Origin of the sequence: Streptomyces sp. NPDC050416 (assembly GCF_044458845.1) — a bacterium.
Lineage (GTDB): Bacteria > Actinomycetota > Actinomycetes > Streptomycetales > Streptomycetaceae > Streptomyces.
In genome coordinates this window covers 506319-621661 of record NZ_JBITII010000002.1, presented here as the reverse complement: position 1 = coordinate 621661, position 115343 = coordinate 506319, and the positions used below count along the sequence as shown (strand labels likewise).

Below are 115343 nucleotides of genomic sequence, written 5' to 3'. Positions count from 1 at the left end.
GGTGCACCCAGCCTGCCGTCAGCCAGCAGATGAAGGCCCTGGAAGCCTCCGTCGGCACACCTCTGCTGATCCGTACGGGACGCGAGATGCGCCTGACCCAGGCCGGCGAGGCGCTGGTGCGGCATGCCGCCGGGATCCTCGCCGGGCTCACGGCCGCGGAGGAGGAGGTCGCCGCCATCGCCGGGCTGCGCGCGGGCCGGGTCCGGCTCGTCTCCTTCCCCAGCGGCAGCTCCACGCTCGTGCCGACGGCCCTAGCCGCCCTGCGCGACGCGCACCCCGGCACCCGGGTCTTCCTGGAGGAGGCCGAACCGCCCGCGTCCGTCGGCATGCTGCGCGAGGGCGACTGCGACGTGGCGCTCGCCTTCCGCTACGAGGGCGCGGCGGGCGCCGAGGAGTGGGAGGACCTGGTCGTACGGCCGCTGCTGACGGACCGGCTCGTCGCACTCGTTCCGGAGCGGCACCGGCTCGCGGGCGCGCAGTCCGTCGCGATCGGCGAACTCGCGCGCGAGCCGTGGATCGCGGGCTGCCCGCGCTGCCGCGGCCAGCTCGTCGAGGTGTGCGCGGCGGCCGGCTTCACCCCGCGGATCGACTTCGCGACCGACGACTACCCGGCGGTCGCCGGCCTGGTCGGCGCCGGTCTGGGCGTGGCCGTGCTGCCCCAGCTGGCCATCGAGTCCGTACGGCCCCGGGGAGTTCGGACCGTGACGCTGGAACCGGCGGTGCGCCGGGAGATCGTCGCGCTCACCCTGCCCGACCTCGCACAGGTCCCGGCGGTGGCGGCGACGCTCGGCGAACTGGCACGGGCCGCCCGCCGCTAGCCACAGCGCAGGTGCGTCCAGCGGCAGCGCAGGTGCGTCCAGCCATAGCGCAGGCGCGTCAAAAACCGACGGCACGCGTGCGCGTGCCTGTCTCGCAGAAACGTTCCTTCAGTTGTTCGAGGCGGCGTGCCCGCCGGATGCCGACGCCGACACCAGCCGGTTGCGCGCCCGCCCCATCAGCTCTTCGCGCTCGTCCTCGGTCAGCCCGCCCCACACGCCGTACGGTTCCCGCACCGCCAGCGCGTGGGCGGCGCACTCGGCACGCACAGGGCACCTCATGCAGACCTCTTTGGCCGAGTTCTCGCGAGCACTCCGAGCCGCACCGCGCTCGCCCTCCGGATGGAAGAAGAGCGAGCTGTCCACCCCGCGACAGGCAGCCAGCAGCTGCCAGTCCCACAGGTCCGCGTTCGGTCCGGGAAGGCGGGAGAAATCTGCCATTACGTGACCCCTTGTAGCCGTTCTGGGCGGATCCGGTGTCCACGACCGTACAACTACGATCTAAGGAGATGAAAATATGACTCATTGCGAATCTAGCTCCAGACACTGGCAAAGCGGAAGAAATGGATCCGAACGGGGCATAGGTTGTGATGAAAGTTCGAGGGTCTGTTGCGCATGCCTGCACCGTGTCCGGCCCCTCACGTAGAGTGCCGAAGATGTCAGTCGCCCCCGTAACTCTTTCGAGTGACCGTCGTTGAGAGTGCGAGGCGGTTGAAGGAACAAGCGCTCGGGCAGGCGTCCGAGGCGGTCGACCGCACAGGTGACGATTTCGTACCAGCCTGGAGGCTCAAGGTGACGCGCATCAGCTGCGGAGGGCGGTCATGACTTCCGTCCTCGTCTGCGACGACTCCCCGCTTGCCCGAGAGGCGCTCCGCCGCGCGGTCGCGACCGTGCCCGGCGTAGAGCGCGTGACGACGGCGGCCAACGGCGAGGAAGTCCTCCGCCGCTGGGGGGCCGACCGCTCGGACCTGATTCTGATGGACGTACGCATGCCCGGCCTGGGCGGCGTCGAGACGGTCCGGCGGCTGCTGTCCGCCGACCCCGGTGCGCGCATCATCATGCTCACCGTCGCCGAGGACCTGGACGGTGTGGCCCTCGCGGTCGCCGCCGGTGCCCGCGGCTATCTGCACAAGGACGCCTCCCGCGCGGAGCTCCGCGCGACGGTGACGCAGGCGCTGGCCGACCCGACCTGGCGGCTCGCCCCGCGCCGGCTGCGCTCGGCCGAGATGGGCGCCGCGCCGACGCTCACGGCGCGTGAGATCCAGGTTCTCGAGGGCATGAGCCACGGCCGCTCGAACGCCGAGATCGGCCGCGAGCTGTTCCTCTCCGAGGACACCGTCAAGACGCACGCCCGGCGCCTGTTCAAGAAGCTCGGCGCCTCGGATCGGGCCCACGCCGTGGCGCTCGGCTTCCGGTGGGGTCTGGTGCGCTAGGGGATGTCCGCAAGGTCCCGCCTGTCCGGCGGCGTCCGGCACGCCCTCTCGCCGCACCGGTGGAACACCCGCGTACAACCAGTACGCGGGCGTCCGCCCGGCACGCCGAGAGCACGCACCGGACGCCGCAGGGCCCGCCTTCCGGGCGGACTGCGGGACTCCACGGACACCCCCTAGGGCTTGTCCTTCGGATCGGACCGGCTTCGACGCGCGGGCTCCGCCCGGGGCCGCAGAGCGGGGGCACGTGGATGCCCCCGCGCGAGCCGTACACGCGGGTGCCGAGGCCGGCGGCCGATGACGGCCCCGGAGGGGATCCGTCCCCGCCCGGGCGACGTCGAGAGCGCGGCAGGGCGCACGCGAGAACCCACGGCCCCGGAATGATCCGAACGGCAGGCCCCAGAGGTCGCACTGGGGGCACGGAAAGCCAGGTCGGCGGGGGTGGACCCGGGGTCCGCCGGGAGCCCGCTGCTCGTTTCGCCGCGGATGCCGCATCCTTGAGGGTGTGGAGTTCCTCGGGGACGAGTCGGTCGAGCGGAAGGGGAGGGCGCAGGGGATGAGTTCCGGCGCACCTGCTCATAACGCTTCGGTGCACAACAACGGGCGCGGTGCCACGGACCCGGCGGCCGCAAGGCACCATGGACCGATGCGCGACGACGAGGCGGTCAATGCCCAAGGGGCGATCGGCGCGCTCGTCCACCGCGCGGTCGACGGGGACGAGCAGGCCACGCACGACCTGCTCGCCCATGTTCACCCCCTGGCCCTGCGCTACTGCCGCACCCGTCTGTCCCGCCTCCCGGGCGACGCCCGGCACTTCGTGGAGGACCTCGCCCAGGAGGTCTGCGTGGCGGTGCTCCTCGCACTGCCCCGCTACCGGGACACCGGGCGCCCCTTCGAGGCGTTCGTCTTCGCCATCGCCGCCCACAAGGTCGCCGACCTCCAGCGCGCGGCGATGCGCCACCCCGGCTCGACGGCCGTCCCCTCCGACGAGATGCCGGAGCGGCCCGACGACTCCCTGGGACCGGAGGAGCGCGCCCTGCTCAGCAGCGACGCGGAATGGGCCAAGAAACTGCTGGCCAACCTGCCCGAGAACCAGCGGGAGCTGCTGCTGCTGCGGATCGCGGTGGGCCTCACGGCCGAGGAGACGGGCCAGATGTTGGGAATGTCACCCGGCGCGGTCCGGGTGGCGCAGCACAGGGCGCTGAGCCGGCTGCGGGCGCTGGCCGAGCAGTAGCCCTCGGGAACAACCGCTTTGTTGAACAGGCAGTGCGCTGATTCCGTACGAACATACGAAGCCCGGAGCCAGGCGGAACCGTGGAATGAGACAGCTGCGCTTCCCGTTAGCATGGACATCCGCACCGATCAAGGCCATTTGGGGAAGGTGTCATGACTGCCAACGTCGACGGAGTGCCCGGTAAATTCGCGACACTCGGGCTGACCTACGACGACGTGCTGCTGCTGCCGGGTGCATCCGAAGTGCTCCCCAACGCGGTCGACACCTCGTCCCGCATCTCCCGCAACGTGCGGGTCAACATCCCGCTGCTGTCCGCCGCCATGGACAAGGTCACCGAGTCGCGCATGGCGATCGCCATGGCCCGCCAGGGCGGCGTCGGCGTCCTGCACCGCAACCTCTCCATCGAGGACCAGGTCAACCAGGTCGACCTGGTGAAGCGGTCCGAGTCCGGGATGGTCACCGACCCGATCACGGTGCACCCGGACGCGACGCTCGGCGAGGCCGACGCCCTGTGCGCCAAGTTCCGCATCAGCGGCGTCCCCGTCACCGACGGCAACGGCAAGCTGCTCGGCATCGTCACCAACCGCGACATGGCCTTCGAGACCGACCGCACCCGTCAGGTGCGCGAGGTCATGACCCCCATGCCCCTGGTGACCGGCAAGGTCGGCATCTCCGGCCCCGACGCCATGGAGCTGCTGCGCCGCCACAAGATCGAGAAGCTTCCGCTGGTCGACGACGCGGGTGTCCTCAAGGGCCTCATCACGGTCAAGGACTTCGTCAAGGCCGAGCAGTACCCCAACGCGGCCAAGGACGCCGAGGGCCGTCTCCTCGTGGGCGCCGCCGTGGGCGCCAGCCCCGAGGCCCTGGAGCGGGCCCAGGCGCTCGCAGCCGCCGGTGTGGACTTCCTGGTCGTCGACACCTCGCACGGCCACAACAGCAACGCCCTCAGCTGGATGTCGAAGATCAAGTCGAGCGTCGGCGTCGACGTGATCGGCGGCAACGTCGCCACGCGCGACGGCGCCCAGGCGCTGATCGACGCGGGTGTCGACGGCATCAAGGTGGGCGTCGGCCCCGGCTCGATCTGTACCACCCGGGTGGTCGCCGGTATCGGCGTCCCGCAGGTCACCGCCATCTACGAGGCGTCCCTCGCCGCCCGTCCGGCCGGCGTGCCGCTGATCGGTGACGGCGGTCTGCAGTACTCGGGCGACATCGGCAAGGCGCTCGCCGCGGGCGCCGACACGGTCATGCTGGGCAGCCTGCTCGCCGGCTGTGAGGAGTCCCCGGGCGAGCTGCAGTTCATCAACGGCAAGCAGTTCAAGTCGTACCGCGGCATGGGCTCGCTCGGTGCGATGCAGTCCCGCGGCCAGGCCAAGTCGTACTCCAAGGACCGCTACTTCCAGGCCGAGGTCGGCTCCGACGACAAGCTCGTGCCCGAGGGCATCGAGGGCCAGGTGCCCTACCGCGGCCCGCTGGCCAACGTGCTGCACCAGCTCGTCGGCGGTCTGCGCCAGACGATGGGTTACGTGGGCGCCGCCTCCATCGACGAGATGGAGACCAAGGGCCGCTTCGTCCGGATCACCTCCGCCGGTCTCAAGGAGAGCCACCCGCACGACATCCAGATGACGGTCGAGGCGCCTAACTACAGCCGTAGTAAGTAGTCCCCAGGCCTGCCGAGGGCGGTTCCGGAGCATCCGGGGCCGCCCTCTCCGTGCCCGTCGGCGATACTGGAAGACGCTGAAACGCAAAGGGAAAGGCCACCAACGTGACTGAGATCGAGATCGGGCGCGGCAAGCGCGGCCGCCGGGCGTACGCCTTCGACGACATCGCCGTCGTCCCCAGCCGCCGTACGCGGGACCCGAAGGAGGTCTCGATCGCCTGGCAGATCGACGCCTACCGCTTCGAGCTGCCGTTCCTGGCCGCCCCCATGGACTCGGTCGTCTCCCCGGCCACCGCCATCCGCATCGGTGAGCTCGGCGGCCTCGGCGTACTGAACCTCGAAGGCCTGTGGACGCGCTACGAGGATCCGCAGCCGCTGCTCGACGAGATCGCCGAACTGCCCGCCGAGGCGGCCACCCGGCGCCTCCAGGAGATCTACGCCGCGCCCATCAAGGAGGAGCTGATCGGCGCGCGGATCAAGGAGGTGCGCGACTCGGGCGTGGTCACGGCCGCGGCGCTCTCCCCGCAGCGCACGGCCCAGTTCTCCAAGGCCGTCGTCGACGCGGGCGTGGACATCTTCGTCATCCGCGGTACGACGGTCTCCGCCGAGCACGTCTCCGGTTCGCACGAGCCGCTGAACCTGAAGCAGTTCATCTACGAGCTGGACGTCCCGGTGATCGTCGGCGGCTGCGCCACGTACACCGCGGCCCTGCACCTCATGCGCACGGGCGCGGCGGGCGTGCTGGTCGGCTTCGGCGGCGGCGCCGCGCACACCACGCGCAACGTGCTGGGCATCCAGGTCCCGATGGCGACGGCGGTCGCCGATGTGGCCGCGGCCCGCCGCGACTACATGGACGAGTCCGGCGGCCGGTACGTGCACGTGATCGCGGACGGCGGTGTCGGCTGGTCCGGCGACCTGCCCAAGGCGATCGCCTGCGGCGCCGACGCGGTCATGATGGGCTCCCCGCTCGCCCGCGCGACGGACGGGCCGGGCAAGGGCCACCACTGGGGCATGGAGGCCGTGAACGAGGAGCTGCCGCGCGGCCAGAAGGTCGACCTCGGCACGGTCGGCACGATCGAGGAGATCCTCACGGGTCCGTCCCACACCCCCGACGGATCGATGAACCTGTTCGGCGCACTGCGGCGGGCGATGGCCACGACCGGGTACAGCGAGCTGAAGGAGTTCCAGCGGGTCGAGGTGACGGTGGCGGACTCGCAGCACCGGCGGTAGTCCGTTCCAGGACTGAGAAGGGCCTGGTCACTCGGGGGAGTGGCCGGGCCCTTTCGCATGCCCAACTGGCTTGCGCGGGGCGCGTGTTGCCGTAGGGGGGCGCACGGTTGCCTTCGGGCCGGTTGGCCCCGTTGAGGGCGGTTTCGAGGCGCTAGTGTCCGTGATCGGCGCCCCAGGTTCTTCTGGGTGCCCCCTTCCAAGGACACGGTTCCGGACCCCGGCCCCTCGGGGCCCGGCCCGAATCCGACGTGCTGCCTACCGGGTCAATGGGCAGCGTCGTGGAAGGGGGCGCCCATGGGACGCCACCGCAAGCCCACCCGCTGGGACCGACTCCGTCTTCGGATGGTGCAGTGCCGGAGGAGGTGGATCTTGCGGATTTTTGGATGGTGAGCGGCCGCCCCCACGAAGACTAGGGGCGGACACTCCGTGATCCATCCAGGAGCCTGCCGCAGCGACCACTGCGGTGGGCTCCACCTTGTTTCGGATGGTGAGCGGCCGCCCCCAAGAGAGCTAGGGGCGGACACTCCGTGATCCATCCAGGAGCCTGCCGCAGCGACCACTGCGGTGGGCTCCGCCTTGTTTCCGTAAGGTACCCGCGCCGCGTGCCGCATGCCACCAGCCCCAGGGCTCACGCACCCCGCACGCCCCTCTTCACAACCGATGCGCCGCCCCCGTGGGCGCCGCCCCCCGCGTGTCCAGCAGCAGCTGCGCCTTCACCGACAGGCCTTGCAGGTCGTACGTGCGGTGCTGCTGGAGGAGGATGGTCAGGTCCGCGTCGGCGACCGCCTCGTAGAGGGAGTCCACGCGGGGGACGGGGCGGTCCAGGACGCTCCAGGCGGGGACGTGCGGGTCGTGGTAGCTGACCGAGGCGCCCAGTTCCATCAGGCGCAGGGCGATCTCCTGGGCGGGCGTGCGGTGCAGGTCGGCGAGGTCGGGCTTGTAGGTGACGCCCAGGAGCAGCACGCGTGCGCCCCGGGCCGACTTGCCGTGCTCGTTGAGGAGCGCTGCCGCGCGCTGGACGACGTAGCCGGGCATCCGGCTGTTGACCTGCTGGGCCAGTTCCACCATGCGCAGGGTGCGGCCGCCGCGGGCGGTCAGGTCCTGCGGGACGGCGTGGCCGCCGACGCCGGGGCCGGGGCGGAAGGCCTGGAAGCCGAACGGCTTGGTCTCCGCGCAGCGGACGACGTCCCACAGGTCGACGCCCAGGTCGTGGCAGAGGACGGCCATCTCGTTGACGAGGGCGATGTTGACGTGCCGGTAGTTGGTCTCCAGGAGCTGCACGGTCTCCGCCTCGCGGAGGCCACGCGCGCGTACCACCTTGTCGGTGAGCCGTCCGTAGAAGGCGGCGGCCGACTCCGTGCAGGCCGGGGTGAGGCCGCCGATGACCTTGGGGGTGTTGGCGGGCGTGAAGTCGCGGTTGCCGGGGTCGACGCGGCTGGGGGAGTAGGCGAGGTGGAAGTCGCGGCCCGCGCGCAGACCCGAGCCCTCTTCGAGGAGAGGACGCAGGCATTCCTCTGTGGTCCCCGGGTACACAGGGGACTCCAGGATCACTGTGGTGTGCGGGCGCAGGTGCGCGGCCAGGGTGCGGGCGGCCGCCTCCAGCTGGCTCAGGTCGAGTCCGCCGTCCGCGCCCCGTGGGGTCGGTGCGCAGATGACGGCGGTGCGCACCCGGCCGAGCTCGGTGGCGTTCGTGGTCGGCCGGAAGCCCCCCGAGAGCATCCGGCGCTGTTCGGCGGCGCTGAGGGAGCCGGCCTCGGGGCCGGTCCGGTAGCCGATGGTGGCGACGCCTGCGGCGACGGCGGCCTGAGCCAGGGGCAGGCCGTACGGGCCGAGTCCGATGACGGCGAGATCTGCGGGCATGGCGTGGCCGTCCTTCCCAATAGCCGAAGTGGGACAGGTGCGCAAGCCCTGTGGACAGGACGGGCGAGCGCAATGTCAGACTAGGAGTAAATATGACCGATATGCGGGATTGCTCGCCCGAGTTTCGGTGAGTGTCCCGTGGGCGTTGTCCACAGGCTGATGGCCCGTGGTGGCTGAAGTCGGGCAACACGGTCAGAATTTGGGCATGGGATACGGACGGGGTCTCACCCGACGGGTGCGGCCGGCGCGACCGAGGCGGCACCAGCCGTCGCGATGAGCGGGAGGCAGCGGTGAGGACAGCGACACTCGGGCCGGCGCAACGCGCCGAGTCACTCGCATCTATGGCCGAGCGCGAGCTGGACGTGCTGGTGGTGGGCGCAGGCGTGGTCGGTGCGGGCACCGCCCTCGACGCCGCGACCCGGGGCCTGTCCACGGGACTGGTGGAGGCGCGCGACTGGGCGTCGGGCACCTCCAGCCGGTCCAGCAAGCTGATCCACGGCGGCCTGCGCTATCTGGAGATGCTCGACTTCGCGCTCGTCCGGGAGGCCCTGAAGGAACGCGGCCTGCTGCTGGAGCGGCTCGCCCCGCATCTGGTGAAGCCCGTGCCGTTCCTGTACCCCTTGCAGCACAAGGGCTGGGAGCGGCTGTACGCCGGGTCTGGCGTCGCGATGTACGACGCCATGTCCATGGCCCGAGGTCATGGCCGGGGCCTGCCCATGCACCGCCATCTGACCCGCTCTCACGCCCTGCGCGTGGCGCCCTGCTTGAAGAAGGACGCCCTGGTGGGGGCGCTGCAGTACTACGACGCCCAGATGGACGACGCCCGCTACGTGGCGACCCTGGTGCGCACGGCGGTGGCGTACGGCGCGCAGGCCGCCAACCGCGCCCGTGTGACGGGTTTCCTGCGCGAGGGCGAGCGGGTCGTCGGCGCGAAGGTGCAGGACGTGGAGGGCGGCGGCGAGTACGAGATCCGCGCCAAGCAGGTCGTCAACGCGACCGGCGTGTGGACGGACGACACCCAGGCGATGGTCGGGGAGCGCGGCCAGTTCCACGTCCGGGCGTCCAAGGGCATCCATCTGGTCGTACCGCGTGACCGGATCCACTGCACGACCGGGCTGATCCTGCGCACGGAGAAGTCCGTGCTGTTCGTCATCCCCTGGGGCCGGCACTGGATCGTCGGCACCACGGACACCGACTGGGACCTCGACAAGGCCCACCCGGCCGCGTCCAGCGCGGACATCGACTACCTGCTGGAACATGTGAACTCGGTGCTCGCGGTGCCGCTCACCAGGGATGACGTCCAGGGCGTGTACGCGGGGCTGCGGCCGCTGCTCGCGGGCGAGTCGGACGCCACCAGCAAGCTGTCGCGCGAGCACACCGTGGCGCATCCGGTCCCCGGGCTCGTCGTCGTGGCGGGCGGCAAGTACACGACCTACCGGGTCATGGCCAAGGACGCGGTGGACGAGGCGGTGCACGGGCTGGACATGCGGGTCGCCGAGTGCGTCACCGAGGACGTGCCGCTGCTGGGCGCCGAGGGCTACCGGGCGCTGTGGAACGCGCGGGCGCGGATCGCCGCCCGGACCGGACTCCATGTGGTGCGGGTGGAACACCTGCTGAACCGGTACGGCACGCTGGCCGAGGAACTCCTCGCGCTCATCGCCGAGGACCCGTCCCTGGGCGAGCCCCTGCCGGCGGCCGACGACTATCTGCGCGCCGAGATCGTCTACGCGGCCTCGCACGAGGGGGCGCGGCATCTGGACGACGTGCTGACCCGGCGGACGCGCATCTCCATCGAGACCTTCGACCGGGGCACGCGCAGCGCACGGGACGCCGCCGAGCTGATGGCGCAGGTCCTCGGCTGGGACAAGGACCAGATCGAGCGCGAGGTGCAGCACTACGAGAAGCGGGTGGAGGCCGAGCGGGAGTCGCAGCGCCAGCCGGACGACCTGACGGCGGACGCGGCGCGGCTCGGGGCGCCGGACATCGTGCCGCTCTAGGCGGCTGTTCCCACGATCCGGGCGGCGCGTTCGACATCACCCGAACGAGTGTCAGAAGCCGGGATCTCCGTTCGGAACCCGGTCGTTCTACGAGGTGCGGGGGCAGAACTCGGCCGCGAGCACCGCGGGTTCGAGACCGGGATCCGCTATCGCGTCCGTGTTCACGCGGAAGGTGAGGACACGCCGGCCGTCGACGGTGGCTGCGGTGCGCAGGTAGCTGCCGGTTATGTGCCCGTTGTGCCCCCACACCGTCGTGCCGCACGGCAGTTTCTCGGGAAACAGGCCCATGCCGTACGCGCCGTGTGCGGCACGGGTGTCGAGCATCTCGCGCAGCCAGTGCGGGGGCAGCAGCCGCCCGCCGAGCAGGGCCGAGTAGAAGCGGTCCAGATCGGCGAGCGTGGTCACCAACTCGCCCGCGGCGCCGGCCACCCGCGGGTCGAGATCGGTGACGTCGGTTCCGTCGGCGGCGTAGGCGCGGCCGTGCGGAGAGGGCAGCGAGGAGCGGGATCCGGGGAAGGAGGTGCCCGTCAGACGCAGGGGAGTGATGATGCGGCGCTCGGCCTCGGCGGCGTACGAGCGGCCGGTGACCTGCTGGACGACCAGGCCGAGCAGGACGTAGTTGGTGTTCGAGTAGGAGAAGCGGCCGCGGCCGGCCGGGGGGTGGGTGAGTGCGATGCGTACGGCCTGACGGGGTGTGACGGGTGCGGTTCCGCCGGTGTCCCTGGTGTAGTCGTACAGGCCGCTGGTGTGGGTGAGCAGGGAGCGCAGGGTCAGCGCGCGGCCGTCGTTGCCCGTTCCCCGCACCAGGCCCGGCAGGTGCTGCTCCACGGTGTCGGACAGTGACAGCCGGTGCTCGGCGGCCAGTTGCAGCACGACCGTCGCGATGAACGTCTTCGTGACGCTGCCGGCGCGGAAGTGGTCCGACCGGGCGATTCCCTGCCCGGCATGGGCATAGCGGGTGGTTGCCCCCTCCCGGGCGAGCAGGGCCGCGGCCGGTGCCCTCCCCTGGGTCACCAGCAGCGGGAGCACCGCGTCCGTCGGCGGATCCGAGAGAGCCGACGAGTCGGCCGGAAGCAGGCCGAGGAGGGCCACGGACACCGGCAGGGCCAGCAAGGTCCGAAAGGGCGGCACGCGGGCTCCTCCCTGGTCGGGGCGTCGGGGGCCCATCATGCAAGGCGGCGCGCCGGGTGCCGCGCCCGGGTTCCGGGTGGGCGGGGCCGAGGGGGCGTTTCACCAGGGGGCCCCTGGGGCGCTGGGCACTTGTCGGGTGAGAGACAATGGAGGCTCTGTCAGGGCGGGTTGTATGAGGGGACGCATGTCGGAGGCGGAGCGGGCGGGCACATCTCGTCAGGACACTCGTCAGGACAACAGGGAGCGTCTCCTCGCGGGGCGTTACCGGCTGGGTGAAGTGCTCGGCCGCGGTGGCATGGGCACGGTGTGGCGGGCCCAGGACGAGACCCTGGGGCGGACGGTCGCCGTCAAGGAGCTGCGGTTCCCGTCGAACATCGACGAGGAGGAGAAGCGGCGGCTGATCACGCGGACGCTGCGCGAGGCCAAGGCGATCGCGCGGATCCGCAACAACAGCGCCGTGACGGTCTTCGACGTGGTCCAGGAGGACGACCGGCCCTGGATCGTGATGGAGCTCGTCGAGGGCAAGTCGCTCGCCGAGGTCATCCGGGAGGACGGCCTCCTGGAACCGAAGCGGGCCGCCGAGGTCGGGCTCGCCGTCCTGGACGTGCTGCGCTCCGCGCACCGCGAGGGCATCCTGCACCGCGACGTGAAGCCGTCGAACGTGCTCATCGCCGAGGACGGCCGGGTCGTGCTCACGGACTTCGGCATCGCCCAGGTCGAGGGTGACCCGTCCATCACCTCGACCGGCATGCTCGTCGGCGCGCCCTCCTACATCTCCCCGGAGCGGGCGCGCGGGCACAAGCCGGGCCCGGCGGCCGACCTCTGGTCGCTCGGCGGGCTGCTGTACGCGGCGGTGGAGGGCACGCCGCCGTACGACAAGGGGTCGGCCATAGCGACGCTCACGGCGGTGATGACCGAGCCGTTGGAGGAGCCGAAGAACGCCGGCCCGCTGAAGGACGTCATCTACGGGCTGCTCACCAAGGACCCCGCCCAGCGGCTCGACGACGCGGGCGCCCGGGCGATGCTGAACTCGGTCATCCACGCCCCCGCGCCGGCCGAGCCCGAGCCGATGGACGCGACGAAGGTCGTGCCGCTGCCGGCGCAGCCGGACAAGTCCTCGCGCAAGGGGAGTCCGGCGGGTTCCGGGAGCAAGCGGAGCGAGGAGCCCGGGGAGCGGCTGCGCGGGGCGCTGCGTTCCGTGCGCAAGGCCGCCGTGGGGACGGCCGGGGCGTCGGCCGCGTCCCGGTCCCGGTCCGAGGAGGGCACGTCCTCGTCCGGACCGGAGGGCGCGAAGGCCGGGGCCGGGGACGGGGGCGCGGGTGCCTCCGTGTCGACGCCCGGTTCGGCGTCGGCCTTGGGGGCGGTTGCCAGTGCTGGGGCCGGTGCGCAGGGGGCGAAGGCGACGTCCGAGGGCCGGAGTTCGGGGTGGCCCGTCATGCCGCGGCCGGACCTGCCGCCGCGGCCCGCGCCCAGGGCGCCGCTGACCGACGTGGTGCCGCGGCGCACCATGGTGATCATCGCGGCGGTCGTGGTGCTCGCCGTGATCGGCACGGTGCTCGCCATCGCGCTCAGCGGAGACGACAAGGGTTCGAAGGGGTCCGCCGGAGGGAACGGCGGCAAGGCCGTCGCCACCGCGCCCAGCAGCGCCGACACCAAGGGCGACGAGAGCGACGGCACGCGCACCGACAGCGCGGCGACGAAGCCCACGCCGTCGGCGCCCGCCTCGAACGGCACGCCCGGCGACCGGGCGAGCGAGTCCTCCGCCGGCGGCAAGGGAACCGCTGCGGTGTCGACATATCAGGGCAGCCAGGGGTACTCGATCGGTCTGCCCAAGGGGTGGAAGTACGGGTCCACGGGCGCCGCGGGCGACCGGTTCACCGGGCCCGACGGGCAGAAGCTGCTCATCGCCTGGACATCCACGCCCAAGGGCGACCCGGTGGCGGACTGGAAGAGCCAGGAGCGCTACATGCAGCGCGCGCAGTACAAGAAGATCCGAATAGAGCAGGTGGACTACCGCGACTGGAACACGGCCGACTGGGAGTTCACCTACGTGGAGAACGGCACCAAGTACCGGACCATCGACCGGGGTTTCGTCGTCGACGACCGGCAGGGCTATGCGCTGATGTACACGGCGAAAGCGGCTGGCTGGGGTGATGAGCTGCGCAGGGAGACCTGGCGGACGCTGACCAAGACCTTCGAACCCAAGTCCTGAGCATGAGCGGCCCCGGGTTTGGGGAGTGAGATCTGGCATCCCCGCATTGCGGGTTGCCTGCGGCACGTATCGTAAATGTTTGCGGACCGTGCGCAGCCGGAACGGACCGTGGGGCGAACGGATGTGACCGAACAGGCTGCCGGGGGAGGCGTCGTGGACGACTATGCGGGACGGGTGCTCGCCGACCGCTACCGCCTGCCGCTGCCGCCGTCCGACGAGTACGAACTCACCGAGTCCCGGGCCTTCGACACCTACAGCGGACAGGAAGTCCTGGTCAGGGCAGTGCCGTTGCCGGAGGTGGTCGAGGCGGAGGTCCTCGACGCGGAGGGGCTGCCCGACGGCTTCACGGCCCGTGACGGTGGCGCGCGCAGGCCCGGCGCCCGTGCGGGCATCCGGCGGCCCACGGACCCGGTGGTCCGGCGCGCGGTCGAGGCCGCGCAGGCCGCGGCGGCCATCCCCGACCATCCCCGGCTCGACCAGGTCTTCGACGTGTTCGCCGAGGGCGGCTCGCTGTGGATCGTCAGTGAGCTGGTGGCCGCGCGTCCGCTGGCGGCGCTGCTCGCCGAGAAGCCGCTGACGCCGTACCGGGCGGCCGAGGTGGCCTCCGACGTCCTCATGGCGCTGCGGGTGCTGCATGCGCACGGCTGGGTGCACCGGAACATCACCGCGCGGACGGTCCTCGTCTGCGACGACGGCCGGGTGATGCTGACCGGACTGGCGGTGGGCGCGGCGGAGGAGGCGCTGTGCGGGTACGACCCCGTTCCGGCGCCGGCCTTCGGCGAGCCCGGCCAGGAGACGGGTGGCGCCGGGACGGCCGGTGGCGTCGGCGGTCCGGGCGGCGGTGGCGCGGGTGATCCCGAGGCCGCGCGGCGGGCCGCGATAGAGGCTCGGGAGGCCCGGGGTCTGCCGGCGGTCGGAGCCGACGCGGGGAGCGGGGTCTCGCCCGTGCCGGCCCGCAGGAGCGAGGACGACAGAGCGGATCCGCGGGCCGCGCGAGCCGGGGCGATCGCGGCCTACCGGGCGGGTGCCCGTGCCGCGGCCCGGGTCCACGAGACGCAGCAGAACGGCCGGGCGGCGCTGCCCGGCGCCCGGCCCGCCCCGGACGGCGGACCCGGGCCCCACGTCAACGGCTCGGCGCAGTCGCCGTACGTCCCCGGGCAGAGCACAGGGCCCGGGGGGACAGCGCCGGGGCAGATTGCCGACCCCTACGGCGTGAGCGGTGCTCCCCGGACGACCGCCTGGCACGGCGCAACGCCCCGCGGCGGAACGGGCGGCGCGCCCTCGCCGGGACAGGAGCAGGCGGCGCTCCCCCCGGCCCCGGATCCCGCTGCCTCCAGCGAGCCCACCCGGTGGGACGACCTGGTCGCCCACACCCCCGCGCCCCGGCGCGGCCCGGCCACGGCGCTGGCCGCCGAGCGGGCGCGGCAGGCGCGGATGGCCGTGGTGGGCCCCGTGACGGAGCGCTGGGCGCCGGAGCAGGCCGGACCCGTGCACGAGAACTGGCAGTTGGCCGCGCCGATCGGCCCCGCCACCGACCTGTGGGCGCTCGGCGCGCTGCTCTTCCGGGCCGTACAGGGGCATGCGCCTTACCCGGAGGAGTCGACGGCCGAGCTGGTGCAGATGGTGTGCGCGGAACCGCCGGCGTACGCCGAGGAGTGCGGGCCGCTCCGGCCGGTCGTGGAGTCGCTGCTGCGTCAGGACCCGACCGAGCGCCTCGACTTCGAGGAGCTGCGCGGCTGGCTGCGCTCGCTGGTGCGCTCGGCGCCCGAGCCGGAGGCCGGTGTGCATGTCGTCGCGGCGCCGCCCGTCGACGCGAGCCGGCTGCCCGTCGTACGGCGCCGGGGCGAGCTCGTGCGCAGGCGGCGGGCCGGACTGCCCGCGCACCACGGGCGGCACAAGCGGGCCAAGAAGGAGTCCCGGTCGCCGCACCGCCTCGGCCGTACCCTGCTCCTGCTCGTCCTGCTCGTGATGGCCGCGGCGATCGCCTACGCCATGCTCTTCATGCCCAAGTCGCAGACCGACGGCGCGCAGGGCACGGACCGCACCGGAGCCGCCGGTGAGGCCAGCCAGGTACCTGAGCCGGAGGCCAGCGGCGAGCCCCGGCCCGACCGGGCGTCGCCCGAGCCGGAGAAGAGCCCGTCGACATCGGCCGGTTCCACGCAGACGCAGACCACCGGCCCCGAGGTCGCCGACGGCTTCACCCTGCGCAAGGACTCGGCGGGCTTCCAGGTCGCCGTCGCCAAGGGCTGGGACCGCACGCCGCGGGGCGGCAGCGGCCAGGTCGTCTACGCGAAGGGCGACTTCGAGCTCATCGTCGTACCGGGCCGGGACAGCGCGTCGCAGTACGGCAGCGATCCGATGGTCTACCAGCGGGAGAAGGAGCGCGAGTTGCAGCCGTACCGCGACTCCAGCTGGGCCACCTCCACCGGGCTGAAGACGATCGAGGTGGGCGGGCGGACCATGGCCGAGGGACAGTTCACCTGGAGCGGCGACGACGGGGGCGAGCTGTATGTGCGCAACCTGGCGATGCTGGTCGACGGGCGGTACCACGTGGTCCAGGTGCGCGGACCGGAGTCGGAGCGGGACGAGGTGACGCGGCTGTACGAGCAGGCGGCGGCGACGTACAAGGCGACGAAATGATCCTCTGACGCGACGGCCGTGCACCCGCGTTCACCTCACCGTTCCCTCCTGTCCCAGACGGCGACAACCGTCACAGTGCGGTCACCGTGGTACCCCGCTTGTTCCCTGGGGAGGGGCGGGTCCTTACGCTGACCCTGTCAAGACCATTGCGGGGCAACGTGAATCAGATGCAGGGCCTGCTCGTCGCGGGCCGCTACCGGCTTGCCGACTCCATCGGCAGTGGCGGTATGGGTCGGGTATGGCGGGCACATGACGAGGTGCTGCACCGGTCCGTCGCCATCAAGGAGCTGACGGCCGCCCTCTACGTCTCCGAGAGCGAGCAGGCCATCCTGCTGGCGCGCACCCGGGCCGAGGCCAGGGCCGCCGCGCGGATCAACCACTCCGCGGTCGTCACGGTGCACGACGTGCTGGAGCACGACGGCCGCCCGTGGATCGTGATGGAGCTGGTCGAGGGCCGCTCCCTGGCCGACGCGGTCAAGGAGGAGGGGCGCGTCGAGCCGCGCGAGGCGGCGCGCATCGGCATGTGGGTGCTGCGTGCCCTGCGCGCCGCTCACACCGCCGGGGTCCTGCACCGCGACGTCAAGCCGGGTAACGTCCTCCTCGCCCGGGACGGACGTGTCCTGCTCACCGACTTCGGCATCGCCCAGATCGAGGGTGACACCACCATCACCCGGACCGGAGAGGTCGTCGGCTCGGTCGACTACCTGGCGCCCGAGCGCGTGCGCGGCCACGACCCGGGGCCGTCCTCCGACCTGTGGGCGCTCGGCGCGACGCTCTACACGGCGGTCGAGGGCCGCTCGCCGTTCCGCCGCACCACCCCGCTGACCACCATGCAGGCCGTGGTCGAGGAGGAGGCCGCCGAGCTTCGGCACGCGGATGCGCTCACGCCGGTCATCACCGCCCTGCTGCGCAAGGATCCGGCCACCCGGCCCGACGCGTCCGAGGCCGAGCAGATGCTCGCCGAGGCGGCGGAGGGGCGGCGGCCGAGCGGGGCGCAGGCGTATGTGCCGACGCAGTTCGGAGGAGCGTCGCCGTACCGGGACGCGCACAGCGGCACGGGCACGTCCGGCACGAACCCTTCAGGCACGCACCCGTCCGGCACGGGCCCGTCCGGCACGGGCCCGTCCGGCACGGGCCCGTCCGGCACGGGCCCGTCCGGCACGGGCCCGTCCGGCACGGGTGCATCCGCCGCCGGCTCGGGATCGCACACCGGGACGCCGCTCCCTCCGCTGGCCGGGACGCCCGCCGGCGGGGCGCCGGCGACCGGTCCCGCCACGGCCGGTACCGCGGCAGCCGGGGCCTTCGCCACCGGGCACGGGACGCCCGATCCCACCATGGTCGGCCCGATGGCGGCGGGTCCGCGGCCGGCCGGTCCGGGCCGGCGCCGCCGGCTTCGCACCCTCGCCCTCGTCGTCGCTCTCGCGGCCATCATCGGCGGAGGCACCGCGGTGGCGCTCCAGCAGTGGAACGAGAGCCGGCAGGCGTCGGGTTCCGCATCCGGTACCACTCGCACGGAGCGGCCCGGGGGCTCGGTGCCCGACGGCTGGACGCGCCGCGACGACCCCGTGGGTTTCAGCCTCTACCTGCCCAAGGGCTGGAAGCGTCAGACCTTCGGCCCGCAGGGCGAGCTGAAGCAGATCGACTACACGCCCGACGGCGGCCGGCACTTCGTCCGGATCGCCGTCGACACCTCCCCGGACTTCGCCGACCCGTACGCCCACCAGCTCGACCTGGAACAGCAGTTGCAGCGGCTGGTCCACTACAAGCGCGTGAAGCTGGAACGCAACGTCTACCGCGACCGGGACGGCGCGCTGTGGGAGTACACCTGGACCGCGCAGGCGAAGGACACCAAGTTCCCCGGTCCGCGCCGGGCCATCGAGGAGACGTACGTCGCCCGCGACGGCACCGAGTACGCGCTCTACATGTCGGCACCCGCGCAGGACTGGGCGAAGGCGCGCACGCAGTTCACGGCGCTGTTGCAGGGCTGGCACGAGAAGACCCCCTGACGCGGGAGGCCCCTGACGTGGGCTCCCGACGCGGGCCCCCGAAGCGGGAGGCCCTTGACCCGGGGCCGTGTGTTTCGGCCACCCGCCGGCCGCTGCCCCGGAGCCCGTCCCTCCGTTGGGGCATGATTGCCGCATGGGGACCGAGGGGCACAACATGCGTGTCATCGCGGGCCGTTACCGGCTCGAGGCGAGGCTCGGGCGCGGTGGCATGGGCGTGGTCTGGCGGGCGACCGACCAGCTGCTCGGCCGGGGCGTGGCCGTCAAGGAACTCCCCTTCGACGAGACGCTCTCCGCGGCGGAGGCGCGCCGGCAGCGGGACCGTACGCTGCGCGAGGCGCGGGCCGTCGCCCAGCTCAACCATCCGCACATCATCGTCGTCCATGACGTCGTCGAGGATGACGAACGCCCGTACATCGTCATGGAGTTGATCCAGGGCGGCTCGCTCGCCGACCGGCTCGCCACCGAAGGCCCGGTCGACGCCGCCGAGGCCGCACGGATCGGCATCGCCCTCCTCGGCGCGCTGCGCGCCGCGCACGCGGCCGGGGTGCTGCACCGCGACCTCAAGCCCGACAACGTGCTGCTGGAGGCCGGTACCGACCGGGTCGTCCTCACCGACTTCGGCATCGCCCAGGTCGCGGGCGCCCCCACGCTCACCGAGAACGGATCCTTCGTCGGCTCGCCCGAGTACACCGCGCCCGAGCGGATGTCGGGAGTCAGGACCGGGCCCGAGTCCGACCTGTGGTCGCTGGGCGCGCTGCTGTGCGCGGCCCTCAGCGGCGAGTCGCCGTTCCACCGCGACTCGCTGGGCGGCGTCCTGCACGCGGTCGTCGTCGGCGACATACGCCCTCCCGCGCAGGCCGGCCCGCTCCTGCCCGTCGTCCAGGGCCTGCTGGAGCGCGACCCGGACCGGCGGCTGGACGCGGACCGGGCGGAGCGGATGCTGCGGGCGTTCCGCGAGACGGGCAGTACGCCGCAGGCTCCGCCGCCCGGGTACGCGCCGACGGTGCGGGACGCCTCCTACGGACGGTCGCAGGACGGCACCGATCGGCAACCGCCGATGCCGCCGGTGCCGCCGATGGACCTGCACGGCCCGGACCAGCGGTACGAGCAGGTGCTCCGGCAGCCCACGCGCCGGGTGCTCGTGGCCGCGCTGCTGGTCGCCGCGATGGCCGGGGCCGGTGTGTCGGCGGCGGCGCTGCTCATGGACGAGGGCGGCGGCGACGGCGGCCGTACGCCGAAGAGCTCGGCGCCGAGGACGCCATCGGCCGGCCCGTCGTCCCACGGGACGCGCACTCCCAGCATTCCCGCGGCCACCGGCGCCACCACGACCGCAGCCACCTCGCCCTCGCCCTGACGTGGAGCGCAGTCGATGAGCCACGTACCGGACAAAGGGGAGATAGTGCCCGGATCACGTCACGGGTCTGTGACCGGGACGCGTCCGTGCTGGATGCGCAAGCGCTTGGCGCGATAGGGATGACCTCATGAGCAGCAACGGGGGAGCCCGATCCGGGGCCGACGAGCCAACGAGTTTCGCTCTGCAACCACCGAATCCGCCGGTGCCGGTGCCAGGGAACCCGTACGCGACGCCCACCCAGGTCGTGTCCACCGAGGCGGTGCCGCCCCAGCCGGCCGCAGCGGTCCGGGATCCCGGAGCCGGGCGGCTCATCGCCGGGCGTTACCGGCTGATCGCCAAGCTCGGGCACGGCGGCATGGGCACGGTGTGGCGCGCGAAGGACGAGACGGTGGACCGGGAGGTCGCCGTCAAGGAACCCCGCGTCCCGGAGCATCTTCCCGAACGCGAACGTGCCAACGCCTTCGAGCGGATGCGCCGCGAGGCACGTGCCGCGGCCCGGCTCGACCACCCGGCGGTGGTCGACGTCCACGACGTGGCGGTCGTGGAGGGGCAGCCCTGGATCGTGATGGAGCTCGTGCGGGGCCGTTCGCTGGGCGACGCGCTCCAGGAGGGCACCCTGTCCGCGCGCGAGGCGGCCCGGATCGGCCTGCAGGTGCTCGGCGCGCTGGAGGCCGCGCACGCGGCGGGCATCCTGCACCGTGACGTGAAACCGGACAACGTGCTGCTCGGCCGCTACGACCGGGTCGTCCTCACCGACTTCGGCATCGCACAGATCGAGGGCGAGACCAGCCTGACCGACACCGGCGGCTTCGTCGGCTCGCCCGAGTACATCGCGCCCGAGCGGGTGCTGGGCCAGCGCCCGGGACCGGCCAGCGACCTGTGGTCCCTCGGCGTGGTGCTGTACGCGGCGACGGAGGGCGTCTCGCCGTTCCGCCGCAGCAACACCCCGGCCACGCTCCAGTCCGTCCTCAACGCCGTGCCCGCGCCGCCCGCCTCCGCCCAGGGCCCGCTCGCCGAGGCCATCACCGGCCTGCTGCACAAGGACCCGGCCCGCCGCCCGGACGCCGCCCGGGTGCGTGCCCTGCTGGAGGCCGCCGCGAACCCGCCGGCCGTCCAGCCGACGCAGGTCGTCCCCATGACGGGCGGTCAGGGTCGAAGACTCCGGCTCGGCCGAAAGGCGTGGGCCGGACTCGGTGCGGCGGTCGTCGCGGCGGCGGTGACGGCGTACCTGGTGCTGGCGAACCCGTTCGCCGGGCCGCTGCCCGAGGGCTGGACGACACGCCAGGAGAAGGACCTCGCCGCGTCGCTGGCCGTCCCCGGCGACTACCAGCGGACCCTGCCCGACCGGCAGTCGGACCAGAAGCACTGGGTCAGGTACACCGACTGGAGCGGCAGCATCTGGATCGGCCTGACGCTCGACAAGAAGTGGGAGGACACGGGCCGTACCATCGCCGGCTCCGCGGCCGCCGAGATGTACGACGACGACACCGGGTTCAAGGACACCGGCAACTACGGCCTGGACATGCCCGACAACCCGAAGACGGCTCCCAAGGACAGCACGTACAGGGGAAAGAAAGCCGCTGAGAACACCGTCACGTACGACACCGACGACACCGAGGACCCCCGTCCCCGCGAGCTCAGGATCTTCTACTACCGGACCTCCGGCGGCGACATGTACAAGCTCACCGTCAGCTACCCGGGTAAGGGCGACTTCACGCAGCGCGGGCGAGAGGTGGCCGACACGGCGATCGCGAACCTGGACATCGACGGGACCTGAACCGGCGTCCCGCCACTGCCTCGCGTCGACAAGGAGCCGCCCCGCGGGGTACTGATGGGGCATGAGCAACGACGGGGGCGGGACGGGCGCCCAAGGCCGGTCGGTCGGCGGGCGGTACCGGCTGATCGAGCGCATCGGCTCCGGCGGGACGGGCACCGTCTGGCGGGCCTACGACGAACTCGTGCAGCGGGAAGTCGCCGTCAAGCAGCCCCGGTTGCCGGGCGACCCGGGCGACCCGGAGGACGACGGCCACCGGCGTGCGGCCCACCGGCTCTACCGCGAGGCGCGCGCCGCCGCCCGCGTCGACCATCCCGCCGCCGTCACCATCCACGACGTGGTCGTCGAGCCGGAGCCGCAGCCGGACGCACGTGCCGGGCGGGCCGATCGTCCCGGCCGGCTCGGACGCGACGGGCTGGACGCGGTCGACGCGGTGCTCGACGGACTCCCCTGGATCGTCATGGAGTTGGTGCCGGGCGAGTCCCTGCACGAGGTGCTCCGGCGCGGCCCGGTCGAGGCCCGCGAAGCCGCCCGGATCGGCCTCGCCGTCCTCGGTGCCCTGAGGGCCGCGCACTCCGTCGGCATCGTCCACCGGGACGTGAAACCGGCCAATGTGCTGCTCGGCCCCCACCAGCGGGTCGTCGTCACGGACTTCGGCACCGCCCACGTGCAGGGCGAGGAAGCGCTCACGGCCGGCGCGGAGTTCGGCGGCTCGCTGGAGTTCGTCGCACCCGAGCGGATGTCCGGCCGCATCGCCGGGCCCGCCTCCGATCTGTGGTCCCTGGGCGTCCTGCTGTACGCGGCCGTCGAGGGGACGTCCCCGTTCCGCCGGGACACACCGGAGGCCACGCTCGCCGCGATCCTCGCCCCCGAGCCGCCCGAACCGAAGCAGGCCGGACCGCTCGGGCCGCTGATCGCGCGGCTGCTGGTGCGGGACCCCGAACAGCGGCCGGACGCCGAGGAGGTCGCGCAGGCGCTGGAGGCGGTGGCCGGGCGGTGGCCGGCGGCGGAGGAGATACGGGATTCCGTGACGAAGGACCCCGACCCACCCCGGCTCACAGACGGCAAGGCCGCACCACCGGAGGAACCCCATCCCGGCCCCGCGACGCGGAACCGCCCCGCACCCCCGAAGCGCCCGAGCCTCCTCCGCCCCGGCCCCCTCGCCCTGATGAGCGCACTGCTCGCCGGCGGCATGGGCGCCGCCACCCGCCTAGGCGACACCAGCGGCACGGAGACCGCCGAAGCGACGGAGACCTGGACCCCGCACCGCGATCCGGACCTGGCGGCCGTACTCCATCTCCCGAGCCACTACCGCGAACTCGACCGGACCGGCAGCGTCACCGACCAGCCTCGCACCGTGCTCTACGGCGACGAACAGGGCGGCACCGTCCAGGTCCGCCTCCTCCTCTGGGACCGGGCCCCGGGCTCCCCGATGGACCAGGTCCGGAACGCACCCGTCGTGCGGGGGGACACGCAGTACTACCGCACCAGCGTCCAGGGTTGCGAGGCCGCCCTCGCCGACACCACCTACCACCTGGACGAGGACCCCAGACGGGTCATGCGGGTGCTGATCCGCACCGATGACGACCGCATGTACGAACTGCGCGTCGACATGCCCAAGGGCACGCCCGAGGAGAAGGAGGGCACCTCCGTGTTCGAGGGCGCCCGGGACCGGCTCGGGATCGAGAAGCCTGAGTCGCCGGGATCGTAAAAGGCTGAATCACACCAACTGGTCACCGCACAACGGCCTGATCAGCGCGTTCGTTGCCAGCAGCCACTGGCGCCTTGTGTGCAGTCGGTGAAGCCGTATTACCGACGGGTACCCAAAGGCTCCGCCGGGGCATACTCTGCGGCTCATGACGGACGCGCACGCCCCGGAGAAGACCGGCACGGCACTGGCCGGCACCAACCCCCTCGCCCCCGCCCCGGAGGGCGCCCGCACCGCCGCCGACGTGGTCACCCCCGAGCTGGTCGCCCAGCTCACCAAGGGAGTGGCAGGCTCCGGCCGGACCGCCAACCACACGCCGTTCACCGGCGAGAAGCTGGCCGACCTGCCCGAGTCGACGCCCGAGGACGTCGCGAAGGCCTTCGAACTGGCGCGCGCCGCCCAGGCCGTGTGGGCGCAGACCCCGGTACGGCAGCGCGCCGCCGTCCTGCTGCGCTTCCACGACCTGGTGCTCGAGCGCCAGGCCGAGGTGCTCGACCTGATCCAGCTGGAGACCGGCAAGGCCCGGCTGCACGCCCACGAGGAGGTCCAGGCCGTCGCGGTCGCCGCCCGGCACTACGGCCGCAAGGCCCCCGCCTATCTCCGCCCGAAGCGGCACGCCGGTGCCATGCCGACCCTCACCAAGGTCGTCGAACGGCGCCACCCGCGCGGTGTCGTCGGCCAGATCGCGCCCTGGAACTACCCTCTGGAACTGTCCGTCGGTGACGCGCTCCCCGCCTTCGTCGCGGGCAACGCGGTCGTCATGAAGCCCGACACGGAGACCTGCCTGACCGCCCTGTGGGCCCGTGACCTGCTCATAGAGGCCGGACTGCCCGCCGACGTCTTCCAGGTCGTCCTCGGCGACGGCCCGGTCGTCGGCCCCGAGGTCGTCCGGCACGCCGACTACGTCTCCTTCACCGGCTCCACCCGCACCGGCCGCGAGGTCGCCCAGGGCGCCGCCGCCCGGCTGGTCGGCGTCTCCCTCGAACTCGGCGGCAAGAACGCCATGCTGGTGCTGGAGGACGCCGACATCGAGAAGGCCGCGGCCGGAGCCGTCCGCGCCTGCTTCTCCTCCGCCGGCCAGCTGTGCATCTCCATCGAGCGGCTCTACGTCCACGAGTCGATCGCGGACGCCTTCCTGGAGCGCTTCGCCGCCCGCACGAAGGCCATCCGCCTCGGCACGTCGCTGGCGTACGGCGCCGACATGGGCTCCCTGGTCGGCGAACGCCAGCTGGAAACCGTCACACGGCACGTGGAGGAGGCGGTCGCCAAGGGCGCGAAGGTCGTCGCGGGCGGCGTGGCCCGACCGGACATCGGCCCGTACTTCTTCGAGCCCACGATCCTCGACGGGGTCGCCACGGACATGTCCGTCTGCACGGAGGAGACGTTCGGCCCCGTCGTCTCGGTCTACCGCTTCACAAGCGAGGACGAGGCGATCGAACGCGCCAACGCCACCGCGTACGGCCTGAACTCCTCGGTGTGGACGAGGAACGGCCGGCGCGGCCAGGAGGTCGCCGCCCGGCTGCGCACCGGCACCGTCAACATCAACGAGGGGTACGTCCCCGCGTACGGCAGTGTCCAGTCGCCCATGGGCGGCATGAAGGACTCCGGCCTCGGCCGCCGCCACGGCGCCGAGGGCATCCTCAAGTACACCGAGGCCCAGACGGTCGCCCACCAGCGAGTCCTGCCGATGGCCCCCTCGCTGGGCATGGACGACGAGCAGTACGCCCAGTTCATGAGCAGGAGCCTGCGCCTGATGAAGGCGTTCCGGTTCCGGTGATGCAGCGAGGAGAGCACGTGCCTCAGGACGCTTACGACTACGACGTCATCGTGGTCGGCTCCGGCTTCGGCGGCTCGGTGACCGCCCTGCGCCTCACGGAGAAGGGCTACAAGGTCGGCGTCCTGGAGGCCGGCCGCCGCTTCACCCGCGAGTCCCTCCCGAAGAACTCCTGGGACCTGAAGAACTACCTCTGGGCGCCGAAACTCGGCATGTACGGCATCCAGCGCATCCACCTGCTGGGCAATGTCATGGTCCTGGCGGGAGCGGGCGTCGGCGGCGGCTCCCTCAACTACGCCAACACCCTCTACGTCCCGCCCAAGCCGTTCTTCGAGGACCCGCAGTGGCGGGACATCACGGACTGGCAAGAGGAGCTGAAGCCGTACTACGACCAGGCCCGCCGCATGCTCGGCGTACGGCTCAACCCGACCATGACCCCGTCGGACGTGCACCTGAAGGCGGCCGCGGAGCGCATGGGCTGCGGCGACTCCTTCCACCTCGCACCCGTCGGCGTCTTCTTCGGCGACGGCCAGGACGCGGACGGCACGGTGAGGGCGAAGCCGGGCCAGGAGGTGCCCGACCCGTACTTCGGCGGGGCGGGCCCGGCCCGCAGGGCCTGCGCGGAGTGCGGCGAGTGCATGACCGGCTGCCGCCACGGCGCCAAGAACACCCTCAACGAGAACTACCTGTACCTCGCCGAGAAGGCGGGCGCTGTCGTGCACCCCCTGACGACGGTCGTCTCGGTCACCGACGACTCGCGCGGCGGGTACGCGGTCGCCACCCTGCCCACCGACGACCGCCGCAAGGCCAAGGGCCGGACGTTCAGGGCCCGTCAGGTCGTCCTCGCCGCCGGCACGTACGGCACCCAGACGCTGCTGCACCGTATGAAGGCCGGCGGCCAGCTGCCGTACATCTCGGACAAGCTGGGCGGGCTGACCCGCACCAACTCCGAGGCCCTGGTCGGCGCCCAGACCGACGACCGGCGCTACCGCAAGGCGCACGGCGCGCCGAAGGCCGACTTCACGCGGGGCGTGGCCATCACGTCCTCGATCCACCCGGACGAGAACACCCACATCGAGCCGGTCCGCTACGGCAAGGGCTCCAACTCGATGGGCAGCCTGTCGATCCTCCAGGTCCCGTACGCCGGGAACGACTCGGGCACCTCACGGGTCCTGGGCTTCCTCGCCCACGCGGTGAAACACCCCTTGCTGGTGCTGCGCTCGCTGTCGAACCGCCGCTGGTCGGAGCGGACCATCATCGGCCTGGTGATGCAGTCGCTGGACAACTCGCTGACGACGTACCTGAAACCGTCGGGCGTCGGCCGCGGCCTGCTCACCGCCCGCCAGGGCCACGGCGCGCCCAACCCGAAGCAGATCAAGGCGGCCACGGAGAGCGCGTCGGCACTCGCCGCCGAGATCAACGGCTTCGCGGGTTCGAACGTCGGCGAACTGATGGGCACCCCGCTCACGGCCCACTTCCTGGGCGGCTGCCCGATCGGCGACTCCCGCGATACCGGCGTGATCGACCCGTACCACCGCCTCTACGGCCACCCGGGCATCTCGGTGGTCGACGGCGCCGCCGTCTCCGCCAATCTGGGCGTCAACCCGTCTCTCACCATCACCGCCCAGGCCGAGCGGGCCATGTCGTTCTGGCCCAACAAGGGCGAGCCCGATCCGCGACCCCGGCAGGGCGCGGCCTACGAGCGTCTCCAGCCGGTCGAGCCGAAGTCCCCGGCGGTCCCGGCGGAGGCCTTCGGCGCGCTGCGGCTGCCCTTCCTCGGCCTGCCGGCCGTACCGCCCAAGAACTGACCGGCAGCGGACAGCGGAAGAGGGACCTGCGCCCCCCTCCGAGCGCAGGTCCCTCTCCCGCTGGTGCAACGGCCTGCCGGCCGCTGTGGCTTATGCCTGGACGCCGGCCTTGCGGCGACGCACGACGAAGACCGCGCCGGCACCGGCGACGACCGCGGCACCGCCGACGAGGCCGATCACCGGCAGGGCGGAGCTGGAGCCGGTCTCGGCGAGGCTGCCGGTGACCTCCGGCGTGTTGCCGCTCGGCTTCTCGTCGGTGACGGGCGCCTTGCCGCCCTCGGTCGGCTTGGTGCCACCGGTGTCCGTACCGGCCGCGACGATCTGGAACTTGTACGAGACGTCACCGAAGCCGACGCACTCGTCGTCGTTGTCGCCGTAGATCGTCGCGCCGAGCGAGAAGCCGGCGCCGACCGGGGCGGACGGCTTGACGTTGAGGCGCAGCGGGATGTTGACCTGGTACTCGGGCTTCAGCTCGTCGGTGTAGCCGACGTAACCGACCGCGTAGCCGCCCTCGTTGAGGTCGACCCAGATCTTGTCCTGGGGGTCCCAGGCCTGGAGCTGGACCTGCTTGCTGGAGAACAGCTCCTCGCCGTTCTTGTCGGGGGAGGCCCCGGCGAAGAAGTCGAGGTCGTTGAGCGTGGAGTCGGAGTTGTTGGCCACGTTCAGCGAGAACTTGTGCCAGCCGCTGCCCGCCGCGATCTTGCCGGGCAGGCCGGTGATGCTTACGTCGACCTTGGTGTCCTCGCACACCGAGGGCTCGGGGTCGGGGGACTCCGACTCCCCGGGCGCGGAGGTGGACGGCGCCGGGGTGGCGGAGTCGCTCGCGGGCGGGCTCGAAGCGGGCGGCGTCTGGGTGGCGGACTCGCTCGCGGGCGGGCTCGAAGCGGGCGGTGTCTGGGTGGCGGACTCGCTCGCGGGCGGGCTCGAAGCGGGCGGTGTCTGGGTGGCGGACTCGCTCGCGGGCGCGCTCGGCGCGGGCGACGTTTCGTCGGTCGCGTACGCGGCCGGTGCCGCGAGCAGTGCGACCGGGGCTATGACCGCCGTAGCGGCCGCTGCTGCCATGGCGCGGCGAAGCTTCATGAAGACCTCGGAGAGTCCGGGCGTACCGCAGGATGCGGTACGAACGTTGGGGGAGGCCTCCGCGTGTGGGGCGCGGGAGTGCCCTTGGTTCGGCAGGTTTGATCCGTGGCACCTGTGAATGGTTGTGCTGGCATTCACAGAATTTTTATGTGGGCTGAGTCACACTCAAGACCTTCTTGTGAAGGCGCCGCCCACCCGCTTAGATCTTGACTTCGTGTCTGAAAAGCCGTCCGACGACGAGCCGTCGGCCTCGGAACTTCCCGACGATGTCTGGGAGCAGTTCATCCGCGACGCCGAGCGGAACAGCCATGCCTCAGCCCCGAAGGAGCCGTCCGCACGGGCGCGCATGGTGACCGAGCGCCTGCGACAGCAGGAGGCCCGGGGTGAGTCGCCTCCCGGGTGGCGAACGGGCCCTGCCTGGCAGGAGATGAACGGCCGGGCGGCGCGGCGCCGCAAGCTGTGGGCCGTCCTCGGCGTGCCCGTCGCCGTCGCCGTGGCGCTGGTGGCGCTGAAACCGTCGCTGCTGCCCGGCGACCCCTTCGGCACGGACGAGTCGTCGGCCGCGGCCTCACCGCTGCCCGACGAGACCGCGGCCCCCAGTGCCGCGCCCGGGGCGTCGGACCCCGAAATCCCCACCCTGGACAAGCCGTTCGCCGGCTCCCCGGCGCTGCGCTGGGCCGACGGTGAGGCCGGCATCGTGCTGCCCGAGGCCAAAGCCGTCGGACCGGTCCCGAAGGACCGTGTGGAGCAGGCGCTGAAGCTGACGAAGAAGCTGCTGGTGGGCGCCAACCTCGACCCGAAGGCGGTGCGCGGCGCCCGCCCCGAGGCCGCGCTCTCCGTGCTCGACCCCAAGCAGCCCGACGTCCTCGACTACCTCGGCACCGCCCTGCGCTCCCCGAGCAGGAAGCACGATCCGGTGACGCTGTTCAGCCGCTTCGACCCCGACGAGGTGCGTCCGGTCGGCGACGTGATCAAGACCCGCGGCCGCATGACGTTCGAGAAGGGGTCGCACGGAGGCGTCGCCGTGCGCGCCGACTACACCTTCGTCTACCCCGTCGTACGGGCCGACGGCCCCACCGAGGTCACCCGCACCATCGTGCGCCGGGTGCTCGACGTCGAACTCGCCGACCCCGTCCGGTACCAGGTCACCGAGGGCCGGCTGCTGCTCCTGGAGTACGACCAGGAGATCGGCAACTCCTCCTGCGACGTCTACGACGGCTATCTGCACCCTGAGTTCCCGTCGAGCCGGCCCACGGGCGCGGCACCGAGCGGGCCGACGACGGATCCGTACGACCGGAGCAAGGACATCGACCGCGACCCGGACGAGTGCGGGACGGTCTCGCGCACCTGACGGCCTTCGGGGCGGCGACGCGCCTCGGGGCGACAACGCGCCTTGGGACGACGACGCGCCTCGGGGCGACTGCCGGCGCAGAGCGAAGGGCCCCGCGGGGTGGAGCCGCGGGGCCCTTCTTCTCGTCAGCACCGACGTCAGGGCAGCGCCGGTGCCTCGAAGCGGCGCCGGGGGGTGCACCGCTGGTCTCTACCTCTGGCAATGGGGCAATGCGGGTGCCCGCGGGGGGACTTGGGCTGTCTACGCATCGTGCTGGATGAACGCGGCGCCCGCAACCTTTCGATCCAGCCTTGTGCACTTCTGCAAGGTCCGCCGGTCGGCCCCGGGCGTCCCCGGAGCCGACCGTTCTCTTGGGTGACCGGGCTGCTGTCCCCTGCCGTCCGGTCACTTCCCTGGAGCGAGGTCCCACGACGCACGTCCGTACGTCTCATCGCTCCAGCGAGCCACGCGTGGTTTCTCTCGGGCCCGCGCCTGGCTGGCACGGGCACCGGGACCAACGAAGCGGCCCGCGGGACGGTCACGCGCCGTACGGGTGAGAAGGGGGCGCACGTCTGTCCTGGGAACGTCTGTCCTGGGAACGTCTTTCCCGGGAACGTCTCTCCTTGGGAACGTCTCTCCTTGGGAACGGGGATTCAGATCCGGCCGCGGCACAGCTCCAGCAGGGTCATCGCGAGGGCCGTGCCCGGCTTGCCCAGCGCCTCCCGGTAGCGGCCGAGGACCTCCATCTCGCGGGAGAGGTTCACGCGCCGGCCGCCGGAGGAGATCCGGGCCTCCTGGATGACGGCGGAGACCGCCGCCCGTTCCTGGATCAGGCCGATGATCCGGTCGTCCAGCGCGTCGATGCGCTCACGCGCGCCGCTGATCACGCCGGCGGCCTCGGGGGTACGGGCACCGGTCACGTCGGTGGCGTTCATGGGGGCTCCTTGTCGTCGAGGGGTGCCCCGGAGCGGCAAGGCCCGGACGACGGCAGACGCCCCGGACCTTGTCGGCCCGGGGCGCCTGGGAAGTCGCTTGTCAGTTGCTCAAGCAGCACGACCATGGCAGCCGGCGGGCCGGGTGCCATAGGTAAAGACGAACGTCTGGTGCTGGAGCATGGGGCAAGTATGCCCCGCTCCCCGGGGGCGTCCAACCCGGTTCGCATCCTGAGACGGCCCCGGCGCCCGGCGCCCGGACGACGCCCTGCGGCACCCCGGTAGAATCGGGTGGCACAAGACCCCCGCCCCACCGCCGGAAGGCACCCTGTGTCATCAGCGACTCCCGCTGCCAGCGCCGCCGACACCGTCCTGGTCGTCGACTTCGGCGCGCAGTACGCCCAGCTCATCGCCCGTCGTGTCCGCGAGGCGCGGGTCTACAGCGAGATCGTGCCGAGCACCATGCCGGTCGCCGAGATGCTCGCCAAGAACCCCGCGGCGATCATCCTCTCCGGCGGCCCCTCGTCGGTGTACGAGGAGGGCGCGCCCCGCCTCGACCGCGCGCTCTTCGAGGCCGGCGTCCCCGTCTTCGGCATGTGCTACGGCTTCCAGCTCATGGCGCAGAGCCTCGGCGGCACCGTCGACAACACCGGAGCCCGCGAGTACGGCCGCACCGACCTGCACGTCTCCAAGTCGTCCTCCACCCTCTTCGAGGGCACCCCCGCCGAGCAGGCCGTCTGGATGTCGCACGGCGACGCCTGCTCCGCCGCCCCCGAGGGCTTCTCCGTGACGGCCTCCACGGACGTCGTGCCGGTCGCCGCCTTCGAGAACGACGAGAAGAAGCTGTACGGCGTCCAGTACCACCCCGAGGTGATGCACTCCACGCACGGGCAGCAGGTGCTGGAGCACTTCCTGTACCGGGGCGCGGGTCTGACCCCGTCCTGGACCATGGGCAGCGTCATCGAGGAGCAGGTCGCCGCCATCCGCGAGCAGGTCGGTGACAGGCGAGCCATCTGCGGACTGTCCGGCGGTGTGGACTCCGCGGTCGCCGCGGCCCTCGTCCAGAAGGCCATCGGCTCTCAGCTGACCTGCGTGTACGTCGACCACGGCCTGATGCGCAAGGGCGAGACCGAGCAGGTCGAGAAGGACTTCGTGGCCGCGACCGGCGTGCAGCTGAAGGTCGTGGACGCGGAGGAGCGGTTCCTGTCCGCTCTGAAGGGGGTCTCCGACCCAGAGGAGAAGCGGAAGATCATCGGCCGCGAGTTCATCCGCGTCTTCGAGCAGGCCCAGGCCGAGATCATCGCCGACCAGGGCCCGGCCGTGGAGTTCCTCGTCCAGGGCACCCTCTACCCCGACGTGGTCGAGTCCGGCGGCGGCACCGGCACCGCCAACATCAAGTCCCACCACAACGTCGGCGGCCTCCCCGAGGACCTCGAGTTCAAGCTCATCGAGCCGCTGCGCAAGCTCTTCAAGGACGAGGTCCGCATGGTCGGCCAGGAGCTCGGCCTGCCGGACGAGATCGTCCAGCGCCAGCCCTTCCCCGGCCCCGGCCTCGGCATCCGGATCGTCGGCGAGGTCACCAAGGAGCGCCTGGACCTGCTGCGCGAGGCCGACGCCATCGCCCGCGAGGAGCTCACTGCGGCCGGCCTCGACCGGGACATCTGGCAGTGCCCGGTGGTCCTCCTCGCGGACGTCCGCAGCGTCGGCGTCCAGGGCGACGGCCGCACGTACGGCCACCCGATCGTCCTGCGGCCCGTCTCGTCCGAGGACGCGATGACCGCCGACTGGTCGCGCCTGCCGTACGACGTCCTCGCGAAGATCTCGACCCGGATCACCAACGAGGTGCGAGACGTCAACCGCGTTGTTCTCGACGTCACCTCGAAGCCGCCGGGGACGATCGAGTGGGAGTAGTTCCCAGGCTCTATGTGCGCTTGATCGTGCGCAGGGGCTCGCCGGGCGTCCAGATCTGGACGACGAGGAACTTGTCGTCCTCGACGTAGGTCCGTACGACCTCCGTGAGCTCGGTACGGAAGAGGTGGAACGGCTCCGGCGGTTCCACCTCTTCGACGTACCGCGCCTTCGTCTCCACGTCGTCGACCTCGATCGCCCGCCCGCTGATCCGCACGTCGCCGCCGCCCATGCCCGTGCCCTCCCCGGGGTTCGCCTGGAGCGCGAAGCGCGGGTCGCGGCGCAGGTCGAGCGCCTTGAGCGAGTCCGGCATCATGCCGAGCCACAGCTCGCCGTTCAGGAACCGCACCTCCAGGCCGCTGGTGCGGGGCGAGCCGTCCTTCCGGAGGGTGGCGAGGACGTGGTGGGTGTAGGCGCCGAAGCGCTTCTCGACGGTGTCGGCCATGTCCGGTTCGGTGGTGGCGAAAGCCGCCCAGTTCGCTGTCATGGGGAGAGTGTCGCGCCGAAATCCGACATCTTCTGTCGGCTATTCGTGGAGTCGGGGAGACCGGGGGCGAAAGGGGTGCGCACGGGTGCGCACAGGTGCTCGCGGGTACTCACGAGGCGTTCGACGGTGCGCCGGTCTCATCTTCACCAAACGGTTCTCTCTTTCCGACCCGACCGGCGGTAGCTTCCGCCCCGTACGCAGAACCATCGCTGGAGGACCTATGCACGGGCCCACCCCGCCCCTGCCGCTGCCCACCGACCGGCTGCGGTTCGCGATGCCGCCCATGCACGAGTCGGTGGAGGACGAACGCCGGCACCGTAAGGAACGGCTCGCGGGCGCCCTGCGGATCTTCGGGCGGCTCGGCTACGAGGACGGTGTGTCCGGGCACATCACCGCCCGCGACCCCGAGTACACCGACTGCTTCTGGGTCAACCCGTTCGGGATGCCCTTCCGGCACGTCACCGTGAGCGACCTGGTGCTCGCCAACCAGGACGGCCAGGTCGTCGAGGGCGGCTACCACGTCAACCAGGCCGCCTTCACCGTGCACGCCCAGGTCCACGCGGCCCGTCCCGACGTGGTCGCCGTCGCCCACTGCCACTCGGTGCACGGCCGGGCGCTCGCCGCCCTCGGCGAGCTGCTGGAGCCGATCACCCAGGAGAGCTGCGCCTTCTACGAGGACCACGCCCTCTACGACGCCTACACCGGCGTCGCCGTCGACGCCGAGGAGGGGCGGCGCATCGCGGCCGCGCTCGGCTCCCGCAAGGCGCTCGTGCTGCGCAACCACGGGCTGCTGACCGTCGGCGACTCGGTGGACGCCGCCGCCTGGTGGTTCGTGTCGATGGAACGGTCCTGTCAGGTGCAGCTGACCGCGCAGGCCGCCGGGCGGCCGGTCCGCATCGACCACCGGATGGCGGTGGCGACGCGGGAGCAGTTGGGGGGCGACCTGGTGGCGTGGATCAACTACCAGCCGATGTGGCAGGAGGTCAGCCGGAGCGAGCCGGATCTGCTGGGCTGAGTTCTGTTGAGCCGAGTCGGGCTGAGTTGAGCTGAGCTGAGCTGAGTTGAGCGGTCCGCCCGTCAGAAGCCGCGGAGCACCACTGCCTTCGTCCTGGCGAACTCCTCGTCGGTGAGCACACCCTCCCGATACAGCTCGCCCAACTCGCGGAGGCGGCGCAGCAGTACGTCGTGGTGGTCGGCCGCGGGCGGAGCGGCGCCGGCCGGGCGGGAGCCGTGCGCGCCGTCCTCGTGGTCCCCGGCCGCGGCGCGGGTGGACGGGTGCGGCAGCCGGGCGGTCACCGCCGTCGCCACGAGCGCGGTCAGCAGGTCGCGGCGGACGCTGCCCCACAGGTCCAGGGCGTACGGATCCTTCTCCGGTGGGAGCTTCGAGAACACCGTCTCGCGGGTCACGAACCGCAGGAAGCCGTCCTCGTGACCGGAGTTCGGCAGCCACTCGACCCGCACCAGGTCGCCCAGGTCGATGACGCGCGGGCCGGTGGCGCGCTTGACCCGCTCGGAGGTGTCGGCCCAGTCGATCCGTACCCGGGTCCCGTCGAAGGAGACCGTCCCGTCGGACGAGCGCACCGACACCGGAACCGGCGGGCCCGGCAGCAGATAGGCCTTCGCCGGTTCCTTCGGGACCTGGTCGAGAAGCAGCGCGCGGCGGATCTCCTCGGCGACGTACTCGGCGACCCCCGTCCGGTCGACGTCCACCGCCAGCCGGTACGGATCGGCCGCGTCCGGCAGCCGCCCGCCGGTCGCCTGGAGCAGCGGGTCGGCGCCCTCCCGCAGCCGCAACCGGAGCCGTCCGCGTTTGCGTTCCGCTTCGAGGACGACACCCGAGACCGCCTCCAGCGGCACGGCGATCTCTCCGTACGTCTGCCGGAACAGCGGCACCGAGCGGTGCAGACCGGGCGTGATCCGGACCGTACCGCCGTCGAAGGCCCAGGTCCCATCACGCTGGATGATCTCGGCCATAAGGGAATTCTCGCAGCCGGCTCAACCGGCCGCGCCGAACTTCACCCGTGTTGACCAGACCGGGCGGACGCGGACCAGGTGGTGAAGGGATAATCCGCTGTCGTCGCACGGGAGTTGTGCAGCGGTGTTTCCGGGGTCCGGAAGACCGACGGTGGTTGGGTCGCGGGAAGGCGGGCGTCGGGCGTGACGGTGCGCGAGGCGGGACAGGGCGGTGCGCCCGGAGGTATGCGGGGCGGGGTGCACGGCGGTGTGCACGGCAGTGTGAACGGTGGTGTGCACGGAGGTGGGTGCGCCTGCGGGGACTGTCCGCACGGGGCGCGTGAGGGGCATCGGAGGGCCGTCGCCGCGTTTCTGCGCAGGCGCGACGAGTTCGCGGCCGGGCAGGGGCTGCCGGCCGCGGTGGCCCACTCCGCCTCGGCCTCCCGGCAGTGGGTCTCGGAGGAACTGGCGCAGTCCGCGGAACTCGTCGCCGAGCGCGGCCGAGCCGAGGGACGGGCCTGGCTGGCCGGCCTCTGGCGCCGCACGGCGGGGGTCGTGTGGGCGGCCGTCGTGCTGTTGCTGCTCGGGCAGGCCCTCACCGCGGTCGGCGCGGGCTGGACGGCGGCCCGGTCGGCCGGGCTGGCCGCCGCGCTGGTGGTCGCCGGGGCGCTGACGGCGGCGTCGTGGTTCCACCGGGCGAAGGGCGGTGTGCTGGCGCCCCTCATCGGTGAGGACAACCGGCTGTCCACCTCCCGTACGGTCGCCGGGGCGTGGGTGCTCTTCGTGGCCTACTCGGTGCTCGTGCTGGCCGCCCGGCTGGCGGGCGCCTCCCGGCACGCCGACCGGGACGCGCTGCTCTCCGGGCTGGAACTCGCCCGCGGGGCGGGGGTCGTGACCGTACTCGCCGTGGTGTGCGGGATCGCCGTGCTCGTACGGCGGGTGGTCGGGCTGCGGGTGCTGGCCCAACGGCTCCAGAAGGTGCCCGCCGACCGGCCGCGAGCCGCCGACCTGCTGACCGACGACGCGGGCCGGGGCACCTTCGCCGACATCCAGTACGTCGTGATCAGCGCCGTCGCCCTGGTCTTCGCGGCGGTACGGCTGGCCCGGCGGCCGGACCAGTTGCCGGATCTGCCGTGGGGGCTGGCCGTGGTCGTCCTGGTGTCGGCGGCGACGTACCTGGCCGGCAAGTACGCGGAGGGGGGCCGGCCGGTCATCCTCTCCGTCGTGCGGTCGCGGGAGGCGGGGGACCTGGACGGGCCGATCCGCACGGGCGACGACATCGAGATCCGGGGCGCCGGGTTCGTACCGCCGGGAGCGCAGGGCGCGGACCGGCTGGCCCGGATGGTCGTCCGCGTCGGTGCGGTGCACGTCCACGTCCCGTTGGTGCCGGTGCCCGGGGGTTTCGACAACCCGACGGACACACTGCTGACCGTGCCGGTACCGGCGGATGTCGAGCCGGGACGGGTGGAGGTACAGGTGGTCACGGCGGCGGGAGTGGAGACGAACCGGTACGCGGTCGACGTGACGGAATGACGGCTGCGCCTGCGGGCGCGTCGTGGTTGCCCTGGCTGCGGGTTTCAGGGACGCCAGTAACAAAAGCCGCCGCACAGGATTGAGCCGGGTCGGTTCGTCGTACGTATGGTCGTTGAGGGGGTCTCGGCACCGGCGGGCGAGAGGCGGCTAGCAGCGATGACTCACGGCATGAGAACGGACACGCACACCCCCCACTTCGGCAGCGGAGGAGACTGGCGGGACACCGCCGTCCGCTACGCCCTCCTTCCCCTACGGCTCTTCCTCGGCGTCACCTTCATCTACGCCGGCCTGGACAAACTCACCGACAGCGCCTTCATGAAGGACTCCGGTTCCGGCTCGATCGGCGACATGATGCGCGCCGTCCGCGACTCCTCCGCCATCCCCGCCCTGGTGGACCTCTCACTGAAGAGCCCCGTCGGCTTCGGCTATGCCATCGCCTGCGGCGAGCTCGCCGTCGGCATCGGCACCCTGCTCGGCCTGTTCGCCCGGCTGGCCGCACTCGGCGGTGTGCTGATCTCCCTCAGCCTGTGGCTGACCGTGAGCTGGGCGTCCGACCCGTACTACTACGGCAACGACCTCGCCTACCTCATGGCCTGGATCCCCCTCGTGCTCGCGGGCGCTCCCCTGTTCTCCCTGGACGCCGCATTGCGGTCGCGGCGACGGCGGAGGACAGGGGACTACCGGTAGCGCACGCCCGTGGGCGGTGCGGCGGTGTGGCCTGTCGTCAGGCGGCGGCTTGTCGTCAGGCCGCCATGTCCGGGCCGGGCTCGTCGGTGGTACGGCCCGACCCCCGGCGCCGGCGTATCCGGCCCGTCAGGAACGCCACGGCGCCGGCCAGGAACAGCCCGCCCGTGACGAGGGGTATCGCCACGAACCACGGCGTCTCCCAGGCGCCGCCCGCGTCTCCCGCGTAGAGGACGCCCACCAGGGTGAGGACCGTGCCGGCGACCAGCTTTCCGGGCTGGAGTTCATGACGCAGCACGGGCCACCTCCGCCTGTCCCATGCCGACCTGGAGATCCAGGTCGATGGTGCCCGATCTCTTGACGCCCTGGGCGGGGGAGAGGGTTATCTCCTTGTGCCGGCCCGGTTTCACGTCCACGTCCTTCGCGTCGTCGCCCGGCAACTGCAGGTCTCCGAGCCCCACGTCGACGCTCAGCCGCACGGTCACGTCCTCGGGCACCACCACCTTCACCCGGCCCACACCGACGTCGGCGCGGGTCGTGACCGTCCTGTTCCGTTCCACGTCCACCCTCGACAGGTCCAGGGTGCCGACGCCCGTGCCCAGGTCGTACTGCCGGTCTACATCCGCCACCGTCGTGGGCTGCCAGGTCGTGCGGGTCCACTGCGTGCCGATGTCCTTGGGCAGTGCCGCCGAGCCGGCGAGCAGGCCCGCCGTGATGATCGCCAGGAGGATCGAGCCCGCGCCGGTCCGCCCCAGGAAGGCGCTGACCGCTATGCCCAGGCCCAGAACGGCGAGCGCGCAGGACAGGCCGGTCTGCACACTCGTGCCGAGCGGGTGGTGGTCCCAGGTCAGGTTCGTGCCCAGGGCGCCCGCGAGCAGGGCCAGCAGGAAGACCCAGCCGCCGATCCAGCGGGGGCCGCGCGGCTCGGGCGGCCGGGTGCGCGGGACGGGTATGTCCTCGCGGTCGGGGGCCTCGGTGCCGCGGCTGATGTTGATGGCCGCGGCGACGTCCAGGTCGCGGGTGTCGCGCGGGCCCCAGAGGTAGCCCGTGCCGCCGATGTGGGTGCCGTCCTTGACGATGGGGTCGCGCCACCAGGACGGGTAGGTGATGAACACCGGCGGCGCCTGCGGTTCGGGCGGGGCGTCGGCGACGGCCTGGGCGGCCAGCGGGTCGGGGCCGGGGGCGCCGCGATGGCGCGACCAGTAGCCGGCGCCCGCGAGGAGGAGGGAGAGGACGACGGCGAAGGTCAGCACCCCGCCGTTGTTCAGCATGGTCAGGAACACGCCGCAGCCGACCAGCGCGAACAGCACCGCTGTCAGGGCCTGGCCGTCGACGCGGCCGGTCAGCAGCTTGCGCACCTCGTTCTCGTCCTCGTCGTCGTAGGGCACGAGGAGCCAGGCGAAGCCGTAGAAGAGGAGGCCGATGCCGCCGGTGGCGGAGAGCACCGCGAGGGTGATCCGGAAGATCACCGGGTCCATGTCGCACTGCCGCCCGAGCCCGGCGCAGACGCCGGCCAGGGCCTTGTTGCGGCGGTCGCGCCGGAACCTGTGCGGTGGCCCGGGCGGGGCTTCCCCCGCGGGGCCGGCCGCGTCGGGCGTGGCTCCCTTCTGTTCTCCCGCGCCCGCGGGCCCGGGCGCGCGGGAGCCGGCGCCCGCGGCGGGCGCGGCATCCTGCGGCCCGGTGCCCGGTGCGGGGCGCGGGCCGGAGCCGGGTCCCGGACCCGTCGCGGCGTGCTCGTGATCGGTCATGGGTCCATGGTGACGGGCGCGGCGGCGCCGCGGCAGCCGGAATGACCCTGGCCCGACCCTGATATCGGCCCTGAGGGACGGCTCGGGAAGCGTTCGAAGGCCCGGGTCCGGAGATCAGGGGAGTCTCCGGGGCCGACCCTGATGCTCCGGCCTGCCGGCCGTGTGACCATCAATGGCATGTCGGAAGCCGCAGCAGCGCCACTCGCCGAACCGCGGCCGCCGCGCAAGCTCTACCGCAGCAGTGACGGACGCTGGCTCGGTGGTGTGGCGCGAGGGCTCGCCGGGCACCTCGGGCTGCCCGTGATCTGGGTACGGCTCGTCTTCGTCGGCCTGTTCATGGCCGACGGCCTCGGTGCGCTGCTGTACGCCGCGTTCTGGTTCTTCGTCCCGCTCGGCATCGGTGGCGTCGAGGCGCAGAAGCAGAAGCCGCCGTCGCTGGTCGCCTCGGAGACCTCGCCCGACGGCCGCCGCAGACTCGTCGCCCGCAGACCCGACAAGGGCCAGATCGTGGCCCTGCTCCTCATGGTCGTCGTGGCCATGGTGTTCGTGGGCAATGTGAACCTCAGCGGCGGGGCCAGGGCGTATCTCTGGCCGGCGGTGCTCGTCGGCGCGGGCGTCGCCCTGGTCTGGCGGCAGGCCGACAACGCCCGCCGGGCCCGCTGGGTCGAGGTCGGCCGTCGCCGGCGCACTCTCACGCTGCTGCGCTCGGTGGGCGGTGTGCTGCTGGTGACGGCCGGCGTCTCCGGCATCTTCGTCCTGCAGGGCTCCGCCGCCCACCTCGGCTCCGTCCTGCAGGCGGCCCTCGCGGTCCTCGTCGGGATAACGCTTCTCGCCGGGCCGTACCTGGTGCGCATGACGCAGGACCTCTCCGAGGAGCGCCTGATGCGGATCCGCGCCCAGGAGCGCGCGGAGGTCGCCGCGCATGTGCACGACTCGGTGCTGCACACCCTCACCCTGATCCAGCGCAACGCGGAGAACGCGGGCGAGGTGCGCCGCCTCGCCCGCGCCCAGGAGCGCGACCTGCGCACCTGGCTGTACAAGCCGGAGGGCACCGGCAAGGAGGAGGCCGACGAACCCACCACCCTCGCCGACGCCGTGCGGCGCAACGCGGCCGAGGTCGAGGACAAGCACGGCGTACCCATCGAGGTCGTGGTCGTGGGCGACTGCCCGCTCGACGAGAGAATCAGCGCGCAGATGCAGGCCGCGCGCGAAGCAATGGTGAACGCCGCCAAGTACGGTGGCGAGGGCGGAGCCGTACAGGTCTTCGCCGAGGTCGAGGGGAAGACGGTCTTCGTGTCCGTCCGGGACCGCGGCCCCGGCTTCGACCTCGACTCGATACCCGCCGACCGGATGGGTGTCAGAGAATCGATCATCGGCCGTATGGAGCGCAACGGCGGTACGGCGCGACTGCGCGCGGTGCCGGACGGCGGCACGGAGGTCGAGCTGGAGATGGAGAGGGCGGAGAAGACGTCATGAGCGACCCGACCGAGGCGAACGGTACGGCGGGATCGGCGGAGGCGCCCGGGCCCACGGAGTCGGACGGCGGCACCGGCGGGCGTCGCGTGCGCGTGGTCCTCGTCGACGACCACCGCATGTTCCGTACGGGGGTCCAGGCCGAGATCGGCCAGACCGAGCAGACCGGTGTCGAGGTCGTCGGCGAGGCCGCGGACGTCGACCAGGCGGTCACGGTCATCACCGCGACCCGGCCCGAGGTCGTCCTCCTCGACGTGCACCTGCCCGGTGGCGGCGGTGTCGAAGTGCTGCGCCGCTGCGCCCCGTTGATGGCCGACGCCGAGCAGCCCGTCCGTTTCCTGGCGCTGTCCGTGTCGGACGCCGCCGAGGACGTGATCGGCGTGATCCGCGGCGGGGCCCGCGGATACGTCACCAAGACGATCACCGGCACGGACCTCGTCGACTCCATCTTCCGTGTCCAGGAGGGCGACGCGGTCTTCTCCCCACGGCTGGCCGGGTTCGTCCTCGACGCCTTCGCCTCCACGGACGCGCCGCCGGTCGACGAGGACCTGGACCGCCTCACCCAGCGCGAGCGCGAGGTGCTGCGGCTCATCGCCCGGGGGTACGCGTACAAGGAGATCGCCAAGCAGCTGTTCATCTCCGTGAAGACGGTCGAATCCCATGTCTCGGCGGTCCTGCGCAAGCTCCAGCTCTCCAACCGGCACGAGCTGACGCGCTGGGCGACGGCCCGCCGGTTGGTGTGACCCCGGGCGCCGCCCTGTCACACCACCCGGGTAGCGCCCGTGAACGGCATCTCGTCGAGCGGGGCGACCCGGACCGGGGCGGACGGGTTCGGGGCGTGGATCATCCGGCCGTTGCCCACATAGATGCCGACGTGGCTGATGCCGGCGTAGAAGAACACCAGGTCGCCGGGGAGCAGTTCGGAGCGGGAGACGCGGCGGCCCGCGTCGATCTGGGAGTACGTCGTGCGGGGCAGGGAGACGCCCGCGGAGCGGTACGCGGCCTGGACGAGGCCCGAGCAGTCGAAGGCGTTCGGTCCGGTCGCGCCCCAGACGTAGGGGCTGCCGAGCTTCTGGTAGGCGTAGGACACGGCGGCGGCCGCGCGGGAGTTGGGTGCCAGGGCCGCGGCGGATCCCGGGGCGGCCAGGGTGTCGCGCGGGCCCGTCGAGGAGCGTGAGGCGCGGCCCGTGCCCGACGCTTCGCTGAGCCTGGAACGTTCCTGCACGCTGAGCCGGGACAGCAGTTGCCGCGCGGAGTCCAGCTTGCCGTTGACGGTCTTCTTGTGGCGCTTCAGCTCCGTCTGCCGCGACTTCAGTGACGTCAGCTCGATGTGGGCCGCCCCGCGCAGCTGCTCGATCTCCCGGAGCTGCCGACGTACACGCGCGACGTCGGCCTGCTGCCGGTTGCCGGCCCGCTCGACGAACTCGGCGTTCTTCAGGTACCGGTCGGGGTCGTCGGACAGGGCGAGCTGCACAGCGGGATCGAGGCCACCGGCGCGGTACTGCGCGGCAGCGACCGAGCCGAGCGCCTCACGGGCCGAGTTGAGCCGGTCCTCCTTGCGCGCCGCCTGGTCCTGCAGGTCCTTCAGCCGCTGCCCGGCCGCGTCGGCCTTCTCCTTGGCGCCGTTGTACCTCTCGGTGGCGACCTCCGCCTCCTGGTACAGCTTGTCCACCTTGGCCTTGACCTGGCTCGGGGTGAGCTGCGGTTCGGCGTGTCCGGTTCCGTCGAAGCCCGTCGCTGTCGCCGCGCCTGCGAGGGCGATGGTGGCGGCCGTACGGGCCTTGTTGCCACTCATCGAGCGCTGTCGGGGCTTGCGGTGCGCTGCCAACTGGAGGCCACTCCTTTCCTCGACCGCCGGTGGCTGCGAATGGCCGCTGGGGGAGCGGACAGCGACCAGCGCGCGTCCGGCGGCGGCCCGCACAGGGGAAGCGGGCCGCCGCCGGACCTCTTCGGCGGTGGTGCCCGACTGCCGCCCCTGGCCCGGGCGGCGGTGGGGAGCCGGTCACCTGGTGGAGGACGCTAAAGCCCGGCGTGGCGGGCCGGTGGCGGGTGCGCGGAACTGTCCCGAGAGGACCGGCAGTGAGCGTATGCGACCGTGATCCGGCCTCCACGTCGTCTACTTCACTCAGCGTGATGACCGATGCGTCGATTCATGGGGGAGTGACAGTGATCAGGTGCTATGGGGCGGATATGTGCATTGGTGGCCCGGTGTCGGGCGGCACAGGAGCCCCTGATTAGGCTCCGGCCTCATGGACGTACTCATCCACCTCTTCGTCGGCCTCCACATCATCGGCATCGCGTCCCTCCTGGGCGGTTTCCTCACCCAGATGAAGGCGATGGGCGAGGGCACCGCCCGCTACACCCCCGCGATGCTGCACGGCGCGCTGACGATGCTGGTCACCGGTGTGATCCTGGTCGGCCTCAACCAGGCCGACGACCAGTCCGTGAACAACGTCAAGATCGGCGTCAAGCTGGCCCTGCTGATCGTGATCCTCGGCCTGGTCTACGTGAAGCGGGACGACGAGAAGGTGGACAAGGGCCTGTTCGGCCTGGTCGGGGCGCTGACCGCGGCGAACGTCTTCATCGCCGTGCTCTGGACCTGACCCGCCCGGGTGCGGCATAGGCCCGGACGGAGGCGAGCGTCCAGGCGGTGGCCCCGAGCCAGGCGGCCACCGCGACCCACAGCAGCAGCTCCCCGAAGCCGTCGAGCCAGGAGACGTCGAGGGCTGCGGCGACGGCCAGGGTCGCCGCAGCCGTCTTGGCCCAGGTGAACACGGTCGCCCAGCGGCGGATGTCGGTGCGGGGGCGGGGGCGCAGGAACTCGGCGGCGAGCAGGACGGCGCACCAGGCCAGTGTGAGCACGAGCAGCACGACGGTCACATTGCGCAGGACGCCGCGGTCGTCGACGTTCCACAGGTACAGGCGCGCACTGTCGGAGCTGATCAGCCGCGCCCCGGCCAGCGCCGAGAGGGCGAGCGCCCCGCCCGCGAGCCAGTGGTCGCCGCGCCCCTCGGCCACCTGCCGCACATCGAAGCGGGCCAGGGTGAGGACGTACAGCACGAGCCCCAGCCAGAACAGCACCAGCGCCGCGTGCGCGAGCCAGGCCGCCGACTCGGCCGCGGCGAGCGTGGCACCGAGTACCGCGAGCCCCTGCGTGGCCATGCAGCGCGCGAACACCGTCCCGGGCCTGCGCCGCTCCCCGTCCTGCGCCGGGAGGACCAGTGGCACCGGCCAGAGCAGCACGGCCAGCACCAGCAGGGCCGCGGCCAGGGACTGCGCGCCGGCCGCCGAGAAGCCGGTGCCCAGGACGGCCGTCGCCGCCACGGTGGTGAGGGCGGCCGTCGCCACGGTGTCCACCAGGCCCGGCACTCCCGCGTACGCCCGCCATCCCGTGCCCGCCAGCAGCAGCCGCAGCGTGAAGTCGGCGGCGAGCAGCAGCCACGCCGCGCAGCCCAGACCGAGGGCGATACGGGACAGGCCGCCGTACCCCGCCAGGTCCAGACCGACCGACAGGGTGCCGGTCGCCAGCACGGCGGCGCCGGCGGACGGCGCGCGCTGCGCCCACCAGGCGGTGGAGGGGGAGGGGCCGGGCATGGGCCCGATGCTAGGAGGCGCCGCGCGCGTTGCGAGCGGGGCACGCGCGCGGGCGCCTCAAAAACGCGAGAGCGCCCCCATACGCGCGTGCCCTCCGTGAAGTACGGCCTCAGGCCGGCCGCACCACGCTGTGGATCGCCGACTCGCCGTCGTAGTAGATCGACTCCTCGCGCACATAAGTGCCGGGCTTCGGGGCGTGGATCATCATGCCGTTGCCGATGTAGATGCCGACGTGGGTGACGTCGTCGTAGAAGAAGACCAGGTCACCGGGCTGGGCGTCGGTCAGCGGGACCGTGGTGCCGGCGTTGACCTGGTCGTAGGTCGTGCGCGGCAGGGTGACGCCCGCGGCCTTCCAGGCGGCCTGGGTGAGACCGGAGCAGTCGTAGGAGCCGGGGCCGACGGCGCCCCAGACGTACGGCTTGCCGATCTGGGCGCGGGCGAAGGCGAGCGCCTTCTCGGCCTTGGTGGCGTACGAGGAATCGGCCGGGGCCGTCGAGGTGGACGAGCCGGAGCCCGTGGACGAGGACGAGCCCGTGGACGAGGAGCCGCTGTCCTGCTGCTGGGCGGCCTGCTCCTGCGCCTGCTGCTGCGCGGCCTGCTGCCGGGCCAGCTCGGCGGCCTTGCGGGCGGCCTCCTGCTGCTTCTCCCGCTCGATCGCCGCGAGGCGTGCCTTCTCCTCGGCGGTCAGCTTCGACAGCAGGTCGCGCGCGTCGGCGAGCTTCCGCTGGACGGTGGCCTTGGCCGTCTTCAGGTCGCCCTGGGTCTCGGTGAGCGTCTCGAGGCTCTCGGTGGCCTCCTGGCGCTTCTTCATCGTCTCGGACTGCTGGGTGACGTAGTCGTCGACCGCGACCTTCTGACGGCCGGTCATCCGGTCCATCAGCTGGGTCTGGTCGAAGTAGTCCTGCGGGGTGTCCGCGAGCAGGAACGTCGCCGTGTCCGGGGCGGAGGCGCCGGTGCGGTACTGGGCGGCGGCGAAGGAACCGAGTTCCTCCCGTGCCTCGTTGAGCTTCTGGGTGCGCTTGGCGACGTCGTCGAGGAGGGTGTCGACGCGCTTGCTCTGCTTGGTGGTCTTCTCCTTGGCCGAGTTGTACTTGTCGGTCGCCGACTCGGCCTGGCGGTACAGGTCGTCGACCTTCTTCTCGACTTCCTCGAGACTCGGCTTGTCGTCGGCCTCGGGGGCGGCATTGGCCGACTGGGACAGCAGGGCGACGGACGTGAGGGCCGCCGTTGCCAGGGCGGGGGTCCGTATGCCTGCGACGCGCGTACCAGCGGGACGCGACTTGCGGTGCGACGCCAAGGGAGGCGACTCCTTCCATGCTCCGCCTACCGGGTTAGCTGTCGGGTTCGGGCGGGTACATCGGAAGGGTTGCCCTACTGCCGTCTCCGTGGAGGGAGTCCGGCCGATTCACCCCAGAGTTCTCGGTTGGGTCCCCGGCTCCGGCTGCCGCTGCGGCACACCGGACTCGGCGGAGGCCGCGCGGCCCGGCGACGTTCGCCGGTGGGGGTCGTGCGGCCTGCCCGCACGGTAGCCAACTCGTGTTGCCCTTGTGAAGGTTGATGGGCGATATGCCCGATACATTTTCGTGACCTTAGTCGAAAGCGTCGCCGAGAGTCATCGACGGAGGGGCGTTGGTCACGAGTTCGTCATAATTGTGACAGTCGTAGCGGACTGTGATCGTGCGTGGATACAGGGTGATGAGGGGTTCCTTTCGGCGATGTTCTCAGGGCGGCGGCGGGCTGTCAGTGGGGCGCCCTAGACTCGGAGAGCGATGAGCAGCCTCTTTGACGACAGCTTCCTGGCGGACCTCCAGGCCCAGCGGGGCCCCGCGGACGAGCCCCCGCCGCCACCCGAGGACGATCACGTACCGGAGCCGGTTCCGGACGATCTGTTCGGCGGGAAGTTCGACGTGCCCCCGGACCGGGACGCCTACTACCGCGACGGTGCCCCGCGCCCGCCGGTGGACACCGCCGCCCTCCTGGAGGGGCTGAACGACAACCAGCGCGCCGCCGTCGTCCACTCCGGCTCCCCGCTGCTCATCGTGGCCGGCGCCGGCTCCGGCAAGACCCGCGTGCTCACGCACCGCATCGCCCACCTGCTCGCCGAGCGGGGCGTGCACCCGGGGCAGATCCTCGCGATCACCTTCACCAACAAGGCCGCCGGCGAGATGAAGGAGCGCGTCGAGCAGCTCGTCGGCCCGCGGGCGAACGCGATGTGGGTGATGACCTTCCACAGCGCGTGCGTGCGCATTCTGCGGCGCGAGAGCAAGAAGCTCGGCTTCACGTCCTCGTTCTCGATCTACGACGCCGCCGACTCCAAGCGCCTGATGGCCCTGGTCTGCCGGGACCTGGACCTCGACCCCAAGCGCTTCCCGCCGAAGTCCTTCAGCGCCAAGATCAGCAACCTGAAGAACGAGCTGATCGACGAGGAGGACTTCGCCGCCCAGGCCACGGACGGCTTCGAGAAGACCCTCGCCCAGGCCTACGCGATGTACCAGTCGCGGCTGCGCGAGGCGAACGCCCTCGACTTCGACGACCTGATCATGACGACGGTCAACCTGCTGCGCGCCTTCCCGGACGTCGCCGAGCACTACCGCCGCCGCTTCCGCCATGTGCTGGTGGACGAGTACCAGGACACCAACCACGCCCAGTACGCCCTCGTCCGGGAACTCGTCGGCACCTCCGAGCACCCCGTCGACGTACCCCCCGGCCCGGACGACGTCCCGCCCGCCGAGCTGTGCGTCGTGGGTGACGCCGACCAGTCGATCTACGCCTTCCGCGGCGCGACGATCCGCAACATCCTCCAGTTCGAGGAGGACTACCCGGACGCGACGACGATCCTGCTGGAGCAGAACTACCGCTCCACCCAGACGATCCTCAGCGCGGCCAACGCGGTCATCGAGCGCAACGAGTCCCGCCGCCCCAAGAACCTGTGGACCAACGCGGGCGCGGGCGCCACGATCACCGGCTACGTCGCCGACACCGAGCACGACGAGGCGCAGTTCGTCGCCGACGAGATAGACCGCCTCACGGACGCCGGCGAGGCGAAGGCCGGCGACGTCGCCGTCTTCTACCGCACCAACGCCCAGTCCCGTGTCTTCGAAGAGGTCTTCATCCGCGTCGGCCTGCCCTACAAGGTCGTCGGCGGCGTCCGCTTCTACGAGCGCAAGGAGGTCCGGGACGTCCTGGCCTACCTGCGCGTGTTGGCCAACCCGGAGGACTCCGTGCCGCTGCGCCGGATCCTCAACGTCCCCAAGCGGGGCATCGGCGACCGTGCCGAGGCGATGATCGACGCCCTCGCCCAGCGGGAGAAGATCAGCTTCCCGCAGGCGCTCAAGCGCGTCGACGAGGCGTACGGCATGGCCGCGCGGTCCACCAACGCCGTCAAGCGGTTCAACACGCTGATGGAGGACCTCCGTACGATCGTCGAGTCCGGCGCCGGACCGGCCACGGTGCTGGAGGCGGTCCTGGAACGCACCGGGTACCTCGCCGAGTTGCAGGCCTCCACCGACCCGCAGGACGAGACCCGGATCGAGAACCTCCAGGAACTCGCCGCCGTCGCCATGGAGTTCGAGCAGGAGCGCGGCGAAGAGGAGCGGGGCACGCTGTCCGACTTCCTCGAACAGGTCGCCCTGGTCGCCGACTCCGACCAGATCCCCGACGAGGAGGACGGCGACGGCGTCATCACGCTGATGACCCTGCACACCGCCAAGGGCCTGGAGTTCCCGGTCGTCTTCCTGACCGGCATGGAGGACGGCGTCTTCCCGCACATGCGCGCCCTCGGCCAGGCCAAGGAGCTGGAGGAGGAGCGGCGCCTGGCGTACGTCGGCATCACACGCGCGCGGGAGCGGCTGTATCTGACGCGGTCCACCCTGCGCAGCGCCTGGGGCCAGCCCTCGTACAACCCGCCCTCCCGCTTCCTGGAGGAGATCCCGCCGGCGTACGTGGAGTGGAAGCGGACGGGAGCCACCGCGCCCGCGTCCTCCGGCCCCGTCTCCGGGGTGGCGGCCTCGCTGTCGTCGTCCCGCTCCCGTTCGTCCGCGTCGGGCGCGTCCGGTTTCGCCACGCGCCGGACCTCCGAGAAGCCGGTCGTGTCCCTGGCGGTCGGAGACCGGGTCACGCACGACCAGTTCGGCCTCGGAACCGTCGTGGCGGTGAAGGGCACGGGCGGGAACGCCGAGGCGACCATCGACTTCGGGGACACCAAGCCGAAGCGGCTGCTGCTGCGGTACGCGCCGGTGGAGAAGCTGTAGACCAGAGAGATCGGCCCCTGCCGGGCGACCGGCGGGGGCTGCCGGGACGTTACGTCGGGTCGATGCCGTGGCTGCGCAGCCACGGGAGCGGGTCGATCGCCGAGCCGCCGGCCGGGCGCACCTCGAAGTGCAGGTGAGGGCCGGTCGAGTTGCCGGAGTTGCCGGAGCGCGCGATCGGATCGCCGGCCTTCACGGTCGTACCCGAGGGGACCGTGTAGGTGGAGAGGTGGCAGTACCACGTCTCCGTGCCGTCCTTCGCGGTCACGATCATCATGTTGCCGTACGCGCTGTTCCACTGCGTGCGGACGGTGCCATCGGTCGCGGACATCACGGTCGTGCCGTACGAGACGGGGAAGTCGATGCCGGTGTGCAGGGACATCCAGTTGATGCCGGACTGGCCGTAGTAGGCACTGAGTCCATGCCGGGCGACCGGCAGGGCGAACTTGGGGCGCAGCCGCTCCTTGCGGGCCGCCTCCTCCGCCGCGCGCCTGCGCTCGGCCGCCTGCTGGGCCTTGAGGTCGATGCGCTCCTGTGTACGGCTGGCCCGGTCGGCGAAGTCGTCCGCGCCGGCGGCGAGGCTCTGGAGCTGCGTGTCCAGCTTGTTGTTGGCGGCGGCCGGTTTCACCGGCTGCACGTCCGCCGCGGTCGTCTGTGCCTCCGCGGCGCCGTCGTCGGAGAAGGTGCCGACGGAGGCGGCGGCGATCCCCGCGACGCCCATCACACACGCCGAGGGCACGGCGATGGTCAGCAGCGCCGAGCGCTTGGGAGGCGTACGGCGGCGGGAACGGGACCCGGCGCGCGCGGCCGCCCGTGAGCCGGCGCGCGGGCCGAGCTCTTCCTGACCGTCCAACAGCGGGGCGGCGGTGGGCAGTTCGCCGGTGGCGGCCGGCTCGCCACCGTCCGTGGCGGGGTCGGTGTAGGCGGACCCGTCCGCTTCGTCGAAGGCGACCTGATCGAGCGTCGCGGTCTCGTGCTGCTCGAAGGTTTCGCCGTGCTCCTCGTACGCGTCGGGCGCCGGGGCGCCGGCGCCGTCGGTGTTCCACTGCGTGGCGTCGTAGGCACCGGTGTCGAAGGCCTGGGTGCCCCATTCCCACTGCTGGGTCCGGTCGGCCGGATTGCCGGACTGGTCGGGCTGGAGCCAGGCGCCGGTGTCCCACTGCCCGGTGCTGTCCGGGGAGGCGGCCTGCGGCGGGATGACCGAGAGCGGCTGCTGCTCGGCCGTCCAGGACGTCGTTTCATACACGCCGGTGTCGTAGGCGGCGTGGTGCTGGGCCGCGTACGCGTCGTAATGCGGGTTGCCGTGCGTGCCGGTGGGCCAGTGGCCGGTGTCGTAGGTGCCCGTGTCGTGACCGCTGCCCGGCATGTCGCCGAAGAGGGGGTCGGTGGCGAACGTCGCGGTGGTGTGGCCGGTGGCGGCGAAACCGGTGCCGTCCGTACCGGTGGTGTCAAATCCGGTGGCGGCGTAGTCGCCGTACGTGGTGAAGTCGCCGTACTGGGCTTCCTGGGTGCCGTACGACGCGTAGTGCGCCGAGTCGGCGTCGGAAGCCGGAGCCGGGGTCATGGTCCCCGACGGGTGACGGTCGTTCACCAACTTCTCTTTCGCCTCGACAACAGGGGCTGCCAGAGCAGTGCGGCGACTGTACCCGGCGGTACGCGGGCACGACAATCTTCGGCAGGTTTCGCGCGCGCAGGAAACGGGCATTCGGCCGTGTTTTGGCGGACGGCGGGCACGGGTTTGGCCCTGCGTTCGAAGTTTGTTCGAGGCTGATCGGTGCTTCGACGCTGTGTGCCTGCTGTATGACGAGTCTCAGGCCACGGTCAGACCGCCGGTCCTGCCGACGGACGGTTCGCCCTCGTGGGCCGTGTCGAGAACCTGCCGTATGCCGTTGGCGACGGCGGGGTGCACGGGCAGGGCGAGATGACCGATGCCGGTCACCCGCACGTTCTGCACCGTCAGATCGGGATGGTCGATGCAGGCCGTCTCCAGCGGGTCCATCACATGGTCCAGGTCGCTCCAGAAGCTGACGAAGTGCGTGCGGCAGCCCGGGGCCGGCCGAGTGAGCTCCTCGAGCACCGGTGAGCCGGGGCGCATCTGGCGCACGATGGGGTGCGCGTTGGCCAGGGGCGCCACCCGGGTGCCCGAGTGTGGCGTGCCGAGTGTCACGAGAGTCCGCACGCGCGTGTCGCCGCCGAGCCGCTGCACGTAGTAACGCGCTATCAGGCCGCCGAGGCTGTGCCCCACGACGTCGACCTGCTGGGCCCCGGTGCGCTCGCAGACCTCTTCTATATGGCGGCCGAGCAACTCGGCCGCGGCGCGTATGTCGCAGGTGAGCGGCGAGTAGTTGAGGGACTCGATCTGCTGCCTGCCGTGCTGGGCGAGGCTGCGGCGCAGCAGGACGAAGACCGAGCGGTTGTCGATGAAGCCGTGCAGCAGGACGACCGGGGGCTTGGCCTCCGTGGGCAGTTGGGCGGCTCCGGCCGTGGGCAGGGCCGGGGTGGGTGTCCGTCGCTCCTGCGTAATGCCGGAGGGGTAGAGGAGGAGATGCCCGGCCAGAATCGCGATCTCCAGGGCCGTGGCCTTCAGGAGTGCCAGCGAGAGTCCCGCCAGGCGGCTCGGCAGCAGACGCTGGCAGAACGGAAGAAAGGGCAGAGCAGCCCTGGTGACCTTCATGGCCGACCTCCTGTCGGCACGCGGGAGGCCTGCCGCCCCCCCGTATGCCCTCGTGGAAAGCAGCGGCGAAGACGGCTGATGACTGCGTGAGCGGCGTGAGTCGCGGGGAAGGAGCGCGGCTTGTGGCGCATGTGACGCCCGTGATGCGACGAGGTCCCCAGCCGGTGTGGCGACGAGGTTCCCCGCTGTTGCGCCGTGTCTGCCCTGCGTGCTGTGCGTGCCCTGCGTGTCCCGCGTGCCTTCGCCGAAGTGCCGTACCGCCGCCGTGCGTGGTGGGTGGGGCTGCGGTACGGCGACTTCGTCGCGGCTCCCCTTGCGCTTGTCCCATCGTGTGATTTCCCCCTCGGTCCGCACCGCGAAACTGCCGGTCGCGGGATCCTGGAGATAACGTTCGTTCACTTGCCGGGACGAATCGGGGCAGGGTGTCCGTGCGGTGCGGCGTGTACGGCGAGCGCGATATGTGCGGTACTTGTCGATACGGATGGATGTAGTCGCTTCATGGAGGCAGTGATGGGTGTGGCAGCCGGTCCGATCCGCGTGGTGGTGGCCAAGCCGGGACTCGACGGCCACGATCGCGGGGCCAAGGTCATCGCGCGGGCGCTGCGCGACGCCGGTATGGAGGTCATCTACACCGGGCTCCACCAGACTCCCGAGCAGATCGTCGACACGGCGCTCCAGGAGGACGCCGACGCGATCGGGCTGTCCATCCTCTCCGGCGCGCACAACACGCTCTTCGCGGCGGTGATCGACCTGCTCAAGGAGCGGGACGCGGAGGACATCCTGGTCTTCGGCGGCGGGATCATCCCCGAGGCGGACATTCCCCTGCTGAAGGAGAAGGGCGTCGCGGAGATCTTCACCCCCGGCGCGACGACGGCGTCGATCGTGGACTGGGTCCGGGCGAACGCACGCCAGCCGGCCGGGGCGTAGGCCTCCGGCGGTGGTGCCGGGTGGTGCGCTGGTGGCCTGGGGGGTTGTCCGCCGGGGGTGATGGTCTGCCCGGGGTGCTGTCTGCGGCTGGTTACGGTCTGCCTGCGGGTGGTTATGGTCTGCCGGGGCCGGGGCCGGGGCCGGGGCCGGAAGCGGAGCCGGTGGGTGCCCACCGGGCTCCATGACGCGGGCCCGGGTCAGGCAGTGTTCAGCTCCTCCGTCATCGCCGCGCGCAGGCGCAGCGTCGTGACCAGGCGCTGGAAGGCCTCCGCCCAGTAGCCGCCGGCGCCGGGAGACGCGTTCTCCGGCTCGTCCGGTACGGCCAGCAAGGCGTCGAGACGACCGGCCTCGGACGGGTCCAGGCAGCGCTCGGCCAGGCCCATGACTCCGCTGAAACTCCATGGATAACTCCCCGCGTCCCGCGCGATGTTGAGCGCGTCCACCACCGCCCGGCCGAGCGGCGGCGCCCAGGGCACCGCACACACTCCGAGCAGCTGAAACGCTTCGGACAGGCCGTGCGTGGCGATGAAGCCGGCCACCCACTCGGCCCGCTCGGCGGCGCCCAGCGTGCCGAGCAGCTTGGCGCGTTCGGCCAGGGACACCGCGCCCGGGCCGCCCGCTTCCGGTGCCGAGGGCTCTCCGAGCAGCGCGCGCGACCACTCGGCGTCCCGCTGGCGCACGGCGGCCCGGCACCAGGCCGCGTGCAGTTCGCCCTGCCAGTCGTCCGTGACCGGCAGCGCCACGATCTCCCGGGGTGTCCGCCCGCCCAGCCGCCGCGACCAGGTCCCGAGCGGGGCCGCCTCCACCAACTGGCCGAACCACCAGGACCGTTCCCCGCGCCCGGCGGGCGCCTTCGCCACGACGCCGTCGCGCTCCATGCCGGGATCGCACTCGTGCGGCGCTTCGACGGTGATCGTCGGCGTGGCCACGCTGGATCCGGTGGCCGGGACATCTTGGGCGGGCCGGGTGGGTCGCATGTGGTCGATGGCGACGCATGCCTCCGCCCTGAGCGCCATCCGTGCCGCGAGCGCCGAACCGGGCAGCGCCGACAGCAACTCCGCCGCCGTCGCCCGGACGTTGCGGCTGCGGTCGGCCAGGGCCTGTTCCAGGAACGGCTCGTCGTCCGCCCCCAGGCCCGCGCGCAGCGAGTCGAGGAACATCAGCCGGTCCTCGGCCCGTTCCGTCGCCCAGGTCGTCGCCAGCAGGTCGCGCGCGGCAGCCGGTTCGCGGGAGCGCAGGGCGGACAGGAGGGCGACCCGTTCGGCGAACAGGCCCTCCTGCCACAACTGCCGGATGCTGTCGGCGTCATCGAGATGCGGAACGGCCGCTCCGCCGCCCGGTGTCGAGCGCAGGGCGAACCGCCAGTCCGGGTTCAGCCGGGCCAGCCACAGGGCCCGCGGTCCCGCGAACTCCAGCGCCGCCGGACGCAGGTCCGTACGCCCCCGGGCCGCGTCCAGCAAGGCGGGCAGCAGTTGTGGAGGCGGAGCAAAACCACGGGCGTTGGCCGCCGTGAGCCACTGGGGCAGCAGCTCGGTCAGGTCGGGCGCGGTGCCCCGACGGCCGCCGCCGGACGCGCCCGGGCGGTCGGCCAGCAGTATCGCGAGTCTGCGGGCGGCCGCCTGCGGCAGCGGCGGACGCGGGTCCTCCGGGGCCGGTTGCGGACGCTCCGCCGCCCGCGCCGGACGCAGACCGGCCCGTCGCCGTACGGTCTCCACGGCCGCCGCGTCCAGCAGGGCCACCGGTGCCTCCGGGCCAGGCCCGGTGCCCGGCGGCGTGCGCCGGTCCGTGCCCAGCAGTGCCGTGGTGACGAGCCCCTCCCAGGCGCCCGTCGCGGGCGCGGCCACAGGAGCGGAGGTCCTGGTCATGAGCTTCCTTTCCGTGGGGCGCCCGGGGGTGGTTGAAGGCTCACCCTTACCGGTTGTCCCGGGATGCCTGAAAGATTCGTGGATTTGAGGGGAAGGCGGTCGGGCCGGAAGGCCGGGCCGCCGGCGCCGGCATGCGCGACGGCGTCTGGGGCGGCGTCGGCATCCGGCGCGGCGTCGGCTCAGCACAGGGCTGTCGCCTCGCCCGGGCCTTCCGGCCAGGCCGTCAGCGGAGTGAACCCCTGGTGGCCGCATTCGCCGAAGACCCGGACCGGGGCACCGCCCGACAGCGCGACGAGCCGCCACAGGCCCGGCCGGGAACGCGCGGCCGGTGTGAGGGGCAACGCCGCGTCCTCGTCAGCGTCCGCCAACTGCCAGGAGTCGCCGTCCGGGGTGGGGACGACCCGGTCCAGCGTCACCGGGACGGACTCCAACCAGGGATCGTCGCGCAGGGCGTCGCCGTAACGGGCGGCGGCCTGGGACGTCGTCATCCCCCGCGGGCGTATCGCCGTCGGCGCGGGCGGGGCGAACTGTTCGCCCAGGGCCACCCGCAGCTGCCCGGCGCCCGGGTAGGCGGACACCTCGGCCTCCAGGGACAACCCGACCGGCAGCGCCAGCTCCGGGGCGCGGCCGGCGGCGCCGTAGGAGAGGAGCAGCACGGTGCGGTCCGAGTCTGCGCCGTACAACCAGATCCGGCGGGTCGTCAGGCGGGTGTCCGCCGTGTCGTACTGGGCGAGCACCAGCCAGCGGTCCCGCACGGGCGGTCCGTCCGCGGAGCCCGGCAGACCGATGCGGGAGCGCACCGTCGCCGCGAGGGCGTCGGGCAGCCGCTCGCGGCGCAGCCACCCCTGGCCGAGGAGATGCAGCAGCGCGCACTCCTCCAGCAGCCGCACCGGCCAGCCCGGGCCGGTGGACGGTACGGCCCCCAACTCCCTGACGCGCGAGGCGAGGCCCTGGGCCTGGGCGTCGACCATGCGGGCCGCCGTCTCCTCCCACAGGCCGTAGCCCGACTGCTCCGCCGAGGCCAAGCCGCCGCGCAACAGGTCTGTCAGGCGCTGCTCCAGCTCCACCGCGCCCGCCGTCACCCGCTCGGCCCGGCGCTCCGCCCGGCGCCGCGCAATCTCCGGATCAGCGGAGACGGACGGCGAACCGGAGCTGTCCCCGGCCTTCTTCTCCTCCGCGCGCTTGCGCCGCCCCGCTATCCACTGCCCGGCCCACTCCGGCGCCTCTCCGGTCGGCACCGCTCCCTCGCCGCCCGCCCAGAGCAGCAGCAGCCCGAGCGCGTGCTTGCACGGGAACTTCCGGCTCGGACAACTGCACTTGTACGCGGGCCCGGAGGCGTCCGCGATGTCCACGATCGTCTGATACGGCTTGCTTCGGCTGCCCTTGCACAGCCCCCACACCGTCCCCTCGTCGGAACTCCCCGCCTCGGACCACGGCCCCGCCGCGCCGAGTTTGCTTCCCGCTTTGCGTGATGCGGCGTCAGGCGCCAGTGCCAGCACCTGGTCCGCAGTCCAGCGCACCCCCTGCTGAGTCATGTCATCGAAGGTAGATCCCACCACTGACAATCGGGTCCGCGAGCGGCTTCGGTGGCGCGTTTACGCAGGTCAGAACGCATTGTCAGTGGTGTGGTGCAACGTGGATGCCAGATCCGAACCGGCCGAGCTGGAGGGGGACTCAGCCATGCCTGTGTCCGTAGAACCGACGTCCGTCGACCCGAGCCAGAACGGGTCCGCGCCCGCGAACGCGGGCACGGGCGCACCCGCGGACGTACCCGAGGCAGAAGCGCTGCGGCCGCACGCCGAGGACGCCTTCGCCGGTGAACTCGCCGCGCTGGCCGCGCAGGACGACCGTCCGCGTCCGGCCCGCTGGAAGCTGTCTCCGTGGGCGGTGGCGACGTACCTGCTCGGCGGCACGCTGCCGGACGGCACGGTGATCACACCCAAGTACGTCGGCCCGCGCCGCATCGTCGAGGTCGCCGTCACCACACTCGCCACCGACCGCGCCCTGCTCCTGCTCGGCGTGCCCGGCACGGCGAAGACCTGGGTCTCCGAGCATCTGGCCGCAGCGGTCAGCGGCGACTCCACCCTGCTGGTGCAGGGCACGGCCGGCACACCGGAGGAGGCCATCCGGTACGGCTGGAACTACGCGCAGCTGCTCGCCCACGGCCCGAGCCGCGACGCCCTCGTGCCCAGCCCGGTCATGCGGGCCATGGCGGAGGGCATGACGGCCCGCGTCGAGGAACTGACCCGCATCCCGGCCGACGTGCAGGACACGCTCATCACGATCCTGTCGGAGAAGACGCTGCCGATACCGGAGCTGGGCCAGGAGGTGCAGGCGGTCCGCGGCTTCAACCTGATCGCCACGGCCAACGACCGCGACCGCGGGGTCAACGACCTGTCCAGCGCCCTGCGCCGCCGTTTCAACACGGTGGTGCTGCCGTTGCCGGAGACCCCCGAGGCCGAGGTCGACATCGTCTCGCGCCGGGTCGACCAGATCGGCCGCTCCCTCGACCTGCCGGCCGCGCCCGACGGCCTCGACGAGATCCGCCGGGTGGTCACGGTCTTCCGCGAGCTGCGCGACGGGGTCACGACCGACGGCCGGACGAAGCTGAAGTCGCCGAGCGGCACGCTGTCCACGGCCGAGGCGATCTCCGTCGTCACCAACGGCCTCGCCCTGGCGGCCCACTTCGGCGACGGCGTGCTGCGGGCGGGTGACGTGGCCGCGGGCATCCTCGGCGCGGTGGTCCGCGACCCGGCGGCCGACCGGGTCATCTGGCAGGAGTACCTGGAGACGGTGGTCCGTGAGCGGGACGGCTGGAAGGACTTCTACCGGGCCTGCCGGGAGGTGAGCGCGTGAGCGACGCGGGGCGGGGGTCGGTTGCGGGACCGGGCATGCGATGGGAGGGGACCAAGTGACGGACTTGGAAGAAGCCGCGGGCCGGGCGGCCGGGGCGGGGCCGTTGCTGCTCGGGGTGCGGCATCACGGGCCGGGGTCGGCACGGGCCGTGCGGGCGGCGCTGGAGGAGGCCCGGCCGCGGGTCGTGCTGATCGAGGGGCCGCCCGAGGCCGATGCCCTGATCCCGCTCGCCGCCGACGAGGAGATGCGGCCGCCGGTCGCCCTGCTCGCCCACGCCGCGGACGAGCCCGGCCGCTCGGCGTTCTGGCCGCTGGCCGAGTTCTCCCCGGAGTGGGTCGCCATCCGCTGGGCCCTGGAACACGACGTCCCCGCCCGCTTCATCGACCTGCCGGCCACGCACACGCTGGCGTGGGGGAGGCAGGAGGACGAGGCCGGAGTGGAGGGGGACTCTCCGTTGGATGCCGAGACGGCGGACAGCGAGGGTGACGCGGCCTGCGGTGCGGAGCCGGGGGGACCCGGACACGGCCCCGCATCCGGACCCGAACCAGGACCCGAACCAGGACCCGAACCAGGACCCGGACCCGAACCAGGACCCGGACCCGAACCAGGACCCGGGCCTGAACCCGGCCCCGGACCCGCCGACGTGCGGATCGATCCGCTCGGTGTGCTCGCCGAGACCGCCGGCTACGACGACCCGGAGCGGTGGTGGGAGGACGTCGTGGAGCACCGGGGCGTGGGGAAGGGGGACGCGCTCGCGCCGTTCACCGTGCTCGAGGAGGCCATGGGGGCGCTGCGGGAGACCTACGGCAGCGGGGGACACGACCGGGACCTGGTGCGCGAGGCGTACATGCGGCTCCAGCTGCGGGCCGCCCAGCGGGAGTTCGAGGACGGCGTGGCCGTCGTGTGCGGGGCGTGGCATGTGCCCGCCCTGCGCCGGAAGACCACCGTCGCCGCCGACAAGGCGCTGCTCAAGGGGCTGCCCAAGGTCAAGACCGACATGACGTGGGTGCCGTGGACCCACCGTCGGCTGTCCCGGGTGAGCGGGTACGGAGCCGGCATCGACTCGCCGGGCTGGTACGGGCATTTGTTCAGCGCCCCGGACCGGCCGGTCGAGCGGTGGATGACCAAGGTGGCGGGCCTGCTGCGCGCCGAGGACCGGCTCGTCTCCTCCGCGCACGTCATCGAGGCCGTGCGGCTGGCCGAGACGCTCGCCGCGATGCGGGGCCGTCCGCTGCCCGGCCTGAGCGAGACGACCGATGCGGTGCGGGCGGTGATGTGCGAAGGTTCGGACGTGCCGCTGGCGCTGGTGCGGGACCGGCTGGTCGTGGGGGACGTGCTGGGGGAGGTGCCGCCGACGGCCCCGGCGGTTCCGCTGCAGCGGGACCTCGCCCGGCTCCAGCGCCGCCTGCGGCTGAAGCCGGAGGCGCTCGAGCGGGAGCTGGAGCTCGACCTGCGCAAGGAGACCGACGCCGCCCGCAGCAGGCTGCTGCACCGGCTGCGGTTGCTCGGCATCGGGTGGGGCGAACCGGCTGCCTCGCGGGGCAGCACGGGCACGTTCCGTGAGACGTGGCGGCTGCGCTGGGAGCCCGAGCTGTCGGTGCGGGTCGCCGAGGCCGGGGTGTGGGGGACGACCGTCCTGTCCGCCGCGACCGCCAAGGCCGAGGCGGACGCCGTCACCGCGCAGGGGCTCGCCGAGGTCACCGCACTCGCCGAGCGCTGCCTGCTGGCCGAACTGCCCGACGCCCTGCCGACGGTGATGCGGATCCTCGCCGACCGGGCGGCACTCGACGCGGACGTCGGCCGGCTCGCCGAGGCGCTGCCGGCCCTGGTGCGTTCCCTGCGCTACGGCGATGTGCGCGGCACGGACACCGGGGCCCTGGGAGAGGTCGCGGCGGGTCTGGCCGAGCGGGTCTTCGTCGGCCTGCCCCCGGCCTGTGCCGCACTTGACGCGGACGGCGCCGAGGAGATGCGGCGTCATGTCGACGCCGTGCACGGGGCTGTGGGACTCCTGGGGGACGCCCCCGCAGCCGGACGAGGCCGCTTGAGAGCCCGCTGGCAGGCGGTGCTGCGGGTGCTGTGCGGGCGGGACACCGTACCCGGAGTGATCAGGGGGCGGGCCGTCCGGCTCCTGCTGGACGACGGGGAGTTGGCGCACGACGAGGCGGCGCGGCTCATGGGGCTCGTCCTGTCGCCGGGCACACCGCCGCCGGACGCGGCCGCGTGGATCGAGGGCTTCGTCGGAGGACGCTCCGGGGGCGGGATGCTCCTGGTGCACGACGAGCGGCTGCTCGGGCTGGTCGACGCCTGGCTGACCGGAGTGCCGCCGGAGGCGTTCACGGACGTCCTGCCCCTGCTGCGGCGGACGTTCTCGGCGTACGAGCCCGGCGTGCGGCGAACCCTCGGCGAACTGGTCCGGCGCGGGCCGAGGGCCGGGAGCGGTGCGACCGGGGCCGGCTCCGGCATACCCGGTTTCGCGGCGGAGCTCGACCCGGTGCGCGCGGACGCCGTGTTGCCGGTCCTGCGGCTGCTGCTCGGGCTGGACGAAGTGGCAGGGCACATCGGCGACGAACTGGTGGGGGTGACGGGATGACGACCGACGGAGTGCGGCGGCCGGTTCCGAACGCGGAAGCGGGCGACACCGACGGGAACGGGTCGCCGGCGGAAGGCCGGCCGGTGATGGCCGTGCCGGTGATCCCGCTGTGGGAACGGCCTCGTGAGGGAGGACACGGATGACGGCCGAGGTGACGGACCCGGCGCAGGAGCGGCTGCGGCGGTGGCGGCTCGTGCTCGGCGGTGACGCGGCGGACGGCACCGGGTGTGAACTGTCCGGGCGGGACGCGGCGATGGACGGAGCGCTGGCCGCGCTCTACGGAAAGGGGGAGAAGCCGCAGGGGGGCCGGGACCGTTCGGCGGGGCTCGGGGCGTCGGCGCCGTCCGTGGCGCGCTGGCTCGGGGACATCCGGACGTACTTCCCGTCCTCCGTCGTACAGGTCATGCAGCGCGACGCCATCGACCGGCTCGGTCTCGCCACGCTCCTTCTGGAGCCGGAGATGCTGGAGGCGGTGGAGGCCGACGTACACCTCGTCGGCACGCTGCTGTCGCTCAACAAGGCCATGCCCGAGACGACGAAGGAGACGGCACGGGCCGTCGTGCGCAAGGTCGTCGAGGACCTGGAGAAGCGGCTCGCCACCCGCACCAGGGCCACCCTCACCGGCGCCCTCGACCGCAGCGCCCGGATCAACCGGCCCCGCCATCACGACATCGACTGGAACCGCACGATCGCGGCCAACCTCAAGCACTACCTGCCCGAGTACCGAACGATCGTGCCGGAGCGGCTCATCGGGTACGGGCGGGCGTCCCAGACCACGAAGAAGGAGGTCGTCCTCTGTATCGACCAGTCGGGATCCATGGCCGCATCGGTGGTGTACGCGTCGGTGTTCGGGGCGGTGCTCGCCTCGATGCGGACGATCTCCACGCGACTCGTCGTCTTCGACACGGCGGTCGTCGACCTCACGGACCAGCTCGACGACCCCGTCGACGTCCTGTTCGGGACGCAACTGGGTGGCGGCACGGACATCAACCGGGCACTCGCCTACTGCCAGTCGCAGATCACCCGTCCCGCGGAGACCGTGGTCGTGCTGATCAGCGACCTCTACGAGGGAGGCATCCGGGACGAGATGCTCAAGCGGGTCGCGGCGATGAAGGCCTCGGGGGTGCAGTTCGTGACGCTGCTGGCGCTCTCCGACGAGGGGGCACCGGCGTACGACCGGGAGCACGCGGCCGCGCTCGCCGCGCTGGGGGCACCGGCGTTCGCCTGCACGCCTGACCTGTTCCCCGAGGTGATGGCGGCGGCGATCGAGAAGCGTCCGCTGCCGATACCCGACGCGGCGTGACGTGCGGAGAGCCGCGGCGGTCCGACTTCGGCCGCAAACCGGATATGACTGCCCGTCAGTGGGTAAGGGGCTTGCGTCAACTCCGCACTCCCGTGCGAGGATCGGCGTCTGCTCGGCGGTGCGTCGCGCTGCGCTTGTTCCGTAGCACGGGAGGAAGCTCCCCCTCTTGATCTGGTCAGCAGCCCTGCCCGGTGCCGTTGTGCGCATGCTGCGCACAGCGGCCGGGTGGCGTGCGCTCCGGGTGGCGCTGCTGCTGGGCGGGGTGCTCGTCATCGGGCTTCTGTGCGGGGAGCGGGCGTATGCGGCGGACGGCGTGCGGGGGCTGACGGGCGCGGACGTCATGGCCGGGTGGATCGGCTCGCCGGGTCTCCCTTCCCTGTCCGGAGCCGGTAGCGCTTCCCACGCGGGGGCCGACGTGGCGGCCGTGGGGGAGCGGGTCGTGCGGGTGGTCGGTGATACGGGCGAGGCAGTGAGGCCGGGGCGGGGAGAGGCCCGGGCGAAGAAGCCGCTGCCGTTGCCGTCTTCCTCGCCGTTGCCGTTGCTGTCGCCGTCGCTCAAGCTGCCTGTGCCGGCAGAGCTGCCCGCCCTGTCCGACCCGCCGACGGCACCCGCACTCCCGATCGATCTCCTGCCCCCACCCCCCACCGGCGAAGTCACGCTCCCGGGAGCGCCCTCGGCCGACGCCCCCGCCTCCGTCGGACGGACCGAGGCGACGGACGTCGTCACCGCGAGGACGGACACCGTGGTGCGCGGCACAGAGCACCGCACCACCGGACTCGCCGAGCACCACGCCGCCGGACTCGCAGAGCACCCCAGCCACACCAGACGCACAGACCCGGACCACCCCAGACGCACAGACCCGGACCACCCCAGACGCACAGACCACGCAGGCCCGTCCGACCGCCTCGGACACGGCCCGGGCGCGCACGTGCCCGCAGACCGGCCTGGCGGCACGCTCGGCGACCGGTACACGGCCGACGGCGGTACGACACGTCACGGTGACGCGTACGCCGTCACCCTGAGCCCTATGGCCCCGCTGAGACTCCTGCCCGGTGTCGCGGCGCCCTCTCGCACGGCCCGCACCCGGGACAGTCACCGAGCCATCCCCGTCTTCCCCGGCTAGCACTCGGCACCCCCACACATCACCGTTCTCCCTCCCCCCACCGACTCCACGAGGCATCCCCTCCGGGCGGTCGAAACCGTCGGTCGTCCGAGGCCGAGACCTCGTGGATGGGGTCGGGTGGTCCCCATTGGGGTGGGGACCAACTGCCCCGCACCCCGGAGAGCCGGGGTGTCAGACGGGCCTCACCGGGTCAACCCCAGCCCGGTGAGGCCCCTCACGCCCGGCACGCCGTGCCAGAGAGTGCGGCATCATGTGACAGGTATCACCGCTCAGGTGTGACCCTCGATTTAGAGGCCCCTCGCAAGCAGCGATAACCTGCGAGACGGACATGCCGCGCGCTCGGACACCGTGTGCGCCTCCCTTGTGACAGACAGCGGACGTCACGTTGCCCTCGCGGCACGCCCACGCAGACAACGAACCGCGAGATCACTGATAGGGACGGAAGCGCGTGGACCTGTTCGAGTACCAGGCGAGGGACCTCTTCGCCAAGCACGATGTACCGGTGCTGGCCGGTGAAGTCATCGACACGCCTGAGGCGGCCCGCGCAGCCACCGAGCGCCTCGGTGGCAAGTCCGTCGTCAAGGCCCAGGTGAAGGTCGGCGGCCGTGGCAAGGCAGGTGGCGTGAAGCTCGCCGCCAGCCCCGACGAGGCCGTCGAGCATGCGACCAACATCCTCGGCATGGACATCAAGGGCCACACGGTCCACAAGGTGATGATCGCCGAGACGGCCCCGGAGATCGTGGAGGAGTACTACGTCTCCTTCCTCCTGGACCGTGCCAACCGCACCTTCCTCTCCATCGCCTCCGTCGAGGGCGGCATGGAGATCGAGGAGGTGGCGGCCACCCGCCCCGAGGCCGTCGCCAAGACGCCGATCGACGCCAACGAGGGCGTCACCGAGGCGAAGGCCCGCGAGATCGTCGAGGCCGCCAAGTTCCCGGCCGAGGTCGCCGACAAGGTCGTGAACGTCCTCGTCAAGCTGTGGGACACCTTCATCAAGGAGGACGCCCTCCTGGTCGAGGTCAACCCGCTGGCCAAGGTCGCCTCCGGTGAGGTCATCGCCCTGGACGGCAAGGTCTCCCTGGACGAGAACGCCGAGTTCCGTCAGCCGGAGCACGAGGCCCTCCAGGACAAGGAGGCGGCCAACCCGCTCGAGGCCGCCGCCAAGGAGAAGAACCTCAACTACGTCAAGCTCGACGGCGAGGTCGGCATCATCGGCAACGGCGCGGGTCTCGTCATGAGCACCCTGGACGTCGTCGCGTACGCCGGTGAGAAGCACGGTGGCGTCAAGCCGGCCAACTTCCTCGACATCGGCGGTGGCGCCTCCGCCGCCGTCATGGCGAACGGCCTGGAGATCATCCTCGGCGACCCGGACGTCAAGTCGGTGTTCGTCAACGTCTTCGGCGGCATCACCGCCTGTGACGAGGTCGCCAACGGCATCGTGCAGGCGCTGCAGCTGCTCAAGGACAAGGGCGAGGAAGTCACCAAGCCCCTCGTCGTCCGTCTGGACGGCAACAACGCCGAGCTGGGTCGCAAGATCCTCTCCGACGCCAACCACCCGCTGGTCCAGCGCGTGGACACCATGGACGGCGCGGCCGACAAGGCCGCCGAGCTCGCGGCTGCGAAGTAAGGGACGAGGGACTAAACAGCCATGGCTATCTTCCTCAACAAGGACTCCAAGGTCATCGTCCAGGGCATGACCGGTGCCACGGGCATGAAGCACACCAAGCTCATGCTGGCCGACGGCACCAACATCGTCGGTGGCGTGAACCCCCGCAAGGCGGGCACGTCGGTCGACATCGACGGCAACGAGATCCCGGTCTTCGGCACGGTCGCCGAGGCGATCGAGAAGACGGGCGCGAACGTATCCGTCCTCTTCGTCCCGCCGGCCTTCGCCAAGGCCGCCGTCGTCGAGGCCATCGACGCCGAGATCCCGCTCGCGGTGGTCATCACCGAGGGCATCGCGGTCCACGACTCGGCCGCGTTCTACGCCTACGCCGTGTCCAAGGGCAACAAGACCCGGATCATCGGCCCGAACTGCCCCGGTCTCATCACGCCGGGCCAGTCGAACGCCGGCATCATCCCGGGCGACATCACCAAGCCGGGCCGCATCGGCCTGGTGTCGAAGTCCGGCACGCTGACGTACCAGATGATGTACGAGCTGCGGGACATCGGCTTCTCGTCGGCCGTCGGTATCGGTGGCGACCCGATCATCGGTACGACGCACATCGACGCGCTCGCCGCGTTCGAGGCCGACCCCGACACCGACCTGATCGTCATGATCGGTGAGATCGGCGGCGACGCCGAGGAGCGTGCCGCGGCCTTCATCAAGGAGAACGTGAAGAAGCCGGTCGTCGGCTACGTCGCGGGCTTCACCGCGCCCGAGGGCAAGACCATGGGCCACGCCGGCGCCATCGTCTCCGGCTCCTCCGGCACGGCCGCCGCGAAGAAGGAGGCCCTCGAGGCCGCCGGCGTCAAGGTCGGCAAGACGCCGACCGAGACGGCGAAGCTGGCGCGCGCGATCCTCGCCGGCTGAGCAGGGCCAGCGCCCTACGGCTCAGCCGTACAGCTCATGAGTGGGCCCGCTCCCTGCACGGGGGCGGGCCCACTGCCTTTCCTGTAACAGGCGTCAGCGTGGCTGCGGCATCAGCCGGACCGGCCCCCGCTGCTCCTCCTCGCGCAGCTTCGCCCGCAGCTCCCGCTCCGATTCCGACAGCGGCCCGGGCGCGACCGGTGGCGGCACCCCCTGGACGGTCTCGCCCGGCGGCACCGGCGGCTCGTAGTGCGTGGGGGCCGTGCGGGCGGTGAGGGCCGTGGCTCCGATCAGGGCGACCGTGAAGGCGATGACGGCCCGGGTCCAGAAACGGGCCCGGCGTTCCCCGGCCCGGCGCACGACCAGGGGTTTGGCGGCCCGCAGCCGCTCGATGGAGGCCAGCTCGACCAGCCGCCAGTGGAGCACCTCCGGGTCCGCCAGCTCCGGCAGCCGCTCGGCGACCGCCTGCCGCGCGTGCGCCAGCCGGTTCGCGGCCGCGAGGCTGCTCGCCTCCGTCTCCGCCGCCGTCTCCGGCAGGCCGAGCCCGACACCGTCGTACAGGATCAGCGTGCGGCGGTACGAGGGCGGCAGCTTCAGCAGGGTGTTCAGCAGGGCACGGTCGAAGGCGTCGGGGGGCGGCGGCTCGGGATACCGGTAGCGGGGGCGGAACCGGTGCCAGGGGGAGAGGGCACAGTCGTAGGCCACTGCCCGTACCCAGCCCGCCGGGTCGCGGTCGCGGGCCACCTCGGGCCAGCGCTGCCAGGCGATGTGAAAGGCCCGTTCGACCGACTCCCGCGCCAGCTCGCGGCGGCCGGTCAGCAGGTAGGTCTGCCGGACGAGCGCGGGCGCGCAGAAGGCGTACAGCGCGTCGAAGGCCTGATCGGGCGTCAGGGCGGGGGCGGCATCGTCCGGCCGCCCCGGGACCGTCGCCCGGGCGGGGCCGGACCGCCGGTCGGTACCGGTGACATGGCCGCGATCGGCGACGGCGACGGCGGCCTCGGCGGTCGTATGGCGGTGGTCCACGCCGGTGGTGTGGCGGTGGTCGGCGGCGGGGCCGCGGTTCCGGACGCTGCCGGCGGTACGGCCGTGCTCGCCGGCCGAAGCGCGGCTGCGGCGGTCGACGACGGTACGGTCCTGGTCCGCGGCGGAGGCGCGACTTTGATCCGTGGGGGCCGGGCGACCCCGGTCCGTGGCGGAGGCACGGCCCCGGTTCCGGCCGGAGGCCCGGCCGCGGTCCCCGGCCGAGGGGCGGCCCCGACCGCTCACGCCTGACGTGCCGCGCTCCTCATGAGGCGGTGTCACGTCCGCCTCCGGGCCCAGTGAGTTCAGCAGCTTCGCGTACTTCTCCCCTTTCCGGCCGCGCGGCGTCGAGTGACCGGTCTCCCACCCGCGCACCGTCTCGCTGGTGACGCCCAGCCGGGAAGCCAGCTGAGCCCGCGTCAGCGAGGCGGCCTCGCGCAGGCGTCGGCGCTCCTTGGGCGGCGGGAGCGGGAGGGCAGGGCTCTGTGTCACCGGACGCCCCCCTGTGAGAAAAGTACATAAACGTATATTGAGCGACACAGCGATGGTTCGCCTGTTACGACGGGAAAGCGTGTGTCGTTGGGAGCATGGCGGGCGTGATCGAGATGACCGCTCGCCGACGTCCGCCGTCGCCCCTGCTCCTCCGGATGCGCGACCGTTCGCCCGGGCTGGGCGGCGCCCTCGTGGGTGGTGCGGTCGCGGCGGGCCTCGGTCTCGCGGCGTTCGCCGTGCCGGTGATGCTGCTGTGGATCACCTCGCCGTACCCCGACAGCGGACCGGGCGGCGCACTGCACGTGGCGGCGGCGCTGTGGCTGCTGGCCCACGGAGCCGAACTGGTCCGCACCGACACGCTCGCCGGCGTCCCGGCTCCCGTGGGCGTCCCGCCGCTGCTGCTGCTCGTACTGCCGGTGTGGCTGCTGCACCGGGCGGGGCGGGACGCCACGGACGGCGGGGCGGGGGACGAGGGCGACGGTCCCGACGACGGCTTCGCCGAGGGCATCGCGGCTGTCGAGGGCCTCGCGAGGGTCGCGGGCCTCTCAGCGGTTCCGGGCCTCTCAGCGGTTCCGGGCGTCTCGGCGGTCGCGGGGCCGCCGCTGGTCTCCGCCCGTATCGCCTGGACGGGCGTCGTCCTCGGCTACCTCGCTGTCGCCGCGCCCGCGGCCCTGTACGCCGCGGGCGGTGTGCTGCGGCCGTCGTGGGTGTGGGCGGGAGTGTGCGTGCCATTGGTCGCCGTCCTGGCGGCCGGGGCGGGCGTGTGGTCGGCGTACGGCCGTCCGGCCGGGCCGCTGCGGCGGCTGCTGGGCGTGCTGCCCGCGGGGGTACGGCCGCTGGTCCTGGGGCCGGACGGGCGCCCGGGTGCCGCCGCCCGGGCCGCGGCGGCCGGGGTGGCGGTCCTCCTCGGGGGCGGTGCGCTGCTGGTGGCGGTGTCGCTGGTGGGGCACGGGACGGCGGCCCAGGCGGCGTTGCTGCAGCTGACGGAGGGGTGGTCGGGGCGGTTCGCGGTGCTGTTGCTGTGTGCGGCCCTGGTGCCGAACGCGGCGGTGTGGGGCGCCGCCTACGCCCTCGGCCCCGGCTTCGCCCTCGGCGCGGGCCATGCCGTCAGCCCGCTGTCCTCCGCACCGGCTCCGTTCCTGCCGCCGTTTCCGCTGCTGGCGGCCGTGCCGGAGGCGGGGGAGGGGCGGCTGGTGCACTGGGCGGCGGCCGGGGCCGTGCCGATGGTCGCCGGGGTGGTGGTCGGCTGGATCGTGGCGCGGGCGGCGGTCTCCGCAGAGCACGGCGGGACGCGGCCGGGCGGCGGGCAGGGTGACGTCTGGTCACCGGGGCGCACCGCCCGTGCCGCCGCCCTCGCGGCCGTACTGTCCGCGGCCGTACTCGCGGGGCTCGCCGCGCTGGCGGGGGGCCCGCTCGGGGTGGCCGTCCTGGCCCGGTTCGGGCCGGTGTGGTGGCAGGTGGGTACGGCGGCACTGGCGTGGCTGATGCTGCTGGCCGTCCCGACGGCGGTGACCGTACGGTCCTGGCACAGCCGGGCGCCCCAGGCGGACGGGCCGAATATCGGCAGACAGCGCGAAGAACCGGCCGAGGGCAAGCCCCAGCGGACGGGCTCGCGCCGCGCCCGTGGCTGGCTCACAAGCACCGGAACCGCCGGGATCGCCGGAGTCGCCGGCAGCACGGGCAGCGGCGCCGCCGCCGGACCTGCCGGTGGCACGGGAAGCACCGGGGCCGCCGCGGCTGCTGGAGTCGCCGGGGCCGCCGGGGCTGCCCGAGTTGCCGGGGACTCCGCCGGAACCGCCGGAGCCGCCCAGGACGGTGCCTCCCCGTCCGACGGGACCGCGAAGCCGAGGACCTCACCCCCCGCACCGGAGGCCCCCTACTCGCCCTACATCCCCTTCGCCCAGGACGCCCAGGACCGCAACGACCCCCCACTCGAGCCGTACGATTTCCTGCCGCCCGACCCGGCTCCCGAGCCCTGCGACGTCCCGCCCCCGCCCGGCCCCATCCCCAGGTCGGACACCCCCTGAAGCAGCGGGCCGTCCGTCAGCCGTCCGTGCCCAGGAAGCCCCGCAGTTCCTTCGGCAGAAGCTCCGTGCAGGACTGCTTGGCTTCGTTCGTGAGGGCGTCGTTCGTGCACGTGTAGTAGTCGCGGTAGACCATCTGGGCCGTGAACGACGCGGCCACCAGGGCGATGGCAAGGGACGCCGTGACCAGCCCGCTCACCGCGGCCGTCGTCTGGGGGCGGCCCGTCTGCTCGGGGGCCGGGGCGTCCGGGTCGGGCCTGCGGGGCTTGGCACGCAGGGCGCTGATGCCCCAGTAGAGGGCGAGCGCGCCGAGCAGCAGCGCCACGTACGGCCAGCTGAAGAGGGCGAAGAAGAAGGCCCACATGCCGGAGAGCAGGGCGTAGCGCGCACGGCGCTGGGCGGGATCCGTCGGGTCCCAGCGCGGGTTCGCGCTGCCCTGGGGGCCACCCGGGCCCTCGGGGCCGCCGCCGGGGCGCTCGCCGAAGCCGTCGGAGGAACGGCCGGGCTGCCGGTCGCTCCACTGCCTGCCCCAGGGGGCGCGGTCGTCCTCGCCGCCGTCCCGGGAGTCGTCGCCCGACGGGCGCCGCGGCTGCCAGGGCCGGTCCGGGGTGCCCTCGGGCGGCGGGGCGAAGGGGTTGTCCTCCTGGGACCCGCGCCCTCGCTCGTCGCCGCGGTCGCCGTCCGACGGCGCGTCGGGTGGTGAGCTGGGGCGCTCCCGCAGCAGCACGCTGCCGCGCTCCCCTCCCTGCGCCGACAGCTGGGGGAACGTGAGGAGTCGCAGGCTGCGGTCCGGCATCAAGTGAGCGTCTTCCCGTTGATGAGTAGGAACGAGTTGCTGAGCAGGGATGGGGGGGACAGAACCGAACGGTGTCGGACCCGGGCCCGCCACCTCTTGAACGCATCGCGTCCGGACGGCGTTCCCGAACCGGCTCGGCCCAGACGCTACCTTCCGGCCAGGCCCCCGTCCCGCGGGGGCTGCCCGGTGTGCCGGTATCGTTGCTGACGGTCGGCCGGTTCGTAGGCTTCCCCGTATCCGGGGGCGCGAAGCATTCGTATGAATGCACAAACGCCGGGGCCGGTCGCCTGGACAGACGCTCCCTTCGAGAAAGGCCCCCACCGTGGCCGCCAAGCCCGTGGCCCCGCGCGCCAAGCGCCTTGTCGTGCTGGTCTCCGGATCCGGCACCAACCTTCAGGCGCTGCTCGACGAGATCGACGCCGCCGGTGCGCAGGAGTACGGGGCCGAGATCGTGGCCGTCGGCGCCGATCGTGAGGGCATCGAGGGGCTGGCCCGCGCCGAGCGCGCCGGGCTGCCGACCTTCGTGCGCAAGGTGAAGGACTACGGCAGCCGCGAGGAGTGGGACGCCGCCCTCGCCGAGGCCGTCGCCGCCTACGAGCCCGACCTCGTCGTCTCCGCCGGGTTCATGAAGATCGTCGGCAAGGAGTTCCTCGCGCGGTTCGGCGGGCGGTTCGTCAACACGCACCCGGCCCTGCTGCCCAGTTTCCCGGGGGCCCACGGCGTGCGGGACGCGCTCGCGTACGGCGCCAAGGTCACCGGCTGCACCGTCCACTTCGTCGACGACGGCGTCGACACCGGACCGATCATCGCGCAGGGCGTGGTGGAGGTCCGGGACGAGGACGACGAAGGCGCTCTGCACGAGCGCATCAAGGAAGTCGAGCGAAGGCTGCTCGTCGAGGTCGTGGGGCGGCTCGCCCGCAACGGCTATCGCATTGAGGGACGAAAGGTAGTTATCCAGTGACCGCCGAGAGCAACAAGCGGCCCCTTCGCCGGGCGCTCGTCAGCGTCTACGACAAGACCGGGCTGGAGGAGCTCGCGCGCGGGCTCCACGAGGCCGGGGTCGAGCTCGTCTCCACCGGCTCCACCGCTGCGAAGATCGCCGCTGCCGGCGTCCCCGTCACCAAGGTCGAGGAGCTCACCGGCTTCCCCGAGTGCCTGGACGGCCGCGTCAAGACGCTGCACCCGCGCGTGCATGCCGGCATCCTCGCCGACCTGCGCCTGGACAGCCACCGCGAGCAGCTCGCCGAGCTGGAAGTCGAGCCGTTCGACCTCGTCGTCGTCAACCTCTACCCGTTCCGCGAGACCGTCGCCTCCGGTGCCTCGCCCGACGAGTGCGTGGAGCAGATCGACATCGGCGGCCCGTCGATGGTCCGCGCCGCCGCCAAGAACCACCCCTCGGTCGCGGTCGTCACCAGCCCGGCCCGTTACGCCGACGTGCTCAAGGCCGTCCAGAGCGGCGGCTTCGACCTCGCCACCCGCAAGCGGCTCGCCGCCGAGGCCTTCCAGCACACGGCCGCCTACGACGTCGCCGTCGCCTCCTGGTTCGCCTCCTCCTACGCGCCCGTCGACGAGTCGCAGTTCCCGGACTTCCTCGGCGCCACCTGGGAGCGCGAGCACACCCTGCGCTACGGCGAGAACCCGCACCAGCCGGCCGCGCTCTACGTCTCCCCGGAGGGCGGCGGTCTCGCCCAGGCCGAGCAGCTGCACGGCAAGGAGATGTCGTACAACAACTACACCGACACGGACGCCGCCCGTCGTGCCGCGTACGACCACGCCGAGCCCTGCGTCGCGATCATCAAGCACGCCAACCCCTGCGGTATCGCGGTGGGCGCGGATGTCGCCGAGGCGCACCGCAAGGCGCACGCCTGCGACCCGCTGTCGGCGTTCGGCGGTGTGATCGCGGTCAACCGCCCGGTCAGCAAGGAGATGGCCGAGCAGGTCGCGGAGATCTTCACCGAGGTCATCGTCGCGCCGGACTACGAGGACGGCGCCCTGGAGGCCCTCACCAAGAAGAAGAACATCCGCGTGCTGCGCTGCCCCGACGGGCCCTCCGCCCCGGTCGAGGTCAAGCCCATCGACGGCGGCGCGCTGCTGCAGGTGACCGACCGGCTCCAGGCCGACGGCGACGACCCGGCCAACTGGACGCTGGCGACCGGCGAGGCGCTGGACGCCGACGAGCTCCAGCAGCTCGCCTTCGCCTGGAAGGCCTGCCGCGCGGTGAAGTCCAACGCGATCCTGCTCGCCAAGGACGGTGCCTCGGTGGGCGTCGGCATGGGGCAGGTCAACCGGGTCGACTCCTGCAAGCTGGCGGTGGAGCGGGCCGGGGCCGAGCGGGCCCGGGGCGCATACGTCGCGTCGGACGCGTTCTTCCCGTTCCCCGACAACATCGACGTCCTGGGCGCCGCCGGCGTCAAGGCCATCGTGCAGCCCGGCGGTTCCGTCCGTGACGAACTGGTCGTCGAGGCCGCGCAGAAGGCCGGCATCACGATGTACTTCACCGGGACGCGGCACTTCTTCCACTGACGGTGGCGAGCGGGTCGGCGGTCAACGCCGGCCCGCTCCCCGTACGACTCAGCCGTCGACCTCGTACCGCCCGACCTCCAGGAAGTACCGCAGCTCCTCCGGAGTGCCGTCGATGGCCTCCTCGGCGGCGGCCCTGAGCGCCGCGCTGATGGTCGGGTCGGCCAGGATCCGGGCGACGGCGACGCGGTCGTCCTCGGCCTGGGCGAGGCGGTAGCCGGTCTCCAGGAAGGCGCGCAGGGCCTCCGGGGTGTTCACGTCGAGTGCCTTGCCGGCTTCCCGCTTGACGCCCCGGCCGGAGTCCGGGTCGGCCAGGATGCGGGCGACGGCGACGCGGTCGTCCTCGGCCTGGGCGAGGCGGTAGCCCGTCTTCAGGAACTCCCGCATGTCCTCCACGGTGCCGTCGAGGGCCTCGTTGGCCTCCCGGATGACGCCTCGGCCGCTGTCCTCGTCGGCGATGATGCGGGCGATCGCGATCCGCAGGTCGTCCTCCGACATCTCGTCCACCGGCGTGCCGTCCGTCACCGCGGTGGCGGTCACGGCGGGCGCCGACGGGGCCGGGCCGGCGGCGAAGGCCGGGGTGGTGAGCAGGAGGGCCGGTGCCAGGGCGGCGGCGACGATCAGGGCACCGTGGGTGGGTCTCATGCGTGAACCTTCCTAAGGGAAAAGGGAGTTGGTGAGGCCGAGTGGTGCCAGGCTGCTGCCTGGGACCCGGTGCGGACATCCTCACATTGACCGCCGCGCGCGGCAGCTCCCTTTTTCAGGTCGAGGATTTTCAGGTCGAGGAGCGCAGCGCCGCCCACGTCCTGGGGCCGACCTTGCCGTCGGGGTCCAGCCCCTTGGCGCGCTGGAAGCCGCGTACCGCCGTGACGGTGTCCTTGCCGAACTGGCCGTCCACGCCCGCGCCGCCCACGGCGTAGCCGCGCTTGGCCAGCATGCACTGCACCTGTACGACGCGCTGGCCGCTGTCGCCGCGGCGGGTGAGTTCGGTGCCGGAGTAGTAGGTGCAGTCGGTGAGCCACGGGGGCCCGGCCGGGGCGGTCGGCGTCTCCGTCGGCTCCGTGGCCGACGGCCGGGGCTTCGTCGTCTCCGGCGGGGGAGCGGGGGCGGTGGTGCGGGTGTCGGCCTCGGCACTGTGGTCCGAGGGGCCGGGTGAGGTGCCCCTGGTCGTGCTCTCGCTCCGAGGGACCTGGCTGGACGGTGTGGGGGAATCCGGGTGGTCGAGGCCCGGCAGGGACGTCCGGTCGTGACCGTCGCCGGTCGCACGGGCCGTGGGCGCGGCGGAGCCGCTGTCGCCGGCCGACGAAGGGCGCGTGGCCAGAAAGGCCGTCAGGCCGAGGGCGCACACGGTGAGTACGGCGGCGAGGACGGCGTAAGGTTTCAGCCGCCGCCGGGCGGGAGTCCCGGCCGCCGGTGCCGCCACCGGCGTACTCTCCGCTGCCGGCGTACTCCCCGCCACCGGCGTACTCCCCGCCACCGGCGTACCCCCCGCCACCGGCGGCCCGAAGCCCGGCTGCCCCGCCACCGGTACGCCGGGTAACTGCGCTGCTCCGGGCGGCGCGAACCCCGGCACCGCAGCCACCGCCCGCCGCACCGGCGGCGCCGGTAACGGACCGTCCCTCAGCGCCTCGTGGGCCCGCTGCCGGGCCAGGATGCGGCTGCCCAGCGGCTCCTGCCAGGAGGCGGACCGGGGCTGCGTTGAGGCCGCGTCGACCAGGTCCTGGGGGCCGGGGCGCAGGGCCGGGTCCTTGGAGAGGCACGCCGTGAGGAGGTCGGCCAGAGCCGGATCGGCCGTCCGCACCTCGGACATGACCTCCGCGTTCGGCTCCTCCGAGGCGATGCGGTGCAGGACGTCCACGCCGGTGCCGTCGCCGAAGGGGGCGTGGCCGGTGACCGCGTGGACGACCGTGCTCGCGCAGCAGAACACGTCGGAGGCCGTGTCGCACCGGCCGTCCCTGAGGTACTCGGGGGACATGAAGGCGGGGGTGCCGACGCGGTTGCCGGTCGTGGTGATCGCGCTGGAGTCGACGGCCTGGGCGATGCCGAAGTCGACGACGTGTGCGCCCTGTCGGGTCAGGAGAACGTTGGAGGGCTTGAAGTCCCGGTGCACGATCCCGGTCGCGGCCAGCGCGCCGAGCGCCCGCCCGAGATCGGCCACCAGCCGCCAGGCGTCGTCCGGTGGCAGGACACCGCAGTCCCGCACCGCCTCCGCCAGGTTGAGACCGGGTAAGTACACGGTCGCCATCCACAGCAGCTCGCTGTCCGGCTCGAAGCCCGTGCCCAGCAGCTCGGGCGTGTAGGGCGCGCCCACGCGCGCGTGCACGGTGGCCTCCCGCTCGAACCGCCGCCGGAAGGGCACGTCCTCGGCGTACTCGGGCCGGATGACCTTCACCGCGGCGAGCCCGGGCGTCCCGTCCCCGTGCCGCGCCAGATAGACCCGTCCCATACCGCCCCGGCCGAGCAGCCCCAGTGGTACGTACGGTCCGACCCGCACCGGATCGGCGGGCCGCAGCGGCACGCAACCGGTCTGCGCGACGGCGTCTGACATGGATCCCCCGGCTGTGGTCCTGGCAGCGATGCCGGAAACGGTACCGGAGGCAGGCCGCCGGTCTGACGTACCGGGCGCCCTGACCTACCCGGCGCCCGGGGAGTACCTGTGAACTCTGAGGGTCACTTCTTCGCGGCCGGGGTGTACTCCTTGAGGTAGTGGGCGACGCGGGCGGCGTAGTCGCGGTACTTCGGGGGAACGCCGCCCGCGTTGTTCACGCTCTCGTACGACGTCCGGTACGCGGCGGCGACCAGCACCCGGCGGTCGCCGCGCAGTCCGGCCTCCAGGCGCGGTTCGGCGAAGCACAGATAGCGGGCCATGGCCGGGATGGACTCGGAAGGGGTGAGCGGCGGCCTGGGGGTCTCCTTCGCGGGGACGCCGTCGGCGCGGATCCACCAGCGCAGGATGCTCGGGGTCCAGCGGGCGATGCCGTACTCGCCCTCCTCGCCCGCGTCCGGGTCGGAGAGATCGGGGTCGAAGTCGCTCTCCACCTTCAGCATCGCGGCGATGAGCGCCGGGGTGATCTCCGGCTGGACGCAGTCGTGGGCCGAGTCGACGATGAGCCGCCGGTAGGCGACCGGGACGCCCTTGTCGGTGCGCAGTTCGGAGGCGCCGTACGTGGCGGGGGACACCTTCCGGGTCTCGCCGGTCCTGTTCCCGCCGTCGTCGCCGGGACCGGCCCAGGTGGCGACGCCGTAGCCGAGGGCGGCGACGGCGGCACCGGCCGCCAGGACCGCGATGCGGCGGGAGCGGTGGCGGGCCGGGCGCAGACGGGGCAGGCGGAAGGAGCGGTGGCCGGTGCCGGCGGCCGCCCGGACGCGGGCGAGCAGGGTGTCGCCGGAGACGCGGTCCTGGTGGGTGCGGGTCAGGCAGGCGGAGATGATCTGCCGCCAGTCGTCGGGCAGTTCGGGCGACAGGCGCAGCTCGTCGGTGCCGCGGGCGTAGGCGGCGGCCGCGTCGCGGCGGGCCGTCGCGGTCGCGCCGGGCAGCGGGAAGGAGTCGGTGAGGACGAGGTGCGCGAGGACACCGAAGGCCCAGATGTCGGCCGACGGGCGGATCCTGCGGCCCCGTTCGCCGATCTCGGTCCACAGGAGCTCGGGCGGGGTGTAGTCGGGGGTGGAGAACGCCGGGGTGTAGGCGTGGGTGCCCTCCAGCTCGGCGGCCATGTTGAAGTCGGCGAGGCGGACCGAACCGTCGTCCATCAGCAGCACGTTGGCCGGCTTCAGGTCGCCGTGCACCCAGCCGGCGCCGTGCAGCTGGGCCAGGCCCTCGCAGATCTGCGCGAGCAGCGCGGGACCGGCCTCGGGCCGGGGCTCCGCGGTGAGCAGGGCGGACAGGGAGCCCTCGGCCCGCTCCAGGACGAGGACGGTGGCGCCGTCCAGTTCCGGCCGGTCCGGGTCGTCGACCGTCAGCGTCTCGTACATCCGCACCAGGCGCGGTTGCTTCAGCCGCCGGTACAGCTCGACCTCCCGCTCGACCAGCTCGCGCAGATGGGTCAGCCGGCGGGGCGTGGCCGTGCCCGTGGGCAGGAACTTCAGGGCGGCCGTCCGGGGCAGCTCCGTGCTCTCCCCGGTGCGCCGGGCCGCGTACACACTGCCGAAGGCGCCGGTCGCGAGGGGCTCGCGCACCTCCCAGACCCCGACCCGGTAGCCCTTCGGCACCGCGACGGCGTAGGGCTCGGTCACCGGGTCACCCGGCCCGGCGGGGGGCTCGCCAGGACGGCCAGGTCGTCCTCGCGGACCAGGTCGAAGCGGAGCGCCAGGGAGACCAGGGACTCCTTCTTGCCGTTCAGCCGCGGGCCGGTGTCCGCGCTCTCCGGGCCCGGCTTCAGGCGCAGTTTCACGGCGAGGTAGTCGATGTTCCACTGCACCGAGGTGCGGGACGCGGCCGGCCAGGTGGGGCGCAGACGGTCGGCGACCTGGTCGACGGTGGGCAGCGGGGCGTGCGGGGTGCCGCGCAGGCGCGGTTCGCACAGGGCGGCCAGGACCGCGAAGTAGCGCTTGGTGCGGTCGAGGGAGAAGGCCGGTGCGGTCGTGGCGCCGTCGAGGCCGCCGGTGCCGCTCAGGTAGTCGTGGCGCGGCGCCCACACCTGGAGCGCCAGCAGGTCGCCGGCGGCGGGCAGCACGATCCGCGAGAACTCGAAGGGGATCGGCGCGTCCAGCCGCCCGGGCCCGATCTTGACGTGTTCCCCCGCGCCTTCCGGGTTCTCCACCAGGTAGGTCAGGTCACGGCTGAGGTTGCTGAGGATCCAGAAGGCGCCCTGCGCGGTGATCTCACCGGCCCGGCGGGAGACTCCGTCGTGGGTGATGCGCAGGTCGTTGCCGTGTGCGGAGCGGCCGAACGCGAGGCGTTCGCCGGGTGCGAGTCTGATCTGACCGGGGTTTCGCTCGTCCTCCGTGGTCGGCGGAGGTACCACGATGATGCTGTACAAGGTGCTCTCCCGTGCCTGACAGCTATGGACGTCAGACTAGGGCGACGCACCAGGGCCGTGCCCCCCTCGAACGGGTGAGACACGGCCCTTGGATGCGATTGGCGCGAACTGTTCCGCCCGCCGCGTCCGTTCAGTAACGGGGGCGGTTGAACCAGGCCTTGCCGTTGGCGTTGCCGACGAACACCGCGATCAGGATGGCCAGGACGGTGTGCACCAGGCCCACGAGGATGAACGGGTAGATGCCGAGGACGGCGGTGATGATGGCGAAGACCAGGATGGTCACGCGGGCGCCGTTGCCGCCGTTCTTGAACTTCGTCGCCAGGACGGCCGCGAACACCAGCCAGGCCAGGCCGAACACCACGTAACCCCAGATCAGGCCGGTCGACTGGCCGACCAGGTCCTGGAGAGCGGCGTTGTCCTGGAGGGCCTCGTCGTCCTTCGCGGAATTGATGGCCGCAGCGCCGAGGCCGAGGATCACCACGGCGACGACCTGCAGACCGACGATGACCCACATCATCACGCGGGCCGCGCTCACGGAGCCCGGCATCGTCGTCGGCGCGGCGGGACCGCCGTACTGGGACACCGGAGGGGCCTGCGGGTAGCCGTACCCGGGCGCCTGCCCCTGCTGCTGCGGGTAGCCGTAGCCCTGCTGCGGCTGCTGCGGCTGCCCCTGGGGAGCGCCGTAGGGATTGTTCGGGTCGCCGTAGCTCATGGGGGCTTTCCTCCGTTGGTCCGAGTGCGGGGACGACGCGTGGCATCCGTACGGAGGAGAGTTCTTCAGACAGCGACCGTCCCCCCGTTGAGCTGCCCGCGGCACTTGTCAGGTCATCGTTCTTCACCACTGACGGGCTTGTCCAGCCGCATTCCCGATGTGTTGTGCAAGTGCAACATCACTGATCATGGGCGGATACGGGGGGAGGGGCCCCGCGGTGCCCGTATTGCGGCCGGATTGGAACCGCGGGCGGGTCATCCGCGAGGATGGGGGCATGACCGCCCAGATTCTCGATGGCAAGGCCACCGCAGCCGCGATCAAGTCCGACCTGACCGCCCGCCTGGCGGCGCTGAAGGAGAAGGGCGTCACGCCCGGCCTCGGCACGATCCTGGTCGGGGAGGACCCCGGCAGCCAGAAGTACGTCGCCGGCAAGCACCGTGACTGTGCGCAGGTCGGCATCGCCTCCATCCAGCGCGAGCTGCCGGCCACGGCGACGCAGGAGGAGATCGAGGCGGTCGTCCGCGAGCTGAACGAGGACCCGGCCTGCACGGGTTACATCGTGCAACTGCCGCTGCCCAAGGGCATCGACGAGAACCGCATCCTGGAGCTGATGGACCCGGACAAGGACGCGGACGGCCTGCACCCGATGAACCTCGGCCGACTGGTCCTGAACGAGCCGGCCCCCCTGCCTTGCACCCCGAACGGTGTGCTGACCCTCCTGCGTCGCTACGGCGTGGAGATCAAGGGCGCGGAGGTCGTGGTGGTCGGCCGGGGTGTGACCATCGGCCGGTCGATGCCACTGCTCCTGACCCGGCGCAGCGAGAACGCGACCGTGACCCAGTGCCACACCGGCACGCGTGACCTGTCGGCGCACCTCAAGCGGGCGGACATCATCATCGCCGCGGCCGGTTCCGCCCATCTGATCCGCGCCGAGGACGTCAAGCCGGGCGCGGCCGTCCTCGACGTCGGTGTCTCCCGCAGCGCCGAGGGCAAGATCATGGGCGACGTCCACCCCGACGTGGCCGAGGTCGCCGGCTTCATCTCCCCGAACCCCGGCGGAGTCGGCCCGATGACCCGGGCCCAGCTGCTCGTCAACGTGGTCGAGGCGGCGGAGCGCAGTGTCGGCTGAACGGAACGCGGCGAGCGCGGGGAGCGCCTCGGACACCGGGGGGGCGGAGAGTGCCCCGGCCGTCGCGGGCGCGCAGGCCGTGCGCGGTGAGCCTGACGCGCCTGGTGTGGTCGATGGTGACGCCGATGCCATGGTGCGCGACGAGGACGGCGATCTCACCGTGCGGGATCCCGTCAGTGCCCCCGACGCCGAGGGGCGGCCGCGGCGGGTCACCCGGCGGTTTCCGCTGTTCACCAAGGACACCGCGCGGCCCGAGGGCGGTGGCCGGGCCGCGCCCGGGGACGCGTTCGCGCCGGCGCGGCAGTGGCCCGTCCTCGCCGTTCTGGTGCTGGTCGGACTCGGGCTGCTCGTGACCGCGCTCGGGCAGTTCCGGCTCGGGACGCTGCTGATCGGCATCGCCCTGCTGGGCGGTGGCGCGATGCGCTGGCTGCTGCCGGACGTCGGCATGCTCGCCGTCCGCTCCCGGTTCACGGACATCGTCACGTACGGCGTCATGGGACTGGCGATCGTCCTGCTGGCGTTGATGGCGCAGCCGAATCCCTTGCTCCAGATCCCGTTCCTGAAGGACACGCTGCACTTCACGGTCACCAGCGAGTGACACGACGGCGGTCCGTCCTCTCCCCCGAGGAAGGACGGGCCGCCGTCACGGACCACCCTCCTGCACGGCGAACGGCCTGTTCAACGCCTGTCAGTGCGCTGTGGCACGGAAGTGACGGTTCCGGTACGTCCGCCGGGAGATTCGGTATGAAGTGGTGCAAGGGCGGGTTGGGCATGGACAATCGGGACGGTCCAGGGTGTATCGCGCGCGGGTCCTGTGCTTCTGTGCGCCCCCGGTCAGGGAACTGAGATCCTGGGTGGGCGCATCCCTGTGGGTAGCCAGAACGGGGACTCGGCCGAGGCCGCCAACGCGCGGGGCGTACAGCGCGGGAAACAACAGCACGTACCGGGGGGAAGAGGGGGACGCAATGCCTCGTTGGAGGGCCTTGCCGGATGAGCTCGATCCGCAGATCAGGGAGTTCACCAGCCAGCTGCGCAGACTCGTGGACCGCAGCGGTCTGAGCATCGCGTCGGTGGCGGACCGCACGGGCTACAGCAAGACGTCGTGGGAGCGTTATCTGAACGGCCGGCTGCTCGCGCCCAAGGGCGCGATCGTGGCGCTGGCCGAGGTCACCGGGACCAACCCGATGCACCTCACCACCATGTGGGAGCTCGCCGAGCGCGCCTGGAGCCGCTCGGAGATGCGGCACGACATGACGATGGAGGCCATACGGATCTCCCAGGCGCGCGCTGCGCTGGGTGAGTTCGGCGGGCAGGACTTCGGGACTCCGCCGGCCGGTGCCAAGGGTGACGGCAAGACGGCCGCCGCGGGCGGTGGCGGGGCGGGCCGCCGAAGCGGCAGCGCCACGGTGACGCCGGGGATCGCGGGCCCGGCGGGCGTCGCCCCGACCGTGCCGCCGCAGCCGACGGCGCCCGAGGTGCAGGACTCCACCGGCAGCGACGGGACCGGGGGCAACTCGTGGGGAGTGGCCGGGTACCAGGGGCCCTCCCAGGGCCGCGGGCGTACCGCCGGCGCGGGGACCGCGGCCACGGCCGGTCCCGGTCCAGGCACCACCCGGATGCCGGGCGTCGGGCCGGACGCGTACGGCACGCCCCCGCGGGACGCGGTCCCGGCGGGCGCGGGGGGTTCCGGCGGCACGGGCGGCTCCGGTGGGCCCGGGCGCTCCGGAAACTCTGCCGGCAAGCGGCGGACCGCGACGTTCGTCGCGGGTGTCGTGGGCGTGCTCGTGGTGATCGCCGGCGCGTTCTACCTCACCGGTGGCGGTGGCGACGACGAGGCCAAGGGCGGCACGAAGTCGCCCTCGCCGAGCGCCACCACCAACCAGGAGCTGCCGCCCGGCGTGAAGTGCAGCGGCGACAGCTGCACCGGCAAGGACGCGGAGAACATGGGATGCAGTGGTGACCTGGTGACCACGGCCCGGACCGCCACCGTCGGCACGACCGTCGTCGAGGTCCGCTACAGCGAGACCTGCAAGGCGGCCTGGGGCCGTATCACCCAGGCGGCCCAGGGTGACGAGGTCCAGATCAGCGCGGGCAAGACGAAGCAGACCGGCAGCATCACGGCCACCGGCGACGCCATCGCCTACACCCCCATGGTCTCGGTCAAGAACGCCACCGACGCCAAGGCCTGCGCCACCCTGGCCTCCGGCCGGCAGGGCTGCACGGAGTAGGGGGACGACCGACCGCCTGGCACCTGGCGGGGGTGGCTTCCGGCGGCGCGCCTGGCCCCGGCCGGGGCGATCCTGTCGAGGGGCCGGGGCCCGACGGGCGCCTGGCACGCCGAGGTCCCCTTGCCGCCGGCGGGGCGCGGGGCTTCTGACCGCCCGGTGGGCTCCGTGCGCGGCGGGCCACCCGGTGCTCGCCCGGCTTGCGGCCGGAGACCTCGGTGCTGGTGAGTGCCCGGCATGCGGCGGGCGCCTCGCTCCGGGTGGGGCCCAGCACTTGGCGCAGCGCCCGAGGAGGGCTGTCGCCGGCGGGCGTGCCTGGCTTCCGGCCGGGGCCAGGGGCTGGTGGGCGTCGGTGAAACGCGGAGCGCCTCGCGCCGGGGCGGGGCCGTCGCGTCTGGTCGGAGCGGTGGGCACCGGGCGGAGGGCCAGGTGGCAGAAACGGGCGCGGGAGAAATTTCGGTGAGGGTGGCATGCGCGGGGGAACCGGGGGCACGCGAACCGTACCCCCACGGGAGTCCGGCTTGGTCGGTTCCCCCCGGCGGCCGCCTTCGTCCTCCTCTCCCGGACGGGCGGCCGCCTTTTGTTCGGGTGTCGGGTGGTTGTGGGGTGGGCCACACCGACCCGGCCGTGCGGGATCCCGGATGCGCGATAGCCTGACCGCTGGATGGATCTCTTGACGCCAAGAGATCGATCAAACGTCCGGGGCAGGGACGCCCCACCGCCAGCTGTCATACGGAGAACGCCATGACCCGCACTCCCGTGAACGTCACCGTCACCGGCGCGGCCGGCCAGATCGGTTACGCCCTGCTCTTCCGCATCGCCTCCGGTCAGCTGCTCGGCGCGGACGTGCCGGTGAAGCTGCGCCTGCTGGAGATCACGCCCGCCCTGAAGGCGGCGGAGGGCACGGCCATGGAGCTGGACGACTGCGCGTTCCCGCTCCTGCAGGGCATCGACATCACGGACGACCCGAACGTCGCCTTCGACGGCACGAACGTGGGCCTGCTCGTCGGCGCCCGCCCCCGCACCAAGGGCATGGAGCGCGGCGACCTGCTGGAGGCCAACGGCGGCATCTTCAAGCCGCAGGGCAAGGCCATCAACGACCACGCCGCGGACGACGTCAAGGTCCTCGTCGTCGGCAACCCGGCCAACACCAACGCGCTCATCGCCCAGGCCGCCGCGCCGGACGTACCCGCCGAGCGGTTCACGGCCATGACCCGTCTGGACCACAACCGTGCCCTGACCCAGCTCGCGAAGAAGACCGGCTCCACGGTCGCCGACATCAAGCGGCTCACCATCTGGGGCAACCACTCCGCCACTCAGTACCCGGACATCTTCCACGCCACGGTGGCCGGCAAGAACGCCGCCGAGGTCGTCAACGACGAGAAGTGGCTGGCCGAGGACTTCATCCCGACCGTCGCCAAGCGCGGCGCCGCGATCATCGAGGCCCGCGGCGCGTCCTCGGCCGCGTCGGCCGCCAACGCGGCCATCGACCACGTGTACAGCTGGGTCAACGGCACCGCCGACGGCGACTGGGTCTCGATGGGTATTCCGTCGGACGGTTCGTACGGTGTCCCGGAGGGTCTGATCTCCTCCTTCCCGGTCACCTGCAAGGACGGCAAGTACGAGATCGTCCAGGGCCTGGAGATCAATGAGTTCTCCCGCGCCCGGATCGACGCCTCCGTCAAGGAGCTCGAGGAGGAGCGCGAGGCGGTCCGCGGCCTCGGCCTGATCTGAACCTGACCGCAGATCTCCTCATCGATCCCCGGGCCGCCGCGGCGGCCCGGGGATCGATGCGTTCGGGGGGCGATGCGCGGTGAAGACCTTGTGTCCATCGCCGCCACACAGCGAGCCCTCACGGCATACCGCTTCCACGGGCCTCGCCGGTCACTCTATGCTGATGGCTTCTCAACTCAAGGTTGTACAGGGTTCTTTTCGCGCATCGGGGGAGTGGCGTGAGCACCGCATACGTGCCGCAGCAACCGCAGCCGACACACGCCGGCGCACCACCGGCACCGCCGCCCACGCCGCCGCACGCCAGCGAGGCGACCCGGCTGCTGTGCGCGGGCACCTATCTGGACTCCGGGTACCGGGACCGCGTCATCGAGCAGCTGCATCTCAACGAGCAGCGGATCGTGGCCCCCTCGCTCGGCTTCGACGCGGCCCGCGTCCTCGCCCACGCCCTGCGGGCCCGGCGCCACGAGCTGTTGTGGGCCGGGGCGATCCTCGGCCTGTGGATCATCGGCGCGGCGCTGACCGGGGGTCTGCTGGCCATCTTCCTGGGCCCCAGCCTCTTCCTCGCGATCGCGTCCTGGGTCAGGGGCAACGCCGACCGGCCGCCCCTGTACCGCAGGGTGCCGGCCTTCCTGTTCCGCTGGTGGGGCCGCATCGGCTTCGCCTGGCTGCTGGTCGCCACGGTGATCACGGCCTTCGGCGGCAACGACGACGGCTCCTCGTACGGATCGTCGTACGACTCGTACGACTCGTTCGACTCCTCCGGCGCGTACGGCGCCGGCACACCGGACCTGTCCGATGTGCTGGTCCCCACCTCCAGCGAGCTGGGTGAGCTGTTCGAGCCCTGGCAGGCCTGGCTCGCCCTGGTCATGTTCGTGCTCATCGCGCTGTGCACGGCCGCGCAGCGCGGGCAGTTCGCCCGGGTGCTGGCCGCCGAACTGTCCCCGCAGCGCTTCCCGGACGCCGCCGGTGACCCCGCGGAGCAGGACGAGGGACAGCGGTTCCAGCGACTGAAGGACCGCATTCGGCTGGAACAGCACGCCCCGCTGATCATGTACCACGAGGCGCGTCCGTTCTGCGGGGCCGGTGCGGCCTACGAGACCTGGGTCCTCGCCGTCGAGTTGCGGCCCGACGGCATGAAGAAGCAGCAGCCGATCAGCAACCGGACGGTGCTGGAGAGGGTCCGGCCGCTGCTCGAGCAGCTGCGGCTGCCCTCCGAGTACGCCGGCCTGTCGGTGCGTGACCGGCTGCGCTGGCTGGAGATCGACGAGTGCGTGTTCCTGCCCGCGGAGGGGCTGCGGCGGCGCGAGGAGGCGCCGTACCACCCGCAGGCCTTCGAGGAGCACCGGGCGCGCGCGGTCGAGGAGGGCGCCGAGAAGCGGCGCCACTTCCTGCGCATCCGCGTGGGCGGCTGGGAGGAGGAGCTGGTCGTCACCGTCTTCGTGCGCATCCACACCCAGGGCGGCATGCTCATGCTCGAGATCGCCCCGCATGTGCTGCTGCCGGTGCGCGAGGACTTCAAGGACGCCGACCGCACGGCCCACCGCTTCCGCCACAACAACGTGTTCGGCAAGGCGGCCTGGGCCGTCGCCCGGGTGCCCGGCTCGGTGGCCCGCTCCCTGGTCGCCCTCGGCAAGGGCGTGCTGTACGCGTGGCGGCTGCTGACCGGCGGCTACGCGGAGGCGTTGCCCGACGGCCCCGCCCTGTCGGTGCGGGAACTGGGCTCGGTGCGGGGCGGGTCCCTCTTCCAGGAGATGGACGTCCAGCGCTACCTCAAGAGCATCCAGGACCGCGTCGCGAACGGGGTGAAGGCCGCGATCGCCGACGCCGGTTACCAGACCGGCGAGTTCGTCCAGAAGATCGTCAACATCAGCAGCGGCGGTGTGAACATCGAGGGCGGTGTCGAGGGCAGCACCTTCGCCGTCGGCAGCCACGCCTCCGCCTCCTCCACCACCACGTCCGGCGGCACCGCGCCGCAGAAGGGGTCCGACACCGATGGCAACGAATGAGCCCAGCGTCAGCATCGGCGGCAACGTCGAGCGCAGCACCTTCGCCATCGGCAGCCACGCGCACGCCGAGAGCCACCACGGCACCCCGGCCCCGCGCGACGAGGCCGCCGAGGAGCTGCTGAAGGCCGTACGGGAACTGCGGGCCGACCTGACCCGGGTGCGGCAGAGCGAGGAGGCCGCGCAGCTGGACACCGCCCTGGCGGAGACCGAGGACGAGATCAGCCGAACCGGCAGGGCTGGTGAGGGCCGCCTCCAGCGGTTGCGGGACGTGCTCGGGGACGCCCAGACCGTCCTGACGCTGTTCGCGTCGGCCGGGACGGTGGCCGGGCTGCTGGGGATGTGACGTCCGGGGGCGTGGCGCATGGAGACAGGGCGCCCGACGAGGTGAGAGGAACCTTATGAGCGGGGGACAGCGGTACTGGAACGAGGAGACGCAGCGCTGGGAGGACGGCACGGAAGGGGCGGCTCAGGTCACCCCGCCGCCCCCGCCGCGCCCGGACTTCACGCCCCTTGCACCGCACACGGCTGATCAGCCCGAAAACGGCGCCTGGTCCACGTCCGAGCTGCCGCAGGATCCGCCGTCCGGCGGCTCCTGGTCCACGTCCGAGCTGCCCCAGGATCCGCCGTCCGGCGGCGCCTGGCCGCCCGCGGACCCGACGGCACCCCCACCGGCGGCCGTCACACGCGGACACAGCCGCCGGCTCGTGTGGTCCGTGCTGGGCGGCGCCGCCGCGGTCGGAGTCGCCGTGGCGCTGGTGCTGACCCTGCCGGCCGGCGGCGACGGCACGGACGACCGCGACGACAAGGCGGCGAGCGCGTCCCCGACCACCGGCAGCTCGACATCCACCACCGAGGGGCCCGAGCCGACCACCGAGGAGACGGCCTCGCCGTCCGACCCGGCCACCGAACTCCCCGCCGACTACGAGCTCTACGAGGACGCCGAGGGCTTCACCATCGCCCGGCCCGTGGGCTGGACGCGGAAAGCGGTGGCCTCCCAGCACGGCATGGACGTGGTCAACTACCGCAGCTCCGACGGCGAACGGCGACTGCAGGTGTTCGAGGTGGCGGAAGCTTCCCCCGACGAGTCCTTCGAGTTGTTCCTCTCCGATAAAACCCCCAAGGCCGAGGGTTTCCGGAAGCTCGACCTGAACCACATGAACGACGGCGGGTTCACCGCCGCCCGGCTCGAATACCTCGCCGACTCCATCGGCGGCGAGCCCGAGGTCGGCACCTGGCACATCCTCGACGAACGCTTCGTGGCCCCGGACGGCAAGGTGTACGCCATCGCCGCCTACGGCCCCGACGCGGACGGCCGCGACGACGAAGAACAGCTGCTCGACATTGCGCTCGCCCACTTCTGCCCGCCGAACACGACCTGCGGGACGGGGACGGGGACGGGGACGGACGCCGTCCTGGGCTGAACCTGTGAGATACGTCCAGGTTTGTCCACATCTTCAGTGATGCAGCGCACTTTCAGCCATGGATTGCGCATGCAACCGGGCGCCCCGGGCAGGCGAACTCGGTCTCCTGCGTGACACATCTGTGACACGGGGGCGCTGAACAGGAACGGAAGGGCAAACACCGATCATGGCGGAAAGTACCGAACTTCAGGCGCGTAAAACCATCCACGCGGGAGGGGAATGGCGTGCGGCCGTCTCCGGCGCCACGCGCGAGATCCTCGACCCCGCGGACGCCCTGCCGTTCGCCGTGGTCGCGGAGGGTGACGAGAAGGACACCGATCTGGCGATCGCCGCCGCCCGGCGCGCCTTCGACGAGGGGGAGTGGCCGCGGACGCCCGTCGGGGAGCGGGCCGCGCTGCTGCGGCGGGTCGCCGACCTGCTCGTGCGCGACCGCGAGCAGCTCGGGCTGCTGGAGAGCCGCGACGCCGGCAAGACCGTCGAGGAAGGGCGCGTCGACATCGACTGCGTCGCCGACGCCTTCCGGTACTTCGCCGACCTGGTCGCCGGCGAGTCGCCCGGCCGGGTCGTGGACGCCGGCTCGCCCGACATCCACAGCGTCGTCGTGCACGAGCCCATCGGCGTCTGCTCGATGATCACGCCCTGGAACTACCCGCTGCTCCAGGCCAGCTGGAAGATCGCCCCGGCCCTGGCCGCCGGCAACACCTTCGTCGTCAAGCCGAGCGAGATCACCCCGATGACGACCATCGCGCTGATCGAGCTGCTCGTCGAGGCCGGCCTGCCCGCCGGGGTCGCCAACATCGTCACCGGGCCGGGCCATTCGGTCGGCGCCCGGCTCTCCGAGCACCCCGACGTCGACCTGGTCTCCTTCACCGGCGGCCTGATCAGCGGCACCAAGGTGGCCCAGGCCGCCGCGCCGACCGTGAAGAAGGTCGCCCTCGAACTCGGCGGCAAGAACCCCAACGTGGTCTTCGCCGACGCCTGTGCCACCGACGAGGACTTCGACACCGCCGTCGACCAGGCCCTCAACGCCGCCTTCATCCACAGCGGCCAGGTCTGCTCGGCCGGCGCCCGCCTCATCATCGAGGAGTCCGTGCGGGATCGTTTCATCACCGAACTCGCCCGCAGGGCCGAGAAGATCCGCCTCGGCCGCGGCACCGAGGACGGCGTCGAGTGCGGCCCGCTGGTCTCCGAGCAGCAGCGCGCCAAGGTCGAGATGTACGTCGAGTCCGCCCTGAAGGAGGGCGCGGTGCTGCGCTCCGGCGGCAAGCGCCCCGAGCCGTCCCCCGAGCGCCCGGAGAGCGGCTACTTCTACGAGCCGACCGTCCTCGACCACTGCCACCGTGAGATGCGCGTCGTACGGGAGGAGGTCTTCGGGCCGGTCCTCACCGTCGAGACCTTCCGTACCGAGGACGAGGCCGTCGCCCTCGCCAACGACACCGAGTACGGCCTCGCGGGCGGCGTCTGGACCACCGACGCGGGCCGCGCCCGGCGCGTGGCCGGCCGGCTGCGGCACGGCACGATCTGGATCAACGACTTCCACCCCTACCTGCCGCAGGCGGAATGGGGCGGTTTCGGCAAGAGCGGAGTGGGCCGCGAACTCGGCCCGGCCGGCCTCGCCGAGTACCGCGAGACCAAGCACGTCTACCAGAACCTCGCGCCGAAGCCGGTGCGCTGGTTCGCGGGCTGACCTCCCCGCCCAGGGCCCTCCTCCCTCCGAGCCCGATCCCTTCGTCCCCTCTGGTTCATCCCCTCTGGAGCAAGCACGCCATGTCCCACAACCATGAGTACGACTATGTCGTGATAGGCGGCGGAACAGCCGGTTCCGTCATTGCCTCCCGCCTGACGGAGAACCCCGACGTCTCCGTCGCCGTCATCGAGGGCGGCCCCAGCGACGTCGGCCGCGACGACGTGCTGACCCTGCGCCGCTGGATGGGCCTGCTGGGCGGCGAACTCGACTACGACTACCCCACCACCGAGCAGCCACGCGGAAACTCGCACATCCGGCACAGCCGGGCCCGGGTCCTCGGCGGCTGCTCCTCGCACAACACACTGATCGCGTTCAAGCCGCTGCCCGCCGACTGGGACGAGTGGGAGGCCGCCGGCGCCAAGGGCTGGGGCGCGGTGCAGATGGAGGCGTACTTCGCGCGCCTGCTCAACAACATCGTCCCGGTCGACGAGCAGGACCGGAACGCCATCGCCCGCGACTTCGTCGACGCCGCCCAGGAGGCGCTCGGCGTCCCGCGCGTCGAGGGCTTCAACCAGAAGCCGTTCACCGAGGGCGTCGGCTTCTTCGACCTCGCCTACCACCCCGAGAACAACAAGCGGTCCTCGGCGTCGGTGGCGTATCTGCACCCGGTGATGGACGAGCGCCCCAACCTGACGATCCTGCTGGAGACCTGGGCGTACAAGCTGGAGCTGGAGGGCAACCGCGCCACGGGCGTGCACGTGCGCACCAAGGACGGCGAGGAGATCCTCGTCAAGGCCCGGGGCGAGGTCCTGCTGTGCGCCGGCGCCGTCGACTCGCCCCGGCTGCTGATGCACTCCGGCATCGGCCCGAAGGCGGATCTGGAGAAGCTCGGCATCCCCGTCGCGCACGACCTGCCGGGCGTCGGCGAGAACCTGCTCGACCACCCCGAGTCGGTCATCGTCTGGGAGACCAACGGCCCCATCCCGGAGAACTCGGCGATGGACTCGGACGCGGGCCTGTTCGTGCGCCGCGACCCCGAACTGCCGCACCCCGACCTGATGTTCCACTTCTATCAGATCCCGTTCACGGACAACCCGGAGCGACTGGGCTACCAGCGGCCGGAGTTCGGCGTCTCGATGACCCCGAACATCCCCAAGCCCAAGAGCCGCGGCCGGCTGTACCTCACCAGCGCCGACCCCGAGGTCAAGCCCGCCCTGGACTTCCGCTACTTCACCGACGAGGACGACTACGACGGCCGCACCCTCGTCGACGGCATCAAGATCGCCCGCGAGATCGCCAAGACCGAACCGCTGGCCGGCTGGCTCAAGCGCGAGGTGGCCCCCGGCCCGGACGTCACCGGTGACGAGGAGCTCGGCGAGTACGCCCGCAAGGTCGCCCACACCGTCTACCACCCCGCCGGCACCTGCAAGATGGGCGCCGCCGACGACCAACTGGCCGTCGTCGACCCCGAGCTGCGCATCCGCGGCCTGGAGGGCATCCGCATCGCCGATGCCTCCGTGTTCCCCACCATGACCACCGTCAACCCGATGATCGGCGTGCTCATGGTCGGGGAGAAGGCCGCCGAGCTGATCGGTGGTGGTGCCAAGTGACCGCGACCCTCGAACCCCCCACGGAGCAGACCATGGACACGACCCCCGTCTTTTCGGTGGAGGGCCTGTGGAAGGTGTTCGGCCCCAAGGCCGACCGCGTTCCGGGCGACCCCGAGCTCACCGCCCTCGACCCCGCCGAGCTGCGCGCCCGCACCGGCTGCACGGCCGCCGTCCGGGACGTCAGCTTCGACGTGCGCAAGGGTGAGGTCTTCGTCGTCATGGGCCTGTCCGGCTCCGGCAAGTCCACGCTGGTGCGCTGTCTGACCCGGCTGATCGAGCCGACCACCGGCACCATCGCCATCGACGGCGAGGACGTCCGCGCCATGGACCGCTCCCGGCTGCGCGAACTGCGCCGCCACCGCGCCGCCATGGTCTTCCAGCACTTCGGCCTGCTGCCGCACCGCACGGTCCTCGACAACGTCGCCTACGGCCTGGAGATCCAGGGCATGGGCAAGGCCGAGCGGCGTGAGCGGGCCGCCGAGGTCGTCGCCAAGGTCGGCCTGGAGGGCATGGAGCAGCGCCGCCCAGGCCAGCTCTCCGGCGGCCAGCGGCAGCGCGTCGGCCTCGCCCGCGCCCTCGCCGTCGACCCCGAAGTCCTGCTGTTCGACGAGCCGTTCAGCGCGCTCGACCCCCTCATCCGGCGTGAGATGCAGGAAGAGGTGGTCCGGCTGCATCACGAGGAGGGCCGCACGATGGTCTTCATCACCCACGACCTCCAGGAGGCCCTGAAGCTGGGCGACCGCATCGCCCTGATGCGCGACGGGCAGGTCGTGCAGCTCGGCACGCCCGAGGAGATCGTCGGCTCGCCCGCCGACGACTACGTTCGCGAGTTCGTCCGGGACGTCCCGCGTGAGCAGGTCATGACGGTCCGTACGGCCATGCGCCGCCCTTCCGCGGACCAGGACGGCAGCGGGCCGGCGGTCCGGCCGGAGGCGACGGTCTCCGAGGCGATCGAGGCGGTCGCCCGCGCCGGTGCACCGGCCCGGGTCATGGACAAGGGCCGCTGCGTGGGCGTGGTCGACTCCGACACCCTGCTCGGCGTCGTCGCCGGCACGGAGCAGCCCGCCCCGCCGGGGACCGAGCAGTCCAAGGAGGCGGTGTGATGGCGACGATCACCGCATCCCCGCCGCGTATCGGCCTGCCCGGCGTCCTCAAGCGCCCGGCTGTCCGCAAGCTTCTCTTCCTGGCCCTCGCGGCCGCGATCCTCGTCCCGCTGGCGGACGCCCGCTGGGCGAGCGGCACCTGGCCGAGCGCCCTGACCGTCGACTTCTCCGAGCCGCTCGCCAAGGCCAGCGACTGGATCATCGACAACCGCGACAGCCACCCGCTGTTCCTGTACTTCCTCGGCCACGTCAGCAACGTCGTCGTCATCGCCGTACGGGCCGTCTACCTCACCCTCCTCGCCATCGGCTGGGCGGGCGTCACGGCCCTGGGCGCGCTGGTCGCCTGGCGCGTCGCGGGCATCCGGCTCGCCCTCGGCACGGGCACCGCGTTCCTGGCCTGCGGCCTGCTCGGCATGTGGGTGCCGACCATGCAGACGCTCGCCCTGATGGTCGTCGCGGTCGTCGCGTCCGTCGTGGTGGGCCTGCTGCTCGGGCTCGCCGCCGGGCTGTCCGACCGGATGGACCGCGTCCTGCGCCCTGTCCTGGACACCATGCAGGTCCTCCCGGCCTTCGCCTACCTGCTGCCGGTCGTGCTGATCTTCGGTATCGGCGTCCCGGCGGCCGTCCTGGCCACCGTCATCTACGCCGCCCCGCCCATGGCCCGGCTGACCTCGCTCGGGCTGCGCGGCGCCGACAAGGAGGTGCTGGAGGCCGTCCAGTCACTCGGCTCCACGGCACGCCAGCGGCTGCTGACCGCCCGTCTCCCGCTGGCCCGCAAGGAACTCCTCCTCGGCGTCAACCAGACGATCATGATGGCGCTGTCCATGGCCGTCATCGCGGCCGTCATCGGCGCGGGCGGTCTCGGTGACCGCGTCTACCAGGCGCTGGCCTCGGTCGACGTGGGCGCCGCGCTCGCCGCCGGCATCCCGATCGTGCTGCTGGCCGTCGTCCTGGACCGCGTCACGGGCGCGGCGGGGGAGCGGCTCGGCGCCGAACCGGAGCCCCGGCGCGGGCTCGGCTGGCTCCTCGCCCTGGCCGGTGTCGTCGCCGTGGCGGTCGCCGGGCGTCTCGCGGGCCGGCTCGACTGGCCCGACTCCTGGGTCGTCGGCATCGCCGAGCCCGTCAACCGCGTGGTCGACTGGATGACCGCGCACCTCTACTCGGGCGTCCCCGTGATCGGCGGCACCGCCGACTGGGCCGGCCACTTCACCACCTGGGTCCTCGACCCGATGCGAGACGGCCTGCAGGGGCTGCCCTGGTGGTCGGTCCTGCTGATCGTCGCCGCCCTGGCCTGGGTGATCGGCACCTGGCGCACCGCGCTGACCGCCGTCCTCGCCATGGCCGCGATCGGCGGGCTCGGCGTCTGGAAGCCGTCCCTCGACACCCTGTCGCAGGTCCTGGCGGCCGTCGCCGTCACCCTCGTCGTGGGCTTCGCCACCGGCATCGCGGCGGCCCGCAGCGACCGCCTGGAGCGCCTGCTGCGCCCGGTCCTGGACGTCTTCCAGACGATGCCGCAGTTCGTCTACCTGATCCCGGTCGTCGCCCTGTTCGGCGTCGGCCGCGCCCCGGCCGTCGCCGCCGCGATCGTGTACGCGCTCCCGGCCGTCGTCCGCATCACCACCCAGGGCCTGCGCCAGGTCGACGCGGCCGCCCTGGAGGCCTCCGGCTCGCTCGGCGCGACCAGCTGGCAGCAGCTGAAGCAGGTCCAGCTCCCGCTGGCCCGCCCGGCCCTGCTGCTCGCCGTCAACCAGGGCCTCGTCCTGGTCCTCGCCGTCGTCGTCATCGGCGGCCTGGTCGGCGGTGGCGCACTCGGCTACGACGTCGTCTTCGGCCTCGCCCAGGGCGACCTGGCGACCGGTCTGGTGGCCGGCGCGGCGATCGTCTGCCTCGGCCTGATGCTCGACCGGGTGACCCAGCCCACCGAACGCCGCGCGAAGAAGGGAGCGTGACATGCGATTCCGTACCTCCGCCGCGGTCGCCGCGGTGAGCTCCCTGGCGCTGCTCACCGGCTGCGGTGCCGCCGACATGACCAAGCAGGCCTCGCCCTTCGCCAACGCACAGGGCGCCAAGACCGTGACCATGTCCGTGCAGTCCTGGGTGGGCGCCCAGGCCAACGTGGCCGTCGCCCAGTACATCCTGGAGCACGAGCTCGGCTACCGCGTCGACACCGTCCAGGTCGACGAGGTGCCCGCCTGGGACGCCCTCAGCCAGGGCCGCGTCGACGCGATCCTGGAGGACTGGGGCCACCCCGAGCAGGAGCAGCGGTACGTCAAGGACAAGAAGACGATCACCCCCGGCGGTGAGCTCGGCGTCACCGGCCACATCGGCTGGTTCGTCCCGACGTATCTCGCCAAGCAGCACCCGGACATCACCAACTGGAAGAACCTCAACAAGTACTCCCACCTGTTCCGCACCCCGGAGAGCGGCGACAAGGGCCAGCTGATGGACGGTTCGCCGTCCTACGTCACCAACGACAAGGCGCTGGTGAAGAACCTGAAGCTGGACTACCAGGTGGTGTTCGCCGGGTCCGAGGCCGCGCAGATCACCCAGATGCGGCAGTTCGCCAAGGAGAAGAAGCCCTTCCTCACCTACTGGTACTCGCCGCAGTGGCTCTTCAAGAAGGTCCCGATGACCGAGGTGAAGCTGCCGCCGTACAAGGAGGGCTGCGACGCCGACCCGGAGAAGGTCGCCTGCGCCTATCCGCACACGCCGCTGCAGAAGTACCTGAACTCGGGCTTCGCGAAGAACGGCGGCAAGGCGGCGGCCTTCATGAAGAAGTTCAAGTGGACGACCGAGGACCAGAACGAGGTCTCCCTGATGATCGCCGACAAGAAGATGACGCCGGAGGACGCGGCGAAGAAGTGGGTGGACAGCCACAAATCCACATGGAAGAAGTGGCTGTCCTGAGCACTCCTACGGTCGCAGCCCGGCGGCGATCTCCCGCAGCGCGCGGGCGGCCCGCCGCTGGAGCCCCGGCCCGAAGGTGATCCGGGTGGCCCCTAGCGCGCCGAGTTCGGCGGGCGAGGGGCCACCCTCGGTCGGGGCACCCACGTTGATCGGCCCCTGGATGCCGGCCCGCAGCAGCGGCAGCACCTCCGGCGGGGCCCCGATGGGATAGACGCAGTCGGCGCCCGCGGCGACGTACAACCCGGCCCGTTCTACGGCCTGTTCGGGGTCGGCGACCCCGCGGGCGAAGGTGTCCACGCGCGCGTTGACGAAGAGCCGGTCGCCGGCCGCCTCCCGTACCTCGGCCAGCCAGTCGGCGTGCGCACGGGGATCCTTGAGCACCCTGCCCTCGGAGTCCTCCAGGTTGCAGCCCACCGCCCCCGCCTCCAGCAGCCGCTCCACGAGCTCCTTCGGCGCGAGCCCGTACCCGCCCTCCACGTCCGCCGACACCGGCACGTCGACGGCCCGGACGATCCGGGCGACGGCCGCGAACATCTCGTCGGCGGGGACCTGCCCGTCCTCGTAGCCGAGGCAGGCGGCGACCCCGGCACTGGGCGTGGCGAGCGCCGGGAACCCGGCCTCGGCGAACACCCGGGCACTGGCCGCGTCCCAGGGGCCGGGCAGGACGAGGGGATCGCCGGGCGCGCGGTGGTGGTGCAGTTCGCGGAACATCTCGGCCTTGTTCATGGCGTGTCACCGTTCCTGAAGGCTGAGCAGGAGTGAGCCTGATCAGCGCCGACCGCAGGGTCCGGCAGCCGTGTCCGAGCCGTCACTTGTACTGCCCCGGCTGGTAGTGCCCCGGCGTCATCCGGCAGGTCACCCCGAACCGGTTCCAGGCGTTGATCGTCGTGATCGCGGCGATCAGCTGCGCCAGCTCGGCCTCCTCGAAGTGCTTCGCGGCGTTCTCGTACACCTCGTCCGGCACGAAACCGTCCGTCAGGACCGTCACGGCCTCCGTCAGCTCCAGGGCCGCGAGCTCCTTCGGGGTGTAGAAGTGCCGCGACTCGTCCCAGGCGCTGAGCTGGAGGATCCGCTCGACGCTCTCGCCCGCCGCGAGGGTGTCCTTGGTGTGCATGTCGATGCAGAAGGCGCAGCGGTTGATCTGGGAGGCGCGGATCTTCACCAGCTCGTAGAGCTTGTGGTCGAGGCCCTGCCGGGCGGCGATCTCCAGCCGGACCATCGCCTTGTAGACCTCGGGCGCGTGCTTGGCCCAGTCCAGGCGGGCGGGCTGCTCGGGGGCGTACTCCACGGTCGTCGTGTCGGTCGTGTCATCGCTGTGCGTCGTCATGTCCTCGACCCTAGGAAGAAAGCAGCCCAGGGGTATGGTCCATTTCCATGGCGGATCACTGGGCCACTTTGGGCATCGACCTGCACCTGGAGCCGACCGGTCCGGGCCTGCGGCGGGGGCTGACCGACGCCCTGCGCGAGGCGGTGCGCTCCGGTCGGCTGGCCCCCGGCACCCGGCTGCCCTCCTCCCGCGCGCTCGCCGCCGACCTGGTCATCGCCCGCAACACGGTCGCCGACGCCTACGCCGACCTGGTCGCCGAGGGCTGGCTCACCGCCCGCCAGGGCTCGGGGACCCGGGTCGCCGACCGGGCGGTGGTGCCGCCGGCCGGCACGGCACCCCACGCCCGCGAACGCAGTCGCCCCGCCTACGACCTGCGCCCCGGCAGCCCCGACCTCGCGTCCTTCCCGCGTGCGGAGTGGCTCAAGGCCGCCCGCCGCGCCCTCATCGCCGCCCCCCACGAAGCGCTGGACTACGGCGACCCCCGTGGCAGCCCCGAGCTGCGGGCCGCCCTCGCCGGCTACCTCTCCCGGGCCCGGGGCGTCCGCGCCGACGCCGAACGGATCATGGTGTGCGCCGGGTTCGCGCACGGCCTGAAGCTGCTCGGCACCGTCCTGCGGGCGCGTGGGGCACGGACGGTCGCCGTCGAGTCGTACGGGCTCGACGCGCACTGGAGACTTCTGGCCGCGTCCGGTCTGCGCACGGTCCCGCTGCCCTTCGACCGGCTGGGCACCGACCCCAGCGCGCTGTCCGCCGCCGACGCGGTCCTCCTCACCCCCGCCCACCAGTTCCCCATGGGCGTCCCCCTGCACCGCGACCGCCGCGCGGCCGTCGTGGACTGGGCGCGCCGCACCGGCGGGCTGGTCCTGGAGGACGACTACGACGGCGAGTTCCGCTACGACCGTCAGCCCGTGGGCGCGCTCCAGGGCCTGGACCCCGACCGGGTGGTCTACCTGGGCACGGCGAGCAAGTCCCTGGCCCCCGGGCTGCGGCTGGCCTGGATGGTGCTGCCGCCGGGCCTCGCGGAGGAGACCGCGGCCGCCAAGGGCGGAGTCGACATCTGCGGGGTGCTGGACCAGCTGACCCTGGCCGAGTTCCTCAACGGCGGGGCCTACGACCGCCATCTCCGCGCGACCCGCCTGCGCTACCGGCGCCGCCGCGACGCCCTGGTCGACGCCGTCGCGGCCCGGGCCCCCGAGGCCCGCGTCACCGGCATAGCGGCCGGGCTGCATGTCCTGCTGCGGCTGCCGCCCGGCACCGAGCAGTCGGTGGTCCAGGCGGCCCACTGGCAGGGCCTGGCGGTCCACGGACTCACCCGCTACCGGCACGCCGCCGCGCTCGCCGAGCCGGCCGACGCCCTCGTCGTCGGCTACGGGACACCGCCGGACCACGCGTGGTCGGGGGCGCTGGACGCGCTGTGCGCCGTACTGCCCGGATAATCGCGCGAATTACCTCGGGAATGCCGTTCAGCGGATATGGTCACCCCATGAGTGAAAGTATTTCCCCGTCCCGCGTGGCCCTGAAGAAAATAACGCCCGACGTCTCTGCCGTGATGGGCTCCCTGCACGCCGCCGCCGTTTCCGCGGCCCAGGACGCCAAAATCGAACCGGAACTGCTGGAACTGGTCAGGATCCGCGCCTCGCAGATCAACGGCTGCGCGTTCTGCATCGACATGCACACCAGGGACGCCCGCGGCCAAGGTGAGACCGAGCAGCGCATCTACGCCCTGAACGCCTGGCGGGAGACGCCCTTCTTCACCGAACGCGAGCGGGCGGCACTGGCGTTGACCGAGGCGGTGACGCTCGTCCACGACGGCCATGTCCCGGACGCGGTGTACGCCGAGGCGGCCGGCGTCTTCGACGAGAACCAGATCGCGGCCCTCATCTGGTCGGCCACCGTCATCAACGCGTACAACCGGATCGCGATAGCGACGCGCATGGCACCGAAGAGCTGAAAAAAGAATTGAAGCAGCCGAATCGAAGCAGTCATGGAAAAACGCGCCGGGTCGAATTCGACCCGGCGTCGCCATTTCCTCGGATCAGTCGGCCGGCAGCGGCTCCATGAGGCCGTCCAGCCACCTCCGCCATTCCCCGGCCCGCTGAGCCGGAGGCACGCGCATCGGCCGCCCGACCCAGCCCGTCACGGGCCGGATCCCGTGCAGCGCGTTCACCAGCCACACCTCCCGGCCGTCCAGCTCGGCCACGGTCCGCTCCCGGTGCGCGATCCGGATCCCGGACCGCAGCGCCCGCTCCTGGACCAGCCCGGCCGTCACACCCGGCAGGACGGGCAGCCGGGGCGGGGGCAGGCACAGGGTGTCGTCCTCCCACCACAGCACGCTGGCGGTGGCCGACTCCAGCACCGTGCCCGAGGGCGCGATCAGCACCGCCTCCTCCGCGCCCTCGCCGCAGGCCCGGCGGCGCACCCGGGCCAGGGTGTCCAGGTCCGGGCCCTTGCGCCGGGGCACGGTCCGCGGATCGGACTGGCCCGCCGCCCACAGCCGCACCTCCGTGCCGAGCGGCGGCGCGGGCCGCAGCAGCAGCCGCAACTCCAGGGAGCCCGCCGCGAGTTCCACCCGCGGGAACCAGGCGCCCGTGCGCGGCAGTACGGCGGTCACGTCCTGCCAGAACGCGGCGAGCCGGCGCGGCTCCGGCCCGCCGCACTCGGCGCAGGCCCGCGCGAACCGCGCCCGGTGCCGGGCATAGGCCCGCACCCGGCCCTCGCGCACCAGCCACGAGTCCGCGACGAGCAGCCGTCCCCCGGCCACCCGGTCCGGGGCCGGGGCCAGGCCACGGCCGGGCGTCCACGTCCACAGGCCTTCCGCCACCGCCGGTGTCGTCACCCACACCCTCCTCAATACTTGCGTCCCGCGACGGCCGGTGCCCCGTGGCGGGGTCCGTACGGCGCGTGCTCCAGCCACGACCCGCACCACGGCAGCACCGGCGCGAGTGCCGCCGCGGCCCGCTGCCGGACCCGGACGGTCCGGCGGCGCGGCCGCAGATGGTCTAGGGCGGCACCGGCAGCGGCACTGTTGAACAGGGCCGCCGCCCGCCGCACCTCGGCGAAGTGGGCGACCGCCTCGCCCGTCCCCGCGGCGATCGCCTCGGCGGCGGCCGCCGCGTCCGCGATCCCGCTGTTCATGCCGCGTGCCCCGAACGGTGGAAAGAGATGCGCCGCCTCGCCGGCCAGCAGCACCCGCCGGTGCGGATCGGTGAACGACGCCGCCACCTTGCGCAGGAAGCGGTACGTCGACACCCACAGGATCCGCTCGCCGTAGCCCTCCCCGACGACCGAGGGCAGCCAGCGCCGTACGGCCTCCTCGGTGCCGAACTCCTCCTGCCGGTCGTCGTCCCGGCACTGGAGGTCGACCTGGAAGCCCCCGGCGAACGGCACCCGCATCACACTGCGTCCGCCCACCCCGGGATGCTCGTAGTGGAAGACCCGCTCCAGCGGCAGCTCCGCGCCCGGCACGTCGGCGACGTCCACGACGACGTGGAAGCCCTCGCCGTGCGTGCCCTCCAGGGCGATGCCCAGCTCGCTCCGGACCGTGGAGCGGGCCCCGTCGGCGGCGATCGCGAACGCGCCGGTCCACACCCGCCCGTCCTCACCGGTCAGCCGGACCTCCGTCGCACTGGTGCTCACGCCCGTCACGCGCGCGCCCCACACGAACTCCACCCCGGCCTCCGCGCAGGCGGCGCGCAGGAACCGCTCGGTGTCCGTCTGGCGCAGGCTGGTGAAGGGCGGCGGGCCGGACGGGGGCGGGAACGTGCGGGAGTACACCTCACGTCCCCGGTAGAGGGTGCGTCTGGTGTGCCAGGTCCGCCCGTACGAGGTGATCGTGGCGGCGAGGCCGGGCCGCATCGCGTCCATCAGGCCGAGGGTCTCCCGGTGCACGAACAGGGCCCTGCTGCCCGGCCGTTCCCGGTCCTCCGGCTCCGCCTCCAGCAGGACGGCCGGCAGGCCGTGCGCCCGCAGCGCCAGAGCCGCCGACAGGCCCACGGGACCGGCGCCCACGACGAAGACCGGGGTCATGCTCGAACGCCTTCGGCGAGCATCCGGGCGATCTCCACCCGCTTCACTTTCCAGGTCGCGGTCATCGGCAGGTCCTCGAACCGCCACTGGCGCGGCTCGGCCATCGCCGGCAGCCCCTCCGTGGCGCGCCGCCAGCGCTCCGGGTCCAGGGACCGCTCGCCGCGCACGCACACCACCGGCACCGGCTCCCGGTCCGCGCCGGGCACGATGACGACCTCGCGCAGCTCCTCCAGCCGGGACATCAGCGTGTCCTCGACCTCCAGATTGCTGTGCACGGCGTCGATCTGGTCCACCTCACGGTCGATCAGGTACAGCGCGCCCAGCCGGCTCCGGTAGCCCATGTCGCCCATCTCCCACCAGCCGTCGGTGAGCTGACGGTCGTAGCGCTCCGGCATGCCGAGGTAGGTGAGGATCCGGCCCCGGGTCCGGGCCTCGATCCGGCCCGTGGTGCCGGGCGGGACCCGCCCGCCCCCGGCGTCGGTGACCCGGACCCGGGTGAAGCCGGGTATCCCGAACCCGACCCGGCGGCCGTCCGCGCGGGCCGCACCGCGCCGCGTCACCACCTGGAACGCCACCGGGCCCGTCTCGCTCTGCCCGTACAGCTGGACCAGCCAGGGCGTACGCCGCCGTGAGGCGCCCAGCAGCCGTCGTACGGTGCGCGGATGGATCGCGTCGAACGTGGAGCCGTACGCCCGCACCCGCGACAGCGGGGCGCCGGGCGCGTCGGCCAGTTCCTCCCACAGCACGAACGTGTTGGGGTGCGTCTCCACGATGCCGGGCCGGTGCCGGACCAGCAGCGGGCCCACCGCGGCCGGGTCCGGGTCGGTGATCAGCACCAGCGGGCTGCCGAAGTGCAGCAGGACGCCGAGCAGATGGTAGAAGCGCGAGTGCACGAACGACATGTGCAGCGCCGCCGGCTCGCCCCGCGTGGGCCAGCCCATCGCCTGCTGCGGCACCAGCCGGTTCCACATGGCGTGGGCGCAGTGCACGGCCAGCTTGGGGACGCCGGTCGTGCCCGAACTGTGGGTGATCAGGGCGGGTTCGCGGGGGTGCAGCCGGACCGGCGGGGGCGGCTCCGCGCCGGCGAACTTCGCCAGGGGCTCCGCCCCGGCCGCGTCGTCCACGCACAGCGTCCGCCGCACGAGCCCGGACAGGGCGAGTTCCTTCAGGCCGTCCAGGGTGGCGCTGTCGGTGATCAGCCAGGGCCGGCGCAGCCGTTCGAGCAACTGCCCCGCCACGGCGGGGGCCAGCGCGGGCGACAGCAGCACCGGCACCGCTCCGATACGGGAGACGGCACAGGTCAGCAGCATGATGTCGACGTTGTCCGCCTTGTGCACGACGACCTGCTCCGAGGGCCGCACCCCGGCCTCCCACAGCCGGCCGGACAGGTCCTCGACCAGGTCGGCCAGCACGGTGTAGCTCAGGTCGACCCCGAGGGCCGGGGCGACGTCCAGCGGCCGGTCCAGGGTGACGAAGACGGCCCCGTGCCGGTCGGCCGCACGCCGGAAGACCGGTCCCAGATAGAAGCCGCGGTCGGTGAACAGGGATGCTCGCATGCGGTCGTTCCTCTCTGCGGGGTTCACCGGCCGCCTCTCCGGGGGCTCACCAGGTGCCCTTCCGCGGAGTGCACCAGGCGCCCCTCCACTGGGTTCACCAGGCGCCCCGTCGCACCAGATGGCGGCGCAGCTTCCCGGTCGGGGTGCGCGGCAGCGACGGGACGAAGCTGACGCTGCGGGGGACCTTGAACGCGGCGAGGCTCTCCCGCGCCAGGCCGATGAGCTCGTCCGCCAGGCCGTCACGCACCGGCGCGGCGGGGACCACGAAGGCCCGCAGCCGGCTCGCGCCCCGCCCGTCGGGCACGGCCGCGACCACCACCTCCCGCACCGCCGGATGGCCGCGCAGCACGGCCTCCACCTCCAGCGGCGAGACGGTGATGCCACCGACCATCTCCATGTCGTCGGCCCGCCCCAGATGCCGGAAGGAGCCGTCCGGTTCGCGGCACGCCCGGTCGCGGGTGGCCAGCCAGCCGCCGACCAGGATCCGGGCGGTCTCCTCCGGCCGGTTCAGATAGCCGGGCGTCACCGTCGGTCCGCGCACCCACATCTCGCCCTCCTCGCCGTCCGGCACCGGGTGGCCGTCCCCGTCCCGCAGCTCCACCTCGAAGCCGGGCACGGGACGGCCGACGGTCCCCGGGTGGTTGTGGGCGAAACCGTTGGCGCAGAACGCGTGACCGGCCTCCGTGGAGCCGATCTGCTCCAGCACGGGCGCGCCGAGCAGTGCCGTCACCTGCTTGGCGAGCCCCTCGGGCAGCCCCTCGCCGGCCGACACCGCGGCCCGTACCGAGGCGAAACAGCCCTCGTGCCCGTGGCCCCGCTCGGCCACCAGGGCGGCGTACGCGGACGGCACGGAGTACAGCAGCGTCACCCGGTGCCGGGCGACGAGTTCGTCGAGGATCGCCGGGGTGGGCCGCCGGTCCACCAGCACCGCGGACGAGCCGGAGAACAGCGGGAAGACGAAGGCGTTGCCGAAGCCGTAGGCGAAGAACAGCTTCGACACCGACAGGGTGACGTCCTCCGCGGTGATCCGCAGCACCCGCCGGCCGACGAGGTCGTGGTACGTCCGCGGATCGCCGTGCGTGTGCACGACGCCCTTGGGGCGGCCCGTGGTGCCGGAGGTGTACTGGACGTAGAGCGGGGTGTGCGCGTCGGCCCGGTGGGCGGGTGAGGGCTCGGCGGCGGGGGCGAGCGCCATCAGCTGATCGGCACCCAGGCGGGCCCGTCCGGCGAACCGCTCCTCCAGGCCCGGCCCCGTCACACAGAGCACGGCCCCGGTGTCCTCGGCCAGGAACGCGTGGTCGGACGCCGGGAGTTCGGGGTTGACCGGGACCGCGACGGCGCCGAGCCGGGCGGTGGCGAGAAAGGCCGTCACCCAGGCGAGGGAGTCGGGCAGCGCCAGCAGCACCCGGTCCCCGGGGCGCACCCCGTGCCCGGCGAGCACGGTGGCGGCCCGGGCCGCGAGGTCGTGCACCTCGCCGTGGGTCCAGGCCCGGTGTCCCTGGTGGAAGGCGGTCCGTCCGCTCCATCCGCGCCGCTCGGCGAGCTCCGCGAGCTGAGCCGCGAGGTTCCCGGGCGCCTCGGCCTCGGCGGGGTGCAGCAGGGCTTGCGGACTGGTCATCGCCGTGCCTCCTCGGCGGCCCCGGCCCGTCCACCCGGCAGGTCCTGTCGCCGGATCCGGTCGGCCGTGTGCTGGTGGAGGGCCCGCATCGGGGCCGCGGTCTTCAGCAGCATCTCCTCGTACTCCGCTTCCGGATCGGAGCCGAGGACGATCGCCCCGCCCGCGCCCAGATGCGTCTGGCCGTCGGCGAACACGGCCGTACGGATGACGATGCTGAGGTCCGCTCCGCCGCCGCACCCGAAGTAACCGAGGGCGCCCGAGTACACGCCCCGGGCCTCGGACTCCAGCGAGTCGGTGATCTCCAGCGTGCGCAGCTTCGGCGCTCCGGTCATCGAGCCGCCGGGGAAACAGGCCCGGACGCAGTCCACCGCGTCCGTGTCCGCCCGCAGCCTGCCCTGCACGGTCGAGACGAGCTGGTGCACGGTGGCGTACGTCTCCGTGGCCATGAGCTTGGAGACCCGCACCGAGCCCGTCCGGCAGACCCGCCCCAGGTCGTTGCGGAGCAGATCGACGATCATCAGGTTCTCGGCCCTGGTCTTGGCGTCCGACGCCAGCGCGTCCCGCAGCCGGGCGTCCTCCTCCGGCCCGTCACCCCTCGGCGCGGTCCCCTTGATCGGCTTGGCCTCGGCGGTGCCGTCCCGCCCGATCCGCAGGAACCGCTCGGGCGAGGACCCGGCCACCTCCAGCTCCCCGAACCTCAGGAACGCCGCGTACGGGGCCGGGTTGTCGCGGCGCAGCGTCCGGTAGAACTCCAGCGCGTCGTGCGGAGCGGGCAGCCGGGCGGCGTTGGTCAGGCAGACCTCGTAACTGGTGCCCGCCCGCAACTCCCGCTTGCACGCCTCGATGTCCGCGAGATACGTCGCCCGGTCGCGCACCAGCCACGGCTCGGCGGCGCCGGGGTCCGCCGGGGCGGGCGGCACGGGCAGGGGCGGGCGCCGCGCCGCCACGCAGCTGAGGTCGGCCAGGGCGCTCTCCAGCCAGTCGGCGGGCCTCCCGCGCGGCCTGCGGGGTGTCCTCCGCGAGGCAGACGGCGTACGTGAAGCCCTCCTGGTGGTCCACCGCGATCACCCGGTCGGCGAACAGCCAGGCGGCGTCCGGGACGGGGGAGCGGTGCCGGTTGGGCGACCCGCAGTCCGCCTTCACCTCGTAGCCGAAGTAGCCGACGTACCCTCCGGTGAAGTCGAACGGCAGCCCGGTCGCGTCCACGCGGCGGCTGCTCAACTGCCGCTTGAGGTAGTCGAAGACACTGGCCGCGACCTTCCTCACCGGCCGCCCCGCCCGCTCGATCTCGCAGCGCCCGGTTTCGACGTCGTACCGCACGAACTCGGCGAGCGGCCCGCTGCCGTCCCCGAAGAACGAGAACCGCGACCGCCCCGGCTCCACGAGCGAACTGTCCAGCCAGAAGGCCCGCGGGGCCCCCGCGTACATCCGCCCGAACGCCGCCTCGACGTCCACGGCCCCGGCGATCCGCCGACTGTGCAGCCGGTACCCGACCCGGTGAGGCCGGCGGGGCCGGGGGATGGTGGCGGCGGGAGGGGCACCGGCGCCGGAGGGGACGGGTGTTCCAGCCCCGGCGGGGAGGAAGGTTCCAGCCCCGGAGGGGACGGGTGTTCCAGCCCCGGCGGACGGACCGGCCCCGGAGGGAACGGGGGTTCCAGCCCCGGCGGTCGGACCGGCCCCTGCGGACGGACCGGTCCCGGAGGCGGACACGGTCCCGGAGGCCGACACGGTCCCTCCGGATGGCGCGGCGTAGGCGGACGGGCCGGCCCCGGAGTACGACACAACCCCTTCGGACGGCGCACCCCCGCCCGACTCCCCGCCCCCGGCGCCGGACGCGGCCACTCCGGCCCCCGGGACCGCCACCGCCCGGGCCGCAGCCGCAGCCGCAGGCCGGCGGTCCCCTACCGGTGACAGCGATACCCACGCCTCGCACTCGGGTACCGCCACCCGGCGTCGGACCGCCTCGGGGGACGGCACCGCCGTGTTCTTCGTGCGCAGCTTGCCGGCCCGCTTCGCGGTCAGGTTGCGGAAGTTCACGAGCATCCGGTGGCCGAACTCCGTGAGGACGGACTCCGGGTGGAACTGCACGCCCCACAACGGCCGCGTCCGGTGCCGCAGGCCCATCAGGACACCGTCCTCCGCCCAGGCCGTGGCCTCCAGCATCTCCGGCAGCGGTTCGCGCACAGACAGCGAGTGGTAGCGGACGGCGGTGAAGTTCTGCGGCAGGCCCTCGAACAGATCGCGCTCGTCATGCCGGATCGTCGAGAGATGCCCGTGCCGCGGCTCCGGCGCGGGCACCACCACCCCCCGCTCCCCGAGCGCGATCCCCTGATGGCCGAGACACACGCCGAGCACGGGAACCGGGGAGGTCGCGACCAGCCTGGCCGCGATGCCGAAGTCACGCGCGTCCGCGGGGTGTCCGGGCCCCGGGGACACCACCAGGTTGTCGAACTCCCGGAGATCCGGCACCCCGTCGGCGGCGGCGTCGTTGCGGACGACCACCGGCTCCTCGCCGTTGACCTCGGCGATCAGCTGGAACAGGTTGTACGTGTACGAGTCGTAATTGTCGATGAGCAGGGTCTTCACCCGCCCACCTCCCTCTGTTCGTTCGCGGGCCTACATGGCCCGGCGTTTGTGCCGACCGCGGAGCGCCTGGAGCGACGGGTACAGCCATTTCCTGAAGAAACGCTGCAGCCGCGGCATGAGAATCCAGGTGACAAGGGCCGTCACGCACAGGCATAACAACAGCGTGCGGAACAGTGCATTGAAGTCACCGAGATAGGGAAGCACCGTCAGATTGAACAGGAGCACCGGCGGGAAAACCGCGCTCATATTCACGAACCACAGTTTCCATTTCGATGGCGGAGCCGGTGGCGCGGGTGTCAGAGTCTGCGCCTCGAACCAGGCCCGGGCGCCCCGCACCCGCCTGCGCGCCGCCTCCTGGGCGAGCCCTTCCAGCCGGGCGTCCCACTGTGCCCGGGAGAGCGATTTCTCCCAGGCCAGGGCCGAACCCTCGCTGGCGAAGCGATAGACGACATGCCACTCCGCCCCTCCGTCGACAAGTACCCCACCCCCCAGAAACCCCGGTTGCCGCGCGGTCGCGCCCAGCATGGCCCACCCCCAGGAGTGGAAGTCGGCCGCACGGCCCGGCGTCACGCGATAGGCCACGGTGACCGTGACGGGATTACTGGTCACGCCATACCGTACGGAAAGCGGTTCACCCGCGTTCAAGATTCAACAAACAATTTTCCGATCGTCCGGAACGTGAAGCTTTTCAGCAGGTGGGAATCCCCAGGATCACCTGGGCGTCCGGACCTCCGGCCTCTCCTCCCGCTCGACCGGCGCCTCCCCGAACCGCGACAGCGCCAGCGCCCCCGCCACCGCCACCGCGAAACCGAGCACCGCCGCCCACCCCAGCCCGGGCCGCGTACGGTCCCCGAGCCACACCACGCCGATCAGCGCGGGCCCGACCGTCTCCCCGAGCACCAGCCCCGCGGTCGCGGTGGTCACCGACCCGCGCTGGAGGGCGGAGGTCAGCAACAGGAACGCTGCCCCGCCGCCGAGCAACAGCGCGTACACCGCCGGGTTTGTCCCGAGCACACCAGGCGTCAGCCCGTCGATCAGCCGCACCGCCACCTCCACCACCCCGAACCCCAGCCCGGCACCCAGCCCGAGCGCGAGCGCCCGCCCCCGCTCCGGCAGCCGCCCTCCCACCGCCCCGAGCAGCGGCACCCCGCCCGCCGCCGCGAGCATCGCCCACTTCAGCCAGACCGGTCCGCCCTCGTCGCCCTCCGTCCCGGACGCCAGCCCCAGCAGCGCGAGCCCGGCGCACACCACGCCCACCGCCGCCCATTCCAGGCGGCTCAGCCGCACCCTGAGCAGCCGCGCAGCCACCACGGCCGTCACGGCGAGACTCGCGGCCAGGGCCGCCCCCACGGCGTAGATCGGCACCGACCGCAGCGCGACGATCTGGAGCAGGAAGCCGAGCCCGTCCATCCCGAGCCCGACCAGATACCGCCACTGCCGCAACGCCCGCCCCAACAGCGCCACGTCCCCGCCCGGGCCGCTCGACACCGCCCGCGCGGCCATCGCCTGCAACACCGTCGCCGTACCGAAGCAGACCGCCGCACCAAGGGCGCACACCATTCCAAAAATCACAAAACGACAGTAGGGGAGGGGGCATGAGCCAGGGGGCCGTGCGCGCCCGCTCACACCGGTCTCTAGGCTGACCGCTCGGCAGTGCATGACAGGAACACGCGGTACACGACGGGGACACGGGGAGACACACGCATGGCTGAGACACGGCGGCGACTGCGCTCGAGCACGGTGGTGCTGGGCGGCATGGGGGTCCTCGCGGCGGCCCTGTCCGCATGCGGCTCCGAGCCGGACCGCCGCTGCGTGGACCGGGACAGCTACGACTACATCAACGGCTACAAGATCGTCGCCGACAAGAACTGCACGTCCGGCTCCTCGTCCTCCTCCTACGGCAAGAGCCGCAAGAAGACCGGCGGGACCACCACCACGAACGCCGACTGGTACTACGACGCCGATGTCAGCGGCCGCTACGCCGACAACGGCACCTTCAGCCGCAGCGAGGCCGTCGACCGGGGCGGCTTCGGCTGCTCGGGCTCCGGCAGCGGCGGCGGCTGACCGGGGCCGTACGCATGGAACGCCACACCATCACCCCCCGCCCGGGCTGGCAGCAGACCGTCGAGGAACAGGGCCTGATCTACCCCCTCACCCGCTACCCCGACGACACCCTGCGCCCCTACTGGGACGAAAGCGCCTACTACGTCTTCACCCTCCCGGAGATCGAGGCCCTGGAGGAGGTCGTCGAGGAACTCCACCGCATGTGCCTGGCGGCGGCCGACCACATCGTCACGGAGGACCGTTTCGCGGACCTGGGCATCACCGACCCGCGCCTGGCCCGGACGGTCGCCGAGTCCTGGCACCGCCGCGCCGAACTCCCCTCCGTCTACGGCCGTTTCGACCTCCGCTACGACGGCACCGGCCCGGCCAAGCTCCTGGAGTACAACGCCGACACCCCCACCTCACTGGTGGAGGCCGCGTCCCCCCAGTGGTTCTGGATGGAGGACCGCTTCCCCGGCGCCGACCAGTGGAACTCCCTCCACGAACGCCTGATCGACGCCTGGCGGAAACAGGCCGCCCTCCTCCCGCCGGGCAGCCCGCTGTACTTCGCGTACTCCTCCGCCGACGAACTCGGCGAGGACATGATGACGGTCGCCTACCTCAAGGAAACGGCCGAGCAGGCGGGCCTGGCCACCGACTGGATCTCCATGGAGGAGATCGGCTGGGACCGCCTCTCCGGCCGCTTCGTCGACAACCGCCTTCGCTTCATCCGCAGCATCTTCAAGCTCTACCCGTGGGAGTGGCTCACCACCGACCGCTTCGCCGACCACGTCCTGGACACCCTGGACAACGGCGGCGGCACGGGCACGACCCTGTGGATCGAGCCGGCCTGGAAGATGCTCCTCAGCAACAAGGCGCTCCTGGCCGTTCTCTGGGAGCTGTACCCCGGCCATCCCAACCTCCTCCCGGCCTACCTGGACGGCCCCCGGGACCTCACCACCACGGGGTGGGTCGCCAAGCCCCTCCTGGGCCGAGAGGGCGCCGGCGTCACGATCCACGAGCCCGGATCCCCTCCCACCCTCCGCGACGAACCGTGCTGCTACCAGCAACTGGCCCCCCTGCCCGACTTCGACGGCAACCGGGTGGTCCTCGGCGCGTGGGTGGTGGAGAACGAGTCGGCGGGCCTGGGCATCCGGGAGAGCTCGGGCTTGATCACGGATGAATACGCCCGCTTCCTGCCGCACGTGATCCTTTAGGGCTCCTGCAGGTATCGGACAGAGCTCCTCCAGCTATCGGAGACCGACCGGGGCTGTTGAGCGCGATGGACGGCTACCGGGGCCCGGTGCGCTGGAGAGTGCGCGGGACCGTGCTCATCGGACCGACGATCTTCGGCCAGAATCCAGTCGCCGACGTGCCGTCCGTGACGCTGCTGCCGGGCTGCGACGGCGACGTGTCGGACCTGCAGGGCGAGGCCTTCGTCGACGGGACGCGCGGGATCAGCCGGGGCACCGCGCTGCACAGCGCGGTCTACATGGTCGGCGCCAACCACAACTACTTCAACAGCGAGTGGACCCCGGGCGAGGCCGTCGCACCGGCCAGGGACGACTTCGGGACCGACCCGGAGCAGCCGGACCCGGTGTGCACGCCGGGTGCCGCGACCCGGCTGACCGCCGCCCAGCAGCACAAGGCGGGCGCCACGTACATCGCCGCGGCGGCCCGGCTCTTCATCGCCGGGGACGATCGGGTGCGTCCGCTGCTCGACGGATCCGGCAAGCGGGCCCCGTCCGCGGACCCGGCCCGGGTGCTGACCCACGCGGTCGGCGGCCGCCGCAGCGGTGGATTCCTGCCGGACGGCGGGGCGAAGGTGACCGGCGCCCGGCTGTGTTCGGCGATCGACCCCGACCCGGCCGTGGCCTGTCTGGCCCCGCAGACCCTCGGATCGTCACCGCACTTCGCGTCGTGGGAGACGGAACAGGAGACCGGCCGCAGCGCGGTGAACCTGAAGTGGTCCGCGCCGGGCCGGGCCGCGCGGATCACTCCGGGCAAGCCGCTCTCCCTCCGCGGCTCCCAGAAACTCGCGCTCCGGGTCTTCGTACCGCCGAACACGACCGGCACGAAGTTCGACGTGTCCGTCACCGACTCCGCCAACCGTCGGGTGAAGCTGGGCTCGGTCCGGGTGGACGGGCTCCCGGGCTCCGCGAACACCGCCTCCTACTGGGCTCGGGAACTGCGCGTCCCGCTGTCGTCCGCGACCCGGGCCGGGCTCGATCTCAGGCGTGTCAAGTCCCTTGAGCTGATGCCCCGTTCGAAGTCCGGGCGGGCCTGGCTGATGGACGCCTGGGGCTGGGCACCCGGCACTTCGGCGGTGAAGGCGGCCGCCCTGCCGCGTGTCGACGTGGGCCGCGTGATCGTCAGGGAGGGCGACTCGGGCACCCGCACCTACCGGATCCCGGTCGAGACCTCCGGGCACGGCAGCGGGCAGGTCCGCGTGTACGTCCTCGACCCGGACAGCGGCCGGGCCGAGAACCGCCTCGTGACCGTACGGCCCGGCAGCCACGCGATCGACGTGCCGGTCGAGGTGAAGGGCGACACGGCCTACGGCGACGACGTGGAGCACGACATCGCCGTCAAGGCCGTCCGGGGCGCCGTCGTCGGCAAGCACCGGGGCGGGCTCACCGTCGAGAACGACGACACCGAGCCGGAGATCACCCTGTCGCCGGTCGCGGACCGGGTGACCGAGGGAGAGACGCTGACCTGGCGGCTGTCCGTGGAGGCACCCACGGCGGTGGACCTCTGGGAGCCGGTGCGGGTGCTTCCGGTCACCGAGGGCGCCGAACTGTCCACCAGGGACGTGGACCCGCAGTGGCTCGAGGACTGGTCCGGTGACGTGCCCGACCCCGAGCGGCCGCTGTCCGACGCGCACCTGTGGGTGTGGCTGAACATCCCGCCCGGAAGCACCGGCGTGGACTTCGTCGTGCCGACCGTGCGGGACCAGGCGGCCGAGCCGGCCGAGTCGATCCGCCTCGCACTGACCGACAGAAACGCCGAGCCGCTGCCCGACAAGCCGGTGCTGACGGGAACTGTGCTCGACAGGGCGCAGGGGCGCGGGGAACTGCGCGACAAGCCACAACGGCACCCGCACCCGGCAACGACGCCCACCCGGCAGATGCTCCCCCGCCCCCTCACCCGGTAGGCTGATCAGCGGGCCGTGACTGGCGCGCTGGGATGGGACGAACCATCGGGGAGCGGCCCGAGCAGAGAGAGCCGTGCGCCTGGGCCGTACCGTGAACGCTGAACACAACGTCCGGAGGTCCCACATGCCAGCCGAGCCCCTCTCCACCGCTTCCACCGCCTACCGCGCCGCCCTCGACGTCATCCGCGCCGTCGAGCCGCGCGTGGCCGACGCGATCGGCCAGGAGGTCGCCGACCAGCGCGAGATGCTCAAGCTGATCGCCTCGGAGAACTACGCCTCCCCGGCCACGCTGCTGGCGATGGGCAACTGGTTCAGCGACAAGTACGCCGAGGGCACCATCGGCCGCCGCTTCTACGCCGGCTGCCGCAACGTCGACACCGTCGAGTCCCTCGCCGCCGAGCACGCCAAGGAACTCTTCGGCGCCCGCCACGCCTACGTCCAGCCGCACTCCGGCATCGACGCCAACCTCGTCGCCTTCTGGTCGGTCCTCGCCCAGCGCGTCGAGGTCCCGGCCCTGGAGAAGGCCGGCGCACGCCAGGTCAACGACCTCTCCGAGGCCGACTGGGCGGAGCTGCGCCGCGCCTTCGGCAACCAGCGCATGCTCGGCATGTCCCTGGACGCCGGCGGCCACCTCACCCACGGCTTCCGCCCGAACATCTCCGGCAAGATGTTCGACCAGCGCTCCTACGGCACGGACCCGGCCACCGGCCTCATCGACTACGAGGCCCTGCGCACCTCGGCTCGCGAGTTCAAGCCGCTGATCATCGTCGCGGGCTACTCGGCCTACCCCCGCCTGGTGAACTTCCGGATCATGCGCGAGATCGCCGACGAGGTCGGCGCGACCCTCATGGTCGACATGGCGCACTTCGCCGGCCTGGTCGCGGGCAAGGTCCTCACCGGCGACTTCGACCCGGTCCCGCACGCCCAGATCGTGACGACGACCACCCACAAGTCGCTGCGCGGCCCCCGCGGCGGCATGGTCCTGTGCGACGACTCGCTCAAGGACCAGGTCGACCGCGGCTGCCCCATGGTCCTCGGCGGCCCGCTCCCGCACGTCATGGCCGCCAAGGCCGTCGCCCTCGCCGAGGCCCGCCAGGAGTCCTTCCGCGACTACGCCCAGCGCATCGTCGACAACTCCCGCGCCCTGGCCGAGGGCCTGATGCGCCGCGGCGCGACGCTGGTGACCGGCGGCACGGACAACCACCTGAACCTGATCGACGTCGCCTCCTCCTACGGCCTCACCGGCCGCCAGGCCGAGGCCGCGCTGCTCGACTCGGGCATCGTCACCAACCGCAACGCGATCCCCGCCGACCCGAACGGCGCCTGGTACACCTCCGGCATCCGCATCGGCACCCCGGCCCTGACCACCCGCGGCCTCGGCACGGCGGAGATGGACGAGGTCGCCGGCCTGATCGACCGCGTCCTGACCACCACGGAGCCGGGCACGACCAAGTCGGGCGCCCCCTCCAAGGCGGCCCACGTCCTCGACGCGAAGATCGCCGACGAGATCAGCCACCGCGCGACGGACCTCGTGGCGGCCTTCCCGCTGTACCCCGAGATCGACCTCGGCTGAAGCGCCCCGTAAGGGGGGCGGGGCCGCATCGATGTGCGGCTCCGCCGCGGGGCGCGACCAGCCACGACGGGTCCGCAGTTCCCCACCCGCCGAAACCACCCACGGCCCTCTGAGACAATAAGCAACATGGCCTCTGACCGACCCCGCGTGCTCTCCGGAATCCAGCCCACCGCAGGCTCGTTCCACCTCGGCAACTACCTCGGCGCCGTCCGCCAGTGGGTGGCCCTCCAGGAGACCCACGACGCGTTCTACATGGTCGTCGACCTGCACGCGATCACCATCCCGCAGGACCCGAAGGACCTGCGTGCGAACACGCGCCTGGCCGCCGCCCAGCTGCTCGCCGCGGGTCTCGACCCGGACCGCTGCACGCTCTTCGTCCAGAGCCACGTCCCCGAGCACGCGCAGCTCGCCTGGGTCATGAACTGCCTCACCGGCTTCGGCGAGGCCAGCCGGATGACCCAGTTCAAGGACAAGTCCGCCAAGCAGGGCGCCGAGCGCGCCTCCGTCGGCCTGTTCACGTACCCGGTCCTCCAGGTCGCGGACATCCTGCTCTACCAGGCGCACGAGGTCCCGGTCGGCGAGGACCAGCGCCAGCACGTCGAGCTCACCCGCGACCTCGCGGAGCGCTTCAACGGCCGCTTCGGCCAGACCTTCACCGTCCCGAAGCCGTACATCCTCCGGGAGACGGCCAAGATCTACGACCTTCAGGACCCGTCGATCAAGATGAGCAAGTCGGCGTCCACGCCGAAAGGCCTCATCAACCTCCTCGACGAGCCGAAGGCCACCGCGAAGAAGGTCAAGAGCGCCGTCACGGACACCGACACGGTGATCCGCTACGACGCCGAGAACAAGCCGGGCGTCAGCAACCTCCTCACGATCTACTCGACCCTCACCGGCGAGACCATCGGCGAGCTGGAGGAGAAGTACACCGGCAAGATGTACGGCGCGCTCAAGACGGACCTCGCCGAGATCATGATCGACTTCGTCACTCCGTTCCGGGAGCGCACCCAGCAGTACCTGGACGACCCGGAGACGCTCGACTCGATCCTGGCCAAGGGCGCCGAGAAGGCCCGCGCCGTCGCCGCGGAGACCCTCGCGCAGGCGTACGACAAGGTCGGCTTCCTGCCCGCCAAGCACTGAACCCGCTCCCGCGCACAGCCGTACGGCCGCACAGCGCTGTACATCACTTCCGTTGCGCCTGCCTGGAACCGGGTCGTGGCCGTACAGTCGATAACCGGGTGGTCGTATCAGCGACCCGCAAACTTGACGACAGGAGACCACGTGGGGACCGTAACGATCGGTGTCTCGATCGCGGTCCCGGAGCCTCACGGCAGCGAGCTCCAGCAGCTGCGCGCGGGCTTCGGCGACGCCGCGGCTCACGGCATCCCCACGCACGTCACCCTGCTGCCGCCGACGGAGATCGACGAGTCCGCCCTGCCGGCCGTCGAGGCGCATCTGGCCGAGGTCGCCGCGGCCGGCCGGCCGTTCCCGATGCGCCTGTCGGGGACCGGCACGTTCCGGCCCCTGTCCCCGGTCGTCTTCGTCCGGGTCGTCTCGGGCGCGGAGGCCTGCACCCGGCTCCAGGAGCAGGTCCGCGACCCCGCGGGGCCGGCCGCACGCGAACTGCAGTTCCCGTACCACCCCCACGTCACCGTGGCGCACGGCATCGAGGAAGCGGCGATGGACCGCGCCTTCGAGGAACTCGCCGGCTACGAGGCCGAGTGGCCGTGCACCGGCTTCGCCCTCTACGAGCAGGGCGCCGACGGCGTCTGGCGCAAGCTGCGCGAGTTCCCCTTCGGCGGCTCGGTGGTCCCCCCGCAGACCGGCCGCGTGGAGCGCGGCTCGGTCCCCACTCGCTGACCCGCTCGCGGATCAGACGGGCAGCCGCCGGAACACCCCGCGCGGCAGGTGCCGCAGCGCCGCCATCACCACGCGCAGCGCGCCCGGCACCCACACCGTCTCCGAGCGGCGCCGCAGCCCCAGCTCGACGGCCGTCGCCACCGCCTCGGGCGTCGTCGCCAGCGGCGCCTCGGGCAGCCCGGCGGTCATCCGCGTCCGCACGAAGCCGGGGCGCACGACCATGACGTGCACGCCCGTGCCGTGCAGCGCGTCGCCCAGGCCCTGCGCGAAGGCGTCGAGGCCGGCCTTGCTGGAGCCGTAGATGAAGTTGGCGCGACGGGCCCGCTCGCCCGCGACGGAGGACATCACGACCAGCGAGCCGTGCCCCTGGGACTGCAGCGAGCGGGCGCACACCAGGCCCGCCGAGACCGCGCCGGTGTAGTTGGTCTGAGCGACCCGCACCGCCGCCTCCGGGTCGCGTTCGTCGCGGGCCTGATCGCCGAGGAGACCGAAGGCGAGCAGCACCATGTCGATGTCGCCCTCGGCGAAGACCTTGCCGAGCACGGCCTCATGCGAGGTGGGGTCGAGCGCGTCGAAGGCGACGGTGTGCACGTCCGCCCCCAGCCCGCGCAGCTGCCCGGCGGCCTCCTCCAGGGCGGGTGACGGGCGGCCGGCCAGCCAGACCGTGCGGGTGCGGCGGGCGATCAGCCGGCGGGCGGTGGCCAGCGCGATCTCGGACGTACCGCCGAGGACGAGCAGGGACTGGGGGAGACCGAAGGCGTCCTTCATGACAGCTCCTAGGGATCGCTCAGAGATGGAGGCGGCGGGCCAGGTCGGACACGAACACCCCGTGCGGGTCCAGCTCGGCGCGCAGGGCGCGGAAGTCGTCCAGGCGCGGGTACATGGCCGCGAGCAGTTCCGGGCGCAGCCGGGCGTCCTTGGCGAGGTAGACGCGTCCGCCGGCGGCGGCGACCTCCTCGTCGAGTTCGTCGAGGAACGCGCCGAGGCCCGGCAGGCCCGCCGGAATGTCCAGCGCCAGCGTCCAGCCGGGCACCGGGAAGGACAGCCAGCCCGGGTCGGACTCACCGAAGCGCTTGAGGACGGCCAGGAAGGACGGGCAGCGGCGTTCGGAGATCCGGCGCACGATGCGGCGCAGGGCGTCCTCCTGGCCGTAGCCGACGACGAACTGGTACTGCACGAAACCGCCCCGGCCGTAGACGCGGTTCCAGTGCGGTACGCCGTCCAGGGGGTGGAAGAAGGCGGAGATCCGCTGGAGCCGGCCGGTCCGCGAGCGGGGGGCCTTGCGGTACCAGAGCTCGTTGAACAGGCCCACGGTCGTCCGGGTGAGCAGGCCCTCGGGCAGGACGCCGGGGGCCGAGGGGAGGCGCGAGGTGCGGAAGGCCAGCGGATTGCGGCGCAGCCGTGCCGGGAGTGCGTCCAGGGGTGCGTGGTCGCCGCGGGTGAGGACCGCGCGGCCGGTGGCGGCGCCCCGGGCCAGCAGGTCGATCCAGGCGACCGAGTAGCGGTAGCGGTGGTCGGTGGCCGCCAGCCGGGCCATCAGGTCGTCCAGGTCCGCCGCCCGTTCGGTGTCGACCGACATCAGCGAGGACTCGACCGGCTGGAGCCGGATCGTCGCGGTGAGGATCACCCCGGTCAGTCCCATACCGCCGGTGGTCGCGTCGAAGAGCGGCGTGCCAGGGATCACCGTGTGGATCTCGCCGTCGGCGGTGAGCAGTTCGAGGGCGAGCACGTGCCGCGCGAAGGAGCCCGAGACGTGGTGGTTCTTGCCGTGGATGTCGGCGCCGATCGCCCCGCCGACGGTGACGTAACGGGTGCCGGGCGTGACCGGCACGAACCAGCCGAGCGGCAGCAGCACCTCCATCAGCCGGTGCAGGGAGACGCCCGCGTCGCACAGTACGGTGCCGCCGGCGGCGTCGATCGCGTGCACGCGGTCCAGGCCCGTCATGTCGAGCACGGACCCGCCCGCGTTCTGCGCCGCGTCCCCGTACGCCCGTCCCAGGCCCCGGGGGATCCCGCCGCGGGCCCCGCAGTCGCGGACCGCCGCCGCGGCCTCCTCGTACGTCCGCGGACGGATCAGCCGGGCGGCGGTGGGAGCGGTGCGGCCCCAGCCGGTGACGGTGGTGTGGTCCAGGCCCATGACGTCCGGGTCGGAATCGGTGTCGGCAGACATGTCCGTGACCGTATCGCCCCTGTGTGAGCTATTAGTTCGAGAACATGGCATCCCTCCCCGAAACGGGTGATTAATGGGATGTCGCTCAATATTGCCGGAGTTCAGGCCAGGTGGGCGTGAACAGTGAGTCCACATGGACGACCTCGACGACCTGCACGACATGGATCACCGGATCGCTTCGGCGCTCAGGGCGTGCGGCACCGACCCGCGCGTGGCAGGCGCCGCACGCACCCTGTCCTGGGCGGGGGAACACGCGGCACTGTGGCTCGCGGCGGGACTAGCCGGAGCCGCCGTCGACGGCGAAAGACGCGGCGCCTGGCTGCGCGGCACGGCGCTCACCGCGGGGGCGCACCTCGTCAGCATGGGGGTGAAGCGGGTCGTGCGCCGCCCGCGCCCCGCGCACGTCGAGCCCCTGGTGCGCACCGCCGGCCGGCACTCCTTCCCCAGCTCGCACGCCACGTCCGCCGCTGCCGCCGCCGTCGCCTTCGGCGCCCTGGGAGCGCGCACGGTCCCGCCGCTCGCCGCCGCCGTGTGCGTCTCGCGGCTGGTGGCCGGCGTCCACTACCCCTCGGACGTCGCGGCGGGGGCGGCCCTCGGCGCGCTCACGGCCCGGCTCGGCGGCCGCTGGATGAGGGGAGGGGCCCACCATGGCTGAGACGGCCGTCCTGCGGCAGCGCACCCACGAGGAACCGTCCGCGCCACCGGACAAGGGCGGTCTCCTGGCCGGTCTCCTGCGGACCGCGCGGCCCCGGCAGTGGGTGAAGAACGTCCTCGTGATCGCCGCCCCGGCGGCCGCCGGCGAGCTCTTCTCCCGGCACGCTCTGCTGCAACTCGCCCTCGTCTTCGTCCTCTTCACCGCCTGCGCCGCCGCCGTCTACCTCGTCAACGACGCCCGCGACGCCGAGGCCGACCGCGCCCACCCCACCAAACGGCACCGCCCGGTCGCCGCCGGACAGGTCCCCGTACCACTCGCCTACGCCGTCGGCGGCTGCCTCGGCCTGCTCGCCCCCGCCGCCGCGGCCTGGCTCTGCTCCCCGGCCGTCGCCGCCCTGCTGACCGCCTACCTCGCCATGCAACTGGCCTACTGCGTCACCCTCAAGCACGTCCTGGTCGTCGACCTCGCCGTCGTCACGACCGGCTTCCTCATGCGGGCGATGATCGGCGGGCTCGCCCTCGGCATCCCGCTGTCGCGCTGGTTCCTGATCACGACCGGCTTCGGCGCGCTGTTCATGGTGGCGGCCAAGCGCTACTCCGAAGCCGTGCAGATGGCCGGAAAGGCGGGCGCCACACGCGCGTTGCTCACCGAGTACACCACCGGCTACCTCCGCTTCGTCTGGCAGCTCGCCGCCGGTGTGGCCGTCCTCGGCTACTGCCTGTGGGCCATGGAGGAGGGCGGCGTCCCGCACACCAGCCTGCTGCCCTGGCGGCAACTGTCCATGGTCGCCTTCATCCTGGCGATCCTCCGGTACGCCGTCTTCGCCGACCGGGGCACGGCCGGCGAGCCCGAGGACGTCGTCCTGCGCGACCGGGCGCTCGCCCTCATCGGCCTGGTGTGGGTGGCGATGTACGGCCTGGCGGTGGCCAATTGGTGACCACGC

At 72.4% G+C, this 115343-nt stretch carries 89 protein-coding genes, 2 pseudogenes and 2 riboswitches (2 of these 93 cut by a window edge); of the genes and pseudogenes, 56 read left to right on the top strand and 35 right to left on the bottom strand.

What is annotated here, in order from left to right:
* On the top strand, positions 1 to 818 hold the 3' portion of the coding sequence (locus ACIBL4_RS07805) for a LysR family transcriptional regulator (protein WP_399407533.1). It extends 79 nt beyond the left edge of the window; the window shows 818 of its 897 coding nt (coding positions 80-897); its start codon lies off the left edge, out of view; its stop codon occupies positions 816 to 818.
* 108 nt (positions 819 to 926) lie between these two features.
* On the opposite strand, the gene ACIBL4_RS07800 is transcribed toward ACIBL4_RS07805, so the two are convergent.
* Positions 927 to 1256 carry a WhiB family transcriptional regulator gene (locus tag ACIBL4_RS07800; RefSeq protein ID WP_107455880.1) on the bottom strand — a complete coding sequence of 110 codons (330 nt, stop codon included), beginning with the start codon at positions 1254 to 1256 and terminating at the stop codon, positions 927 to 929.
* Between the two features lie 380 nt (positions 1257 to 1636).
* Here ACIBL4_RS07800 and ACIBL4_RS07795 point away from each other — a divergent pair, with 380 nt between their 5' ends.
* The 4 genes from ACIBL4_RS07795 (at position 1637) to ACIBL4_RS07780 (ending at position 6366) form a co-directional block, all read left to right on the top strand.
* Positions 1637 to 2248, top strand: coding sequence for a response regulator transcription factor (locus ACIBL4_RS07795; RefSeq protein WP_003948568.1), 612 nt, complete (start codon positions 1637 to 1639; stop codon positions 2246 to 2248).
* Positions 2249 to 2891: 643 nt separating this feature from the next.
* The gene (locus tag ACIBL4_RS07790; RefSeq protein WP_010036508.1) at positions 2892 to 3479 is read left to right on the top strand and encodes a sigma-70 family RNA polymerase sigma factor; all 588 of its coding nucleotides are present in this window, start codon (positions 2892 to 2894) and stop codon (positions 3477 to 3479) included.
* A 152-nt stretch (positions 3480 to 3631) separates the two neighbouring features.
* Positions 3632 to 5137, top strand: a complete 1506-nt coding sequence (gene guaB / locus ACIBL4_RS07785; RefSeq protein ID WP_399407530.1) for an IMP dehydrogenase — start codon at positions 3632 to 3634, stop codon at positions 5135 to 5137.
* A gap of 104 nt (positions 5138 to 5241) precedes the next feature.
* Complete coding sequence (locus ACIBL4_RS07780) at positions 5242 to 6366, top strand: GuaB3 family IMP dehydrogenase-related protein (protein ID WP_020276389.1); 1125 nt, start codon at positions 5242 to 5244, stop codon at positions 6364 to 6366.
* A gap of 651 nt (positions 6367 to 7017) precedes the next feature.
* Here the strand turns inward: ACIBL4_RS07780 and ACIBL4_RS07775 are convergent.
* A complete protein-coding gene (locus ACIBL4_RS07775; protein WP_399407528.1) occupies positions 7018 to 8226 on the bottom strand; it encodes a nucleotide sugar dehydrogenase in 1209 nt (402 codons plus the stop codon).
* A 290-nt stretch (positions 8227 to 8516) separates the two neighbouring features.
* On the opposite strand from ACIBL4_RS07775, the gene ACIBL4_RS07770 reads away from it, so the two are divergent.
* Positions 8517 to 10223: a glycerol-3-phosphate dehydrogenase/oxidase gene (locus ACIBL4_RS07770; RefSeq protein WP_399407526.1), complete on the top strand. Its 1707-nt coding sequence runs from the start codon at positions 8517 to 8519 to the stop codon at positions 10221 to 10223.
* A gap of 87 nt (positions 10224 to 10310) precedes the next feature.
* Here the strand turns inward: ACIBL4_RS07770 and ACIBL4_RS07765 are convergent, their stop codons facing one another.
* Positions 10311 to 11354 (bottom strand): serine hydrolase domain-containing protein, encoded by a 1044-nt coding sequence (locus tag ACIBL4_RS07765; RefSeq protein WP_399407524.1) that lies wholly within the window; start codon positions 11352 to 11354, stop codon positions 10311 to 10313.
* 184 nt (positions 11355 to 11538) lie between these two features.
* Here ACIBL4_RS07765 and ACIBL4_RS07760 point away from each other — a divergent pair, with 184 nt between their 5' ends.
* From ACIBL4_RS07760 to ACIBL4_RS07725, 8 genes are all read left to right on the top strand, one after another.
* Entirely contained in the window at positions 11539 to 13566 is a 2028-nt protein-coding gene (locus tag ACIBL4_RS07760) for a serine/threonine-protein kinase (protein ID WP_399407522.1), read from the top strand.
* Positions 13567 to 13719: 153 nt separating this feature from the next.
* Positions 13720 to 16206, top strand: a complete 2487-nt coding sequence (locus tag ACIBL4_RS07755; RefSeq protein WP_399407520.1) for a protein kinase — start codon at positions 13720 to 13722, stop codon at positions 16204 to 16206.
* A gap of 167 nt (positions 16207 to 16373) precedes the next feature.
* Positions 16374 to 18212, top strand: a complete 1839-nt coding sequence (locus ACIBL4_RS07750; protein WP_399408124.1) for a serine/threonine-protein kinase — start codon at positions 16374 to 16376, stop codon at positions 18210 to 18212.
* Between the two features lie 133 nt (positions 18213 to 18345).
* A complete protein-coding gene (locus tag ACIBL4_RS07745; RefSeq protein ID WP_399407518.1) occupies positions 18346 to 19566 on the top strand; it encodes a serine/threonine-protein kinase in 1221 nt (406 codons plus the stop codon).
* Between the two features lie 127 nt (positions 19567 to 19693).
* Entirely contained in the window at positions 19694 to 21343 is a 1650-nt protein-coding gene (locus ACIBL4_RS07740; RefSeq protein ID WP_399407516.1) for a serine/threonine-protein kinase, read from the top strand.
* 61 nt (positions 21344 to 21404) lie between these two features.
* A complete protein-coding gene (locus tag ACIBL4_RS07735) occupies positions 21405 to 23051 on the top strand; it encodes a protein kinase (protein ID WP_399407514.1) in 1647 nt (548 codons plus the stop codon).
* Positions 23052 to 23196: 145 nt separating this feature from the next.
* Entirely contained in the window at positions 23197 to 24825 is a 1629-nt protein-coding gene (locus ACIBL4_RS07730) for a succinic semialdehyde dehydrogenase (protein ID WP_399407512.1), read from the top strand.
* Between the two features lie 17 nt (positions 24826 to 24842).
* Positions 24843 to 26630: a GMC family oxidoreductase N-terminal domain-containing protein gene (locus ACIBL4_RS07725; RefSeq protein ID WP_399407510.1), complete on the top strand. Its 1788-nt coding sequence runs from the start codon at positions 24843 to 24845 to the stop codon at positions 26628 to 26630.
* Between the two features lie 90 nt (positions 26631 to 26720).
* Here ACIBL4_RS07725 and ACIBL4_RS07720 read toward each other — a convergent pair whose 3' ends face one another.
* Positions 26721 to 27710 (bottom strand): LAETG motif-containing sortase-dependent surface protein, encoded by a 990-nt coding sequence (locus tag ACIBL4_RS07720; protein ID WP_399407508.1) that lies wholly within the window; start codon positions 27708 to 27710, stop codon positions 26721 to 26723.
* 214 nt (positions 27711 to 27924) lie between these two features.
* Here ACIBL4_RS07720 and ACIBL4_RS07715 point away from each other — a divergent pair, with 214 nt between their 5' ends.
* Entirely contained in the window at positions 27925 to 29061 is a 1137-nt protein-coding gene (locus ACIBL4_RS07715; RefSeq protein WP_399407506.1) for a hypothetical protein, read from the top strand.
* Between the two features lie 632 nt (positions 29062 to 29693).
* On the opposite strand, the gene ACIBL4_RS07710 is transcribed toward ACIBL4_RS07715, so the two are convergent.
* The gene (locus tag ACIBL4_RS07710; RefSeq protein ID WP_356925102.1) at positions 29694 to 30014 is read right to left on the bottom strand and encodes a chorismate mutase; all 321 of its coding nucleotides are present in this window, start codon (positions 30012 to 30014) and stop codon (positions 29694 to 29696) included.
* Between the two features lie 288 nt (positions 30015 to 30302).
* Between ACIBL4_RS07710 and guaA the strand changes: the two genes are divergently transcribed.
* Complete coding sequence (gene guaA / locus ACIBL4_RS07705) at positions 30303 to 31883, top strand: glutamine-hydrolyzing GMP synthase (protein WP_399407503.1); 1581 nt, start codon at positions 30303 to 30305, stop codon at positions 31881 to 31883.
* Positions 31884 to 31893: 10 nt separating this feature from the next.
* On the opposite strand, the gene ACIBL4_RS07700 is transcribed toward guaA, so the two are convergent.
* Positions 31894 to 32367 (bottom strand): pyridoxamine 5'-phosphate oxidase family protein, encoded by a 474-nt coding sequence (locus ACIBL4_RS07700; RefSeq protein WP_399407501.1) that lies wholly within the window; start codon positions 32365 to 32367, stop codon positions 31894 to 31896.
* A gap of 220 nt (positions 32368 to 32587) precedes the next feature.
* On the opposite strand from ACIBL4_RS07700, the gene ACIBL4_RS07695 reads away from it, so the two are divergent.
* The gene (locus tag ACIBL4_RS07695) at positions 32588 to 33382 is read left to right on the top strand and encodes a class II aldolase/adducin family protein (RefSeq protein ID WP_399407499.1); all 795 of its coding nucleotides are present in this window, start codon (positions 32588 to 32590) and stop codon (positions 33380 to 33382) included.
* Between the two features lie 62 nt (positions 33383 to 33444).
* Here the strand turns inward: ACIBL4_RS07695 and ACIBL4_RS07690 are convergent, their stop codons facing one another.
* On the bottom strand, positions 33445 to 34341 hold the full coding sequence (locus tag ACIBL4_RS07690) for a DUF4429 domain-containing protein (RefSeq protein ID WP_399407497.1): 897 nt from the start codon (positions 34339 to 34341) through the stop codon (positions 33445 to 33447).
* A 225-nt stretch (positions 34342 to 34566) separates the two neighbouring features.
* On the opposite strand from ACIBL4_RS07690, the gene ACIBL4_RS07685 reads away from it, so the two are divergent.
* Entirely contained in the window at positions 34567 to 35853 is a 1287-nt protein-coding gene (locus tag ACIBL4_RS07685) for a hypothetical protein (RefSeq protein WP_399408122.1), read from the top strand.
* 156 nt (positions 35854 to 36009) lie between these two features.
* Positions 36010 to 36540 (top strand): DoxX family protein, encoded by a 531-nt coding sequence (locus tag ACIBL4_RS07680; RefSeq protein WP_399407495.1) that lies wholly within the window; start codon positions 36010 to 36012, stop codon positions 36538 to 36540.
* A gap of 55 nt (positions 36541 to 36595) precedes the next feature.
* On the opposite strand, the gene ACIBL4_RS07675 is transcribed toward ACIBL4_RS07680, so the two are convergent.
* Together ACIBL4_RS07675 and ACIBL4_RS07670 are read right to left on the bottom strand one after the other, a co-directional pair.
* Complete coding sequence (locus ACIBL4_RS07675; protein WP_399407493.1) at positions 36596 to 36835, bottom strand: hypothetical protein; 240 nt, start codon at positions 36833 to 36835, stop codon at positions 36596 to 36598.
* Complete coding sequence (locus ACIBL4_RS07670; protein ID WP_399407491.1) at positions 36822 to 38285, bottom strand: PspC domain-containing protein; 1464 nt, start codon at positions 38283 to 38285, stop codon at positions 36822 to 36824. The genes ACIBL4_RS07675 and ACIBL4_RS07670 overlap by 14 nt, the downstream gene beginning before the upstream one ends.
* 177 nt (positions 38286 to 38462) lie before the next feature.
* On the opposite strand from ACIBL4_RS07670, the gene ACIBL4_RS07665 reads away from it, so the two are divergent.
* Positions 38463 to 39761, top strand: coding sequence for a PspC domain-containing protein (locus ACIBL4_RS07665; protein ID WP_399407489.1), 1299 nt, complete (start codon positions 38463 to 38465; stop codon positions 39759 to 39761).
* Positions 39758 to 40501, top strand: coding sequence for a LuxR C-terminal-related transcriptional regulator (locus ACIBL4_RS07660; RefSeq protein ID WP_399407487.1), 744 nt, complete (start codon positions 39758 to 39760; stop codon positions 40499 to 40501). The genes ACIBL4_RS07665 and ACIBL4_RS07660 overlap by 4 nt, the downstream gene beginning before the upstream one ends.
* A gap of 17 nt (positions 40502 to 40518) precedes the next feature.
* On the opposite strand, the gene ACIBL4_RS07655 is transcribed toward ACIBL4_RS07660, so the two are convergent.
* Entirely contained in the window at positions 40519 to 41586 is a 1068-nt protein-coding gene (locus tag ACIBL4_RS07655) for an NlpC/P60 family protein (RefSeq protein WP_399407485.1), read from the bottom strand.
* A 421-nt stretch (positions 41587 to 42007) separates the two neighbouring features.
* On the opposite strand from ACIBL4_RS07655, the gene ACIBL4_RS07650 reads away from it, so the two are divergent.
* On the top strand, positions 42008 to 42361 hold the full coding sequence (locus tag ACIBL4_RS07650) for a hypothetical protein (RefSeq protein WP_399407483.1): 354 nt from the start codon (positions 42008 to 42010) through the stop codon (positions 42359 to 42361).
* Here the strand turns inward: ACIBL4_RS07650 and ACIBL4_RS07645 are convergent.
* Both ACIBL4_RS07645 and ACIBL4_RS07640 read right to left on the bottom strand, forming a co-directional pair.
* On the bottom strand, positions 42339 to 43352 hold the full coding sequence (locus ACIBL4_RS07645; protein WP_399407481.1) for a hypothetical protein: 1014 nt from the start codon (positions 43350 to 43352) through the stop codon (positions 42339 to 42341). The two genes, ACIBL4_RS07650 and ACIBL4_RS07645, sit on opposite strands and share 23 nt — an antisense overlap.
* 109 nt (positions 43353 to 43461) lie before the next feature.
* Positions 43462 to 44649, bottom strand: coding sequence for an NlpC/P60 family protein (locus ACIBL4_RS07640; RefSeq protein WP_399407479.1), 1188 nt, complete (start codon positions 44647 to 44649; stop codon positions 43462 to 43464).
* An 8-nt stretch (positions 44650 to 44657) separates the two neighbouring features.
* Positions 44658 to 44831, bottom strand: a riboswitch (cyclic di-AMP (ydaO/yuaA leader).
* Between the two features lie 290 nt (positions 44832 to 45121).
* Here ACIBL4_RS07640 and pcrA point away from each other — a divergent pair.
* On the top strand, positions 45122 to 47602 hold the full coding sequence (pcrA, locus tag ACIBL4_RS07635) for a DNA helicase PcrA (protein ID WP_399407477.1): 2481 nt from the start codon (positions 45122 to 45124) through the stop codon (positions 47600 to 47602).
* Positions 47603 to 47651: 49 nt separating this feature from the next.
* Here the strand turns inward: pcrA and ACIBL4_RS07630 are convergent, their stop codons facing one another.
* Positions 47652 to 49304, bottom strand: coding sequence for a M23 family metallopeptidase (locus tag ACIBL4_RS07630; protein WP_399407475.1), 1653 nt, complete (start codon positions 49302 to 49304; stop codon positions 47652 to 47654).
* A 105-nt stretch (positions 49305 to 49409) separates the two neighbouring features.
* On the bottom strand, positions 49410 to 50273 hold the full coding sequence (locus ACIBL4_RS07625; RefSeq protein WP_399407473.1) for an esterase/lipase family protein: 864 nt from the start codon (positions 50271 to 50273) through the stop codon (positions 49410 to 49412).
* 510 nt (positions 50274 to 50783) lie between these two features.
* On the opposite strand from ACIBL4_RS07625, the gene ACIBL4_RS07620 reads away from it, so the two are divergent.
* Positions 50784 to 51200 carry a cobalamin B12-binding domain-containing protein gene (locus ACIBL4_RS07620; protein WP_037673345.1) on the top strand — a complete coding sequence of 139 codons (417 nt, stop codon included), beginning with the start codon at positions 50784 to 50786 and terminating at the stop codon, positions 51198 to 51200.
* Between the two features lie 197 nt (positions 51201 to 51397).
* Here the strand turns inward: ACIBL4_RS07620 and ACIBL4_RS07615 are convergent, their stop codons facing one another.
* Positions 51398 to 53065, bottom strand: a complete 1668-nt coding sequence (locus ACIBL4_RS07615; protein ID WP_399407471.1) for a DUF5691 domain-containing protein — start codon at positions 53063 to 53065, stop codon at positions 51398 to 51400.
* A 179-nt stretch (positions 53066 to 53244) separates the two neighbouring features.
* Positions 53245 to 54600 (bottom strand): SWIM zinc finger family protein, encoded by a 1356-nt coding sequence (locus ACIBL4_RS07610; RefSeq protein ID WP_399407469.1) that lies wholly within the window; start codon positions 54598 to 54600, stop codon positions 53245 to 53247.
* Between the two features lie 145 nt (positions 54601 to 54745).
* On the opposite strand from ACIBL4_RS07610, the gene ACIBL4_RS07605 reads away from it, so the two are divergent.
* From ACIBL4_RS07605 to sucD, 6 genes are all read left to right on the top strand, one after another.
* The gene (locus ACIBL4_RS07605; protein ID WP_399407467.1) at positions 54746 to 55921 is read left to right on the top strand and encodes an AAA family ATPase; all 1176 of its coding nucleotides are present in this window, start codon (positions 54746 to 54748) and stop codon (positions 55919 to 55921) included.
* Between the two features lie 40 nt (positions 55922 to 55961).
* Positions 55962 to 58511, top strand: coding sequence for a DUF5682 family protein (locus ACIBL4_RS07600; protein ID WP_399407465.1), 2550 nt, complete (start codon positions 55962 to 55964; stop codon positions 58509 to 58511).
* A 139-nt stretch (positions 58512 to 58650) separates the two neighbouring features.
* Positions 58651 to 59814: a VWA domain-containing protein gene (locus ACIBL4_RS07595; protein WP_399407463.1), complete on the top strand. Its 1164-nt coding sequence runs from the start codon at positions 58651 to 58653 to the stop codon at positions 59812 to 59814.
* A gap of 205 nt (positions 59815 to 60019) precedes the next feature.
* Positions 60020 to 60937, top strand: a complete 918-nt coding sequence (locus tag ACIBL4_RS07590) for a hypothetical protein (RefSeq protein WP_399407461.1) — start codon at positions 60020 to 60022, stop codon at positions 60935 to 60937.
* 448 nt (positions 60938 to 61385) lie between these two features.
* Positions 61386 to 62564: an ADP-forming succinate--CoA ligase subunit beta gene (sucC, locus tag ACIBL4_RS07585; RefSeq protein ID WP_399407459.1), complete on the top strand. Its 1179-nt coding sequence runs from the start codon at positions 61386 to 61388 to the stop codon at positions 62562 to 62564.
* A gap of 21 nt (positions 62565 to 62585) precedes the next feature.
* A complete protein-coding gene (gene sucD, locus ACIBL4_RS07580) occupies positions 62586 to 63470 on the top strand; it encodes a succinate--CoA ligase subunit alpha (protein WP_399407457.1) in 885 nt (294 codons plus the stop codon).
* 93 nt (positions 63471 to 63563) lie between these two features.
* Here the strand turns inward: sucD and ACIBL4_RS07575 are convergent, their stop codons facing one another.
* On the bottom strand, positions 63564 to 64979 hold the full coding sequence (locus ACIBL4_RS07575; protein ID WP_399407455.1) for a helix-turn-helix domain-containing protein: 1416 nt from the start codon (positions 64977 to 64979) through the stop codon (positions 63564 to 63566).
* A 95-nt stretch (positions 64980 to 65074) separates the two neighbouring features.
* Between ACIBL4_RS07575 and ACIBL4_RS07570 the strand changes: the two genes are divergently transcribed.
* Positions 65075 to 67006, top strand: a complete 1932-nt coding sequence (locus ACIBL4_RS07570; protein ID WP_399407453.1) for a DUF6350 family protein — start codon at positions 65075 to 65077, stop codon at positions 67004 to 67006.
* A gap of 16 nt (positions 67007 to 67022) precedes the next feature.
* On the opposite strand, the gene ACIBL4_RS07565 is transcribed toward ACIBL4_RS07570, so the two are convergent.
* The gene (locus ACIBL4_RS07565) at positions 67023 to 67799 is read right to left on the bottom strand and encodes a hypothetical protein (protein ID WP_399407451.1); all 777 of its coding nucleotides are present in this window, start codon (positions 67797 to 67799) and stop codon (positions 67023 to 67025) included.
* A 322-nt stretch (positions 67800 to 68121) separates the two neighbouring features.
* Here ACIBL4_RS07565 and purN point away from each other — a divergent pair, with 322 nt between their 5' ends.
* Positions 68122 to 68760 (top strand): phosphoribosylglycinamide formyltransferase, encoded by a 639-nt coding sequence (gene purN / locus ACIBL4_RS07560; RefSeq protein ID WP_399407449.1) that lies wholly within the window; start codon positions 68122 to 68124, stop codon positions 68758 to 68760.
* Positions 68757 to 70322 (top strand): bifunctional phosphoribosylaminoimidazolecarboxamide formyltransferase/IMP cyclohydrolase, encoded by a 1566-nt coding sequence (gene purH, locus ACIBL4_RS07555; RefSeq protein ID WP_399407447.1) that lies wholly within the window; start codon positions 68757 to 68759, stop codon positions 70320 to 70322. Before purN ends, purH begins: the two co-directional genes overlap by 4 nt.
* A gap of 48 nt (positions 70323 to 70370) precedes the next feature.
* On the opposite strand, the gene ACIBL4_RS07550 is transcribed toward purH, so the two are convergent.
* The 5 genes from ACIBL4_RS07550 to ACIBL4_RS07530 form a co-directional block, all read right to left on the bottom strand.
* Positions 70371 to 70964 carry an ALF repeat-containing protein gene (locus ACIBL4_RS07550; RefSeq protein ID WP_399407445.1) on the bottom strand — a complete coding sequence of 198 codons (594 nt, stop codon included), beginning with the start codon at positions 70962 to 70964 and terminating at the stop codon, positions 70371 to 70373.
* A 130-nt stretch (positions 70965 to 71094) separates the two neighbouring features.
* On the bottom strand, positions 71095 to 72867 hold the full coding sequence (locus ACIBL4_RS07545; RefSeq protein WP_399407443.1) for a protein kinase: 1773 nt from the start codon (positions 72865 to 72867) through the stop codon (positions 71095 to 71097).
* Between the two features lie 122 nt (positions 72868 to 72989).
* On the bottom strand, positions 72990 to 74552 hold the full coding sequence (locus tag ACIBL4_RS07540; RefSeq protein ID WP_399407441.1) for a protein kinase: 1563 nt from the start codon (positions 74550 to 74552) through the stop codon (positions 72990 to 72992).
* A complete protein-coding gene (locus tag ACIBL4_RS07535) occupies positions 74549 to 75298 on the bottom strand; it encodes an FHA domain-containing protein (RefSeq protein ID WP_399407439.1) in 750 nt (249 codons plus the stop codon). The genes ACIBL4_RS07540 and ACIBL4_RS07535 overlap by 4 nt, the downstream gene beginning before the upstream one ends.
* 130 nt (positions 75299 to 75428) lie before the next feature.
* A complete protein-coding gene (locus tag ACIBL4_RS07530) occupies positions 75429 to 76010 on the bottom strand; it encodes a hypothetical protein (protein ID WP_399407437.1) in 582 nt (193 codons plus the stop codon).
* 274 nt (positions 76011 to 76284) lie between these two features.
* On the opposite strand from ACIBL4_RS07530, the gene ACIBL4_RS07525 reads away from it, so the two are divergent.
* From ACIBL4_RS07525 to ACIBL4_RS07470, 12 genes are all read left to right on the top strand, one after another.
* Complete coding sequence (locus ACIBL4_RS07525) at positions 76285 to 77139, top strand: bifunctional methylenetetrahydrofolate dehydrogenase/methenyltetrahydrofolate cyclohydrolase (protein WP_399407435.1); 855 nt, start codon at positions 76285 to 76287, stop codon at positions 77137 to 77139.
* A complete protein-coding gene (locus tag ACIBL4_RS07520; protein ID WP_399407433.1) occupies positions 77129 to 77737 on the top strand; it encodes a DUF3017 domain-containing protein in 609 nt (202 codons plus the stop codon). The genes ACIBL4_RS07525 and ACIBL4_RS07520 overlap by 11 nt, the downstream gene beginning before the upstream one ends.
* Before the next feature lie 367 nt (positions 77738 to 78104).
* On the top strand, positions 78105 to 79367 hold the full coding sequence (locus tag ACIBL4_RS07515) for a DUF2690 domain-containing protein (protein WP_399407431.1): 1263 nt from the start codon (positions 78105 to 78107) through the stop codon (positions 79365 to 79367).
* A gap of 741 nt (positions 79368 to 80108) precedes the next feature.
* On the top strand, positions 80109 to 81098 hold the full coding sequence (locus ACIBL4_RS07510; protein WP_020273344.1) for a malate dehydrogenase: 990 nt from the start codon (positions 80109 to 80111) through the stop codon (positions 81096 to 81098).
* Positions 81099 to 81316: 218 nt separating this feature from the next.
* Entirely contained in the window at positions 81317 to 83104 is a 1788-nt protein-coding gene (locus ACIBL4_RS07505; protein WP_399407428.1) for a hypothetical protein, read from the top strand.
* On the top strand, positions 83091 to 83447 hold the full coding sequence (locus ACIBL4_RS07500; protein ID WP_399407426.1) for a hypothetical protein: 357 nt from the start codon (positions 83091 to 83093) through the stop codon (positions 83445 to 83447). Before ACIBL4_RS07505 ends, ACIBL4_RS07500 begins: the two co-directional genes overlap by 14 nt.
* A gap of 55 nt (positions 83448 to 83502) precedes the next feature.
* Entirely contained in the window at positions 83503 to 84525 is a 1023-nt protein-coding gene (locus ACIBL4_RS07495; RefSeq protein WP_399407424.1) for a hypothetical protein, read from the top strand.
* A gap of 166 nt (positions 84526 to 84691) precedes the next feature.
* Complete coding sequence (locus tag ACIBL4_RS07490) at positions 84692 to 86212, top strand: aldehyde dehydrogenase family protein (protein WP_399407422.1); 1521 nt, start codon at positions 84692 to 84694, stop codon at positions 86210 to 86212.
* Between the two features lie 80 nt (positions 86213 to 86292).
* Complete coding sequence (locus ACIBL4_RS07485; protein ID WP_399407420.1) at positions 86293 to 87822, top strand: GMC family oxidoreductase; 1530 nt, start codon at positions 86293 to 86295, stop codon at positions 87820 to 87822.
* Between the two features lie 32 nt (positions 87823 to 87854).
* Positions 87855 to 88925: a glycine betaine/L-proline ABC transporter ATP-binding protein gene (locus ACIBL4_RS07480; RefSeq protein WP_399407418.1), complete on the top strand. Its 1071-nt coding sequence runs from the start codon at positions 87855 to 87857 to the stop codon at positions 88923 to 88925.
* Entirely contained in the window at positions 88925 to 90874 is a 1950-nt protein-coding gene (locus tag ACIBL4_RS07475) for an ABC transporter permease (protein ID WP_399407416.1), read from the top strand. Before ACIBL4_RS07480 ends, ACIBL4_RS07475 begins: the two co-directional genes overlap by 1 nt.
* 1 nt (position 90875) lies before the next feature.
* Positions 90876 to 91832, top strand: coding sequence for an ABC transporter substrate-binding protein (locus tag ACIBL4_RS07470; protein WP_399407414.1), 957 nt, complete (start codon positions 90876 to 90878; stop codon positions 91830 to 91832).
* Positions 91833 to 91838: 6 nt separating this feature from the next.
* Here the strand turns inward: ACIBL4_RS07470 and ACIBL4_RS07465 are convergent, their stop codons facing one another.
* Complete coding sequence (locus ACIBL4_RS07465) at positions 91839 to 92558, bottom strand: isocitrate lyase/phosphoenolpyruvate mutase family protein (protein WP_399407412.1); 720 nt, start codon at positions 92556 to 92558, stop codon at positions 91839 to 91841.
* 82 nt (positions 92559 to 92640) lie between these two features.
* Positions 92641 to 93159 (bottom strand): carboxymuconolactone decarboxylase family protein, encoded by a 519-nt coding sequence (locus ACIBL4_RS07460; RefSeq protein ID WP_399407410.1) that lies wholly within the window; start codon positions 93157 to 93159, stop codon positions 92641 to 92643.
* A 47-nt stretch (positions 93160 to 93206) separates the two neighbouring features.
* Here ACIBL4_RS07460 and ACIBL4_RS07455 point away from each other — a divergent pair, with 47 nt between their 5' ends.
* Complete coding sequence (locus ACIBL4_RS07455) at positions 93207 to 94595, top strand: PLP-dependent aminotransferase family protein (protein ID WP_399407408.1); 1389 nt, start codon at positions 93207 to 93209, stop codon at positions 94593 to 94595.
* Between the two features lie 47 nt (positions 94596 to 94642).
* Positions 94643 to 95110: a carboxymuconolactone decarboxylase family protein gene (locus ACIBL4_RS07450; RefSeq protein ID WP_399407406.1), complete on the top strand. Its 468-nt coding sequence runs from the start codon at positions 94643 to 94645 to the stop codon at positions 95108 to 95110.
* An 84-nt stretch (positions 95111 to 95194) separates the two neighbouring features.
* On the opposite strand, the gene ACIBL4_RS07445 is transcribed toward ACIBL4_RS07450, so the two are convergent.
* From ACIBL4_RS07445 to ACIBL4_RS07410, 8 genes and pseudogenes are all read right to left on the bottom strand, one after another.
* A complete protein-coding gene (locus ACIBL4_RS07445) occupies positions 95195 to 95995 on the bottom strand; it encodes an aminotransferase class IV (protein ID WP_399407404.1) in 801 nt (266 codons plus the stop codon).
* A gap of 11 nt (positions 95996 to 96006) precedes the next feature.
* Positions 96007 to 97185, bottom strand: a complete 1179-nt coding sequence (locus tag ACIBL4_RS07440; RefSeq protein ID WP_399407402.1) for an FAD-dependent monooxygenase — start codon at positions 97183 to 97185, stop codon at positions 96007 to 96009.
* The gene (locus ACIBL4_RS07435; RefSeq protein ID WP_399407400.1) at positions 97182 to 98741 is read right to left on the bottom strand and encodes a class I adenylate-forming enzyme family protein; all 1560 of its coding nucleotides are present in this window, start codon (positions 98739 to 98741) and stop codon (positions 97182 to 97184) included. The genes ACIBL4_RS07440 and ACIBL4_RS07435 overlap by 4 nt, the downstream gene beginning before the upstream one ends.
* A 94-nt stretch (positions 98742 to 98835) precedes the next feature.
* Positions 98836 to 100359: an AMP-binding protein gene (locus ACIBL4_RS07430; protein ID WP_399407398.1), complete on the bottom strand. Its 1524-nt coding sequence runs from the start codon at positions 100357 to 100359 to the stop codon at positions 98836 to 98838.
* Positions 100356 to 101234 carry an aminodeoxychorismate synthase component I gene (pabB, locus tag ACIBL4_RS07425; RefSeq protein ID WP_399407396.1) on the bottom strand — a complete coding sequence of 293 codons (879 nt, stop codon included), beginning with the start codon at positions 101232 to 101234 and terminating at the stop codon, positions 100356 to 100358. Before pabB ends, ACIBL4_RS07430 begins: the two co-directional genes overlap by 4 nt.
* A 226-nt stretch (positions 101235 to 101460) precedes the next feature.
* A pseudogene (locus tag ACIBL4_RS07420) lies at positions 101461 to 102945 on the bottom strand (gamma-glutamyl-gamma-aminobutyrate hydrolase family protein); the annotation flags it as partial.
* A gap of 30 nt (positions 102946 to 102975) precedes the next feature.
* Positions 102976 to 103554: an antibiotic biosynthesis monooxygenase gene (locus ACIBL4_RS07415; RefSeq protein ID WP_399407394.1), complete on the bottom strand. Its 579-nt coding sequence runs from the start codon at positions 103552 to 103554 to the stop codon at positions 102976 to 102978.
* Between the two features lie 102 nt (positions 103555 to 103656).
* Positions 103657 to 104505 carry a DMT family transporter gene (locus ACIBL4_RS07410; protein ID WP_399407392.1) on the bottom strand — a complete coding sequence of 283 codons (849 nt, stop codon included), beginning with the start codon at positions 104503 to 104505 and terminating at the stop codon, positions 103657 to 103659.
* Positions 104506 to 104649: 144 nt separating this feature from the next.
* On the opposite strand from ACIBL4_RS07410, the gene ACIBL4_RS07405 reads away from it, so the two are divergent.
* From ACIBL4_RS07405 to ACIBL4_RS07380, 6 genes and pseudogenes are all read left to right on the top strand, one after another.
* Positions 104650 to 105009 (top strand): hypothetical protein, encoded by a 360-nt coding sequence (locus tag ACIBL4_RS07405; RefSeq protein WP_399407390.1) that lies wholly within the window; start codon positions 104650 to 104652, stop codon positions 105007 to 105009.
* A gap of 14 nt (positions 105010 to 105023) precedes the next feature.
* The gene (locus ACIBL4_RS07400) at positions 105024 to 106205 is read left to right on the top strand and encodes a glutathionylspermidine synthase family protein (protein ID WP_399407388.1); all 1182 of its coding nucleotides are present in this window, start codon (positions 105024 to 105026) and stop codon (positions 106203 to 106205) included.
* A 59-nt stretch (positions 106206 to 106264) separates the two neighbouring features.
* A pseudogene (locus tag ACIBL4_RS07395) lies at positions 106265 to 108040 on the top strand (hypothetical protein); the annotation flags it as partial.
* Positions 108041 to 108147: 107 nt separating this feature from the next.
* Positions 108148 to 108234, top strand: a riboswitch (ZMP/ZTP riboswitch).
* Entirely contained in the window at positions 108234 to 109715 is a 1482-nt protein-coding gene (locus ACIBL4_RS07390) for a glycine hydroxymethyltransferase (RefSeq protein WP_399407386.1), read from the top strand. Its footprint overlaps the riboswitch before it by 1 nt.
* Before the next feature lie 126 nt (positions 109716 to 109841).
* On the top strand, positions 109842 to 110855 hold the full coding sequence (gene trpS / locus ACIBL4_RS07385; protein ID WP_399407384.1) for a tryptophan--tRNA ligase: 1014 nt from the start codon (positions 109842 to 109844) through the stop codon (positions 110853 to 110855).
* A 141-nt stretch (positions 110856 to 110996) separates the two neighbouring features.
* Positions 110997 to 111575 (top strand): 2'-5' RNA ligase family protein, encoded by a 579-nt coding sequence (locus ACIBL4_RS07380; RefSeq protein WP_399407382.1) that lies wholly within the window; start codon positions 110997 to 110999, stop codon positions 111573 to 111575.
* A gap of 12 nt (positions 111576 to 111587) precedes the next feature.
* Here the strand turns inward: ACIBL4_RS07380 and ACIBL4_RS07375 are convergent, their stop codons facing one another.
* Entirely contained in the window at positions 111588 to 112343 is a 756-nt protein-coding gene (locus tag ACIBL4_RS07375) for a decaprenylphospho-beta-D-erythro-pentofuranosid-2-ulose 2-reductase (RefSeq protein ID WP_399407380.1), read from the bottom strand.
* Between the two features lie 19 nt (positions 112344 to 112362).
* On the bottom strand, positions 112363 to 113745 hold the full coding sequence (locus ACIBL4_RS07370) for an FAD-binding protein (RefSeq protein WP_399407378.1): 1383 nt from the start codon (positions 113743 to 113745) through the stop codon (positions 112363 to 112365).
* Between the two features lie 133 nt (positions 113746 to 113878).
* On the opposite strand from ACIBL4_RS07370, the gene ACIBL4_RS07365 reads away from it, so the two are divergent.
* The 3 genes in view from ACIBL4_RS07365 to ACIBL4_RS07355 are tightly spaced (each overlapping or abutting the next) and all read left to right on the top strand, a layout consistent with a single transcriptional unit that may run on beyond the window.
* Entirely contained in the window at positions 113879 to 114400 is a 522-nt protein-coding gene (locus tag ACIBL4_RS07365; protein WP_399407376.1) for a phosphatase PAP2 family protein, read from the top strand.
* Complete coding sequence (locus tag ACIBL4_RS07360; protein ID WP_399407374.1) at positions 114393 to 115337, top strand: decaprenyl-phosphate phosphoribosyltransferase; 945 nt, start codon at positions 114393 to 114395, stop codon at positions 115335 to 115337. Before ACIBL4_RS07365 ends, ACIBL4_RS07360 begins: the two co-directional genes overlap by 8 nt.
* A protein-coding gene (locus ACIBL4_RS07355) for a GtrA family protein (protein ID WP_399407372.1) crosses the window boundary here: on the top strand, positions 115334 to 115343 show its 5' end (the start). The gene runs 443 nt beyond the window's last position; only the first 10 of its 453 coding nucleotides appear in the window; the start codon lies at positions 115334 to 115336; its stop codon lies beyond the right edge, outside the window. Before ACIBL4_RS07360 ends, ACIBL4_RS07355 begins: the two co-directional genes overlap by 4 nt.

Bases quoted from the DNA above. Each gene is read 5' to 3' on its own strand.
- ACIBL4_RS07800 (WP_107455880.1), bottom strand. From the start codon at position 1,256: ATGGCAGATTTCTCCCGCCTTCCCGGACCGAACGCGGACCTGTGGGAC.
- ACIBL4_RS07795 (WP_003948568.1), top strand. From the start codon at position 1,637: ATGACTTCCGTCCTCGTCTGCGACGACTCCCCGCTTGCCCGAGAGGCG.
- ACIBL4_RS07790 (WP_010036508.1), top strand. From the start codon at position 2,892: ATGCGCGACGACGAGGCGGTCAATGCCCAAGGGGCGATCGGCGCGCTC.
- guaB (WP_399407530.1), top strand. From the start codon at position 3,632: ATGACTGCCAACGTCGACGGAGTGCCCGGTAAATTCGCGACACTCGGG.
- ACIBL4_RS07775 (WP_399407528.1), bottom strand. From the start codon at position 8,226: ATGCCCGCAGATCTCGCCGTCATCGGACTCGGCCCGTACGGCCTGCCC.
- ACIBL4_RS07760 (WP_399407522.1), top strand. From the start codon at position 11,539: ATGTCGGAGGCGGAGCGGGCGGGCACATCTCGTCAGGACACTCGTCAG.
- ACIBL4_RS07750 (WP_399408124.1), top strand. From the start codon at position 16,374: ATGCAGGGCCTGCTCGTCGCGGGCCGCTACCGGCTTGCCGACTCCATC.
- ACIBL4_RS07745 (WP_399407518.1), top strand. From the start codon at position 18,346: ATGGGGACCGAGGGGCACAACATGCGTGTCATCGCGGGCCGTTACCGG.
- ACIBL4_RS07740 (WP_399407516.1), top strand. From the start codon at position 19,694: ATGAGCAGCAACGGGGGAGCCCGATCCGGGGCCGACGAGCCAACGAGT.
- ACIBL4_RS07735 (WP_399407514.1), top strand. From the start codon at position 21,405: ATGAGCAACGACGGGGGCGGGACGGGCGCCCAAGGCCGGTCGGTCGGC.
- ACIBL4_RS07730 (WP_399407512.1), top strand. From the start codon at position 23,197: ATGACGGACGCGCACGCCCCGGAGAAGACCGGCACGGCACTGGCCGGC.
- ACIBL4_RS07720 (WP_399407508.1), bottom strand. From the start codon at position 27,710: ATGAAGCTTCGCCGCGCCATGGCAGCAGCGGCCGCTACGGCGGTCATA.
- ACIBL4_RS07700 (WP_399407501.1), bottom strand. From the start codon at position 32,367: ATGACAGCGAACTGGGCGGCTTTCGCCACCACCGAACCGGACATGGCC.
- ACIBL4_RS07695 (WP_399407499.1), top strand. From the start codon at position 32,588: ATGCACGGGCCCACCCCGCCCCTGCCGCTGCCCACCGACCGGCTGCGG.
- ACIBL4_RS07690 (WP_399407497.1), bottom strand. From the start codon at position 34,341: ATGGCCGAGATCATCCAGCGTGATGGGACCTGGGCCTTCGACGGCGGT.
- ACIBL4_RS07685 (WP_399408122.1), top strand. From the start codon at position 34,567: ATGCGGGGCGGGGTGCACGGCGGTGTGCACGGCAGTGTGAACGGTGGT.
- ACIBL4_RS07680 (WP_399407495.1), top strand. From the start codon at position 36,010: ATGACTCACGGCATGAGAACGGACACGCACACCCCCCACTTCGGCAGC.
- ACIBL4_RS07670 (WP_399407491.1), bottom strand. From the start codon at position 38,285: ATGACCGATCACGAGCACGCCGCGACGGGTCCGGGACCCGGCTCCGGC.
- ACIBL4_RS07665 (WP_399407489.1), top strand. From the start codon at position 38,463: ATGTCGGAAGCCGCAGCAGCGCCACTCGCCGAACCGCGGCCGCCGCGC.
- ACIBL4_RS07660 (WP_399407487.1), top strand. From the start codon at position 39,758: ATGAGCGACCCGACCGAGGCGAACGGTACGGCGGGATCGGCGGAGGCG.
- ACIBL4_RS07650 (WP_399407483.1), top strand. From the start codon at position 42,008: ATGGACGTACTCATCCACCTCTTCGTCGGCCTCCACATCATCGGCATC.
- ACIBL4_RS07645 (WP_399407481.1), bottom strand. From the start codon at position 43,352: ATGCCCGGCCCCTCCCCCTCCACCGCCTGGTGGGCGCAGCGCGCGCCG.
- pcrA (WP_399407477.1), top strand. From the start codon at position 45,122: ATGAGCAGCCTCTTTGACGACAGCTTCCTGGCGGACCTCCAGGCCCAG.
- ACIBL4_RS07630 (WP_399407475.1), bottom strand. From the start codon at position 49,304: ATGCCCGTTTCCTGCGCGCGCGAAACCTGCCGAAGATTGTCGTGCCCG.
- ACIBL4_RS07625 (WP_399407473.1), bottom strand. From the start codon at position 50,273: ATGAAGGTCACCAGGGCTGCTCTGCCCTTTCTTCCGTTCTGCCAGCGT.
- ACIBL4_RS07620 (WP_037673345.1), top strand. From the start codon at position 50,784: ATGGGTGTGGCAGCCGGTCCGATCCGCGTGGTGGTGGCCAAGCCGGGA.
- ACIBL4_RS07615 (WP_399407471.1), bottom strand. From the start codon at position 53,065: ATGACCAGGACCTCCGCTCCTGTGGCCGCGCCCGCGACGGGCGCCTGG.
- ACIBL4_RS07610 (WP_399407469.1), bottom strand. From the start codon at position 54,600: ATGACTCAGCAGGGGGTGCGCTGGACTGCGGACCAGGTGCTGGCACTG.
- ACIBL4_RS07605 (WP_399407467.1), top strand. From the start codon at position 54,746: ATGCCTGTGTCCGTAGAACCGACGTCCGTCGACCCGAGCCAGAACGGG.
- ACIBL4_RS07600 (WP_399407465.1), top strand. From the start codon at position 55,962: ATGGGAGGGGACCAAGTGACGGACTTGGAAGAAGCCGCGGGCCGGGCG.
- ACIBL4_RS07595 (WP_399407463.1), top strand. From the start codon at position 58,651: ATGACGGCCGAGGTGACGGACCCGGCGCAGGAGCGGCTGCGGCGGTGG.
- ACIBL4_RS07590 (WP_399407461.1), top strand. From the start codon at position 60,020: ATGCTGCGCACAGCGGCCGGGTGGCGTGCGCTCCGGGTGGCGCTGCTG.
- sucD (WP_399407457.1), top strand. From the start codon at position 62,586: ATGGCTATCTTCCTCAACAAGGACTCCAAGGTCATCGTCCAGGGCATG.
- ACIBL4_RS07570 (WP_399407453.1), top strand. From the start codon at position 65,075: ATGGCGGGCGTGATCGAGATGACCGCTCGCCGACGTCCGCCGTCGCCC.
- ACIBL4_RS07565 (WP_399407451.1), bottom strand. From the start codon at position 67,799: ATGCCGGACCGCAGCCTGCGACTCCTCACGTTCCCCCAGCTGTCGGCG.
- ACIBL4_RS07550 (WP_399407445.1), bottom strand. From the start codon at position 70,964: ATGAGACCCACCCACGGTGCCCTGATCGTCGCCGCCGCCCTGGCACCG.
- ACIBL4_RS07545 (WP_399407443.1), bottom strand. From the start codon at position 72,867: ATGTCAGACGCCGTCGCGCAGACCGGTTGCGTGCCGCTGCGGCCCGCC.
- ACIBL4_RS07530 (WP_399407437.1), bottom strand. From the start codon at position 76,010: ATGAGCTACGGCGACCCGAACAATCCCTACGGCGCTCCCCAGGGGCAG.
- ACIBL4_RS07525 (WP_399407435.1), top strand. From the start codon at position 76,285: ATGACCGCCCAGATTCTCGATGGCAAGGCCACCGCAGCCGCGATCAAG.
- ACIBL4_RS07515 (WP_399407431.1), top strand. From the start codon at position 78,105: ATGCCTCGTTGGAGGGCCTTGCCGGATGAGCTCGATCCGCAGATCAGG.
- ACIBL4_RS07510 (WP_020273344.1), top strand. From the start codon at position 80,109: ATGACCCGCACTCCCGTGAACGTCACCGTCACCGGCGCGGCCGGCCAG.
- ACIBL4_RS07500 (WP_399407426.1), top strand. From the start codon at position 83,091: ATGGCAACGAATGAGCCCAGCGTCAGCATCGGCGGCAACGTCGAGCGC.
- ACIBL4_RS07495 (WP_399407424.1), top strand. From the start codon at position 83,503: ATGAGCGGGGGACAGCGGTACTGGAACGAGGAGACGCAGCGCTGGGAG.
- ACIBL4_RS07490 (WP_399407422.1), top strand. From the start codon at position 84,692: ATGGCGGAAAGTACCGAACTTCAGGCGCGTAAAACCATCCACGCGGGA.
- ACIBL4_RS07485 (WP_399407420.1), top strand. From the start codon at position 86,293: ATGTCCCACAACCATGAGTACGACTATGTCGTGATAGGCGGCGGAACA.
- ACIBL4_RS07480 (WP_399407418.1), top strand. From the start codon at position 87,855: ATGGACACGACCCCCGTCTTTTCGGTGGAGGGCCTGTGGAAGGTGTTC.
- ACIBL4_RS07475 (WP_399407416.1), top strand. From the start codon at position 88,925: ATGGCGACGATCACCGCATCCCCGCCGCGTATCGGCCTGCCCGGCGTC.
- ACIBL4_RS07470 (WP_399407414.1), top strand. From the start codon at position 90,876: ATGCGATTCCGTACCTCCGCCGCGGTCGCCGCGGTGAGCTCCCTGGCG.
- ACIBL4_RS07465 (WP_399407412.1), bottom strand. From the start codon at position 92,558: ATGAACAAGGCCGAGATGTTCCGCGAACTGCACCACCACCGCGCGCCC.
- ACIBL4_RS07460 (WP_399407410.1), bottom strand. From the start codon at position 93,159: ATGACGACGCACAGCGATGACACGACCGACACGACGACCGTGGAGTAC.
- ACIBL4_RS07455 (WP_399407408.1), top strand. From the start codon at position 93,207: ATGGCGGATCACTGGGCCACTTTGGGCATCGACCTGCACCTGGAGCCG.
- ACIBL4_RS07450 (WP_399407406.1), top strand. From the start codon at position 94,643: ATGAGTGAAAGTATTTCCCCGTCCCGCGTGGCCCTGAAGAAAATAACG.
- ACIBL4_RS07440 (WP_399407402.1), bottom strand. From the start codon at position 97,185: ATGACCCCGGTCTTCGTCGTGGGCGCCGGTCCCGTGGGCCTGTCGGCG.
- ACIBL4_RS07435 (WP_399407400.1), bottom strand. From the start codon at position 98,741: ATGCGAGCATCCCTGTTCACCGACCGCGGCTTCTATCTGGGACCGGTC.
- ACIBL4_RS07430 (WP_399407398.1), bottom strand. From the start codon at position 100,359: ATGACCAGTCCGCAAGCCCTGCTGCACCCCGCCGAGGCCGAGGCGCCC.
- ACIBL4_RS07410 (WP_399407392.1), bottom strand. From the start codon at position 104,505: ATGGTGTGCGCCCTTGGTGCGGCGGTCTGCTTCGGTACGGCGACGGTG.
- ACIBL4_RS07405 (WP_399407390.1), top strand. From the start codon at position 104,650: ATGGCTGAGACACGGCGGCGACTGCGCTCGAGCACGGTGGTGCTGGGC.
- ACIBL4_RS07400 (WP_399407388.1), top strand. From the start codon at position 105,024: ATGGAACGCCACACCATCACCCCCCGCCCGGGCTGGCAGCAGACCGTC.
- trpS (WP_399407384.1), top strand. From the start codon at position 109,842: ATGGCCTCTGACCGACCCCGCGTGCTCTCCGGAATCCAGCCCACCGCA.
- ACIBL4_RS07375 (WP_399407380.1), bottom strand. From the start codon at position 112,343: ATGAAGGACGCCTTCGGTCTCCCCCAGTCCCTGCTCGTCCTCGGCGGT.
- ACIBL4_RS07370 (WP_399407378.1), bottom strand. From the start codon at position 113,745: ATGTCTGCCGACACCGATTCCGACCCGGACGTCATGGGCCTGGACCAC.
- ACIBL4_RS07365 (WP_399407376.1), top strand. From the start codon at position 113,879: ATGGACGACCTCGACGACCTGCACGACATGGATCACCGGATCGCTTCG.
- ACIBL4_RS07360 (WP_399407374.1), top strand. From the start codon at position 114,393: ATGGCTGAGACGGCCGTCCTGCGGCAGCGCACCCACGAGGAACCGTCC.